The sequence below is a fragment of the Nocardia sp. NPDC003269 genome (genome assembly GCF_042888005.1).
GTDB lineage: Bacteria > Actinomycetota > Actinomycetes > Mycobacteriales > Mycobacteriaceae > Nocardia.
This window is the reverse complement of record NZ_JBIAPA010000002.1, coordinates 164,673-280,015: the sequence shown is the minus strand read 5'-3', so window position 1 is coordinate 280,015 and position 115,343 is coordinate 164,673. Positions and strand designations below refer to the sequence as shown.

General features: G+C 70.7%; 105 protein-coding genes (1 of these 105 only partly in view). 58 read left to right on the top strand and 47 right to left on the bottom strand.

Features of this window, described 5'->3' with window-relative positions:
- Positions 1–2: 2 nt before the first annotated feature.
- From ACFYWJ_RS11985 to ACFYWJ_RS11960, 6 genes are all read left to right on the top strand, one after another.
- Positions 3–1,046 carry a 3-oxoacyl-[acyl-carrier-protein] synthase III C-terminal domain-containing protein gene (locus ACFYWJ_RS11985; RefSeq protein WP_355276105.1) on the top strand — a complete coding sequence of 348 codons (1,044 nt, stop codon included), beginning with the start codon at positions 3–5 and terminating at the stop codon, positions 1,044–1,046.
- A 6-nt stretch (positions 1,047–1,052) separates the two neighbouring features.
- Entirely contained in the window at positions 1,053–1,919 is an 867-nt protein-coding gene (locus ACFYWJ_RS11980; RefSeq protein ID WP_355276106.1) for a hypothetical protein, read from the top strand.
- A 50-nt stretch (positions 1,920–1,969) separates the two neighbouring features.
- Positions 1,970–2,293, top strand: a complete 324-nt coding sequence (locus ACFYWJ_RS11975) for a hypothetical protein (RefSeq protein WP_355276108.1) — start codon at positions 1,970–1,972, stop codon at positions 2,291–2,293.
- Between the two features lie 82 nt (positions 2,294–2,375).
- Entirely contained in the window at positions 2,376–3,395 is a 1,020-nt protein-coding gene (locus ACFYWJ_RS11970; RefSeq protein WP_355276110.1) for an NAD-dependent epimerase/dehydratase family protein, read from the top strand.
- Positions 3,392–4,147, top strand: coding sequence for a glycosyltransferase family 2 protein (locus ACFYWJ_RS11965; RefSeq protein ID WP_355276112.1), 756 nt, complete (start codon positions 3,392–3,394; stop codon positions 4,145–4,147). Before ACFYWJ_RS11970 ends, ACFYWJ_RS11965 begins: the two co-directional genes overlap by 4 nt.
- On the top strand, positions 4,144–5,661 hold the full coding sequence (locus ACFYWJ_RS11960) for a class I adenylate-forming enzyme family protein (protein WP_355276114.1): 1,518 nt from the start codon (positions 4,144–4,146) through the stop codon (positions 5,659–5,661). The genes ACFYWJ_RS11965 and ACFYWJ_RS11960 overlap by 4 nt, the downstream gene beginning before the upstream one ends.
- 1 nt (position 5,662) lies before the next feature.
- Here ACFYWJ_RS11960 and ACFYWJ_RS11955 read toward each other — a convergent pair whose 3' ends face one another.
- Positions 5,663–6,955, bottom strand: coding sequence for a hypothetical protein (locus ACFYWJ_RS11955; protein WP_355276116.1), 1,293 nt, complete (start codon positions 6,953–6,955; stop codon positions 5,663–5,665).
- Positions 6,956–7,349: 394 nt separating this feature from the next.
- On the bottom strand, positions 7,350–8,675 hold the full coding sequence (locus ACFYWJ_RS11950) for an amidase family protein (protein ID WP_355276117.1): 1,326 nt from the start codon (positions 8,673–8,675) through the stop codon (positions 7,350–7,352).
- A gap of 150 nt (positions 8,676–8,825) precedes the next feature.
- On the opposite strand from ACFYWJ_RS11950, the gene ACFYWJ_RS11945 reads away from it, so the two are divergent.
- From ACFYWJ_RS11945 to ACFYWJ_RS11935, 3 genes are read left to right on the top strand one after another with little or no spacing between them, the layout of a single operon-like run.
- On the top strand, positions 8,826–9,452 hold the full coding sequence (locus ACFYWJ_RS11945; protein WP_355276119.1) for an urea carboxylase-associated family protein: 627 nt from the start codon (positions 8,826–8,828) through the stop codon (positions 9,450–9,452).
- On the top strand, positions 9,449–10,564 hold the full coding sequence (locus ACFYWJ_RS11940; protein ID WP_355276121.1) for an NADH:flavin oxidoreductase: 1,116 nt from the start codon (positions 9,449–9,451) through the stop codon (positions 10,562–10,564). Before ACFYWJ_RS11945 ends, ACFYWJ_RS11940 begins: the two co-directional genes overlap by 4 nt.
- Complete coding sequence (locus ACFYWJ_RS11935; protein ID WP_355276122.1) at positions 10,561–11,424, top strand: polysaccharide deacetylase; 864 nt, start codon at positions 10,561–10,563, stop codon at positions 11,422–11,424. Before ACFYWJ_RS11940 ends, ACFYWJ_RS11935 begins: the two co-directional genes overlap by 4 nt.
- Here the strand turns inward: ACFYWJ_RS11935 and ACFYWJ_RS11930 are convergent.
- Positions 11,412–12,965, bottom strand: coding sequence for a PucR family transcriptional regulator ligand-binding domain-containing protein (locus tag ACFYWJ_RS11930; protein ID WP_355276124.1), 1,554 nt, complete (start codon positions 12,963–12,965; stop codon positions 11,412–11,414). The two genes, ACFYWJ_RS11935 and ACFYWJ_RS11930, sit on opposite strands and share 13 nt — an antisense overlap.
- 77 nt (positions 12,966–13,042) lie before the next feature.
- On the opposite strand from ACFYWJ_RS11930, the gene ACFYWJ_RS11925 reads away from it, so the two are divergent.
- The 4 genes from ACFYWJ_RS11925 to ACFYWJ_RS11910 all read left to right on the top strand — a co-directional run bounded on the left by ACFYWJ_RS11925 (position 13,043) and on the right by ACFYWJ_RS11910 (position 15,288).
- Positions 13,043–13,321: a hypothetical protein gene (locus tag ACFYWJ_RS11925; RefSeq protein ID WP_355276126.1), complete on the top strand. Its 279-nt coding sequence runs from the start codon at positions 13,043–13,045 to the stop codon at positions 13,319–13,321.
- Entirely contained in the window at positions 13,318–13,641 is a 324-nt protein-coding gene (locus ACFYWJ_RS11920) for a hypothetical protein (RefSeq protein ID WP_355276127.1), read from the top strand. The genes ACFYWJ_RS11925 and ACFYWJ_RS11920 overlap by 4 nt, the downstream gene beginning before the upstream one ends.
- Before the next feature lie 99 nt (positions 13,642–13,740).
- Positions 13,741–14,373 carry a pentapeptide repeat-containing protein gene (locus ACFYWJ_RS11915; RefSeq protein WP_355276128.1) on the top strand — a complete coding sequence of 211 codons (633 nt, stop codon included), beginning with the start codon at positions 13,741–13,743 and terminating at the stop codon, positions 14,371–14,373.
- A gap of 99 nt (positions 14,374–14,472) precedes the next feature.
- Entirely contained in the window at positions 14,473–15,288 is an 816-nt protein-coding gene (locus ACFYWJ_RS11910) for a peptidase inhibitor family I36 protein (RefSeq protein WP_355276130.1), read from the top strand.
- A gap of 94 nt (positions 15,289–15,382) precedes the next feature.
- Here the strand turns inward: ACFYWJ_RS11910 and secA are convergent, their stop codons facing one another.
- Complete coding sequence (gene secA, locus ACFYWJ_RS11905) at positions 15,383–18,178, bottom strand: preprotein translocase subunit SecA (protein ID WP_355276132.1); 2,796 nt, start codon at positions 18,176–18,178, stop codon at positions 15,383–15,385.
- 247 nt (positions 18,179–18,425) lie between these two features.
- Here secA and ACFYWJ_RS11900 point away from each other — a divergent pair, with 247 nt between their 5' ends.
- From ACFYWJ_RS11900 to bluB, 6 genes are all read left to right on the top strand, one after another.
- The gene (locus ACFYWJ_RS11900; protein WP_355276134.1) at positions 18,426–19,835 is read left to right on the top strand and encodes a wax ester/triacylglycerol synthase family O-acyltransferase; all 1,410 of its coding nucleotides are present in this window, start codon (positions 18,426–18,428) and stop codon (positions 19,833–19,835) included.
- Between the two features lie 40 nt (positions 19,836–19,875).
- Positions 19,876–20,391, top strand: a complete 516-nt coding sequence (locus tag ACFYWJ_RS11895; protein WP_355276546.1) for a DUF6912 family protein — start codon at positions 19,876–19,878, stop codon at positions 20,389–20,391.
- A 123-nt stretch (positions 20,392–20,514) separates the two neighbouring features.
- Positions 20,515–21,645: a ferredoxin reductase gene (locus ACFYWJ_RS11890; protein WP_355276135.1), complete on the top strand. Its 1,131-nt coding sequence runs from the start codon at positions 20,515–20,517 to the stop codon at positions 21,643–21,645.
- Between the two features lie 192 nt (positions 21,646–21,837).
- Positions 21,838–23,238, top strand: coding sequence for a fatty acid desaturase (locus tag ACFYWJ_RS11885; protein WP_355276137.1), 1,401 nt, complete (start codon positions 21,838–21,840; stop codon positions 23,236–23,238).
- A gap of 99 nt (positions 23,239–23,337) precedes the next feature.
- On the top strand, positions 23,338–24,582 hold the full coding sequence (locus ACFYWJ_RS11880) for a fatty acid desaturase (protein WP_355276138.1): 1,245 nt from the start codon (positions 23,338–23,340) through the stop codon (positions 24,580–24,582).
- 23 nt (positions 24,583–24,605) lie between these two features.
- Positions 24,606–25,241, top strand: a complete 636-nt coding sequence (gene bluB, locus ACFYWJ_RS11875; RefSeq protein ID WP_355276140.1) for a 5,6-dimethylbenzimidazole synthase — start codon at positions 24,606–24,608, stop codon at positions 25,239–25,241.
- Between the two features lie 48 nt (positions 25,242–25,289).
- Here bluB and hpf read toward each other — a convergent pair whose 3' ends face one another.
- The 6 genes from hpf to ACFYWJ_RS11845 all read right to left on the bottom strand — a co-directional run bounded on the left by hpf (position 25,290) and on the right by ACFYWJ_RS11845 (position 32,114).
- The gene (gene hpf / locus ACFYWJ_RS11870; protein ID WP_378825537.1) at positions 25,290–25,988 is read right to left on the bottom strand and encodes a ribosome hibernation-promoting factor, HPF/YfiA family; all 699 of its coding nucleotides are present in this window, start codon (positions 25,986–25,988) and stop codon (positions 25,290–25,292) included.
- A gap of 182 nt (positions 25,989–26,170) precedes the next feature.
- Entirely contained in the window at positions 26,171–26,815 is a 645-nt protein-coding gene (locus tag ACFYWJ_RS11865) for a ComF family protein (RefSeq protein WP_355276142.1), read from the bottom strand.
- A 32-nt stretch (positions 26,816–26,847) separates the two neighbouring features.
- Positions 26,848–28,659: an MtrAB system accessory lipoprotein LpqB gene (lpqB, locus tag ACFYWJ_RS11860; RefSeq protein ID WP_355276143.1), complete on the bottom strand. Its 1,812-nt coding sequence runs from the start codon at positions 28,657–28,659 to the stop codon at positions 26,848–26,850.
- Positions 28,656–30,587 carry an MtrAB system histidine kinase MtrB gene (gene mtrB / locus ACFYWJ_RS11855; protein WP_355276145.1) on the bottom strand — a complete coding sequence of 644 codons (1,932 nt, stop codon included), beginning with the start codon at positions 30,585–30,587 and terminating at the stop codon, positions 28,656–28,658. Before mtrB ends, lpqB begins: the two co-directional genes overlap by 4 nt.
- 124 nt (positions 30,588–30,711) lie before the next feature.
- On the bottom strand, positions 30,712–31,389 hold the full coding sequence (mtrA, locus tag ACFYWJ_RS11850; RefSeq protein ID WP_019048752.1) for an MtrAB system response regulator MtrA: 678 nt from the start codon (positions 31,387–31,389) through the stop codon (positions 30,712–30,714).
- A 77-nt stretch (positions 31,390–31,466) separates the two neighbouring features.
- On the bottom strand, positions 31,467–32,114 hold the full coding sequence (locus ACFYWJ_RS11845) for a dTMP kinase (protein ID WP_355276147.1): 648 nt from the start codon (positions 32,112–32,114) through the stop codon (positions 31,467–31,469).
- A gap of 271 nt (positions 32,115–32,385) precedes the next feature.
- Between ACFYWJ_RS11845 and ACFYWJ_RS11840 the strand changes: the two genes are divergently transcribed.
- Positions 32,386–32,643, top strand: a complete 258-nt coding sequence (locus tag ACFYWJ_RS11840; RefSeq protein WP_355276149.1) for a hypothetical protein — start codon at positions 32,386–32,388, stop codon at positions 32,641–32,643.
- A gap of 64 nt (positions 32,644–32,707) precedes the next feature.
- Here ACFYWJ_RS11840 and ahcY read toward each other — a convergent pair whose 3' ends face one another.
- The 9 genes from ahcY to cofD form a co-directional block, all read right to left on the bottom strand.
- Positions 32,708–34,189 (bottom strand): adenosylhomocysteinase, encoded by a 1,482-nt coding sequence (gene ahcY / locus ACFYWJ_RS11835; RefSeq protein ID WP_355276151.1) that lies wholly within the window; start codon positions 34,187–34,189, stop codon positions 32,708–32,710.
- 80 nt (positions 34,190–34,269) lie between these two features.
- The gene (locus tag ACFYWJ_RS11830) at positions 34,270–35,370 is read right to left on the bottom strand and encodes an alkane 1-monooxygenase (RefSeq protein WP_387163462.1); all 1,101 of its coding nucleotides are present in this window, start codon (positions 35,368–35,370) and stop codon (positions 34,270–34,272) included.
- A 179-nt stretch (positions 35,371–35,549) separates the two neighbouring features.
- A complete protein-coding gene (locus tag ACFYWJ_RS11825; protein ID WP_355276152.1) occupies positions 35,550–36,218 on the bottom strand; it encodes a TetR family transcriptional regulator in 669 nt (222 codons plus the stop codon).
- On the bottom strand, positions 36,215–36,397 hold the full coding sequence (locus tag ACFYWJ_RS11820) for a rubredoxin (RefSeq protein ID WP_189026616.1): 183 nt from the start codon (positions 36,395–36,397) through the stop codon (positions 36,215–36,217). The genes ACFYWJ_RS11825 and ACFYWJ_RS11820 overlap by 4 nt, the downstream gene beginning before the upstream one ends.
- Positions 36,394–36,567 carry a rubredoxin gene (locus ACFYWJ_RS11815; protein WP_218718627.1) on the bottom strand — a complete coding sequence of 58 codons (174 nt, stop codon included), beginning with the start codon at positions 36,565–36,567 and terminating at the stop codon, positions 36,394–36,396. Before ACFYWJ_RS11815 ends, ACFYWJ_RS11820 begins: the two co-directional genes overlap by 4 nt.
- A complete protein-coding gene (locus tag ACFYWJ_RS11810) occupies positions 36,564–37,799 on the bottom strand; it encodes an alkane 1-monooxygenase (RefSeq protein WP_355276154.1) in 1,236 nt (411 codons plus the stop codon). Before ACFYWJ_RS11810 ends, ACFYWJ_RS11815 begins: the two co-directional genes overlap by 4 nt.
- Before the next feature lie 195 nt (positions 37,800–37,994).
- Positions 37,995–38,519, bottom strand: coding sequence for an NUDIX domain-containing protein (locus ACFYWJ_RS11805; RefSeq protein WP_355276156.1), 525 nt, complete (start codon positions 38,517–38,519; stop codon positions 37,995–37,997).
- Positions 38,516–39,862: a coenzyme F420-0:L-glutamate ligase gene (locus tag ACFYWJ_RS11800; RefSeq protein WP_355276158.1), complete on the bottom strand. Its 1,347-nt coding sequence runs from the start codon at positions 39,860–39,862 to the stop codon at positions 38,516–38,518. Before ACFYWJ_RS11800 ends, ACFYWJ_RS11805 begins: the two co-directional genes overlap by 4 nt.
- Positions 39,859–40,845: a 2-phospho-L-lactate transferase gene (gene cofD / locus ACFYWJ_RS11795; protein ID WP_355276160.1), complete on the bottom strand. Its 987-nt coding sequence runs from the start codon at positions 40,843–40,845 to the stop codon at positions 39,859–39,861. The genes ACFYWJ_RS11800 and cofD overlap by 4 nt, the downstream gene beginning before the upstream one ends.
- A gap of 500 nt (positions 40,846–41,345) precedes the next feature.
- On the opposite strand from cofD, the gene ACFYWJ_RS11790 reads away from it, so the two are divergent.
- From ACFYWJ_RS11790 to ACFYWJ_RS11755, 8 genes are all read left to right on the top strand, one after another.
- Positions 41,346–41,579 carry a WhiB family transcriptional regulator gene (locus ACFYWJ_RS11790; RefSeq protein ID WP_133733920.1) on the top strand — a complete coding sequence of 78 codons (234 nt, stop codon included), beginning with the start codon at positions 41,346–41,348 and terminating at the stop codon, positions 41,577–41,579.
- 146 nt (positions 41,580–41,725) lie between these two features.
- Positions 41,726–42,208, top strand: a complete 483-nt coding sequence (locus tag ACFYWJ_RS11785) for a metallopeptidase family protein (RefSeq protein ID WP_218718623.1) — start codon at positions 41,726–41,728, stop codon at positions 42,206–42,208.
- An 84-nt stretch (positions 42,209–42,292) separates the two neighbouring features.
- Positions 42,293–42,667 (top strand): DUF3499 domain-containing protein, encoded by a 375-nt coding sequence (locus ACFYWJ_RS11780; RefSeq protein ID WP_355276550.1) that lies wholly within the window; start codon positions 42,293–42,295, stop codon positions 42,665–42,667.
- Positions 42,668–42,769: 102 nt separating this feature from the next.
- Positions 42,770–44,149, top strand: coding sequence for a phosphomannomutase/phosphoglucomutase (locus tag ACFYWJ_RS11775; RefSeq protein ID WP_355276162.1), 1,380 nt, complete (start codon positions 42,770–42,772; stop codon positions 44,147–44,149).
- A 115-nt stretch (positions 44,150–44,264) separates the two neighbouring features.
- On the top strand, positions 44,265–45,488 hold the full coding sequence (locus ACFYWJ_RS11770) for a tobH protein (protein WP_355276164.1): 1,224 nt from the start codon (positions 44,265–44,267) through the stop codon (positions 45,486–45,488).
- A complete protein-coding gene (gene manA / locus ACFYWJ_RS11765) occupies positions 45,488–46,708 on the top strand; it encodes a mannose-6-phosphate isomerase, class I (RefSeq protein ID WP_355276166.1) in 1,221 nt (406 codons plus the stop codon). Before ACFYWJ_RS11770 ends, manA begins: the two co-directional genes overlap by 1 nt.
- A gap of 82 nt (positions 46,709–46,790) precedes the next feature.
- Complete coding sequence (locus ACFYWJ_RS11760) at positions 46,791–47,711, top strand: cation diffusion facilitator family transporter (protein ID WP_355276167.1); 921 nt, start codon at positions 46,791–46,793, stop codon at positions 47,709–47,711.
- Positions 47,712–47,827: 116 nt separating this feature from the next.
- Positions 47,828–48,766 (top strand): cation transporter, encoded by a 939-nt coding sequence (locus ACFYWJ_RS11755; protein ID WP_355276168.1) that lies wholly within the window; start codon positions 47,828–47,830, stop codon positions 48,764–48,766.
- Position 48,767: 1 nt separating this feature from the next.
- Here ACFYWJ_RS11755 and ACFYWJ_RS11750 read toward each other — a convergent pair whose 3' ends face one another.
- Together ACFYWJ_RS11750 and ACFYWJ_RS11745 are read right to left on the bottom strand one after the other, a co-directional pair.
- On the bottom strand, positions 48,768–50,237 hold the full coding sequence (locus ACFYWJ_RS11750; RefSeq protein WP_355276169.1) for an NAD(P)/FAD-dependent oxidoreductase: 1,470 nt from the start codon (positions 50,235–50,237) through the stop codon (positions 48,768–48,770).
- Between the two features lie 96 nt (positions 50,238–50,333).
- Positions 50,334–50,909 (bottom strand): TetR/AcrR family transcriptional regulator, encoded by a 576-nt coding sequence (locus ACFYWJ_RS11745; protein ID WP_355276171.1) that lies wholly within the window; start codon positions 50,907–50,909, stop codon positions 50,334–50,336.
- A 110-nt stretch (positions 50,910–51,019) separates the two neighbouring features.
- Here ACFYWJ_RS11745 and ACFYWJ_RS11740 point away from each other — a divergent pair, with 110 nt between their 5' ends.
- Both ACFYWJ_RS11740 and ACFYWJ_RS11735 read left to right on the top strand, forming a co-directional pair.
- Positions 51,020–51,448, top strand: coding sequence for a DUF4267 domain-containing protein (locus ACFYWJ_RS11740; protein ID WP_355276173.1), 429 nt, complete (start codon positions 51,020–51,022; stop codon positions 51,446–51,448).
- Between the two features lie 78 nt (positions 51,449–51,526).
- Complete coding sequence (locus ACFYWJ_RS11735) at positions 51,527–51,745, top strand: DUF4287 domain-containing protein (RefSeq protein WP_355276174.1); 219 nt, start codon at positions 51,527–51,529, stop codon at positions 51,743–51,745.
- Positions 51,746–51,796: 51 nt separating this feature from the next.
- On the opposite strand, the gene ACFYWJ_RS11730 is transcribed toward ACFYWJ_RS11735, so the two are convergent.
- Positions 51,797–53,149, bottom strand: a complete 1,353-nt coding sequence (locus ACFYWJ_RS11730; RefSeq protein ID WP_355276176.1) for a cation:dicarboxylate symporter family transporter — start codon at positions 53,147–53,149, stop codon at positions 51,797–51,799.
- Between the two features lie 77 nt (positions 53,150–53,226).
- Between ACFYWJ_RS11730 and ACFYWJ_RS11725 the strand changes: the two genes are divergently transcribed.
- Positions 53,227–54,780, top strand: a complete 1,554-nt coding sequence (locus ACFYWJ_RS11725; protein WP_355276178.1) for a sensor histidine kinase — start codon at positions 53,227–53,229, stop codon at positions 54,778–54,780.
- On the top strand, positions 54,777–55,475 hold the full coding sequence (locus tag ACFYWJ_RS11720) for a response regulator (RefSeq protein WP_316575908.1): 699 nt from the start codon (positions 54,777–54,779) through the stop codon (positions 55,473–55,475). Before ACFYWJ_RS11725 ends, ACFYWJ_RS11720 begins: the two co-directional genes overlap by 4 nt.
- An 83-nt stretch (positions 55,476–55,558) precedes the next feature.
- On the opposite strand, the gene ACFYWJ_RS11715 is transcribed toward ACFYWJ_RS11720, so the two are convergent.
- The 3 genes from ACFYWJ_RS11715 to ACFYWJ_RS11705 all read right to left on the bottom strand — a co-directional run bounded on the left by ACFYWJ_RS11715 (position 55,559) and on the right by ACFYWJ_RS11705 (position 59,141).
- A complete protein-coding gene (locus ACFYWJ_RS11715; RefSeq protein ID WP_355276179.1) occupies positions 55,559–56,887 on the bottom strand; it encodes a cytochrome P450 in 1,329 nt (442 codons plus the stop codon).
- A 115-nt stretch (positions 56,888–57,002) separates the two neighbouring features.
- Entirely contained in the window at positions 57,003–57,719 is a 717-nt protein-coding gene (locus ACFYWJ_RS11710) for a TIGR03089 family protein (RefSeq protein ID WP_355276181.1), read from the bottom strand.
- A gap of 3 nt (positions 57,720–57,722) precedes the next feature.
- A complete protein-coding gene (locus ACFYWJ_RS11705; protein WP_355276551.1) occupies positions 57,723–59,141 on the bottom strand; it encodes an LCP family protein in 1,419 nt (472 codons plus the stop codon).
- A gap of 225 nt (positions 59,142–59,366) precedes the next feature.
- On the opposite strand from ACFYWJ_RS11705, the gene rfbD reads away from it, so the two are divergent.
- From rfbD to ACFYWJ_RS11680, 5 genes are all read left to right on the top strand, one after another.
- Positions 59,367–60,224, top strand: coding sequence for a dTDP-4-dehydrorhamnose reductase (rfbD, locus tag ACFYWJ_RS11700; protein ID WP_355276183.1), 858 nt, complete (start codon positions 59,367–59,369; stop codon positions 60,222–60,224).
- Positions 60,225–60,235: 11 nt separating this feature from the next.
- A complete protein-coding gene (locus ACFYWJ_RS11695; RefSeq protein WP_355276184.1) occupies positions 60,236–61,132 on the top strand; it encodes a glycosyltransferase family 2 protein in 897 nt (298 codons plus the stop codon).
- 34 nt (positions 61,133–61,166) lie between these two features.
- Complete coding sequence (locus ACFYWJ_RS11690) at positions 61,167–62,246, top strand: NDP-sugar synthase (RefSeq protein ID WP_355276186.1); 1,080 nt, start codon at positions 61,167–61,169, stop codon at positions 62,244–62,246.
- Positions 62,247–62,358: 112 nt separating this feature from the next.
- Entirely contained in the window at positions 62,359–63,141 is a 783-nt protein-coding gene (locus ACFYWJ_RS11685; RefSeq protein ID WP_355276188.1) for an FHA domain-containing protein, read from the top strand.
- Positions 63,142–63,153: 12 nt separating this feature from the next.
- Positions 63,154–63,510 (top strand): hypothetical protein, encoded by a 357-nt coding sequence (locus ACFYWJ_RS11680; protein WP_355276189.1) that lies wholly within the window; start codon positions 63,154–63,156, stop codon positions 63,508–63,510.
- Here ACFYWJ_RS11680 and ACFYWJ_RS11675 read toward each other — a convergent pair.
- The 7 genes from ACFYWJ_RS11675 to ACFYWJ_RS11645 form a co-directional block, all read right to left on the bottom strand.
- Positions 63,507–65,084, bottom strand: a complete 1,578-nt coding sequence (locus ACFYWJ_RS11675; RefSeq protein WP_355276190.1) for a carboxylesterase/lipase family protein — start codon at positions 65,082–65,084, stop codon at positions 63,507–63,509. The two genes, ACFYWJ_RS11680 and ACFYWJ_RS11675, sit on opposite strands and share 4 nt — an antisense overlap.
- Before the next feature lie 295 nt (positions 65,085–65,379).
- Entirely contained in the window at positions 65,380–69,105 is a 3,726-nt protein-coding gene (locus tag ACFYWJ_RS11670; protein WP_355276192.1) for an ABC transporter ATP-binding protein, read from the bottom strand.
- Positions 69,102–70,448, bottom strand: a complete 1,347-nt coding sequence (locus tag ACFYWJ_RS11665; RefSeq protein ID WP_355276194.1) for an LLM class flavin-dependent oxidoreductase — start codon at positions 70,446–70,448, stop codon at positions 69,102–69,104. Before ACFYWJ_RS11665 ends, ACFYWJ_RS11670 begins: the two co-directional genes overlap by 4 nt.
- Before the next feature lie 11 nt (positions 70,449–70,459).
- A complete protein-coding gene (locus ACFYWJ_RS11660) occupies positions 70,460–71,194 on the bottom strand; it encodes an ABC transporter ATP-binding protein (protein WP_355276196.1) in 735 nt (244 codons plus the stop codon).
- Positions 71,170–72,021 carry an ABC transporter permease gene (locus tag ACFYWJ_RS11655; protein ID WP_355276198.1) on the bottom strand — a complete coding sequence of 284 codons (852 nt, stop codon included), beginning with the start codon at positions 72,019–72,021 and terminating at the stop codon, positions 71,170–71,172. Before ACFYWJ_RS11655 ends, ACFYWJ_RS11660 begins: the two co-directional genes overlap by 25 nt.
- Positions 72,018–73,061 carry an ABC transporter substrate-binding protein gene (locus ACFYWJ_RS11650; RefSeq protein WP_355276200.1) on the bottom strand — a complete coding sequence of 348 codons (1,044 nt, stop codon included), beginning with the start codon at positions 73,059–73,061 and terminating at the stop codon, positions 72,018–72,020. Before ACFYWJ_RS11650 ends, ACFYWJ_RS11655 begins: the two co-directional genes overlap by 4 nt.
- A gap of 138 nt (positions 73,062–73,199) precedes the next feature.
- Entirely contained in the window at positions 73,200–74,333 is a 1,134-nt protein-coding gene (locus ACFYWJ_RS11645; protein WP_355276202.1) for an ROK family protein, read from the bottom strand.
- A 104-nt stretch (positions 74,334–74,437) separates the two neighbouring features.
- On the opposite strand from ACFYWJ_RS11645, the gene ACFYWJ_RS11640 reads away from it, so the two are divergent.
- The gene (locus ACFYWJ_RS11640; protein WP_355276204.1) at positions 74,438–74,659 is read left to right on the top strand and encodes a zinc ribbon domain-containing protein; all 222 of its coding nucleotides are present in this window, start codon (positions 74,438–74,440) and stop codon (positions 74,657–74,659) included.
- Between the two features lie 77 nt (positions 74,660–74,736).
- A complete protein-coding gene (locus ACFYWJ_RS11635; protein WP_355276205.1) occupies positions 74,737–75,078 on the top strand; it encodes a DoxX family protein in 342 nt (113 codons plus the stop codon).
- A gap of 1 nt (position 75,079) precedes the next feature.
- On the opposite strand, the gene ACFYWJ_RS11630 is transcribed toward ACFYWJ_RS11635, so the two are convergent.
- From ACFYWJ_RS11630 to ACFYWJ_RS11615, 4 genes are all read right to left on the bottom strand, one after another.
- Positions 75,080–75,355, bottom strand: a complete 276-nt coding sequence (locus tag ACFYWJ_RS11630; protein ID WP_355276207.1) for a SelT/SelW/SelH family protein — start codon at positions 75,353–75,355, stop codon at positions 75,080–75,082.
- 25 nt (positions 75,356–75,380) lie between these two features.
- On the bottom strand, positions 75,381–75,779 hold the full coding sequence (locus ACFYWJ_RS11625) for a YchJ family protein (RefSeq protein ID WP_355276208.1): 399 nt from the start codon (positions 75,777–75,779) through the stop codon (positions 75,381–75,383).
- Between the two features lie 35 nt (positions 75,780–75,814).
- Positions 75,815–76,189, bottom strand: coding sequence for a hypothetical protein (locus ACFYWJ_RS11620; protein ID WP_357343349.1), 375 nt, complete (start codon positions 76,187–76,189; stop codon positions 75,815–75,817).
- Positions 76,190–76,304: 115 nt separating this feature from the next.
- Positions 76,305–78,767 (bottom strand): AAA family ATPase, encoded by a 2,463-nt coding sequence (locus ACFYWJ_RS11615; RefSeq protein WP_355276212.1) that lies wholly within the window; start codon positions 78,765–78,767, stop codon positions 76,305–76,307.
- Between the two features lie 430 nt (positions 78,768–79,197).
- Between ACFYWJ_RS11615 and ACFYWJ_RS11610 the strand changes: the two genes are divergently transcribed.
- From ACFYWJ_RS11610 to ACFYWJ_RS11570, 9 genes are all read left to right on the top strand, one after another.
- Entirely contained in the window at positions 79,198–82,092 is a 2,895-nt protein-coding gene (locus ACFYWJ_RS11610; RefSeq protein WP_355276213.1) for an SWIM zinc finger family protein, read from the top strand.
- Positions 82,089–83,189 carry an AAA family ATPase gene (locus ACFYWJ_RS11605; RefSeq protein ID WP_355276214.1) on the top strand — a complete coding sequence of 367 codons (1,101 nt, stop codon included), beginning with the start codon at positions 82,089–82,091 and terminating at the stop codon, positions 83,187–83,189. Before ACFYWJ_RS11610 ends, ACFYWJ_RS11605 begins: the two co-directional genes overlap by 4 nt.
- Before the next feature lie 49 nt (positions 83,190–83,238).
- Positions 83,239–85,611 carry a DUF5682 family protein gene (locus tag ACFYWJ_RS11600; RefSeq protein WP_355276216.1) on the top strand — a complete coding sequence of 791 codons (2,373 nt, stop codon included), beginning with the start codon at positions 83,239–83,241 and terminating at the stop codon, positions 85,609–85,611.
- Between the two features lie 136 nt (positions 85,612–85,747).
- Positions 85,748–86,911 (top strand): VWA domain-containing protein, encoded by a 1,164-nt coding sequence (locus ACFYWJ_RS11595; protein WP_355276218.1) that lies wholly within the window; start codon positions 85,748–85,750, stop codon positions 86,909–86,911.
- A 56-nt stretch (positions 86,912–86,967) separates the two neighbouring features.
- Entirely contained in the window at positions 86,968–89,301 is a 2,334-nt protein-coding gene (locus ACFYWJ_RS11590) for an ADP-ribosylglycohydrolase family protein (protein ID WP_355276220.1), read from the top strand.
- A gap of 90 nt (positions 89,302–89,391) precedes the next feature.
- The gene (locus ACFYWJ_RS11585; RefSeq protein WP_355276221.1) at positions 89,392–89,721 is read left to right on the top strand and encodes a hypothetical protein; all 330 of its coding nucleotides are present in this window, start codon (positions 89,392–89,394) and stop codon (positions 89,719–89,721) included.
- A 16-nt stretch (positions 89,722–89,737) separates the two neighbouring features.
- Positions 89,738–91,243: a hypothetical protein gene (locus ACFYWJ_RS11580; RefSeq protein ID WP_355276222.1), complete on the top strand. Its 1,506-nt coding sequence runs from the start codon at positions 89,738–89,740 to the stop codon at positions 91,241–91,243.
- Complete coding sequence (locus tag ACFYWJ_RS11575; RefSeq protein ID WP_355276224.1) at positions 91,240–91,635, top strand: hypothetical protein; 396 nt, start codon at positions 91,240–91,242, stop codon at positions 91,633–91,635. The genes ACFYWJ_RS11580 and ACFYWJ_RS11575 overlap by 4 nt, the downstream gene beginning before the upstream one ends.
- A complete protein-coding gene (locus ACFYWJ_RS11570; protein WP_355276226.1) occupies positions 91,632–92,258 on the top strand; it encodes a hypothetical protein in 627 nt (208 codons plus the stop codon). The genes ACFYWJ_RS11575 and ACFYWJ_RS11570 overlap by 4 nt, the downstream gene beginning before the upstream one ends.
- 40 nt (positions 92,259–92,298) lie before the next feature.
- On the opposite strand, the gene ACFYWJ_RS11565 is transcribed toward ACFYWJ_RS11570, so the two are convergent.
- From ACFYWJ_RS11565 to ACFYWJ_RS11540, 6 genes are all read right to left on the bottom strand, one after another.
- Entirely contained in the window at positions 92,299–94,818 is a 2,520-nt protein-coding gene (locus ACFYWJ_RS11565) for an FtsX-like permease family protein (protein ID WP_355276553.1), read from the bottom strand.
- Between the two features lie 11 nt (positions 94,819–94,829).
- Complete coding sequence (locus ACFYWJ_RS11560; RefSeq protein WP_355276227.1) at positions 94,830–95,606, bottom strand: ABC transporter ATP-binding protein; 777 nt, start codon at positions 95,604–95,606, stop codon at positions 94,830–94,832.
- 55 nt (positions 95,607–95,661) lie between these two features.
- The gene (locus ACFYWJ_RS11555; protein ID WP_355276228.1) at positions 95,662–96,576 is read right to left on the bottom strand and encodes a hydroxymethylglutaryl-CoA lyase; all 915 of its coding nucleotides are present in this window, start codon (positions 96,574–96,576) and stop codon (positions 95,662–95,664) included.
- 163 nt (positions 96,577–96,739) lie between these two features.
- Complete coding sequence (locus ACFYWJ_RS11550) at positions 96,740–97,945, bottom strand: CaiB/BaiF CoA-transferase family protein (protein WP_355276555.1); 1,206 nt, start codon at positions 97,943–97,945, stop codon at positions 96,740–96,742.
- 150 nt (positions 97,946–98,095) lie between these two features.
- Positions 98,096–99,028: a TauD/TfdA family dioxygenase gene (locus tag ACFYWJ_RS11545; RefSeq protein ID WP_355276230.1), complete on the bottom strand. Its 933-nt coding sequence runs from the start codon at positions 99,026–99,028 to the stop codon at positions 98,096–98,098.
- Positions 99,029–99,126: 98 nt separating this feature from the next.
- Positions 99,127–99,897, bottom strand: a complete 771-nt coding sequence (locus ACFYWJ_RS11540) for a deoxyribonuclease IV (RefSeq protein WP_355276231.1) — start codon at positions 99,895–99,897, stop codon at positions 99,127–99,129.
- A 117-nt stretch (positions 99,898–100,014) separates the two neighbouring features.
- Here ACFYWJ_RS11540 and ACFYWJ_RS11535 point away from each other — a divergent pair, with 117 nt between their 5' ends.
- From ACFYWJ_RS11535 to ACFYWJ_RS11520, 4 genes are all read left to right on the top strand, one after another.
- Positions 100,015–101,181 carry a protein kinase gene (locus tag ACFYWJ_RS11535; protein ID WP_355276233.1) on the top strand — a complete coding sequence of 389 codons (1,167 nt, stop codon included), beginning with the start codon at positions 100,015–100,017 and terminating at the stop codon, positions 101,179–101,181.
- A gap of 161 nt (positions 101,182–101,342) precedes the next feature.
- Positions 101,343–103,172, top strand: coding sequence for a protein kinase (locus ACFYWJ_RS11530; RefSeq protein ID WP_355276234.1), 1,830 nt, complete (start codon positions 101,343–101,345; stop codon positions 103,170–103,172).
- Complete coding sequence (locus ACFYWJ_RS11525; RefSeq protein ID WP_387163434.1) at positions 103,148–104,416, top strand: protein kinase; 1,269 nt, start codon at positions 103,148–103,150, stop codon at positions 104,414–104,416. Before ACFYWJ_RS11530 ends, ACFYWJ_RS11525 begins: the two co-directional genes overlap by 25 nt.
- Before the next feature lie 73 nt (positions 104,417–104,489).
- The gene (locus ACFYWJ_RS11520) at positions 104,490–104,774 is read left to right on the top strand and encodes a hypothetical protein (protein WP_355276236.1); all 285 of its coding nucleotides are present in this window, start codon (positions 104,490–104,492) and stop codon (positions 104,772–104,774) included.
- Between the two features lie 29 nt (positions 104,775–104,803).
- Here ACFYWJ_RS11520 and ACFYWJ_RS11515 read toward each other — a convergent pair whose 3' ends face one another.
- The gene (locus ACFYWJ_RS11515; RefSeq protein WP_355276238.1) at positions 104,804–106,606 is read right to left on the bottom strand and encodes a DEAD/DEAH box helicase; all 1,803 of its coding nucleotides are present in this window, start codon (positions 106,604–106,606) and stop codon (positions 104,804–104,806) included.
- Positions 106,607–106,668: 62 nt separating this feature from the next.
- On the opposite strand from ACFYWJ_RS11515, the gene ACFYWJ_RS11510 reads away from it, so the two are divergent.
- On the top strand, positions 106,669–107,538 hold the full coding sequence (locus ACFYWJ_RS11510) for a carbon-nitrogen hydrolase family protein (protein WP_355276240.1): 870 nt from the start codon (positions 106,669–106,671) through the stop codon (positions 107,536–107,538).
- An 11-nt stretch (positions 107,539–107,549) separates the two neighbouring features.
- Positions 107,550–108,185: a phosphoribosyltransferase family protein gene (locus ACFYWJ_RS11505; RefSeq protein ID WP_355276241.1), complete on the top strand. Its 636-nt coding sequence runs from the start codon at positions 107,550–107,552 to the stop codon at positions 108,183–108,185.
- Here ACFYWJ_RS11505 and ACFYWJ_RS11500 read toward each other — a convergent pair.
- Positions 108,170–109,348, bottom strand: coding sequence for an alanine racemase (locus tag ACFYWJ_RS11500; RefSeq protein WP_355276243.1), 1,179 nt, complete (start codon positions 109,346–109,348; stop codon positions 108,170–108,172). The genes ACFYWJ_RS11505 and ACFYWJ_RS11500 overlap by 16 nt on opposite strands.
- Before the next feature lie 47 nt (positions 109,349–109,395).
- Entirely contained in the window at positions 109,396–109,875 is a 480-nt protein-coding gene (locus ACFYWJ_RS11495) for a TetR family transcriptional regulator (protein WP_355276244.1), read from the bottom strand.
- A gap of 398 nt (positions 109,876–110,273) precedes the next feature.
- On the opposite strand from ACFYWJ_RS11495, the gene ACFYWJ_RS11490 reads away from it, so the two are divergent.
- A complete protein-coding gene (locus ACFYWJ_RS11490; protein WP_355276246.1) occupies positions 110,274–111,017 on the top strand; it encodes a tyrosine-protein phosphatase in 744 nt (247 codons plus the stop codon).
- A 1-nt stretch (position 111,018) separates the two neighbouring features.
- Here ACFYWJ_RS11490 and ACFYWJ_RS11485 read toward each other — a convergent pair whose 3' ends face one another.
- Both ACFYWJ_RS11485 and ACFYWJ_RS11480 read right to left on the bottom strand, forming a co-directional pair.
- Entirely contained in the window at positions 111,019–112,275 is a 1,257-nt protein-coding gene (locus tag ACFYWJ_RS11485; RefSeq protein ID WP_355276247.1) for an AMP-binding protein, read from the bottom strand.
- Between the two features lie 82 nt (positions 112,276–112,357).
- Positions 112,358–113,152, bottom strand: coding sequence for an enoyl-CoA hydratase/isomerase family protein (locus tag ACFYWJ_RS11480; protein ID WP_355276249.1), 795 nt, complete (start codon positions 113,150–113,152; stop codon positions 112,358–112,360).
- 157 nt (positions 113,153–113,309) lie between these two features.
- Between ACFYWJ_RS11480 and ACFYWJ_RS11475 the strand changes: the two genes are divergently transcribed.
- The 3 genes in view from ACFYWJ_RS11475 to ACFYWJ_RS11465 are tightly spaced (each overlapping or abutting the next) and all read left to right on the top strand, a layout consistent with a single transcriptional unit that may run on beyond the window.
- Entirely contained in the window at positions 113,310–114,029 is a 720-nt protein-coding gene (locus ACFYWJ_RS11475; RefSeq protein WP_355276251.1) for a hypothetical protein, read from the top strand.
- Positions 114,026–114,997 carry an ATP-binding cassette domain-containing protein gene (locus tag ACFYWJ_RS11470; RefSeq protein WP_355276252.1) on the top strand — a complete coding sequence of 324 codons (972 nt, stop codon included), beginning with the start codon at positions 114,026–114,028 and terminating at the stop codon, positions 114,995–114,997. Before ACFYWJ_RS11475 ends, ACFYWJ_RS11470 begins: the two co-directional genes overlap by 4 nt.
- Positions 114,994–115,343, top strand: partial view of an ABC transporter permease subunit gene (locus ACFYWJ_RS11465; protein WP_355276254.1) — the start only. 433 nt of this gene lie beyond the right edge of the window; only the first 350 of its 783 coding nucleotides appear in the window; its start codon is at positions 114,994–114,996; the stop codon falls past the right edge of the window. The genes ACFYWJ_RS11470 and ACFYWJ_RS11465 overlap by 4 nt, the downstream gene beginning before the upstream one ends.

Below are 115,343 nucleotides of genomic sequence, written 5' to 3'. Positions count from 1 at the left end.
ACATGGTGAAATCCACAATCGAGGCCGTCGGCGCGTATCTGCCCGCCCGCGAGGTGACCACGGCCGAGCTGATGAGCAAGCTGGCCATCGACGCGCCGCTGGATCTGGAGAAGGTCAGCGGGGTGGCGGCGCGGCGGGTGCGCGGCGTCGACGCCGAGGGCAGGCCGGAGGATTCGTTCAGCATCGCCCTCGCCGCCGCGCGCGAGGCACTGGCGAATTCCCGGTACGCGGCCGCCGAGCTGGATGTGATCATCTCCTGCTCGATCACCCGCACCCGCGGCGAGGACTTCTGTCTCGAGCCGTCCTTCGCGCTGATGCTGCGCTCCGAGCTCGGCGCGCACCGGGCGATCCACTTCGACGTGTCCAACGCGTGCGCGGGCATGATGACCGGAGTCCTGTTGCTGGACCGGATGATTCGCTCCGGCGCGGTCCGCAGGGGCCTGGTGGTCTCCGGCGAGTGCATCACCCCGATCTCCGACACCGCGGTGCGCGAGATCGCGCAGAAGTACGACCCGCAGTTCGCCTCGCTCACCGTCGGTGACGCGGGCGCGGCCGTGGTCCTCGACGCCACCGACGGCCCCGGCCTGGACTACGTGGAACTCAACACCAGCGCCGCCTTCGCGAAGCTGTGCCTCGGCATGCCGAGCGACCAGGGTCCCGGCGTCGCGCTCTACACCGACAATCGCGCGATGCACAACGAGTCCAGGTACCTGCTGTGGACCTCGCGGCAGCGCGAATTCCTCGCCGCCCGTGGCTCCGACTTCGCCGCCGAGGGCTACGACTACCTGATCCATCACCAATTCAGCGGTCCCGCGGTCGAATTGATCGACAAGATCGCCGAGCGCGAGTTCGACTCCCCGATGCCGCCGAAGCTGGCCGTGCTGGATCGCTACGGCAACACCGCGTCGACCTCGCACTTCGTGGTGCTGCACGACGCGCTGCGGCAGGGCCTGATCGCCCCGGGGTCCAAGGTGCTGCTGGTGCCCGCCGCGTCCGGAGTGGTCGCCGGGTTCTTGTCGGTGACAATCGGCGATCTGCGGGTATAGGACAGTATGGGAATCATCATTTCTTCGGCCGTCACACAGACCGGTGGCGTCAGCTCGGTGGGTCAGGCGGCGGCCGCCGCCGGCGCCGCGCTGACCGCCGCCGGATGTCCGCCGGAACAGGTCGACGCGCTGATCAATGTCGGGGTCTACCGCGACGCGAACCTCGTCGAACCGGCGGTGGCCGCGCTCATCCAGCAGGCGGCAGGCATCGGCCTGGAGTACCGGCCCGGTGACGTGCCCTGCCTGTCGTTCGACCTGATGAACGGCGCGTGCGGCCTGGTCAACGCCGTCGGCGTGGCCACCTCGCTGCTGGCCGACCTGCCCACCGGACACGTGGTCGTCGTCTCCGGTGACGCGCATCCGTCGATGCGGGCGGACGCGGACTTCCCGTTCGAGCCGGTCGGCGCGGCACTCGTGCTCGAGAACTCCTCCGCCGCAGCCGGTTTCGGCGGTGTGCACGTGAGCGCCGGTGACGCGCTGCCCGATCCGCAGGGCTACGTGACGCTGTCGGCGATGGGCGCGACCGGGCGTTCGGCTCTGACCGTCGAACTCGGCACCGGCACCGCCGAACTCGTCGAGCACGCGGCGGTCGCGGCCCGCGAAGCCCTGGCGGCCGACGATCTCGACGCCGCGCGGGTGGTCCTGGTGTGCGGCAGGCCGACCCCCGAGTTCGCCACCGAGCTGGCCGCCGAACTCGGCATCGGCACCGTGATCACCGACGACTTCGCCGGCGACGCGCACACCTCCGCGCTCACCGCCGCCTACGTGGCGGCGCGGGACGCCGGGCTCGTCGACCGGCCGCTGCTGTTCGTCGCCGCCGACGGCGGGCCGACCGCCGCGGCCGTGACCTACCGTGGGCCGGGGGTGCGGTGATGACCACGCACGCCGTGTCGACAGCGAACGGAAACAAGGAGAGGTGGACGGTGACCGCACCGCAGCAGACTCAGGCGCGCCATCGCGCGACGACGGCGCAGGCCCCGAGCAAGGCGACCGTGCTCGCCCTGCGGACGGTCCCGGTGCTCGGCTGGGCCTACGTGGTCCTCGGAATCGTGCGGCCGTTCCGGTCCCGGCTGGCGAAGCTCGCGTTCTGGATCGACCTGGCGCTCAGCGTCGGCGCGCACCTCGCCCAGATCCCGGCCGCGCGCAAGGTGGCCGCCGAGCACGGAATCGGGCCCGGCCGGGCCGCCGCGATGACGATGCTGCTCGGCGCGACCTGGTGGAAGACGCTGGGCGAGGCCACTCGGTGAGCCCGGCGTCGGCCGCGGCGAACGACCACCGGGACCGGTGCGTCCCAGTGGGCCCGCCGCGTCCGCGCCGTAGGGTGACGCGATGACTGTGCTGGTGACGGGGGCGAGCGGGTTCGTCGGCGGGGCGATCGTGCGCGCGCTGCTGGCGCGTGGCGTGCCGGTCAGGGCGATGGTGCGCGAGCCGTCGAGCGCCCCGGCGGGCGCCGAGGTGGCGGTGGCCGATCTCGCCGACACGGCGGCGCTGGCCCGCGCGGTCACCGGGGTGCGGGCCGTCGTGCACGCCGCGGCCCTGCTCGGCGAGTTCGGACGCCCGGCGGAGTTCTTCGCGGTGAACGTCGCCGGGACGGACCGGCTGATGCAGGAGGCCGCCGCGGCGGGTGCCGAACGGTTCGTCTTCATCGGCAGTCCGAGCGCGCTGATGGCGCCCGACGGCGGCGATCAGCTGGGGATCGACGAGACGACCCCGTATCCGGCCCGCTTCCTCAACAGCTACTGCGAGACCAAGGCGGTGGCCGAACAGCTGGTGCTGGCGGCCGATACCCCGACGTTCACGACGTGCTCGCTGCGGCCGCGGGCCGTCTGGGGCCCGGGGGACCGACGCGGTCCGATCGTGCAGATCCTGGCGAAGTTGCGGGCGGGCCGCCTGCCCGACCTGTCCGGCGGCCGCGAGGTGCGCGCGTCGCTGTGCTACATCGACCACCTGGTGCGGGCCGTGGAACTGGCGCTCGAGGCCGAGAAGATCAGCGGGCGCGCCTATTTCGTCGCCGATGCCGAGCCGGTGGCGGTGTGGCCGACGATGGCCGCGGTGGCGCGGCGATTCGGGCTGGCACCGCCGAGTGTCGTCGTGCCCGCGCCGGTGCTCGGTGGGGCGCTCGCGGCGATCGAGACGGTGTGGCGGATTCCGGCGGTCGCGCAGCGGTGGACGCCGCCGCTGTCGCGCTACGCGGTCGCGCTGGTCACCCGGTCGGCGACCTACGACCTCACCCGCGCCGAACGCGAACTCGGTTACCGGCCGACCGTGCCGTTCGCGGAGGGGCTGGATCGCTTCCACGCGTGGGTCACCGAGATCGGCGGGCTCGACCGGCTGGTGGCCGACCTGTGAGCGGCGGCCTGTGGGTGGTGATCCCCGCCTTCGACGAGGCGCGCGGGATCGGCGCGACCCTGAATGCCATTGCCGCGCAACGCGATACCGATTTCCGGGTGGTCGTGGTCGACAACGATTCCAGTGACGGGACCGCCGGCATCGTGCGGGCCTTCGCCGCCGCGCATCCGGTGCCCGTCATCGAGGTGATCGGCGAAGCGCAGAAGGGCACCGGGGCCGCCGCCGACACCGGCATGCGGTACGCGATCGCCCAGGGCGCGACGCGGCTGGCCCGCACCGACGCCGACTGCCTGCCCGCGCCGGACTGGATCGAGCGGATCAACGCCGGGTTCGACGCGGGGTTGCGGCTGATCAGCGGGCAGCTGATCCCCCGGACCGACGAAGGAGTCTCCTGGCGCGACCGCACGATCATCCGGGTCGCGCTCGAGGTGGCCTCGGCCTTCGGCAAGGTGCGCTCGGGCAATCGCGATCCGAAATATCTCGGACCGTATGTGATGACGCCGGGCTGCAATATGGCGATCACCGCCGAGTTGTACACGGCCGCAGGAGGATTCCCGCGCACCGCCATCGAGGACCTGCACGAGGACCGGGCCCTGGTCAACGCGGTGCGCACGATCACCACCGACTACGGCCTGCGCCGTGATGTCCGGGTGTACGGCTCGAACCGGCGGGTGCGGGCGTGGGGTATCCGCAAGACGCTGGCCTGGTACGCCGATCACCGCTACCGGCCCGAGATCGTCGATATCCGATGACCGCCGACTTCCTCGCCCACCTGGCGATGCAGGCCGATCGCATTCCCGACGCCTCGGCGCTGGGCACGGTCGGCCAGCGCGCGCTGACCTATCGCGAGCTCGTCGACACCGTCGACCGGGTCGCGGCCAATCTGGGGGCGGCCGGGTTCGCGCCCGGCGATCGGATGCTGTTCTCGATCCGTCCGAGTGTGGCCTCGGTGACCTTGATCTTCGGGGTGATCGCGGCGGGTGGCACGATCGTGTTCGTCGACCCCGGCATCGGTCCCGACCTGTTCGCTCAGCGGGTGGCGGTGGTCGAACCCACCTGGGCGGCCACCGAATCGCTGCTGTACGCGGTGAGCGGACCGCTCGCGGGATTCGGGCGCAAGCGCGGGCTCAGCCTGCCGCGCTTCGGCGCGCTGGAGGTGCGGCACATCCACAGTGGCGCGTGGCTGCCCGGCGTGCCCGCAGGCTCGATTCCCCTGCGCCGCTTCACCGGTCGGGCGGCCGGGTCGTCGACGGTACCCGCCGATCCCGACGCGGCGGCCTTGATCGTGTTCACCTCCGGCACCACCGACGACCCGAAAGCCGTGGTGCACACCCGTGCTTCGCTCGGTGCCGGGCTGGCCGCGATGGGCGGCCGGACCAGCCTGGCCCCCGGCGCGTTCCTGCACACCGAGCAGCTGATGATGGGGCTGCCCGCTTTGATGGCGGGCGCGCGCTGGGCGATGCCGCCGTATCCGCGGTTCGGCACCCACATCGATCCGGTGCGCTTCACCCACGGGTTGCGCAGCGCCACCCACGCCTTCTACACCCCCGCCGACCTGGCCGCCGCGCTCGACGCGCTCGAGGCCGGTGCGATCACCGCACCCACGTACCTGCGCCAGGTCGCCCTCGGTGGGGCGCCCGTCACCTCGGCGCTGCTGCGGCGGGCGCGGAAGTCGTTGCCCAGCACCGAGTTCCTGGCGATCTACGGCATGACCGAGATCCTGCCGGTCGCCGTCACCAACGACGTGGCCAAGCTCGCGCACGAGGGCGACCTGCTCGGCGCGCCCGTCCCCGGGGTGCGGGCGCGCATCGCCGCGGACGGCGAACTCGTCCTGGCCGGACCGAACCTGTGCCGCGGCTACCTCGGCGCCGAGCCGCTGACCGAGGTCCCCACCGGTGATCTGGCCCGCTGGGACGGCGAGCAGCTCGTGCTCACCGGCCGCAAGAAGGACATGATGATCCGCGGCAAGACCAATATCTACCCCGGCCTGTACGAACCGGTGATCACCGCGATCGCCGGGGTACGCGAGGCGATCATGGTCGGCCTGCCCGACGAGATCGGCGACGAACGCATCGTCCTCGCCGTCGTCCCCGACCCCGGCACCGGCGATATCGCGACCCTGCTCCGCACCCGCCTCCCCCACCTCATCGACACCACCGCCGTCCCCGACGACATCGTCATCGTCGACAAGATCCCGGTCAGCGGCCGCACCAACAAACCCGACCGCGCCACCCTCCGCGACCAGCTGCGCGCCCACCTGGGCTAGCTCAGCGGGTCAGGGCGGTGTGGGTGTCGTCGGCGAGGGATTCGATGGTGGGGCGTGGGAGCAGGGTGTCGACGTAGCAGAAGGTGATCGACATCGTCGTGTCCAGGGTGGCGACGGCGACCGTGAGGGCGCTGGCGCAGGAGTTGGTGCCCGCGACCGTGAGGGCCGTGATCGGGAGGGGCTCGGGGGTTTCGGGGGCGGTGAGGCGGCCGAGGTTGCTCAGGGTGACGTTCCAGGGGGCGCGGCGGTCGACGAGTTCGACCGCGCGCCTGCCGGATTCGAGGGAGCGCGGGCAGCCGTAGCGGATGGCGGCCAGGGCGCTGAGGTCGGCGTGCCGGTCGAGGCGGTGGGCCAGTTGGGATCCGGCGGCACGCGCGGCGTCCCAGAGGGAGTCGGCCGGGCCGAAGGGCACGAACGTGGGGACCACGGCGGTGAACATGCCCGGCTCGTCGTCGGCGGGCGGTGGCACCAGGCGGGAGCGCAGGTCGACCGGGATGCCGATCGCGGCGATGCCGGAGCCACGGGGCCGGTTCAGTGCGCCCAGCGCCTGGGCGAGGGCGGCGGCCAGCGCGGCGTTGACGGTGACGCCCGCGCGCTGACAGCGGGCGCGGAGCGCGGCGAGCTCGTCGCCCTCGACGGTGCGGAGCACGGTGCGGGTGCGGCGGGCGGGCAACGGCGGCGGGGTGCCGGGGATACCGACGGCGCGCCGGAAGGTCGCGGTGAGCTGGCCGGTGAGGTTGGTGCGCAGGCACCGGAGCAGGCCGGTGTGCGCGGACGGGATCAGGTCGTCGGCGGCCGGGATCGGGGTCCGGACGGTGTCGGGCGCGGCGGCGCCGAAGGCGACTGCGAGCAGGCGTGAGCCGAGGGCGGCCATCGAGCGGCCGTCGATCAGCACGTGCGAGAAGACCAGGATCAGGTCGTGCAGTTCGTCGGAAGTGCCGGGGCGCCAGACCAGATCGATGAGTCTGCCCGGCGCGGTCGCGAGGTCGACCGGGGTGACGAGCTGCTCGTCGAAGACGGCGTGCCACTCGTCCGGATCGTCGACGATGCGGTGCAGGACCGGCAGATGCGGATCGGCGGCGGGCACGAACCGAGGTCCCGGCGCGACGACCACCCGCAGCAGCGGGAATTCGGCGACCACCGCGGTCGCGGCCTCCTCCAGGCGATACGCGCCGATCGGCCCACGCACCCGCAGCCGGACCACGCAATTGGCCGGGGACAGTTGATCAACCAGCCAGAACCAGCGCTCCGACGGCGACAGCGGACGATCGATCTCGCCGTCGCGCACCCTCACGCCGTCCTCCTCCACACCTCACCCGGACCTGCGCGCCACGTTCCACACGCACTCGTTCGAGAGTACGGCCGCAGCTCGGCCGGGGCGCGAATCACGCGGTTCCCGGTGTGCCGGAGAGCCCGGCCTGCGATCGACCTCGCTGCCACCGGCTGCTTACGCGGAGCGACCGCTGCCCTGCGATCTCGTTGCGCCACAGTCCGGTTGGGGTGCCGTGCGGTGCGGCGACCCGGCACCCAGCCGTGAGCAGGCCCGCTGAGCCGGCGCCGCAACCGCGATACGCCGGCAGGGCCGATGGCGCCGGTCGAGAGATCCACGACCGATCGGCGTGTGCCGTTCGATGGGCAGACGCGGTCGCTACAGCTATCCCGATCTCGGCGTTCGACTCGTCGGCCAGCTACGGGTGCAGGACTCGCTCGGTCCAGGCGGCGTCGCTGAGCAGTGCGCTGTCCGCACCGCCGGGCTTGGACAGCAGCGCGGCATGGCCAGGGCGTCCGAGTGCGGTGGGCAGGCTGATCCCGCAGCCGCCGAGGTAGCTGAGCACCATCGTGGTGCGCAGGATCGTGGCGTTGGCGGCGTCGTAGGTGTCCTGGTCGGCGAGCAGGTCGGGGATGCGTGGCGGCAGGTGGCGGATCGGCGGGCAGAGCAGCGTCGCATCGCCCAGCTCGGCGGCGAACTCGGCGCGCAGGCCGGGCAGCGCGGCGTACACCGGGGCGATGGTGGTCGCAGTGCCGGCATTGCCTTCGAGACGGCGGCGGGTCGCGGGCTCGATCGGCATCGTCGAGCGCAGCCGGTGGCTGTGCAGGCGATAGGCCTCGGCGCCGACGATCGTGCCGTGGTCGTCCAGCAGTCGCTGGGCCGCGCTGAGGGAAGGGAATCCGCGCACCACGACGGTCGCGCCCGCCGCGCGCAACCGGGCGACGGTGCGGGCGAAGTCGTCGGCGATCGATGTCGCGAGGTCCTCGGTCCATTCGCCGGTCGGCACAACGAACCGTGGCCCGCCGGACGGCACGGGTCGGACCGAAGGCCGGGAGCCCGGCGGCAGCAGTAGCTCGTCGAGGGCCGCGATGTCGGTGACGGTGGTGGCGAAGAGGCCGATGCTGTCGAGGGTCGGCGACAGCGGGGCGAAGTCGTGCGGGCCGTATCGTCCTGGGCTGGCGCGGAATCCGACGATCCCGCAGAGGGCGGCGGGGATGCGGACGGAGCCGGAGGTGTCGGTGCCGACCGCGAGGGGGACCAGTCCGCGCGCGACGGCGACGGCTGATCCGGCGGACGATCCGCCGGGGATCATGTCGGGGGCCAGGGGGTTGGCGGGGGTACCGAACCGGGTGTTGATGCCGAGGCCGGAGAAGGCGAACTCGCTCAGGGTGGTCTTGCCGACGGTGATCAGGCCGCGGTCGTGCGCCCGGCGCACGAGCAGGCTGTCGACGGCGGCGGGTTCGTCGTGCTGGTGGCTGGCCGAACCGCAGGTCGTGACGGTGCCCTGGACGTCGAACAGATCCTTCCACACGATCGGCACACCGTCGAGAGCACTGCGCCGGAGCCCACGCGCGGCCCGGCGATCACTCGCCGCGGCCTGGAGGCGGGCGCGCTCACCGGTGACCGTCACCAGGATCGCGGCCGAATCAGGCTGTCGCACACGAGCGATCGCGGCTTCGATCACCGCTGTCGCGGTGGTTTCGCCGGTGGCGACGGCACGGGCCGTGACGAGAGCGGTGGCCATGCGCGGCACTCCTCGGCATCGATGGAACGGACCACCGCACGCTATCGCGACCGCGATCACCCGGGGCATGGTGAAACATCCATTCGAGCCGCAATACAGTGGTGGTATCTCCATAGCACCCGAGGTCCGTCCACCGGTTGACTGAACGGCATGACAACGACGAGCTACCCCGAGCCGGTGCTGGTACCGGCCAGGCAGGCCAGGTCGGTGCTGCTGCGGACCGGCGATCGCCTGCGGATCACCGATATCGCCGGTGGCCAGGTCGGTGACGTCTTCGCCTACCACGCCGACGACCTCACCGAGCAGCACAGCGCCGCGCACACCCGCACCCACACCAGCCGCCTGTTCCCGGCGCTGGGCGAGGCGTTCGTGACCAACCGGCGCCGCCCGATCCTCACCTACCTCGCCGACACCTCCCCCGGCGACCACGACATGCTGATCGCCGCCTGCGACCCGGAACGCTATGCGGCATACGGCGATCCGGGCCACGCCAGCTGTGCGGAGAACCTGATCCGGGCGCTGGCCGAGCGGGGACATCCGGCGCCGTCGCACATCCCGCAGCCGATCAACGTGTTCATGCGGATCCCCGTCGCCGCCGACGGCGAGCTGTCCTGGCTGGCCGCCCCGACCCGGCCCGGCGACGCGATCACCCTGCGCGCCGAGATGCCGTGTCTCGTCGTCGTCTCGTCCTGCCCGCAGGACCACAACGTCATCAACGGGGCTGGCCCGAGCCCGCTGTCCCTGACCGTCCTGACCACCGAGGAGAAGAACCGATGACCACCACCGACCTCGCCCATCCCGCCCTCGCCCCGTTCGATCTCGGCACCCTGCGCCTGCGCAACCGCTTCACCGTGGCCCCGATGACCCGGATCTCGGCCACCGCCGACGGCACCCCGACCGCGCAGATGGCCGGGTACTACCGCGAATTCGCCGCGGGCGGCTTCGGCCTGATCACCACCGAGGGCATCTACCCCGACGCCGCGCACAGCCAGGGCTACCACGGTCAGCCCGGCCTGGTCACCGACGCGCACGTCGCCGGGTGGCGGACGGTGGTGGACGCGGTGCACGCAGAGGGCGTGCCGATCGTCGCCCAGCTGATGCACGCCGGCGCCATCTCCCAGGGCAACTCCTACTGCAACGGGACGATCGGGCCGTCGGCGGTCGCGCCGCCGGGACGGATGATGGCCGACTACGGCGGTGTCGGCGGCCCGTGGAGCGCGCCGAGGGAGATGACCGCCCGCGATATCGACGAGGTGATCGCCGGTTTCGCCGCCGCGGCCGCGAACGCGAAGGCCGCCGGGTTCGACGGCGTCGAGATCCACGGGGCCAACGGCTACCTGCTCGACCAATTCCTCACCGGCTACACCAATCTGCGCACCGACGAGTACGGCGGCCCGGTGCGCGACCGGGTCCGGCTGCACGTGCGCGTGCTGGACGCGGTCCGCGCGGCGGTGGGCGAGCTGCCGGTCGGCGTACGACTGTCGCAGACGAAGGTCAACGACTTCACCTACCGCTGGCCCGGCGGCGCCGACGACGCGCGGGTGATCTTCGGCGCGCTGGCCGAGGCGACCTACCTGCACATCGCCAGTGAGGGCCGGAACTTCCTGGAGACCGCGCGCCTGGCCGACGGCACGACGATCACCCAGCTCGCCCGCGAGGTGACCGGCAAGCCGGTGATCGCCAACGGCGGCATGCACGCGCTGCCCCAGGCCGCCGACGTCCTCACCGGCGGGCACGCCGATCTGCTCTCGCTCGGCACGGGCGCGCTCGCCAATCCCGACCTGCCGCGCCGGGTCGAGACCGGACGTCCGCTCGACCCCTTCGACCGTGAGATGCTGCACCCCATGGCGAACCTGGACACCGCGGCGGCCTGGCGCGCACGCCGATGACGTCGTGGACCCGTGGCGCGGCCGCCGTCGCGACCCTGACCTTCGACGTGGACGCGGAAACGCCGATCCTCGCCGAGGGCAGGCGCTACGCCGAGCACCCGATGGTGATGTCGCACCAGTCCTACGGACCCGATGTCGGCGTGCCACGGATCCTCGACCTGCTCGACGAACTGGCCGTGCCCGCGACGTTCTTCGTGCCCGGCTGGGTGGCGGAGCGGCGTCCTGGACTGGCCGCCGCGATCGTCGATCGCGGCCACGAGGTCGCCCACCACTCCTACAGCCATCGGGCACCCACCTCGCTGCCGCCGGGCGCCGAGCGCGCGGATTTCGTTCGGGCACTGGAGGTCTTCGCGGCCCAGGGCATCGAGATCGCCGGACACCGGGCGGCGATGTGGAGCGCCAGCCGCGAAACCCTCGCGCTGGTGGCCGAATACGGACTGACCTACGACTCCTCGCTGATGGGTGACGACCGGCCGTACCTGGTGCCGGGCGCGACCGCGCCGGTGGTGGAACTGCCGGTGCACTGGTCGCTCGACGACTGGGAGCAGTACGCGTATCTGCCGGAGCCGCGGATCGGGTCGGTCATCGAGTCGCCGGACAAGGTCGAGCGGATGTGGCGGGCCGAACTGGACGGGATGCGGCACTACCGGTGCCTGTTCAACGTGTGCATGCACCCCTTCCTCACCGGGCGGCCGGGCCGGATGCTGGCCCTGCGCACCCTGATCCGCTACGCGCAGGACTGCGGGGACGTGACGTTCGCGCGCTGCCGGGACGTGGCGGCCTGGGCCGGCGCCGACGCCGCGACGCCGGTGCGCCCGCTGCCCACCTACGACGTGGATCCGGCGGTCTATCCCGGCTGAGGGTCGGCCGCGAATGCCAGGAACAGGTCGACGGTGTCGGCGAGCCGGTGCACATCGCGGCCGGTCAGCTCCGTGATCCTGGCCATCCGGTTGCGCAGGGTGTTGACGTGCACGTGCAGCGCCGCCGCCGTGACGCCCCACTGGCCGTCGTTGACGAGAAAAACGCGCAGGGTGTGCTCCAGTTCGGTGCGCGCGCGGGCGTCGTGCGCGCGCAAAGCGCCGAGAACCTGACCGGCGAAACGCTCCAGCACCCGGGCATCGAGCAGGCCGAGCAGCATCCGGTGGGTGGCGATGTCGGCGAAGGTCGCGGTGTCCGGACCGGTCTGCGCGCGCAGTACCTGGCAGACCTCCCGCGCCCGGACCAGCGGCTCACGCAGCCCCGCCGCGGTGGCGGCGATGTCGCCCACGCCGATGACGACGCGGGCGGCCGCCGCGCGGCGGGCGACCTCGCCGGAGAGCTCGACGGCGAAGCGGGCCGGTTCGTCGGCGGCGCCCGGCCACGGGCACACCGCCACCACATCGCGGCTGCCCGCGGCGGTGAACACCGGGATGCCGTGCGTGGCGAACACGGTGCCCGCCGCGTCGGCGATGTCGTCGAGCGCCACGTCCTCGCCGGCGAGCGCGAAGACCGCCAGCGGTCCGTCCGACGGCACGCCGTAGGCCCGCAATCGCCTGCGCACCTCGTCGTCGCGACCGGGGCCGGACAGGATCATCTCGAGCAGCTCGGCGGCGAAGCGGGCCTCGATCGCTTGCACCGCTTGCTGTTTGGCGACCTCGAGGCTCAGGAACCGCGCCGCCTGGTCGAGGGCCTCCCGATCGGCGGCGGTCAGCGTCGCCGCCGGCTCCAGGCAGTAGAGCCCGGCGTCGATCTCCCCCATCGCGCCCTCGACGAGGTAGAGCGCCGACGGTCCCGATCCGAGCAGGTTCACCTCGAGCGGCGGCGGCGTGCGGGTGAGCGCGGCGGCGGCCGCGCGGATCTGCTCGGCGGTCGGCTCACAGCCGATGGCGGCCAGACAGCGGCCCCGCCGATCGACCACCAGCAGCGGCAATTCCGTCTCGCCACGCAGGATTTCGAGGACGCCCGCCGCACCGCTGCCCCGCGACAGGGCGGTGGCCAGCGCGTCGCCCCGGCGCACCGTGGCGGTCAGCTCGGCCTGCAGGACTTCGTTCTGGATGCCGGCGGCGGCGCGGGTGAGCGCGGCGAACGGCACCCCGATACACAGCTCGATCAGGGGCAGGTCGCGCTCGCGGCACAGGTCGACGAGCTCCGCGGGCAGCATCGGAGTCTGCGCGGTCAGCCCGAAGACCAGACCGGCCGCACCCGCCCCGGCCAGCGCGTCGACGAAGCGCGCCGCGGACACGTGCGGCTGCCACAACCCGTTGGTCAGCACCAGCTCGCCGGGGCGGACGTAGGGCGACGGGTCGGGCAGCTCGGTGGTGTGCAGCCAGCGGATCTCGGCGGCCAGGCGATCGGTGAGTTCCGGCGTCACGATCCGCAGGCCGAGCGCGGGATCGGCGACCAGTCGGCTGATGGTCAACACCCAGCGAATCTACCCACCGATCCGGCCGGGATGCTCAGTGCTTTCACAGGCTGTTACTACGTGCGTATTATGGACCTATGGGTTTCGAGTGGCCTGATTGGGCGATCGCTCACCTGATCGGCGTCGAACCCAGCGAGGTTCGGCAGGTCCTCGCAGCGTCACGACGGTGGCCACGCCCGGCCTTCGACGGCCAGGTGTCCGTCCTGACGGTGTGGGGGCGCACCACGGCCGGACGCCCGCTGATCGTGGTCACACGACAGCGCGACGACTGGACGTGGGTGATCATCGGCGCACGAGCGATGCGCGCCGAGGAGCTGGCGCAGTTCGAGCAGTGGGAAAGTGGGACCGAGTCATGAGCGATCAGGACTATCCATCGAGCAAGGAAGAGCTCGCCGACTTCATGGATCGGCTGAGCTTCTCCGACGCGGCCGCCGAAGCGCCACCCCGCCTGCCCGCCAACGAGGACATCATGGTGACCACCTCCATCCGGTTGCCGCTGGGCCTGCACTCCCGGCTGAAAACCCTGGCCGACGAGCGTCGTGTCGGCGTGTCGACCTTGCTGCGGGAGTGGGCCGAGGCCGCCGTCGCCGAGATCGACGACGAGGATCAGCTGATCTCGCTCGCTGAGGCCAAACGGGCGCTGTCGCGGGTCCACCCCATCCATCGGGCCAGCTGATTCACGTTCGTGACCGGACGGTTCCCGCGCGAGAAGCGCAGGGTGTAAATACTTCTCATGATGTTCTGGCGGCGCCGGCCGAAAGGCGATCTCAACGCGGTGCCCAGGTGGCCCACCGACCCGGACGCGCGGACGGTTCTCGCGCACTATCTCGCCCAGCTCCCCGCCGACCCGGCCGCGCCGCGCACCACCGAGATGCTGTTCAACGGGTGGGGCCTCGACCTCGCCGGCAGTGATCTGTCGGGGCTCGATCTCGGTGGCGCCGAGCTAGGTGAGGCCCGGCTGACCGGCGCCCGGCTGGTCGACACCGACCTCTACGGCGCCTGGATGCTCGCCACCGATCTGTCCGGGGCCGATCTCACCGGCGCCGACCTCGGCACCGCGCAAGCCCGCGACTGCGTGCTGCGCGCGGCCCGGCTCACCGGCGCGCGCCTGATGAAGGCCGATTTCGCCGCCTCCGATTTCCGCGACGCCGACCTCGGCGGCGCCGATCTGCGCCGGGCGAGCTTCGGCGACAGCGATTTCCGTGGCGCGAGTCTGCGAGGCTGCCGGCTCGATCGCGCGAACTTCGATCGGGCCCGGTTGGCCGGCGCCGATCTCACCGGCGCGAGCGGAGCGGTCGACGGCGCGATCGATATCGGCGCCGACGCGCCCCGGCTGGTGCACGGCGCGGAACTCGCCGAGTGGTTCGACCGGCAGGGTGCGGCGATCGGTGTGGCCGTGTGCCGCTGATCCTTCGTTCGGCTGAGCAAGGGTGGCCACGCCCGGGCGCGGGACACGTGACCGTGAATTTCCTTGCACGAGTGGGTAATCCACGCGCATTCTGACGCCGTGCAGAAGCTGGTGGCGGTAGTGCTCGCGGTCGTGGTCGGATTCGGCATCGTCGGGTGCAAGGGCGACGAGGCGACCGAGACGGCCAAAGAAGTCGTGTGCGAGATGGTGGTTCCGGTCGTCGAGGTGGTCGCGCTGAAGCTCAGGGCCGGTGTGACGGTGACAGCGGCGCTCGTCGTCGCGGCCACCGGCATCGCGCTCTCCCAGGCGTGCACCCTTCTGCTCGACCGGTTCGGCGAGAACCCCGACGAGGAGCTCCCCGTGATCCTGGACAACGGAAAGGGCACCGAGACAACGAAAGTCAGCGCCAACACCTTCACCAGCGTCACCCAGAACTGGTGCGACAAGACCGGCGGCTGCACCGGCTACGACCGCTGCCCCACCGGCTACCTGTGCCTGTTCACCGGCAGCGAGGGCACCGGCAAGATGTCGCTGTTCAAGATCGGCTCCCCCGACCTGACCGGCCAGCACATCGACAGCGCCGCCCTCTCGGTCTACAACCGCGCCGGCAAGTCCGCCACCCTCTTCGCCGCCCGCGACAACAAGGGCGACACCTACACCGTCGCCACCTCCGCCAAGGGCGACCTCCCCGCCGACTGGCGAGCCAGGGCCCGCTCCCTCACCGTCGGCCCGATCCCCACCGGGATCGCCTCCGGCACCGACTCCCCCACCGTCACCGGCACCGGCTCCCCCACCGGCACCGGCACGAAGACACCCGGCCCGACCGCCCCGAAGAGCGGAACCGGCTCGCCCGTCCCCTCGGTCACCAAGCCGAGCACCCCCGGCACCGCCGGATCGTCCGCCCCAACCGGCTGAGCCCCACCGGGCACCGACGGCGCCATCGTCGAACCGGAAACAATCGAGGCCCCCGCGGTGTGCGGGGGCCTCGGTCGTCTCGATCAGTGGCGCGTCAGCGGCGGCGCTTGCCCTTGGTTTCGGCGCGGGCGGCTTCGCGGCGCTCGCGGCGGGTGCCGGGCTGCTGGCCGCCGTATTCCTGGGCGTCGGAATGGGATTCGGCGCGGCCGTCTTCGGCGGGGCCCGAGTAGTTCAGGCCGCGGGGGGCCTGATCGGTGATGCCCTTGGCGCGCAGGGCGGGCGGGGCCTGGGTTTCGACGGGGGCGTCCTGGGGGCGGGCGCCGACCGGGGATCGCAGACCGGCGCCGACCGAGACGCCTTCGGGCTGGGGCTGCTGGACCTCGACCTGGAGGTTGAACAGGAAGCCGACCGACTCCTCCTTCAGACCGTCCAGCATCGCGGCGAACATGTCGAAGCCCTCGCGCTGGTACTCGACCAGCGGGTCGCGCTGGGCCATCGCGCGCAGGCCGATGCCCTCCTTGAGGTAGTCCATCTCGTAGAGGTGCTCGCGCCACTTGCGGTCCAGGACCGAGAGCAGGACCTGGCGCTCCAGGTTGCGCATCGCGCCCTCGCCGGCGAGGCCGTCGATCTCCTGCTCGCGCTTCTCGTAGGCGGTGTGCGCGTCGTCGAGCAGGGCCTCGCGCAGCTCGTCGCGGGTGAGTTCGCCCGCGTCGCCGGTGGTGGTCTCGCCCGCCAGTTCCTTGTGGTCGAGGGTGACCGGGTAGAGCGTCTTGAGGGCGCCCCACAGCTTGTCCAGATCCCAGTCCTCGATGTAGCCCTCGGCGGTGGCGCCGTCGACATAGGCGGTGGTCACGTCGGTGATCATGTTCTGCACCTGACCCTCCATGTCCTCGCCACGCAGGATCCGGTTGCGCTCGCCGTAGATGACGGTGCGCTGCTGGTTCATCACCTCGTCGTACTTCAAGACGTTCTTGCGGATCTCGAAGTTCTGCTGCTCGACCTGGGTCTGGGCGCTCTTGATGGCCTTGGAGACCATCTTCGCCTCGATCGGCACGTCGTCGGGCAGGTTCAGCCTGGTCATGATGGCCTCGAGCGCGGCGCCGTTGAAGCGGCGCATCAGCTCGTCACCCAGCGACAGGTAGAACCGGGACTCGCCCGGGTCGCCCTGACGGCCGGAGCGGCCGCGCAGCTGGTTGTCGATGCGGCGCGACTCGTGGCGCTCGGTGCCGAGCACGTACAGACCGCCGGCGTCGCGCACGGCCTCGGCGTCGGCCGCGGTCTGCTCCTTGACCTGATCGAGCGCGGAGTGCCAGGCGGCCTCGTACTCGTCGGGGGTGTGCACCGGGTCGAGGCCCTGCTTGCGCAGCAGGATGTCGGCGATGATGTCGGCGTTGCCACCGAGCACGATGTCGGTACCACGACCGGCCATGTTGGTGGCGACGGTGACCGCGCCGGGCCGGCCGGCCTCGGCGATGATCTGCGCTTCCTGCTCGTGGAACTTCGCGTTCAGCACCGAGTGCGCCACACCGCGCTTGGTGAACTGCTTGGACAGGTACTCCGAGCGCTCGACGCTGGTGGTACCGATCAGGACCGGCTGGCCCTTCTCGTGCCGCTCCACCACGTCGTCGACGACGGCGGCGAACTTGGCCTCCTCCGACTTGTAGATCAGGTCGGCCTGGTCCTTGCGGACCATCGGCTTGTTCGTGGGGATCGGGACCACGCCGAGGCTGTAGATCGAGTGCAGCTCGGCGGCCTCGGTCTCGGCGGTACCGGTCATGCCGGACAGCTTGTTGTAGAGGCGGAAGTAGTTCTGCAGGGTGATCGTGGCCAGCGTCTGGTTCTCCGGCTGGATCTCGACCTTCTCCTTGGCCTCGATCGCCTGGTGCATGCCCTCGTTGTAGCGGCGGCCGACCAGGATGCGGCCGGTGAACTCGTCGACGATGATCACTTCGCCGTCGCGGACGATGTAGTCCTTGTCGCGGGTGTAGAGCTCCTTGGCCTTGATGGCGTTGTTCAGGTAACTCACCAGCGGGGAGTTCGCGGCCTCGTAGAGGTTGTCGATGCCGAGCTGGTCCTCGACGAACTCCACGCCCGCCTCGTGCACACCGATGGTGCGCTTCTTGATGTCCACCTCGTAGTGGACGTCCTTCTTCAGCAGCGGCGCGATGCGCGCGAACTCGGCGTACCACTTGGACGACGCGTCGGCCGGGCCCGAGATGATCAGCGGGGTACGGGCCTCGTCGATGAGGATCGAGTCGACCTCGTCGACCACGGCGAAGTTGTGGCCGCGCTGGACGAGATCGTCCAGCGAGTGGGTCATGTTGTCGCGCAGGTAGTCGAAGCCGAACTCGTTGTTGGTGCCGTAGGTGACGTCGGCGCTGTAGGCGACGCGGCGCTCGGCCGGGGTCATGCCGCCGAGGATGACGCCGACCTCGAGGCCGAGGAAGCGGTGCACGCGTCCCATCCACTCGGCGTCACGCTTGGCGAGGTAGTCGTTGACGGTGACGACGTGCACGCCCTCGCCGGAGATCGCGTTCAGGTACGCGGGGAGCACACAGGTCAGGGTCTTGCCCTCACCGGTCTTCATCTCCGAGATGTTGCCCAGGTGCAGCGAGGCGCCACCCATGATCTGGACCTTGTAGTGCTTCTGGTTCAGCACTCGCCAGGACGCCTCGCGGGCCACCGCGAACGCCTCGAGCAGCAGGTCGTCGAGGGTCTCGCCCTCGGCGAAGCGCTGCTTGAACTCGGCGGTCTTGGCGCGCAGCTCGTCGTCGGTCAGCTGCTCGATCTCCTCGCCGTACGCGATGACCTCGTCGGCGAGGTTCGACAGGCGCTTGACCATGCGACCTTCACCAATCCGTAGCAACCTCGTCAGTGTCAGCGCAGGCACGGGTCTCGTCAGTCCTCTGGTCGGAGTGTGTTCGGCTAGTGAGCCACGGTGTTATGGGCCATCGTAGTCCGCAGACCACCGTACCCGGCCGGGAGTACCCGTGCCCGGTGTACCGGGCGATGCCATCGGCCCAGGTCACACCTGCCGATGAGGCTCGTTGCCCGGCACCGCGATTCACCTACGGTGACGTAGGATGAGGCACGTGCCAGATCTGCGCGATACGGCACCGGAAGGAGTATCGGAGCGCGTGATCACGAGACTGACGCCGCAGGACGCGTCGTTCTACCGGCTCGAGTCGAGCAGCAACCCGATCCACATCGGCTCCCTCGCGATCCTCCAGAACACCGAACCCGGCGCCACCGGCCAGGTCCTCGACTACGACGGCCTCATCGACCTGGTCGAATCCCGGCTGCCCCTGGTGCCGCGCTACCGCCGCAAGGTCCGCGAGATCCCGCTCGCCCTCGGCAGGCCGGTGTGGGTGGAGGACAGCCGCTTCGACATCAGCTATCACATCCGCCGCTCCGCGCTACCCGGTCCGGGCAGCGACGAACAGCTCTACGACCTGGTCGCCCGGCTCGCCTCGCGGCCGCTGGATCAGGGACGGCCGCTGTGGGAGATGTATCTCATCGAGGGCCTGGCCGACGGGCGCAGCGCGGTGTTCACCAAATCGCATTCGGCGCTCGTCGACGGTGACACCGCGCTCGAGATCGGGCACGTGATCCTCGACAACAGCCCGCTGCCGCGCGACCTGGCCGACGACGCGTGGCGGGCCCCGCGCGAACCCACCGACGTGGAGCTGCTGGCGGGCGCGCTGTCCCAGCTGGCCGCGCAGCCGCGCGAGGCCTACGAGGTCGCCCGCGACGCCGGATCGAACGCGTTCGGGCTGGTCCGTGGCACCAGGATGGCGGTGAAGGCGGCGGCCAACGCGGTGCGCGCGGCGACCTCGGGGGTCGCCGACAGCCCGCTCAACGCCAGGACCTCGCGCAGCAGGCGGTTCGACGTGGTGCGCACCGATCTGGAGGACTACCGGACCATCCGGCGCCACTTCGACTGCTCGATCAACGACACGGTGCTGGCCGTGGTCACCGGCGCGCTGCGCAACTGGCTGCTCTCGCGCAACGAGGCGCTGGTCGAGTCGACCAATCTGCGCGCGGTGGTGCCGATGTCGGTCTACGTCGACGGCGGCGACCAGCCGACCCCGGCCAGCGAGGTCTCCTCGTTCCTGATCGATCTGCCGGTGGGCGAGCCGAATCCGGTGATGCGGTTGTCGCACATCTCGCACGCCACCGAAGCCACCGGCAGGCAGCGGCGCGGTGTGCGTGCCCGCACGCTGGTACACCTGGCCGGGTTCGCTCCAGCCAGCCTGCACGCGATGAGCGTGCGCGCGGCGAGTACCTTCGCCGACAACACGTTCAACCTGGTGATCACCAACGCGCCGGGACCACAGACCGCGATGTACATCGGCGGGGCGCGCATGCTGGAGATGTATCCGGTATCGCCGCTGCTGCGCAATCAGACGTTGAGTTTCGGGCTCACCTCGTACGACGGTCAGGTCTTCTACGGACTCAACGCCGACCGCGACGCCATGGCCGACATCGACGTCCTGGCCGCGTCGGTGCACGAATCGATGGAGGAGTTGCTCGGTGCCTGTATCTGAGAACGGCAAGCTGCGCGTCTACATCCCGGCGACGATCCCGATGCTGCGCAGGCTCGTCGACGAGCGCGAGGTGTTCCCGCTCGGCGCGACCGCGTTCGCGGTGACCCCCGCGCTGCGCGAGGCCTACGCCGCGGGCGACGACGACGAGCTGGCCGAGGTCGCGATGCAGGAGGCGGCCAGGGCGTCGCTGCGGCTGCTCGCCGGCGAGCGCGACGGCCTCGACGACGCGGACGAGGACGCCGCGGGCGAGGCGGCCGCCCCGGGCAGCCCGGTCTACCGGCGCGCGGTGATCGCGGCCGACGTCACCGGCGCGAAGCTGCGGCCGGACCTGGACGACGCGGTGGTGAAGCTGGCCGGACCGATCACCTACGACCAGGTGGCGTCGGTGCACGTCGACCTGGCCGAGGCCGAACCGCAGGTCGCCAAGGCCGTCGACGTCATCGACGCCGCCGATCTGGGCGATACCGACGCCGAGTTCGTCCTCGGTGACGCCGAGGACCATCAGCTCGCCTGGTACGCCACCCAGGAACTGCCCTTCCTGCTCGATCTGCTGTGACATCTCCCTGATCAGAGCCTCGAGCGCCGCTGCCACTGCCGCCGAACCTACGATGCCGTAACCTGGCTGCGAGCGAGCTGCCCCACCGCGGCTCGACGGCAGGACAGGGAGACAACGGCAAGCATGGTCATGAACAAGTTCCGGGAATGGCTCGAAGCACCGGCCGCGCAGGTCGGCGACCGCGGCGGCAAGCTCAACGTGCTGCGTGGCGCGGTGGCCCGGGTGACCACTCCCCTGCTCCCCGACGACTACCTGCACCTGGCCAACCCGCTGTGGTCGGCCAGGGAGCTGCGCGGGCGGATCGTCGAGGTGCAGAAGGAGACCGCCGATTCGGCGACCCTGGTGATCAAGCCGGGCTGGGGCTTCGACTTCAAGTACCAGCCCGGTCAGTACATCGGCATCGGCATCCTGATCGACGGCCGCTGGAACTGGCGGTCCTACTCGCTGACCTGCCCGCCGGACTGGACCGGCGAGGGCGGCAAGCGGCTCATCTCCATCGCGGTGAAGGCGATGCCGGAGGGCAAGCTGTCCAGCCACCTGGTCAACGGGGTGGCCGCGGGCACGATCGTGCGCCTGGCCGCGCCGCAGGGCGGGTTCGTGCTGCCGGAGCCGCCGCCGGCGAAGGTGCTCTTCCTCACCGCGGGCAGCGGCATCACCCCGGTGATGTCGATGCTGCGGACGATGGACCGGCGCAACGGTGTGACCGACGTGGTGCACGTGCACTCGGCGCCGACCGACGCCGACGTGATGTTCGGGGCCGAGCTGCGGGCGCTGCACGACAAGCACCCGAGCTTCGTCTCGCACCTGCAGCTGACCGACGCGCAGGGCCTGTTCTCGCTGGCGAGCCTGGACGAGCTCTACCCGGATTGGCGGGAGCGCGAGACCTGGGCGTGCGGCCCCGCCCCGATGCTCGACGCGATCGAACACCATTGGAAGGCAGCGGGAATCCCGGAGAAGCTGCACGTCGAGCGCTTCGAGGTGGAGCGGTCGGCGATCGGCGAGGGCGGCACCGTGACCTTCGGCACCACCGGCCGGACCATCACCGCCGACGGCGCGACCAGCCTGCTGGAGGCGGGCGAGTCGATCGGGGTGCAGCTGCCGTTCGGCTGCCGCATGGGCATCTGCCAGACCTGCGTGGTCACGCTGTCCGCCGGACACGCCCGCGACCTGCGCAATGGTGACGAACGTCAGCCCGGCGACAAGGTGCAGACCTGCATCTCCGCCGCGGCGGGTGACTGCACGCTCGACATCTGAGCGTCCCGCGCACTTCGGACAGCAGGTACCCTCGGAGTCATGCGTCGGCCATATGAATGGCCGACAGCGGCTGGTCTCGGCCTACCTCGCGCCGACCGGCGCAACCCCGGGGCCGGGAACGCGGCACAGCCGCCGTTCTCGGCCCGCCTCCATATCTGAGCGACCAGCCGCCAACCGACAGAGAGGACCCCGGTGGCCATCACCGATATCCAGGCCTTCGCCCATCTCACGGCGGCCGACATCGACACCCTGGGGAAAGAACTCGATTCGATCCGCCGTTCGGTGGAGACCTCCCGCGGCGAGCGCGACGCGAAGTACATCCGTCGCACCATCGCCGCCCAGCGCGCGCTCGAGGTGGCCGGTCGCGCGGTGCTGTTCGGCAGCCGCAACCGCTGGGCCTGGCTCGGCGGCACGGCGCTGCTGTCGGTGGCCAAGATCATCGAGAACATGGAGCTCGGGCACAACGTCAGCCACGGGCAGTGGGACTGGATGAACGATCCGGAGATCCACTCCACCAGCTGGGAGTGGGACATGACCGGGACCTCGGCGCAGTGGCGCCGGGCGCACAACTACTCCCACCACACCTACACCAACGTCCTGGGCAAGGACGAGGACCTCGGCTTCGGCATCCTGCGGATGACCCGCGACGAGGCCTGGCACCCCAAGCATCTGGTGCAGCCCGCGGCGAATCTGCTGCTGGCCGCCACCTTCGAGTGGGGCATCGCGCTGCACGACCTCGGCATCGAGAAGGAGCTGGCGGGTATTCCGGCCAAGCAGGTGCTCTCCGAGCCGAACAAGGACTTCGCCCGCAAGGCGGGCCGTCAGGTCGTCAAGGACTTCGTGCTGTACCCGGCGCTGACCGGCCCGGCCTGGAAGTCGACGCTGAAGGCCAACACCACCGCCAACCTGGTCCGCAACCTGTGGGCCTACGCGGTGATCTTCTGCGGGCACTTCCCCGACGGCGCGGAGAAGTTCACCATCGAGCAGCTCGACGGCGAGACCCAGGGCGAGTGGTACCTGCGGCAGATGCTGGGCAGCGCCAACTTCAAGGCCGGTCCGGTGATGGCCTTCATGAGCGGCAACCTCTGCTACCAGATCGAGCACCACCTGTTCCCCGACCTGCCGAGCAACCGGTACCCCGAGGTCGCGGTGCGGGTGCGCGAGCTGTGCGACAAGTACGACCTGCCCTACACCACCGGCTCGCTGGGCAAGCAGTATCTGCTGGCATTCCGGACCATCCACAAGCTGGCCCTGCCGGACCGCTTCCTGAAGCGCACGGCCGACGACGCCCCCGAGACGTCCTCGGAGCGCAAGTTCACCGGCATCTCGCTGCCCGACGCGCTGCGGGTCGATCCGGAGACCGGCAAGCGCTTCGGCCTGCGCTCGGCGCTGCACGACGCGAAGGTCTCGCTGGAGATCAAGGCGCGGCACGAGAAGGAAGTCCTGCGCGAGGCCAAGGCGACGCTGAAGGCGCGGGCGCGGCAGGAGAAGCTGGCGTTGCGCGAGGCCAAGCGCGCGCTCGGTGAGCGGGCCAAGCACGAGCGGGGCGCGCTGCGCGACCGCGCGGCCAAGCGTAAGGCGCGCCGCGGCTGAGATAACATCTCAGTTTCGATTTCGCAATAGGACGTTTCACACAATCAGGGCCCGAAATCGCCAACCTACGCTCTCGTAACCTACGGTAGTGTAACCGGCATGGCGATCTCGGATGTCAAGGAATACGCGCACCTCACCGCCGCGGATGTCGAAGCTCTCGGTGCTGAGTTCGACGCGATCCGCCGCGAAATCGAATCTTCGCGGGGGGCTGCCGACGCGCGCTACATCCGCAACGTCATCCGCCTACAGCGGGCACTGGAGATCAGCGGTCGTACCGTGCTGTTCGCCAGCTTCCTGCCCCCGGCCTGGCTGGCCGGCGTCGCCCTGCTCGGCACCGCCAAGATCATCGAGAACATGGAGATCGGGCACAACGTCATGCACGGGCAGTGGGACTGGATGAACGATCCGGAAGTCCACTCCACCTCGTGGGAATGGGACAACGCGGGCCCGTCGGCGCACTGGAAGATCACCCACAACTTCCTGCACCACAAGTACACCAACGTCCTGGGCATGGACGACGACATCGGCTACGGCCTGCTGCGCGTCACCCGCGATCAGCGCTGGATGCCGTTCTACCTGGGCAACCCGATCTACAACCTGCTGCTGCAGATGCTGTTCGAGTACGGCGTCGCGATCCAGCACCTGGAACTGGGCAAGGTCGCCAAGAAGAAGTGGGCCAAGGACTCGCCCGAGTGGCAGCAGTTCGACGCCGACCGCAAGCTGGTGCTCAAGAAGATCGGCAAGCAGGCCGCCAAGGACTACCTGATCTTCCCGCTGCTCACCGGCCCGTCGTTCTTCAGCACGCTGACCGCCAACATGGCGGCCAACGTGGTGCGCAATGTGTGGACCAACGCGGTGATCTTCTGCGGGCACTTCCCCGACGGCGCGGAGAAGTTCACCAAGGCCGACATCGAGAACGAGACGCAGGGCGAGTGGTACCTGCGCCAGATGCTGGGCAGCGCCAACATCTCCGGCGGCAAGGTCATGCACTTCATGACCGGCAACCTCAGCCACCAGATCGAGCACCACCTGTTCCCCGACCTGCCGAGCAACCACTACGCCGCCATCGCCGTGCGGGTGCGCGAGCTGGCCGAGAAGTACGACCTGCCCTACACCACCGGGTCGCTGCCGGTGCAGTACTTCAAGTCGTGGCGCACGATCCTCAAGCTGTCGCTGCCCAACAAGTACCTGCGCCACACCACCGACGACGCGCCGGAAACCAAGTCGGAGAAGCTGTTCGGCGGCAACGCCGTCACCACCGTCGACCCGGTGACCGGCCGTCGCCGTGGCCTGCGCACCGCGCTGGCCGCCGGGCGCAAGCTGGCCCGCCGCTCGGTGGCCTGACCGGCTGCGGTTGACTGGTCGGCGTGTGTGCCGACCAGTTGAGCGTCTACGACGCGATCCGCCTGCGCCGTGATGTGCGCGCCGAGTTCACCGGCGAGCTCGTCGACGACGACACCCTGTGGCGGATCCTGGACGCCGCCCATCGCGCGCCCAGCGTCGGCAACTCCCAGCCGTGGGACTTCGTCGTGGTCCGCAAGCCCGACACGCTGCGCCGCTTCGCCGACCACGTCGCGGACAAGCGGGTCGAGTTCCGTGACGCGCTGCCCGCCGAGCGGGCCGAGACCTTCGAGCCGATCAAGATCGACGGGATCGTCGAGAGCGGCACCGGCGTCGTGGTCACCCACGACGACCGGCGCGGTGGACCGCAGATCCTGGGCCGGGCGACGGTGCCGGAGACCGGCGTGTACTCGACGGTGCTGGCGATCCAGAACCTGTGGCTGGCGGCGACCGCGGAGCGGGTCGGCGTGGGCTGGGTGTCGTTCTACGATCCGGAGTTCCTGCGCGAGCTGGTCGAGCTGCCCGCCGGGATCAAGCCGGTGGCCTGGCTGTGCGTCGGGCCGGTGCGCGAATTCCAGCGGGTCCCCGACCTGGAACGGTTCGGGTGGCGGTCGGGTCGCGCGCTCGCCGAGGCCGTGCACCACGAAACCTTCGGTGACTGAACACGATCCGGGCACCCGCTGCGGCGGGTGCCCGGATCGGCGTTGGTGTCAGGCCAGTCGGATCAGGCCGTAATCGAAGGCGTGTCTGCGGTAGACGACCGAAGGTCGGTCGGTCTCGCGATCGTGGAACAGGAAGAAGTCGTGCCCGACCAGTTCCATCTGGTAGAGCGCGTCGTCCACCGACATCGGCGTGGCGGTGTGCACCTTGGTGCGCACGATGTGGCCGGGGCCTTCCTCATGCTCGGGTTCCTCGGCATGGGCGTGCGCGGCGGCGCCGTTCGGCGCGGCGAACAGGGATTCGTCCACCAGCGTGGCGGTGGCCTGCGCGACCGAGACCGGCGTCTTGTCGCCGTAGTGCACCACGCGCCGCTTATCTTTGGTGCGGCGCAGTCGGCTCTCGATCTTCTGGGTGGCCGACTCCAGCGCGGCGTAGAAGCTGTCTGCACAGGCTTCCGCGCGCACGATCGGACCACGGCCGCGCGCGGTGATCTCCACGCGCTGACAGGCCTTGCGTTGACGACGGTTGCGTTCGTGGAAAAGTTCCACATCGAAGAGGAATATCGACGGATCGAAGCGCTCGAGCCGAGCGAGCTTCTCCGCCACGTAGATTCGATAGTGGTCGGGGACTTCGACATTCCGACCGGAGACCACCACTTCGGCGTGCGGGCTCTCGGTCGAGTCGGCAGCACTGTCGGCCAGTGCCGTGGGGTCAGCGTCTCGCACTGATGCCCGTGAAGAAGTCGTCACGCGTACCTCCCGGATATGGCCGCACACGAGAAGCGAGTGCGGCGGGATTGAGCTGTGCCGATCGGGAATCGCTCGGCACCAGATGTCCGCGGCGCCACCTCCCAAACTTGTCGTTCGGTGTGTGTCCGCGACGCTAGTCCGCCACGGGCAAGTGCGCCACTGTTCACGCAAATTTCGCGGAGTCAAGCCGCGCAGGTCACCAAAACCGCGCACGGAAGTACGCCGATTCGACTAAGAACGCGTACCGATTCGGTGACAGTCGCCCCGGTGGTGAGAACGTCGTCGACCACGACTACCTCGGCATTCGCCGCGATGACGGCCGGGTCGGCGAGCTGGGTCACCGTCATGATCTTGTCGCGCAGATTGTGGGCACGCTCGCGTGTCGTCAACCCCACCGAGTCGCGCACGCCGCGCCGCATCCGCAGCAGCGGCACGCTCCGGCTATCGATCAGCCACCGCGTGGCCGCGGCCGTCGCGCGCGCCACCGGGTCGCCGCCGCGGCGCCGCGCGGCCGCCGAGCGGGTCGGCGCCGGGACGAGCACCAGCGGGCGATCAGGGGCCCGCAGGCGGTCGAGGGCGAGCGCCAGGGCCAGGCCCAGCGGCGCGGCCAGGTCGCGCCTGCCGTGCTCCTTGGCCGCCAGTACGGCGCGGCGTCCCGCACCGCGATAGGGGCCAAGCGCCCAGCACGGGACGCCGGGATCGGTGCGCGGCCGGACCCGCACCGGGGTCCGGCTCAGCTCGGCCGCGCAGCCGGGGCACCAGGCGGCGCCCACCGTCGCGCAGCCACCGCAGTGGACGGGCAGCACCAGATCGAGCAGGGCTCTCATAGCGGGTGAGTATCACAGCACCCACCGACAACTCAGCCGGGCAGCACCGGGACGACGCGTTCGCCGGTCAGGCCGGGCACCTCGCGCCAGAAGCGGTCGTTGCGGGCCGGGTCGGCGGTCTGCAACTGCAGGACGGCGCGGGAGTCGGCGACGTACTGGGTGGCGGGCGCCGCCGTCACCACCCGCACGGGCGGGGTCAGGTTCTGCGAGGTCACCGCGGAGAACTGGGACCCGTCGATGGAGACGGTGAAGACCGGGTCGACATTGCCCTCGCGCGCCACCATGATCGTGTCGCCGGTGACCCAGCTCAGCGAGACCGCGCGACTGCTCAGCCCGAGCGCGAGCGGCACCGGTGAGGTGAGCGCGTACTTGCCGTCGGGCCTGCGTTCGATCACCGCGACGTAGACCCGGCCGTCGGCGATCAGGGCGGCCCGCACACCGGTCCGCGAGACCGCGACCTCGCTGATCGGCGGACGCGGCGATCCCGAGCCCTCGAACAGGGCCGTGGTGTCGACGTCCTGGACCGTGACGTTGCCGGTGGCACGATCGGTGACCGCCCGGATGACGTGGTCGCCGTCGAGCACCGTCCAGGCGGCGCCGCCGTCGGAGGTCCACGACGGGCGCGCGATGGTGGCGCCCTCGGCGACGGCGAAGGCCTTGGCGCCGTAGTTGCCGATCAGCAGGGTGCGGCCGGGTTCGGGCGCGGGCCTGCCGGTGTCGGCGACGGCGGCGACGAACTGGCCGTCGGCGGAGATGCCGACCGACTGCAGATTGGTCGCCTCGCCGAAGGAACCACTCGGGGTGACGATGCCGTCCGGGGTCACCTGCACCAGCGTGCCGTTGCGCAGGGCGTGCAGGCCGATCCGGTTCTGACCGGGGGCCGACGCGCTGTACTGGTCGAGGTCGGCGACGGACCAGCCGTTGGCGTACCGGTCGTCGAGCGGTTTGCCGTCGGCGAGCAGCACGTACGGGCCGAGGATGTCGGCGCCGGCCAGCGTCATCACCACCTGTGCGGCGAGCAGTTCGCGGTCCTTCGGCCCGAGCTGACCGATCCCGGCGAAATCGATGCGCACCCCGCCGATGCCGATGCCGACCTCGCCCGGCTCGTTGCTGGCCTTGGTGATCGGGCCGCGCACGGTCACCGGCTGCGCGAGCTGATTACGCACGACCGGCGCGATCGCCGACTGCGGGCCGGCGCCGAGCATGCCGATCAGCCGCTCGGTCAGCTGGGCGCGCGGCACCGAGATCCAGCGCGGGTCGGGGACCAGCACGGAACTGCCCGGATCGACGTACTGCAGAACGTAGCGGCGATAGGACTTGTCGAACGCGGTGGAATCCATGACGACGCCGTCGGGCAGCTCGGTGATCCGCCACTCGCCGTCGATCTTGCTCATCTCGATCTTGTTCTCGAGCGTGCCCTCGACCGCCCGGTAGCTGCCGTCGCCGGCCAGCTCGCCGACCTTGCGGGCGCGGATCACGTAGCTGGCCTTGTCGCCGGATCGCGATTCGCGCAGGGTGTCGGGCCGGTCGACGATGGTGATGCCCGCCTCGTCGTTCCATTCGCCCGCGGTGTCGGCGGCCATGTACTGGCGCGCCGCGGCGTGCCGGTTGGCCGGGTCGGCGCTGGCCGCCAGGAAGTCACCGACCAGCAGGTCGGGGTCGCGGCCGGAGGTCGGCGGCGGCGGGCCCTCCGAGGTCGGCGCGCGATTGATCGTGCCGAGGGCCTGCGGCGCCGAGGACTCCGGCAGGCTGGCGCACCCGCTCAGCACCAGCACGCCGGCCAGTACGGCCGCGACCAGCGCGGCGGCCCGCCGTCCCCAGCGCTCACCCCGCACGTTCGTCATGACTGTCGGTCTCCGGTCTCGGTGGACATCGGCTGGTCGTCGGCGCCGGCTAGCCCGTTCGACGCGGGCGGCGCGTCGGTGTCCACGGGTGCTGCCTTCGAGTCTGCCCCTCCGCCGGGCTCGGTGTGCATTCCCTCGGTGGCACCGGTCTCGCCCGGGTCGGCCGGGCTCGCCGCTGAGCCGCTGGGCTCGGTCCGGATCGCGCCGGAGCCCGCCGGATCCTGCTGGATCGCGGGCGACCCCGCGGGTTCGGTCTGGATCGCGCTCGGACCCGTCGGCTCGGTCCGGAGGTCGCCCGGCTCGGTCGACTCACCGTCGCCGGGTTCGGGCTCGACCGGTTCGGGCTCGGCCTCGGGGAGCGCGGGGACCTTGCGCAGCATCGGTTCCAGGGCCAGCGGGCTCGCGCCCAGTTTGCGGCCGCGCACCATCGGCAGCAGCAGCCGGAAGCTGGCGCCGACGCCGGGATCGCCCCACGCCTCCAGCCTGCCTTCGTGCAGATTGGCGTCCTCGACGCTGATCGACAGGCCGAGTCCGGTGCCGCCGGAGCGCCGCACCCGGGACGGGTCCGAGCGCCAGAACCGGTTGAAGACGAGCTTCTCCTCGCCCGGCCGCAGACCGACACCCTGATCGCGCACGACGGTCGCGACCGCGTTGGCCTCGCCGTCACCGCGCATCCGGATCAGCACCGGCTTGCCCTCGCTGTGGTCGATCGCGTTGGCGAGCAGGTTGCGCAGCACGCGCTCGACGCGGCGCGGGTCGACCTCGGCGACGACCGGCTCCTCGGGCAGATCGATGACGACCTCGACCCCGGCCTCCTTGGCCAGGTGCCGCACCGTGGAGATCGCCGCCCGCGCGCACATCCGCATGTCGAGCGATTCCACCTGCAGCTCGGCCACACCGGCGTCGTGCCGGGAGATCTCGAGCAGGTCGTTGAGCAGGCCCTCGAACCGGTCCAGCTCGTTGACCAGCAGCTCGGAACTGCGGGCCAGCGCCGGATCGAGATCGTCACTGGAGCCGTGGATGAGGTCGGCGGCCATGCGCACCGTGGTCAGCGGGGTGCGCAGTTCGTGGCTGACGTCGGAGGTGAACCGGCGTTGCAGATTGCCGAATTCCTCCAGCTGGGTGATCTGGTTGGACAGGCTCTCGGCCATCTCGTTGAACGCCTGCGCGAGGCGGGCCATGTCGTCCTCGCCGCGCACCAGCATGCGTTCCTTGAGCCTGCCGTCGGCGAAGCGACCGGCGATCCGCGCCGCCGACCGGATCGGCAGCACCACCTGCCTGGTCACCAGCGCGGTGATCGCGGCGAGCAGCACCAGCAGCACCACGCCGCCGATGAGCATCGTGCCGCGCATCAGCGACAAGCTCGCTTCCTCGCTGGCCAGCGGGAAGATGAGGTAGATCTCCAGGGTCGCGACCTCGGCGCTCGGGCTGCCGATGATCAGCGCGCGCCCGCGATAGCCGTCCGGGTCGGCGACGGTGGTGAACTGGTAAGAGACCTGATTGCGCTGGACGAAGCGGCGCAGCTCCTGCGGCACCTCCGAGATGGGGCCGGTGGTGAGTTCCTGCGGCGGCGTGCCGCCGACCATCGCCAGCGCCGAGTCGAAACTACCGGCGGCGCCGCTGGACTGGCCGGTGCCGCCACGGCTGGACAGCGCGGCGCGGGCGTCGGCGAGCTGTTGCTGCTGACTGTTCGCGTCGTGCACGCCGGAGAGCTTGCCCTCGATCGTGCTGCGGGCACGATCCATCTCCTCGACGGCGGCGTTGATCTTGGCCTCGAGCAGCCGGTCGGTGATCTGACCGGTGAGCACGACACCGAGGATCGTGATCACGATGAGCGAGAGGGTCAGCGTGGACACGATGACACGCAGCTGCAGCGACCGGCGCCAGAGATGGCCCAGCGCGGTCCCGACAGCCTGGAACCAGGCCATGACCGGGGCCGCCCATCGCCGCAACTGCGTGACGAAGGTGTGCGCACGTCCGTCGTGCGCTGGAGGCGCTGACGCTGTACCGGCAGGTCGACCGTCGGTCACAGCGGCGCCTCACAGGTACCGATCACGGCGGTCCGGCCTTGTAGCCGACTCCGCGGACGGTCAGCACGATCTCCGGGTTCTCCGGATCCTTCTCGACCTTGGCGCGTAGTCGCTGCACGTGCACGTTGACCAGGCGGGTATCGGCGGCGTGCCGGTAGCCCCAGACCTGTTCGAGCAGCACCTCACGGGTGAACACCTGGCGCGGCTTGCGCGCGAGCGCGACCAGCAGGTCGAACTCCAGCGGGGTGAGCGAGATCTGCGCGCCGCCGCGGGTCACCTTGTGCGCGGGCACATCGATGACGATGTCGGCGATCGAGAGCAGCTCGGCGGGCTCGTCCTCGGTACGGCGCAGCCGCGCGCGCACCCGGGCGACGAGTTCCTTCGGCTTGAACGGCTTGACGATGTAATCGTCGGCACCGGACTCCAGACCGAGCACCACGTCGACCGTGTCGGTCTTGGCGGTGAGCATCACGATCGGAACGCCGGAATCGGCCCGGAGCACACGGCATACGTCGATGCCGTTCATCCCGGGCAGCATCAGGTCCAGCAACACCAGGTCGGGGCGGATCTCCCGCACCGCCGACAGGGCCTGCGTGCCGTCGCCGACCACGTGCGGGTCGAACCCTTCCCCGCGCAAGACGATGGTCAGCATCTCAGCGAGTGCCATATCGTCGTCGACGACCAGAATCTTGGGCTTCATAGTCCTATGTTGTCATCTCCCAGGCCAGGATCGGGCTGCCACGCCATTAATGATGTGAACCCGTCGCGTATCCAACCTTATCCGGCAAAGATTTCCGAGCAGAGGGTGAGTAGGGCGGGCCTATCGTCATCGGATCGGTATGTCCACCAGCGACCGAACCAGTCGCGGTCGGCCAGCTCACGATAGACCTCCCCGGTGCGGTGCTGCAGACCGCCGTCGCGCTCGTAGGCGTCCAGGGCGCGGGCGGTGTCGAGTTCACCACGGCGGCGGGCACGTTCGGCCGCGACCTCGGTGGGCAGGTCGATCAGCACGGTGAGGTCGGGCACCGGCAGCGCGAGCCTGCCGAACTCCAGATCGCCCACCCAGGACACGATTTCACCGTCGGCGTCCTGCCCGGCCCTGGCCGCGGAATAGGCGGCGTTGGAGGCCACCCAGCGGTCCAGGACGACGATGTCGTTGGCGTCCAACAGGTTCGACAGCTCCGCATTCGCGTCGGCGCGGTCGAGGGCGAACATGATCGCCATCGCGTTGATCGACCCGGCGAGGTCGCCGTGCCCGCCCCGCAGGGCCTCGGCGGCCAGATCGGCGTGGATCGATCGGCCGTATTGCGGAAAGGCCAGGCGGCCTGCCCGCAGCCCCTTTCCGGACAATTCGTCGATCAGCCCGTCGATCAGCGTCCGTTTACCGGCGCCGTCGAGGCCTTCCACCGCAATCAGCACGCCCATGAGCGGTGAGATTACCCGGCCGGGGGCGGCGAACCGCGCAGGCCCCACCCCGGAATCACCGGCGGCCGCCGCGGTGCGACGACGAGCCGGGCGACCAACCACTGTGTCGTCCGACGCGCCGGGCCGATGGCGACCGGATTACCCGTTTCACCTCCCGACAATGGTCTGAAGTGGTCTCATTCCAGAGTCCTCGGCGGATCGGCTCCGTCCGGGCTACCGGGGCGCACGCCAACCCAGCGCCCGCGCCGGGCCGCTCGATCCAGGAGTCATCATGCTCAACCGAACCGTTCTCCGTGCCGCCGTGGCCGCCGCCGCGCTCGGCATCGCCCTCGCGGGCTCCGGCGTCGCGACCGCCGCGCCGACGGCCGACCCCATCGGCCGCGGCGACCACGCGCGCAGCGGCTCGGCCGCCCTGCTCAGCGGCTCGGCCGAGGCGGGCTCCGCCGCGGCGGGCTCCGCGGCCGAACTCGCCGCCTGCGCCCTCCTGGAAGCTGTCATCCCGCTGCCGGTCTGCCTGCTGCTGGTCTGATCCCCCTGAACACGACGGTGGCCCGCCGACCATCAGGTCGACGGGCCATCGTTCGTTCAGCGGCTCAGTAGCGGTAGTGCTCCGGCTTGTACGGGCCCTCCACGTCCACGCCGATGTACTCGGCCTGGTCCTTGGTGAGCTTGGTCAGCGTGCCGCCGAGTGCCTCGACGTGGATGCGCGCGACCTTCTCGTCCAGGTGCTTGGGCAGCCGGTAGACCTCGTTGTCGTACTCCTCCGGCTTGGTCCACAGCTCGATCTGCGCGATGACCTGGTTGGAGAAGCTGTTCGACATGACGAACGAGGGGTGGCCGGTGGCGTTGCCCAGGTTCAGCAGGCGACCCTCCGACAGCACGATGATCGCCTTGCCCGAGTCGAAGGTCCACAGGTCGACCTGCGGCTTGATCTCGAGGCGGTGGGCGCCCGAGCGCTCCAGCGCGGCCATATCGATCTCGTTGTCGAAGTGACCGATGTTGCCGAGGATGGCCTGGTCCTTCATCGCCTTCATGTGCTCGAGGGTGATGATGTCCTTGTTGCCCGTCGAGGTGATGACGATGTCGGCGTTGCCGATCGCCTGCTCCACGGTGACCACGTCGTAGCCGTCCATCAGCGCCTGCAGCGCGTTGATCGGGTCGATCTCGGTGACCTGCACGCGCGCGCCCTGGCCAGCCAGCGACTCCGCGCAGCCCTTGCCGACGTCGCCGTAGCCGCAGATCAGCACCTTCTTGCCACCGATGAGCACGTCGGTGCCGCGGTTGATGCCGTCGATCAGCGAGTGGCGGGTGCCGTACTTGTTGTCGAACTTCGACTTGGTGACCGAGTCGTTGACGTTGATCGCCGGGAACACCAGCTCACCCGCGGCGGCGAACTGGTACAGCCGCAGCACGCCGGTGGTGGTCTCCTCGGTGACGCCCTTGACCGCGTCGGCGATGACACTCCACTTGGTCTTGTCGGCCTCGAGGCTCTCGCGCAGCAGGTTGAGGAACACCTTGTACTCGGCCGAGTGGTCGGCGTCCTCGGGCGGCACCACGCCGGCCTTCTCGAACTGCGCGCCGCGCAGCACGAGCATGGTCGCGTCGCCACCGTCGTCGAGGATCATGTTGGCGGGCTCGCCCGGCCAGGTGAGCATCTGCTCGGCGGCCCACCAGTACTCCTCCAGCGTCTCGCCCTTCCAGGCGAAGACGGGGGTGCCCTTGGGCTCGTCGACGGTGCCGTTGGGCCCGACGACGATGGCCGCGGCCGCGTGATCCTGGGTGGAGAAGATGTTGCACGAAGCCCAGCGCACCTGCGCGCCCAGAGCGACGAGCGTTTCGATCAGGACGGCGGTCTGCACCGTCATGTGCAGCGATCCGGAGATGCGCGCGCCCTTCAGCGGCTGCACATCGTGGTATTCGCGGCGCAGAGCCATCAGGCCGGGCATCTCGTGCTCGGCGAGGCGGATCTCCTTGCGGCCGAATTCGGCCAGCGAGAGATCTGCCACCTTGTAATCGATGCCGTTGCGAACGTCAGCGGTCAGCTCGGTGCGCGCGGGAAGTTCTGAGGTCGTCATCAGCCTCTCCTGGTAGTCAGTACCGAGGCAAGGCTACCGCGTGCGCGCCCGCCCGTTTCCCGGTCCTCGGCGGGCGGCGGTCAGGCCGCGGCGCGGTATCGGGCCAGCAAACGCCGCTCCTTGGGCGGCGCGACATTGGCCAGCGACAGATCGCCGCCGTAATGGGCGGCCACCTTGGGGTCCATCACCGCGCGCCACAGCGGCGGCACCGCCGCCAGCAGCAGCATCGTGGCGTAGCCGGCGGGCAGCTGCGGCGATTCCTCGGTGGAACGCAGGGTCTGATAGCGGCGGCCTGGGTTGGCGTGATGGTCGCTGTGGCGCTGCAGATGGAACAGGAAGATGTTGGTGACCAGGCGGTCGCTGTTCCAGCTGTCGCGCGGGGAGCAGCGTTCCCAGCGGCCGTTGGGCTTGCGGGCGCGCAGCAGTCCGTAGTGCTCGACGTAGTTCACGGCCTCCAGCAGTCCGAAGCCGATGACGGCCTGCAGGACCAGCCAGGGCGCGATCGCGGGCCCGAACGCCAGCAGCAGCGAACCGAACAGCACCGCGCTCATCGACCACGCCTGCAGGATGTTGTTCTTGGTGCTCCACCAGCCCCGGCCCTGCCTGGCCAGCCGGGCCCGCTCGAGCTGGATCGCGGAGCGGAAGCCGCCGATCACGCTGCGCGGCAAGAACTCCCACAGCGACTCCCCCAGCCGGGCGCTGGCCGGGTCCTCGGGGGTCGCGACCCGGGCGTGATGACCGCGATTGTGCTCGACGAAGAAGTGCCCGTACCCGGACTGGGCGAGCGCGATCTTCGACAGCAATCTTTCGGCACTCTCGACCCGGTGCCCCAATTCGTGGGCGGCGTTGATGCCGATCCCGCTGACGAAGCCGACCGTGGCGGCCAGCCCGAGCTTGTCGACGACGTCCAGATCGTCGCCCGCCCACATCGCGCAGGCGATCACCAGACCGATCAGCTGCACGGGCAGGAACAGGTAGGTGCACCACCGGTAGTACCGGTCCGAAGAGAGCGCTTCGTAGTCCTCGTCGCGCGGATTGTTGCCGTCCTCGCCGACGATCCAGTCCAGCACCGGAATGGCGATGAGCACGATCACCGGCCCGATCCACCAGAGCACTTCGGCCTTCGTGTGGTATACGAGCTGGGAGGGCAACAGTGCCGACGCGGGAGCGATCAGCCCCAAGGCCCATAGATACCGTTTGGGATCACGAAATCCCCCCGGTTTGCCAACCGTTTGCACGCACGCTCCGCTGTAAAAAAACTAATCGCCGACCGATGTGAATACTGACAGACCGTAGGCGCGTTACACAGAGTCACGCCGCCAAACGTGGTGACGGTTACACGGTGGCGAATCAGAGCCGATCAGACACCGGAGTGATCGCCGTCACCGAGCGGTGCCCGGATGCCGCGTACCTGCACGATCGCTTCGACGTACGGACTCAGCAGCGCGCTCATCTCGGCGGGCGCGTCCCGCTCCGGCACCGGCGGGTTCGGGATGTAGCTCAGCGCGATCCGCACCAGGGCGTGCGCGAGCACATCGGCCTCGGCGTCGGTGGCGTCGACCCAGCTGCGCTGGAACACCACGCCCAACCGCGCGGTGGCGTGCTCGAGCAGAGGGCCAGCGTCGAGGGTGATCAGCCGCAGCAGGTCCGGCTTCATCTCCCCGGCCAGCAGCGAGCGCACCAGCGGGTCGGCCGCGGCCGAGAGGAAGAACCCGGTCATGCCGACCCGGATGGCGGCGCGGGCGTCGCCGACATTGTCGTCGAGCGCCTCGCGCACATGGTCGACGAGTTCGTCTGCCAGCCGCAGCGCGTAGGCCTGCGACAGACCAGCACGCGATCCGAACTCGTTGTAGAGCGTCTGCCTGCTGACGCCGGCGCGCGCCGCGACGTCACCGAGCGTGATCTTGGACCAATCACGCTCGGTGAGCAGTTCGCGCATCCCGTCCAGGACGGAGCTGCGCAGCAATTCCCGCGCGGCCTCCTGATACGGGATGCGCGATCCGGTGCGCGGCGTGCCCGCGACGCTCACGAACGTTCGATCTCGACCATGAAGAAGTCGGACTTGGCCGCGCCGCAGTCGGGGCAGGTCCAGTTGTCCGGGATGTCCTCCCACTTGGTGCCGGGGGCGATGTTGTCATCGGGCCAGCCCTGCGCCTCGTCGTATTCGAACCCGCACTGCACACACTGGTAGAGCTTGTACTCGGTCACCGCGATACTCCTACCGCCTCGAAGTCGATCTTCTCCCGCACCCCGCAGTCCGGACAGCACCAGTCGTCGGGAACCGACGCCCAAGGCGTGCCGGCCGGAAATCCCTCTCGCGGGGCTCCTTTCGTTTCGTCGTAGACATAATCACAGACCGGGCAGCGGTACGCACTCATGCCGGATTCTCCTGTCCGTACCGGGCGAGCACCCGCCCGCGATGCTTCGGTTCGATATTGGCGCGGGTGACGTCGCCCGCGTAGTGCGCGAGCACGCGCTTGTCCATCACCCTGCGCCAGATGGGCGGGAAGTAGGCGATCAGGATCATGCTCGCGTAGCCGCTGGGCAGGTTGGGCGCACCGTCCCAGCTGCGCAGCGTCTGATAGCGGCGGGTGGGGTACGCGTGGTGGTCGCTGTGCCGCTGCAGGTGGTACAGGAAGATGTTGGTGACGATGTGGTCGCTGTTCCAGCTGTGCTCGGGCGCGGGCCGCTCGTAGCGTCCGGTCGCCGTCTTCTGCCGGACCAGGCCGTAGTGCTCGAGGTAGTTCACCGACTCGAGCAGACTGAAACCGACGACGGCCTGCAGGATCAGATACGGCAGCACCTCGATGCCGAAGACCGCGATCAGGCCCAGCCACAGCACCACCGACATCGCCCAGGCGTTGAGCACGTCGTTGCGCAGTGTCCACGGGCTCTTGCCCAGCCGGTGCAGGCGCTCCTTCTCCAGATGCCAGGCCGAGCGGAAGCTGCCCCACACCGTGCGCGGCCAGAACGACCAGAACGTCTCGCCGATGCGGGCGCTGGCCGGATCCTCGGGGGTGGCGACGCGGACGTGGTGCCCGCGGTTGTGCTCGATGTAGAAGTGCCCGTAGAACGACTGCGCCAGCGCGATGCGCGCGAGCCAGCGCTCCAGATCGACCTTCTTGTGGCCGAGTTCGTGCGCGGTGTTGATGCCGATTCCGCCGATCATGCCGACGCTGATCGCGATGCCGATCTTGTCCACCACGTTGGCCCCGCCGGGGAAGCCGAGCCAGTGCAGGTTCGGCGCGGTGATGATGTAGCAGGCGAAGATCAGCGAGGCGTACTGGAACGGCAGGTACAGGTAGGTCAGGTAGCGGTAGTACTTGTCGTTCTCCAGGTACTCCATCACCTCGTCCGGCGGATTGTCGCCGTCGGGCCCGAAGAACAGGTCCGCGATCGGGATCACGACGTAGACCAGCACCGGCCCGAGCCAGAACGGCACTTCGGCCAGGCGGTGCCAGCCGAGCTGGTTGAGTCCCCAGATCAGGGGGATCGCGATCGTGAACAATCCGGTCGGGGCGAACAGGCCCCACAACCAGAGATAGCGCTTGGAATCGCGCCACTGCGGGGGCGCCACCCGCTGTTCGGACGCGTTGGCATCTGTCGACATCGTCGTCTCCATCCTGCGACACACCTCACACCTGTGATGTGCGTAACTCTCTGTCACAGACGATAGGTCCCGATTTGTCCGGCGTCTAGACAAATTCGCAGATTTGTAAAGCTGCAACAGTCGGATAACGGAACAGCGACCGTGCCCACCTGGGCACGATCGCTGTCATCGCAGGTCGGAGACCTATTCAGGGTCCTATACGCCCACCAGCAGGACATCGGCGCCGGCCGGTAGCCCGGCCACCGGCCACCACCGCAGATCCGTCGACTCGGCGCTGCGAACGGGCACCGCGCCCGGCGGCGCGACGATCTCGAACAGCAGGTCCAGATGCCGCGTCGGCACCCCGAGCGAGCAGGTGATCGGGTGCGCCTGCGCGCCGTACAGACCCGGCGTCAGACGCAGGTCCGCGATGCCCGACTCCTCCACCGCCTCGCGCAGCGCGGCGTCGGCGACCGTCTCGTCCCCTGGCTCGCAGTGCCCGCCGAGCTGGATCCAGCGGCCCACCCGCGGATGCAGGGTCAGCAGGATCTCGCTGCGGTCGTGCGAGAGCACGATCGCCGAGGCGGTGATGTGCCCCGGCGCGTGCTCGCGCAGGCACCCGCGCGGCGCCGAACCGAGAAACGCCAGCATCGCCTCCCGCAGCGACCGGTCCTGGCCGGACTCCGGCTGCCAGTCGGTGAGCAGCTCGGTGGCCGAGGCGTGCAGCGACTCCGCGCTCACAGTTCGACCAGGCCGGCGCCCGGCGAGCCGACCGTGCGCGGCGCGGGTTCGTCGAGCGGCACACCGATCGCGATGGCGCCCAACGGCATCCAGTCCTCGTCCAGGCCCAGGGTCTCGCGGACGAGCTCGGGGGCGAAGATCGTCGACCCGATCCAGCAGCTGCCGAGGCCGTCGGCGGCCAGCGCCACCAGCAGGCCCTGCACCGCGGCGCCGACCGCGACCGTGAACATGGTCTGCTCGGCAGCCTGGCGACGGGCGTCGGGATAGTCGTGCGCGCCGTCGGGCACGCAGAACGGGATGATCACCTCGGGGGCGTCGAACAGGATGCGCCCGCGCGCGACCCGGCGCTCCACCCGCTCGGGGTCGAGCCCGTCGGCGGCCAGATCGGCCCGCCACTGCTCGGCCATCGCCTCGAGCAGCTGGGCGCGCAGCTTCGGCTTGCGCAGCCAGACGAAGCGCACCGGGCGGGTGTGATGCGGTGCGGGCGCCGTCAGCCCGACCGCGACGGCGGCCCTGATCCGTTCCGGGTCGACCGGCTCGTCGGCGAAGGCACGGATCGAACGCCGCAGCGGCACAGCCTCTTTGCGGCCCATCTCGATCGCCTCGGCGGTGCCGAGCCAGAACAGGTCGTCGATGCCGCCGCGCAGCAGCGCCGCCGCGCTCGAGCCGTCGTCGTCGGTCGCCAGGCCGCGCACCACCGCGACCGGGACGCCGCCGAGCTTGCCCTTGACCAGGTCGGCGGCGGCGGCGAGTTCGTCGGCGACGGCCACCTGGGTGACGTGCAGTTCGTTGCCCTGGCCGTCGACCGCGCCCGCGTAGTCGTGCAGCACGCGCAGCCCGGCCGCGCCGATCGCGGCGTCGATCTGGCCGTTGCGCCAGGCCCGGCCCATGGTGTCGGTGATGACCACGGCCACGTTCACCCCGAGCCGCTGGGCCAGCGCGGCCCGCAGCGACTTGGCGCTGGCGTCGGGATCGGTCGGCAGCAGCACCAGTTCGCCCTCGGCCACGTTCGAACCGTCGACGCCGGACGCGGCCTGCACGATGCCGAGCCGGTTCTCGGTGATGAGGGTGCGGCCCTTGCGGGCGAGCACCCGCACCGCCTCGTCGTCGACCAGCTTGCGGCGGGCGGTGTCGCGCTCCTCCGGATCGGTCGGCGCGGCGACGATGCGGCCCTCGGCCTTGGAGACGATCTTGCTGGTGACCACGACGACGTCGCCGTCGGCCAGCCACGGCGCCTGTGCGGCAAGGTGTTCGGCGACGTCGTCGCCGGGCCGGAACTCCGGCAGGCCGGTCACCGGCAGGATGCGCAGCTCGTCGGCCGCGTGGTCGGGCAGTACGCTCACGGCTTCACTCCCGCCAATTCCAGTGCGGCACGGGCCATCTCGGCCGTGGCCTCGGGGTCGGTCATCAGCAGCGGCACGCTGCGCACCTCGACGCCGGGCACGTCGGCGGTGTCGGTGGAGTGCACCAGCCAGCCGTCGAGGATGCCGGTGGCCGAGCGGGCGCCGTAGTGCCGCCCGATCGCCTCGGCGGTGGATTCCACGCCGATCACCGACAGGCACTCATCGGCCATGCCGCGCAACGGCTTTCCGTCGATCACCGGCGACAGGCCGATGACCTTCGCCTCGGTGGTGCGCAGCGCGCCCCTGATCCCGGGCACGGCGAGGATCGCGCCGATGCTCACGACGGGGTTCGACGGGGCCAGCAACACCGCGTCGGCGGACGCTATGATTTCGGTCACATCAGGGGCCGGAGCGGCCTGTTCGGCGCCGATCGAGGCGAATCCGTGCGTCGGGAGCGCCGCGCGGTAGCGCACCCACCATTCCTGGAAGTGGATCGCGCGACGTTCGCCGGCGTTGTCGGGATCGCTGACGACGACGTGGGTTTCACAGCGATCGTCGGTAGCCGGAATCAGGCGCACGCCCGGCTGCCACCGATTGCACAGCGCCTCGGTGACCGCGGACAGCGGATATCCGGCGCGCAGCATCTCGGTGCGGATGAGATGGGTGGCGATATCGCGATCGCCGAGGCCGAACCAATCGGGCTGGGCGTTGTACTTCGCCAGCTCCTCTTTCGCGTGCCAGGTCTCGTTCGCGTGGCCCCACCCGCGCTCGGGGTCGATGCCGCCACCGAGGGTGTACATGCAGGTGTCGAGGTCGGGACAGATGCGAAGCCCGTGCATCCAGACGTCGTCGCCGACGTTGACGATGGCGGAGATGTCGGCGTCGGGCAGCAGCTGCCTGACGCCTTGCAGGAACCGTGCACCGCCGACGCCGCCGACCAGAACGGCGATCTTGGGCTCGCGCACCGCGTGTTGTGCAGTCACAGGGTCACAGCCTAAGCGGTGGGGGTTGCCGATTGATTTCGCGGCGAATTCCGGCAAAGTTGCTGGTCATTTGCCACAGCACATAACAAGATCAAAACGAAAGGCGGGTGCGGAGTGTAACGGAAGGGTGACGGCGGGTTGACCACCGGCGAGTGCGGCGTGTCTAATCACAGACATGTCATTCCGGTCACCGCGATAGGGCATAGCGCGGGGGCGTTTGCGAGAGGGTGTTGGCTCGCCGGAAGACAGGTTCGGGGAAGCCCGCGAGACTACATCGCGGTGTTCGGCCGTCGGGGTCCGCGTTGGCCCGGCGGAAAGAATCTTTCTGCGCTAACACATAGTGAGGAGGCGGAACGATGACCGAAGACATGGTCTCGCCGACCGATTCCACAGCAGGCGCAGCTCACGCTGTCTGCGCCGACACGAGCTGGCCGGAACCGGACGTGGTAAGCGAAGTCGCGGCCCCCCGGCTGAGTCTGGTCGTGACGGGCTTCGACGAGATGTTCGAGTCCATCGAAGAGCAGTGGCAGGAGCGCGCTCTGTGCGCTCAGACAGACCCCGAGGCGTTCTTCCCCGAGAAGGGCGGCTCGACCCGTGAGGCCAAGCGCATCTGCCTGGGCTGCGAGGTGCGCGATCAGTGCCTGGAATACGCACTGGCGCACGACGAACGTTTCGGTATCTGGGGCGGTCTCTCGGAACGAGAGCGTCGCAGGCTGAAGCGCGGAATCGGCTGAGAGAATGTTCGAAAGTAGACTCTGAGGCTCCAGCCCGGAGCACGCAGGCGCAGTACGTCGGTGCTTCGGGCGCACGCCCAGTAGTCGCGCCGTCCCCAGGCTCGACGGGCACGACCAGGTGCACGCGAGAAAGGTGGACGACTCCCATGGCACGTTCCCGGCGTCATACCCCGGCGCCCACCGCCCGCTCGGTGACCCGCCGCGGCCGTGGTGTCCGTGGACCCATGCTCCCGCCCACCGTTCCCGCGTGGCGCACGAGGGGGCAGAAATTCGACCGGCTGGTGCTCGAGGCCTTCGCCCCGCTGGACACCCGCTGGCACGATCGCCTCACCAAACTCGACATCGCCGTCGACGATGTACCGAAAATCCGTCCGCTGCACCCTGATTCGGTCACCTGGCCGGACGAGGTGGTGGCCGACGGGCCGGTGCCGCTGTCGCGGTTGATCCCCGCGGGCGTCGACCGGCACGGCGCGGCCACCCGCGCCAGGGTGGTGCTGTTCCGCAAGCCGCTGGAACTGCGCGCCGCCGATCCGGACGATCTCGTGGAGCTGCTGCGCGAGGTCCTCGTCCAGCAGATCGCCACCTATCTCGGCGTCGACCCGGACCTGATCGATCCCGAGCCCGAATAACGACCCGCCGATAACGGGACGTATCACCGCGTGTCCGTATCCACTTTTGCGGGCCGGAGGGCTAATCTCGACGTCGTGATCCCCATGCGTCGTTGCTGCCGACCCGGCTGCAAGAACCCGGCTGTAGCGACGCTGACGTATGTGTACTCCGACTCGACCGCCGTCGTCGGACCACTGGCCACCGTCGCCGAACCGCACTCCTGGGATCTGTGCGAGACCCACGCCTGCCGCATCACCGCCCCCAAGGGCTGGGAACTGGTGCGCCACGAAGGCGGATTCTCCTCGAGCACACCCGACGACGACGATCTGACCGCCCTGGCCGAGGCCGTGCGCGAAGCGGGCCTGCGCCGCCGCCCCGCCGACGCCGATCAGCCCGGCTACCGCGACAGCTCGACCCCGCCGCCGCGCACCACGCGGACCGGCCGCCGCGGCCATCTGCGCGTCCTCCCCGACCCGTAGGCCGTCCGCTCCTCGCGAAACCGGACCGGAAATCCGCTGGTCACCGTCCCCGCGCCCAGGTACATGCGGAACCGCCGGGCGCGCACCACTAGGGTGAGAACCATGACGACTGTCGCGCGCTCTGGCGAACTCGTGAACGCCGTGATCAAGGCTTATGACGTCCGCGGGGTAGTGGGCGAACAGATCGATGCAGGATTCGTCGGAGATGTCGGCGCCTCCTTCGCCCGGCTGATGCGCGCCGAAGGCGCGACCCGGGTCGTGATCGGCCACGACATGCGCGAGTCCTCCCCCGAACTGTCGGCGGCCTTCGCCGCGGGCGTGCGGGCCCAGGGCCTGGATGTGGTGCACATCGGCCTGGCCTCGACCGACCAGCTCTACTTCGCCTCGGGCAAGCTCGGCTGCCCCGGCGCCATGTTCACCGCCAGCCACAATCCGGCCCGCTACAACGGCATCAAGCTGTGCCGCGCGAACGCGCTGCCGGTCGGCCAGGACACCGGGCTGGCCACCATCTCGGCCGAGATCGTCGCCGGCGTGCCCGCCTTCGACGGCACGCCCGGCACCGAGACGAGCACCGACCTGCTGGCCGACTACGCGAGCTTCCTGCGCGAGCTGGTCGACCTCGACGACATCCGCCCGCTGACCATCGCGGTCGACGCGGGCAACGGCATGGGCGGCCACACCGTGCCCGCCGTCCTCGGCACGCTCGGCCCGGTCACCATCGTGCCGCTGTACTTCGAACTCGACGGCTCGTTCCCCAACCACGAGGCCAACCCGCTCGACCCGAAGAACCTGGTCGACCTGCAGGAGCTGGTGCGCCGCAGCGGCGCCGACATCGGCCTGGCCTTCGACGGCGACGCCGACCGCTGCTTCGTCGTCGACGAGCGCGGCGAGCCGGTCTCCCCGTCCGCGATCACCGCGCTGGTGGCCCAGCGTGAGCTCGCCAAGGAGCCGGGCGCGACGATCATCCACAACCTGATCACCTCGCGCGCGGTGCCCGAGCTGGTGGAGGAGCTGGGCGGCAAGCCGGTGCGCACCCGGGTGGGTCACTCGTTCATCAAGCAGGAGATGGCGTCGGAGGGCGCGGTCTTCGGCGGCGAGCACTCCGCGCACTACTACTTCCGCGATTTCTGGGGTGCCGATTCGGGCATGCTGGCCGCGCTGCACGTGCTGGCCGCCCTCGGTGAGGGTCCGCGTCCGGTCTCGGAGCTGATGGCCGCCTACGACGTCTACGCGGCCTCCGGCGAGATCAACTCGACCGTGGCCGACGCGGCCGAGCGCACCGCCGCGGTGCTCGCCGCGTTCGCCGACCGGACCGTCTCGGTGGACCGCCTCGACGGCGTCACCGTCGACCTCGGCGACCACGCCTGGTTCAATCTGCGCGCCTCGAATACCGAACCGCTGCTTCGACTCAACGTCGAAGCCGGATCGCAGGCCGAAGTAAACGCACTCGTGACCGAGATTCTGAGCATCGTCCGCGCCTGACTGGGAAAATGAAACCAGTACCGGTGCCGACTGGAATAGTGGAATCACAGACCTGGTATTCGCCGACGGCTCGCCGGCAGACGACACAGCGCGATGAGGGGAGGTGGGATCGGCGATGATCGCTGGCACACCCGTATTCGACCTCGACGATGCCGCGTCGCTGGAGGCGGCCGATACCGGCGGCGCCTTGCGTTCGGCGGCTTCGGGCGGCGCGCAGGTCCGCGCCACGGCCGCGGCGGTGGCCGAGACCTCGCTCACCGAACGCCTCGCCGAGCTGCGTCCGCGCAGCCTGGTCCTCGTCTCCGGTTCGGGCCGGGCGGCCCGTGCCGCCGGCCTGCTGGTCGCCACCCTCGGTGACCGGGCCGGGCTGCCGATCGTGCCCGTCACCGCGCTGCCGCCGTGGGTCGGTCCGCTCGACGTGGTGCTGGTGGCCGGCGACGACGCGGGCGACCCGCGCCTGATCGATGCCGTCGACCGCGCGCTGCGCCGCAGTGCCGAGGTCATCGTCGCCGCGCCCAACGAGGGTCCGCTGCGCGCGGTGGCCGCCGGTCGCGCGACCGTGCTCGAACCGCGCGTGCCCGTCCTCGACCACAACCGGCTGCTGCGGTTCCTCGCCGTCGGCATCGCGGTGCTGCGCGGGGTCGACGCCCAGCGCAGCGTGCCGGCCACCCCCGACCTGACCGAACTGGCCGACATGCTCGACGCCGAGGCGCTGCGCGACGGCCCGCACAACGAGGTCTTCCACAATCCGGCCAAGACGCTGGCCGCGCGGATGCACGGGGTCGGCGTCGTCCTCGCGGGCGATTCCCCCGCCGCGGTCGAGCTGGCCGGACACGGTGCCGAGGTGCTGCTGCAGTCGGCGGGCAGGCTGGCCGCGGCCGCCGATCTGGCCGACACGGTCGCCGCCGTCGGGCGGCTGGCCGAGGCGGCCGGTGGCGCCGCACCGGGTTTCGATCCGCTCTTCCACGACGAGGAACTCGACGGTCCGGCCCCGGTCGACCGGGTGCGGGTGCTCGCGCTGAGCGTGCATCCCGATCAGGCCGCCGCGCGGCGCAAGCTGGCGGTGTTCGACGGTGTCGGCGGCGGGCTCGTCGACGCCGATCTGGTGCACGCCGACGTCGACGTGCTGCAGACCCAGCTGGCCGAGCCGGGGTCCGCCCCGACCACGGACAGCGCCGCTGCCACCTCCGCCGCAGGGGGCGGACACGGCAGCGAGATCGAGCAGCTGGCGGTGCTGGCCTTGCGCCTGGACATGGCCGCTGCCTATCTCCGGCTGACGGGGGCGCGCGGCCCGGCCGCGCCCGGCCCGGACCCATACCACGACGGGGGACGCTACTAGTGCAGGAACTCGTTGGTGCGCTGCGTTCCTACGCCTGGGGATCGCGCACCGCGCTCGCTCAGCTGTGCGGTCGGCCGGTGCCGTCGGCGCATCCGGAAGCCGAACTGTGGTTCGGCGCCCATCCCGCCGACCCGGCCCACGTGAAGGTCGCCGACGGCACCCGCTCGCTACTCGAGGTCGTCGCCGCCGATCCGGCGCGGGAACTCGGCGCCGTCGCCGACACCTTCGGCACCCGGCTGCCGTTCCTGCTGAAGATCCTCGCCGCCGAGGAACCGCTGTCGCTGCAGGCCCACCCCAGCTCGGCGCAGGCGCGAGCCGGCTTCGAACGGGAGAACCGCACCGGGGTGCCGCTGGACTCGCCCATGCGCAACTACCGCGACGACAGCCACAAGCCCGAACTCGTGGTGGCGCTGGGCCGGTTCGAGGCGCTGGCCGGATTCCGCGACCCGCACCGCACCGTCGACCTGCTGCGCGCCCTGGACGTGCCCGGCCTCAACATCTACGGCGAACTGCTTGCCGCCCAGCCCGATTCGGCCGGGCTGCGCACACTGTTCACCACCTGGATCACGCTGCCCGCGGCGGCGCTGTCGGCGCTGCTGCCCGCGGTGCTCGAGGGCTGCGTGCGCTACCTGTCCGGCAAGGGCGATCGCGCCTTCACCGCCGAGGTGCGCACCGCGCTGGAGCTGGCCGAGGCCTACCCCGGCGACGCGGGCGTGCTGGCCGCGCTGCTGCTGAACCGGCTGACGCTCGAGCCGGGCCAGGCCCTCTACCTCGACGCGGGCAACCTGCACGCCTACCTGCGTGGCGTCGGCGTGGAGATCATGGCCAACTCCGACAACGTGTTGCGCGGCGGTCTCACCCCCAAGCACGTCGACGTGCCGGAACTGCTGCGGGTGCTCGACTTCGAGCCGATCGACCTGCCGGTGATCGAACCGGAGCTCGGTGCCGACGGTGGCGTCCGGTATCGCACGCCCGCACCGGAGTTCGCGCTGTGCCGGTTCGATCTGTCCGCCGACGCCGAGCCGGTGGCGCTGGCCGATGCCGGGCCCGGCATCGTGCTGTGCACCGAGGGCACCGTCGAGCTGTCCCAGAACGGGCGTGCGCTCACCATCGCGTGCGGCAGCGCGGCGTGGATCTCCGCGGCCGACACCGAGATCAAGGCCCGCGCGATCGGCGGGGCCGCGCAGCTGTTCAGCGCCTGCGTCGGCGCCGGGAACTGACACCGAAGCGCACTTTTCACGCCCCTCCCCTTAGGCTGTTGCGGGCACAAGCGTGTACAGCGGAGAGAAGGGCGGGCCGGGTATGTCGGCTGGTGGTGGCAAGAAGGCGATCATCGCCGCGTTGACGGCCAACGCGGGAATCGCGGTGTCGAAGTTCGTCGGCGCGGCGATCACCGGATCGGCGTCGATGATGGCGGAGGCGGTGCACTCGGTCGCCGACACGGCCAACCAGGGTCTGCTGCTGTTCGGTCAGCGCGCGGCGGCCAAGGACGCCGACGAGCTGCATCAGTTCGGGTACGGGCGCAATCGCTACTTCTACTCCTTCGTCGTCGCCCTGGTGCTGTTCACCCTCGGCTCGGTGTACGCGATCTACGAGGGCATCCACAAGATCCAGCATCCCGAGGAGCTGAGTCAGCCGATCGTCGCGATCGTCATCCTCGGCATCGCGATCGGCTTGGAGACCTTCAGTTTCATCACCGCGGTCCGCGAGTCCAGGCCGCTCAAGGGCGACGCCAGCTGGTGGCGGTTCATCCGCAACTCGCGCAGCCCCGAGCTGCCGGTGGTGCTGCTCGAGGACACCGGCGCGCTCATCGGTCTGGTGATCGCGTTCGGCGCCGTCGGCCTGACCATGGTCACCGATGATCCGATCTTCGACGGCATCGGCACCCTGGCCATCGGTGTGCTGCTCGGCGTCATCGCGGTCGTGCTGATCGTGGAGATGAAGAGCCTGCTGATCGGCGAGGGCGCGACCCCGGAGCAGGACGACGCCATCCGCGCCAATCTGGTCGACGGCGCGAAGATCACCTCGGTGATCCACCTCAAGACCGAGTACCTGGGCCCGGAGGAGATGCTGGTCGCCGCCAAGGTCGCGATCGCGCCGGACCTCGACATCGCCGACATCGCCGAGGCCATCGACTCCGCCGAGGTGCGGGTGCGCGCCGCGGTGCCCACCGCGCGGCTGATCTACCTGGAGCCCGATCTGTACCGGACCCAGTCCGTCTGATCCGTCCGGCGCACCGAATCGCCGTCGTCCCGCCCGGGACGGCGGCGATTCGCTTCGGTCGACACGTCCTCGCGCCGGGGTGGTCCGGCGCGGTCGAGCGGGTACGGTTCGGTGCCATGGCCGGTGCGGGTGGAGAGAGCAAGATCGCGATCGTCGCCGCGCTGGCGGCGAACGCGGGCATCATGACCGCGAAGTTCATCGGCGCGTTCATCACCGGCTCGTCGTCGATGCTCGCCGAGTCCGTGCACTCGGTGGCCGACACCGCCAACGAGGCGCTGCTGCTGGTCGGGCAGCATCGGGCGGGCCGGGACCCGGACACGCTGCACCCGTTCGGGTATTCGCGCAACCGGTACTTCTATTCGTTCGTCGTCGCGCTGGTGCTGTTCACCATGGGCTCGCTGTTCGCGGTGAACGAGGCGATCCACAAGATCATGTCGCCGCACGGGATCGAGTCGCCGTCGGTCGCGATCGTGATCCTGCTGGTGTCGATGGTGCTCGAGGGCTTCAGCTTCCGCACCGCGCGCAAGCAGTCCGCGCCGTTGAAGGGCGAGCGCGGCTGGTGGCATTTCATCCGCACCACCCGCAATCCCGAGCTGCCGGTGGTGCTGCTCGAGGACCTGGGCGCGCTGATCGGTCTGGTATTCGCGCTGGCCGGGGTGAGCCTGACGATGCTCACCGGCAACGGGGTGTGGGACGGCATCGGCACCCTGTTGATCGGCCTGCTGCTCGGCGTGAACGCGATCGTACTGATCGTCGAGACGAAGAGCCTGCTCATCGGCGAGGGCGCCACGGCCAAGGAGGACACCGCGATTCGCGGCGCCCTGCTCGCCGACCCCCGCATCGTGCGGGTCGTCCGGATCCAGACCCAGTACCTCGGTCCGGAGGATCTGCTGGTGAACGCCAAGATCGCGATGCGCCCCGGGCTCGACATCAGCGAGGTGGGCGCGGCCATCGACGACGCCGACCACCGCATCCGGGTGGCAGCGCCACACGTCTGCACCGTCTACCTGGAACCCGACGTCTTCCGGCCCGAATCGGTCCGCGCGACACCCTGATTCAGTGGTAGGCGGGGGCCGCGCCGCGCAGGAGGTCGAGGGGGTCGGTGACGATGCCGAAGCGGGTGCGTAGCAGCTGGCGGGCGGCGTGCAGGCCGGGCATGCCGTGTACGCCGGGGCCGGGTGGGGTCGACGACGAGCACAGGTAGGTGCCGGGGATCGGGGTGGAGTAGGGGTTCCAGCGGGCCAGTGGGCGGAAGGCGGTCTGGCGCAGGGTCATCGCGCCCGCGGAGATGTCGCCGCCGACATAGTTGGCGTTGTGCGCGGGCATGAAGGCCGCCGGGGTCACGTGTTTCGCCAGGATCAGCTCGCGGAAGCCGGGGGCGAACCGCTCGACCTGGGCGATCACGGTCTCGCTGATGTCGCGGTCGGAGCCGTTGGGGACGTGCGCGTAGGTGTAGAAGGTGTGCTTGCCCTCGGGAGCCCGGGTCGGGTCGACGACGCCGGGCTGGATCGCCAGCACATACGGTCGCTCCGCGAATTCGCCCGCGGCGACGCGGCGTTCGGCGCGCATCGCCTCGGCGCGGGTACCGACCAGGTGCAGGGTGCCCGCCAGCTCGCAGCCGGGCGCGGTCCACGGCACCGGACCCGACAGCGCGAAGTCGACCTTGCAGGCGGCCCCGCCGTAGCGGAACCGGCCGAGGCGCTCGCGATACCGCGAGGGCAGGCGATCCCCGGCGATGCGCAGGAGTTCGGCGGGCGAGGTGTCGAACAGCACGGCGCGCGCCCGCGCCAGTTCGGTGAAGTCGTCGACCCGGTGTCCGGTGACGATCTCGCCGCCGAGCCGTTCCAGCTCGGCGATCAGCGCGTTCGGGATCGCCTGGCTGCCGCCGCGCGGAATCACCCAGCCGCCCGCGTGGGCCAGGGTGCCGAGCAGCAGGGCGGCGCCGACCGCGGGCAGCGCGCGCGGCGGGGTGATCGCGTGGGCGGCCACGCCGGTCAGCAGCGCGGGCGCGACCTCGTCGTGGAAGCGGTTGTTCCACAGGGGCGATCCCTGTTCGAGCAGGCGCAGGCCGAAGCGGACGGCGGTGGGAATCCGGGTCGGCGGATGCCGCAGATCCGACATGGCCAGGTCGACCACGTCGGGCCAGTGCTCGACCAGCGGACCGAACAGCGCACGCCAGGCCGGGCCGTCGCGCCCCAGGTCGGCGATCGTGGATTCGAGGTTGCGCCACGCCAACCCGGCGCTGCCGCCGTCGAGCGGGTGCGCGTAGGAGATGGTGGGGGTCAGCAGGTCGACGCCGTGCGCCGGGAGGTCGAAGGCGCGAAAGAAGGGCGAGGCCAACGCCATCGGATGGGCGCCGGCGCAGATGTCGTGGTGGAAGCCCGGCAGGGTGAGCTCGGCGGTCCGTGACCCGCCGCCCGGCTGTTCCTGAGCCTCGAGCACCCGCACCGAGAGCCCGGCGCGCGCCGCGATCACCGCCGCGGCCAAGCCGTTGGGCCCCGACCCGACTACTACGACCTCAGCCATCCGCTGTCCCTTCGCCCTCGGCCGCCGCGGGCGACCTGCGCCGTCGACTCCAACCTACGCGGCGCGCGGACCGCCGCCGACGAGTCGTCGGTCACCTCAGGCGAAGGCGGCCCAGCTCTCGACCAGCAGGGCGATCCGCCGCTCGCGCAGCTCCGGGCGCAGCCTGCCGCTGCGTTCCAGCGTGGCGATGCCGTGCATGGAAGCCCAGGCCACCTCGGTGCGCGCGCCGAGTTCGTCGCCCTCGGCGCCCGAGCTGAACATCGCCTCGAGGCCGGCGAAGGCGTCGCGCAGCGGCTGCGGGGCGTCCAGGCCGAAGGTGAGATCGGTGGTGAGCACGAAGATCGCGTCGTAGCGGGCCGGGTTGGCGGCGGCGAAGTCGAGGTAGGCGCGGGCGACCTTGTCGAACATCTCGGTGCGGTCGGTCGCGCTCTCCCTGGCCAGGCGCACCTGCTCGGCCAGTTCCACGCAGCCCTGCAGAGCGACGGCGCCGACGATGGCGGCCTTGTTGGCGAAGTGGCTGTAGAGCACCGGCTGGCTGTACTCGATGCGGTCGGCCAGTTTGCGGATGGTGACCGCGTCCCAGCCCTCCGCCTCGGCCAGCTCCCTGGCCGTGTCGATGATCTGCTGATGTCGCTGGGCGCGTTCACGTTCCCTACGGGTTTGCGTGCTCATGCTCGAAATTCTAGCAACGCTAGACAAGAGAGCGGGGCGCACGCTATCGTTCTCCCATCACCTAGCAACGCTAGATTTCAGAGCAGAGCAATACAGACCAGGAGCACACCATGACCGTCTCGCGCACCGCCACCGCCCTCTCCGCACTCGGCGCGGCGTTCATCCTCTACATCGGCCTGAGCTACCTGATCACCCCGGAGACCATCGCCACCGGCTTCGGCCTGCCCACCTGGCCCCAGGGCGACGCGGTGGCCTTCCTGAATCTCAAGGGCGTGCGCGATACCGTCAGCGGCCTCCTGATCATCGCGCTGCTGGCCGCCCGCCAGCGCTTCGCGCTCGGCATCACGATGCTGGTGCTGGCCCTGATCCCGGCCGGCGACATGCTCACGGTGCTGAGCTGGGACGGCTCCCCGGCCGCCGCCTTCGGCATCCACGGCTTCACGGCCGTGCTCGTCGCCCTGGCCGGCGGGCTGCTGCTCCGCGAGCACCGCGCCGGCACCGACGCCACCGTCGACCAGCGGGTCGCCGTCGCGGCGTGACGCCGGTCACTACGCGATGAATTCCGCGCCGCCCCACCGTCTTCACCGACAACGAGCAACCACCGAGGAGGAACCACCATGGCGAACGCACCGCACGGCCCCGCGTCCTACTTCCCCACCATCGAGGCCAAGTACGGCCGCACCGTCGACGAGTGGCTGGCCCTCCTCGGCGCGGCGACGGAGACCAAGCACGCGGCGCTGGTGACCTGGCTCAAGACCGAGCACGGTCTCGGCCACGGGCACGCGACCGCCCTGGTGCAGTACCACCTGAACCCGGACAAGTGGGCGCGCGCCTGATCCCGCGCCCATCGAAAGGCCCCGCGAGCACCGCGGGGCCTTTCGCGTCGGTCACGACACCGGAACGGGTTTCGGCGCCGGTTCCGCGACGTCGACCGGATGATCGTCGACCATCGTCTCCTCGTCGAAGGGCAGTTCGCGATCGAGGACGCGGCGGGCGCGGTCGGCGTCGACGGTCTTGGTCCAGGTGCCGATGAGCAGGGTGGCGACCGCGTTGCCCGAGAAGTTCGTCAGCGCACGGGCTTCGGACATGAAGCGGTCGATGCCGACGATCAGGCCGACACCGTCGAGCAGTTCCGGACGGTGACTCTGCAGGCCACCGGCGAGCGTGGCCAGGCCGGCGCCGGTGACACCCGCGGCGCCCTTGGACGCGATGATCATGAACAGCAGCAGGCCGATCTGCTCCCCCAGGCTCAGCGGCTTGCCCATCGCGTCGGCGATGAAGATCGAGGCCATGGTCAGGTAGATCGCGGTGCCGTCGAGGTTGAACGAATATCCGGTCGGCACAACGACACCCACCGTCGTGCGCTCCACGCCCGCGTGCTCCATCTTCGCCACCAGCCGGGGCAGCGCCGACTCCGAGGACGAGGTCGCCACGATCAGCAGGTACTCGCGCGCCAGGTACCGGCACAGCTTCAGGATCGACACCCCCGAGACCAGTCGCAGCACCACCCCGAGCACGCCGAAGACGAACACCAGGCAGGTCAGGTAGAACGCGATCATCAGCGTCGCCAGCTGCACGACCGCCGACCAGCCGGTTCGGCCCACCACGTTGGCGATCGCGCCGAACGCGCCGATCGGGGCCAGCCACAGGATCATCGACAGGATCCGGAACACCAGCTTCTGCCCGAGCGCGACCGCCCGCAGGATCGGCGCGCCCGCCTCCCCCATCGCCTGCACCGCGAACCCGACCAGCAGTGCGACGAACAGCGCCTGCAGCACGCTGCCCGCGGTCAGCGACGACACCAGCGTCGTCGGCACGATGGCCTGGATGAAGTCCCAGGTGCCGCCCGCGCCGTGCGCCTGCTCGGCGTACTTGGCGCCCGCGCCCGCGGTGCCGGCGCCCAGCCCGGTGCCCGGCTCGATCAGGTTCCCGACGACGAGCCCGATGCCGAGCGCGACCGTCGACATCGCCAGGAAATAGGCGATGGCCAGGCCACCGACCTTGCCGACGGTGGCGGCCGCGCGCACCGATCCGATGCCCAGGACGATCGTGCAGAAGATGACGGGTGCGATCATCATCTTGATCAGGTTCACGAACAGGGTGCCCAGCGGCGCCAGCGACTGACCGAATTCCGGCGCCAGCCGGCCGACCAGGATGCCCGCAAGGACCGCGAAGATCACCGCGATGTACAGCCAATGGGTATGGTCGCGTTTCCGCGATGGTGCGGCGGTTGTGCTCATGGCGCACAATCATCCGGAACCACTGTGACTCCCATCACATTTGGTGCATAACGTTCAAGACGAGGTCGGAGGGCAAGATGCGACGAGTGCGGCTGTCGCTCGCCGGGCAGGCCTTCGTCTGGCAGCTGGTGGTGCTGGCCCTGATGATCGGGACCGGGACCATCCTGGCGGTCTTCGACGCCCGCCACGACCACGACGTGGCCACCGAACTGCAGGTCCGCGACGTGGCGGTGACCGTGGCGCGCGCACCGTCGACGCTGGCCGCGGTCAACTCGCCCTACCCCAGCGGACTGCTGCAACCCACCACCGAGCGCATCCGCGTCGACACCGGCATGGACTTCATCGTGGTGATGGCGCCGGATCGCACCCGCTACACCCACACCAATCCCGACATGATCGGCAAACCGTTCACCGGCAGCATCGACGCGGCCCTGGCCGGGCAGACGCTCACCGAGACATTCACCGGTTCGCTCGGACCGTCGATCCGCGCGGTCACCCCGGTCTACGACAGCGGCCGGGTGGTCGCGCTGGTCTCGGCCGGGGTCACCAGGGCCAGGATCGGCACCCAGGTGGCCTCGCAGGTGCCGGTGATCCTCGGCGTCTCCGCGGCCGGGCTCGCGCTGGCCGCGTGCTCGTCGTTCCTGATCAGCCGCAGGCTGCGCCGCCAGACCCACGGCCTGGCCCCCGACGAGCTGCGCGCGCTCTACGAGCACCACGACGCGGTGCTGCACTCGGTGCACGAGGGCCTGGTGGTGTTCGGGACCGCGCCGGGGCCCGCCGAGGTGGTCAACGATCAGGCGCGCACCCTGCTCGACCTGCCCGACGGCCCGGTGCACCGCACCGACCTGCCGACCTCGCTACAGCAGATGCGCTGGGGCGTGGTGCGCGACGAGACGCACGTGACCACCGACCGGGTGCTGCTGGTCAACCAGGACGTGGTCAGCTGGGAGGGCCGCCCGATCGGCACCGTGCTGACCATCCGCGATCAGACCGAACTGCGCGCGGTGCTCGGCGAGCTCGACTCGGTGCGCGGGTTCGCCGAGTCGCTGCGGGCGCAGGCGCACGAGGCGGCCAACAAGCTGCACACCGTCGTCACCATGGTCGAGCTGGGCCGCCCGGAGGAGGCCGTCGCCTTCGCCACCGCGGAGCTGCGGCTCTCGCAGGTCCTGATCGACCGGCTGCTGTCCGCCGTCGGGGACGCGGCACTGGCCGCGCTGCTGCTGGGCAAGGTCGACCAGGCCGCCGAGCACGGGGTGAGCCTGGCGATCAGCGAGGACACCGCGCTGGACTCCACCGATCCGCTCTCGGCGCAGGAGACGGTGACGCTGGTCGGCAACCTGGTCGACAACGCGATCGACGCCGCGGCGGGCACCGTCGACAAGCGGGTCGAGGTGTCGGTGTTCCACTGCGACGGCGAGCTGGTGGTCCGGGTCGCCGACAGCGGACCCGGCATGTCGGCGCAGATGTTCTCGCGGGCCGCCGAACGCGGCTACACCACCAAGACCGACCACGCCGGACTCGGCCTGGCACTCGTGCACCGCCTCGTCGATCGGCACGGCGGCGCCATCACCACCACGGCCGCACCACACAGCGCGGTCAACGTTCGCATTCCGCTGAGGGAGAAGACATGATCCGGGTCCTGATCGTCGAGGACGAGCCGTTGATCGCCCAGGCCCACCGGGCCTATCTCGAGCGGCTCGACGGGTTCGTCACCGGCGGCGTCGCGCACACCGGTCGCGACGCGCTCACGCTGGCCGCCGAGGCGATCGCGGACGGCAATCCGTTCCACCTGGTGCTGATGGACATCGGCCTGCCCGACATCAGCGGACTCGAGGTGGCCGCCGCGCTCAACGGTCTCGAACCGCGGCCGGACGTCATCGCGATCACCTCCGCCCGCGAGCTGACCATGGTGCGCAATGCCGTGGCGCACGGCGTGGTGCTGTATCTGCTCAAGCCGTTCACCTTCGCCGCGTTCCGCGAGAAGCTGGAGCGCTACCGCGATTTCGACACCGCGCTCCCCGCGGGCGAAGCCGCCCTGTCGCAGTACGACATCGACCGCGCTCTCGGCGCCCTGCGCACCGCGGACCAGCGTGCGGGCGCGCCGAAGGGCGTGGTGCAGCACACGCTCGAGGAGGTCTCGCGGGCCGTGCGCTCGGCCGAGTCCGGTATCACCGCGACCGATGCCGCCGCGGCCGTCGGCGTCTCCCGCATCACCGCGTGGCGCTACCTGGAGAAGCTCGCCGACGACGGATTGGCCGAGCGCCGAGCCGATTACGGCCGCGCCGGCCGCCCCAAGACCCGCTACCGCTGGCGCGCCGGCGCGTAGGCCGGGCACGTTCACCCGGTCGGGTGTCGACGGCCGACGGAGCTCGAGCACCTGCCCGCCGCGGTCACCCGGCCCGCACCCGATCAAGACAGGTGCGCGGCGCCTGCCAGATCGTCGGGTGCCGGCGTCCGCGCGACCGGACCGAGGTCGACCGGCATGTGCTCGAAACCGTGCAGGGTGAACAGGTTTCGCCGCACCGGCGCCTCGCGCAGCCGCAGGTTCGGGTAGCGGGTGTAGAGCGCGCGCAACGCGTGCACGGCTTCCATCCGGGCCAGGCTGGCGCCGAGGCAGGCGTGGATGCCGCTGCTGAAGGCGACGTGTTCGCGCAGGTTGGGGCGGTCGATGTCGAAGCGGTGGGGGTCGGCGAAGACGGCGGGATCGCGGTTGGCACCCGCCAGCGACAGGATGACCGTGTGGCCCTCCCGCACCGTGACGCCGTCGATCTCGACGTCCTCGAGCGCCTGGCGCGCGGTGGTCTGCACCGGCGGGTCGAAGCGCAGGGTCTCCTCCACCACGTCGGACCAGCGGTCGGGATCGGCCTGGGCGAGCGCGAGCTGATCGGGGTTGGCCGACAGCGCCGCGATGGCGTTGCCGATCAGGTTGACGGTGGTCTCGAAACCGGCGCCCATCAGCAGGCTCGCGCCCGCCTGGAGTTCGCGCAGGTCCAGGTCGCCGGAGCGGACCAGGGTCGAGAGGATGTCCTCGCCGGGGTCGCGGCGCAGCTGGGCGATGTGGGCGGCCAGGTAGTCGTCCATCGATTCGATCGCGAGCATCGCGCCCCGGTAGGTGCGCCACGAGGTGCCGATGTCGAGCAGCGGCGTCACCCGGTCGCCCCAGCGCAGGAACAGGTCGCGGTCGGCGGCGGGGAAGCCGAGCATGTCGGCAATGATCGCGATCGGCACCCTGGCGGCGAAATCGGTGATCAGGTCGACCGATCCGTGCGCGGGCATCGCGTCGAGCAGTTCGGCGGTGACCACCTCCACCCGATCCCGCAGCCGGGCGATGGCGCGCGGGGTGAACGCCGAGGCCACCGGCTTGCGCATCCTGGTGTGCTCGGGCGGATCGAGGACCAGCATCGACGGCGGCTCGACCGGGTTGGGCGGCAACGTGACCAGCGCGGCCAGCTTGCGCCACGGTCCCGGCAGATCGCCGCCGAGTGCCTGCCGCACGCCGAATCGGGTGTCGCGCAGGATGGCCCGCACCTGGCCGTGGTCGAAGGCCGCGTAGGACAGCGGGGTCCGCAGCAGTCCGCCGGGCGCGCGCAGTTCGTCGATCAGCGGGTAGGGGTCGTGCAGGCCGCGCTGTCCACTGAGCAGGATGGCGAACGGGTCACCCTTGCGCACCTGCCAGCGCAGGACCGCCCGTGGCGCTCCGTGCTCGGCCGACCATCGCAACCAGTACTGCGCGTTCATCGCCACCCCTGCCGCTCTGCCGAATGGATGCCTCCACCGTACGGCTACCGGCACGCCGGCGGAACGTGTTCCAGTCGGAGATCGACCTATACCTGGGTAGGAGACGCGGCCCGGGTCAGCGCCGGACGGTGACCCGCTCGGTGGTGGCCCGATGCTCCACGGCGGCCGGATCGGGATTGACGACCTGGACCAGGGAGGCACCGGCGTACAGCACCGCGATGTAGCCGTCGATCAGCTCGGTCACGGTCTCCCACGGCGCGCTCGACAGCACCCGGTCACCGGCGGAGATTCCCTGGAGCGCCGCCGACTTCCTGGCCTCGGCGAGTACCTCGCCCACCGACAGTCCGTCGAGCGCGGCCCGGAAGCCACCGGGCAGGAACTGGTCGCCGTGCACGCGCACCGCGGTCGCGAAATCGGTGACGCCGACCGGGACATCGCGCACCGGGGTGCCCATCGCGTCCAGCGACAGCACCGCCACCTCGTCGACGCCGTCGGCGTCGTCGTCGAGCCGGTCGGGGGTGACCAGCGCTAGGTCGGCGTCGGGATCGGGGGTGAGCACCACCTCGGTGCCCGCCCACCAGCAGCCGAGCAGCACGGCCGCGGTCTGCCAGTGCGCGGGCAGCAGCACGGCGACCCTGGCGCCGGGACTGAGCGCGAACTCGTCGCGCAGCAGATTGGCGGTCTTGGCTGCCCAGTTGGCCAGCGTCAGGCCCGACAGCTCGATGCGGGCGCCGGTGGCGTCGTCGTACCAGGTGACGCGCGGACCGGCCGGGTCGCGTTCGAGAATCGGGTCGAGGAGGACGTCGGTGAGGGTCGAGTTCGGCTCACGCATGGGTCAGTTCACGCATTTCGGTCCGTTCTGGCCTGCGTCGATCGGCGGGGCTGGCGGTACTGGCGTCGCGGTCGCCGAGGATGTTCCGTCGAAATCGAACATGCCTGCCGCGGCCGAGCCCGGACCAGAATAGTCGCTCGCCAGCACCACGCTCACGGTATCCGCCGACAGTGACGGATCCGCGACCACGGTGAGACCGCCCAGTGCCTCGGCCACCGCCGCGGCCTTCGGATCCCCGGTGTCCGCGGCGAGCACCCGGCTCGAACTCACGCTGCCTCCGGAGTAATTGCCCACCAGGCCCTCGCGGAAACCCTTGCCGGTCAACGCGCTCGACACCTTGGCGGCCAGCCCGGCCTTGCCGCCCGCGTTGAAAACGCTCACCGTCACCGTCGACGGGTCGAGCTTCGGCGCGTCGCCGCCGCCCTTCTTCTCCTCGCCGACGAGCCCGGCGACGTAGTCCTGCACCGCCTTCGGCTCGACCCGGACCACCGATTCGCCCGCCGAGGTCATGCTGTTGAGGTCGGCGACGGGGATGGTCTCGAATTCCACCTTGCCGCCGGACAGGTCCTTGAGCTGCTGCAGGAAGGCCAGCACGTCCCAGTCCTCGTCGAGCACCACCGTGCGCCCGACCGCCTCGCTGATCTCGCCGAGCTTGCCCGGATTCGCCAGGATCTTGGCATTGAGCAGCTGGCCGACCAGTTGGGCCATGAACACCTGCTGCCGCACGATGCGATCGATGTCACCGCGCGGCAGCCCGTGCCGCTGGCGCACGAAGCTCAGCGCCTGCTGCCCGTCGAGGCGCTGCTGTCCGGCCGGGAAGTCCGCGCCCGACATCCATTCGTCCACCGCGTTGTTCAGGCACACCTCGACCCCGCCGACGGCATCGGTGAGCAGCACGAAGCCGAGCAGACTGACCTCGGCGTAATGGTCGACAGTGATGCCGGTGAGCGAGGCCACCGACTTGATCAGCGCCTGCCTGCCCGACTTGGTCGACTCGCGTTCGGCGTCGGCCTCGGAGCTGCCCTTGGCCAGCAGCTTGGCGCGTTCGGCCTCCTTGGTGGAGCCGTAGGCGGAGTTGATCTTGGCTTTGCCCTGGCCGGGCACGTCGACGTAGGAGTCGCGCGGGATCGAGATCGCGGTGGCCGAGCGGCCGTCGTTGGGCACCCGGACCAGCACGATGGTGTCGGTATTGGTGCCCACCTCGTCGCCCGCGTGCAGCATCGCGCGTTCGGCCGAGGTCAGCGGGTTGCCGTGCGCGTCGGTGCGGCTGTCGACGCCGACGAGCAGGATGTCGACCGCGCCGTCACGGCCGCCGCCGAGCCCGAGGCCACCGATGCGATCGATATTGGCGATCAGGTTGTCGACACTGCGCCACGCGAATCCGGTGAGGGCGAGCACCAGCACCGCCGCGATCGCCACCATCACCTGCACCGGACCGGCACCGGTCTGGGTGGCGACCGTGGGTGGTCGTGTCGACTCTCGCACTCGTGATCCTCTCGACGAACTCCGCGCTCGGCTCCGAATCCCCGGCAAACCCCACCATCTCGTGTGCCTGGGCTCGTCCACCGAAACCGGCCATCACAGGCTAACCAACAGTTACCACAGTCACGCCGAACCGCAGGTGTTCCGGCGTGCCAGACTGGCCGCGTGAACCCCGATTTCCCCGTCCCCTCCCGGCTGATCGTAACCGGAGCGCGTGGCCTGCTGGGGCGAGAGATCCTGCGGCTCGCGCCCGCGGCGTCGGGCTACGGCAGGGCCGAGCTCGATATCACCGATCGCACGGCCGTCGACGCCGTCCTGAGCCCGGGCGCGGTGGTGCTCAACTGCGCCGCCTACACCGCGGTCGACGCCGCCGAATCCGATCGCGACGCCGCCTTCGCCGCCAATGCCACCGGCCCCGCCGTGCTGGCCGCCGCCTGTGCGGCGGCGGGAGCCCGGCTGATCCACGTGTCCACCGACTACGTCTTCCCCGGCACCGCGAGCACGCCCTACGAACCGGACGACCGCACCGGACCGGCGACGGTCTACGGCCAGTCGAAACTGGCGGGCGAGCGGGCGGTGCTGGAGCTGAGCCCCGACGCGCAGGTCGTGCGCACCGCCTGGGTGTACTCCGGTGTCGAGGGGGATTTCGTCGCGACCATGCGCAGGCTGGAACGCGAACGCGAGACCGTCACCGTGGTCGACGACCAGCTCGGCTCCCCCACCAGCGCCGCCGATCTCGCGGCCGCGCTGCTCGAGCTGAGCACCCGGCCCGCCGCGCCGCGGGTGCTGCACGCCACCAATTCCGGCACCGCCACCTGGTTCGATCTGGCCGTCGCCGTCTTCACCGAGGTCGGGGCGGATCCGGCGCGGGTGCTGCCGTGCGATTCGAGCGCCTTTCCCAGACCCGCACCGCGACCGTCCTATTCGGTGCTGTCCCCCGCGGCGTGGGACGCGGCCGGTCTCACCCCGTTGCGGCCTTGGCGTTCCGCACTAGCCGACGCACTCCGGCGTCTGTCCGACTAGGCTGCCCAGTCGTGAACGCAGCCGATTCCGCGGCCCCTGCGGGCCTTGCCGTCGTCACGGTGACTTATTCACCGGGCGAGCACCTCGAGCACTTCATCACCACCCTGGCCGACGCCACCAGCGAGAAGCCGCAGGTGATCCTGGCCGACAACGGCTCGACCGACGGCGTGCCCGAGCTCGTCGCCGAGGCCAACTCGCACGTGCGGCTGCTGCGGACCGGCGGCAACATCGGCTACGGCGGCGCCATCAACCGGGCCGTCGCCGAGATCGACCCGTCGATCGAGTTCGTGATCCTGGCCAACCCGGACATCCGGTGGGGCGTCGATTCCATCGACAAGATGCTCGCGGCCGCCCAGCGCTGGCCACGGGCCGGCGCGTTCGGGCCGATGGTCCGTGAGCCCGACGGCAGCGTCTACCCGTCCGCGCGCCGGGTCCCCGGCCTCGCCGACGGCGCGGGCCACGCCATCCTGGGCACGATCTGGCCGAAGAACCCCTGGTCGGTGCGCTACCGGCAGGAGAACGAGGAGATCTCCGAGCGGGTGGTCGGCTGGCTGTCCGGCTCCTGCCTGCTGGTGCGCCGGGCCGCCTTCGACACCATCGACGGCTTCGACTCGCGCTACTTCATGTACATGGAGGACGTCGACTTCGGTGACCGCATGGGCAAGGCGGGCTGGCACAATGTGTTCGTCCCCGACGCCGAGGTGACCCACGCCAAGGGCCACGCCGCGGGCAAGCATCCCGAACTGATGCTGCCCGCCCACCACGCCAGCGCCTACCGCTTCCAGGCCGACCGGCATCCGCACTGGTGGCAGGCGCCGTTGCGGGGCGCACTGCGCGCCGGACTTGCGGTTCGCTCCCGGATTGCGGTTCGATCGGCGCTGCGCGAGAAAGCGCGCACCGGCGCCTGACAGGGGCGCCGTCACTGTGAACAGGGGAAACTCGATGGCAGGCAACTCAGGCACCGACGCGGTCATCCTCGTCGGCGGACAGGGCACGCGGCTGCGTCCGCTCACCCTCTCGGCGCCCAAGCCGATGCTGCCGACGGCCGGGCTGCCGTTCCTGACCCACCTGCTGGCCCGCATCGCCGAGGCCGGGATCACCCACGTGGTGCTGGGTACCTCGTTCAAGGCCGAGGTGTTCGAAGAGCACTTCGGTGACGGCTCCGAACTGGGGCTCGAGCTCGAGTACGTCACCGAGACCGAGCCGCTCGGCACCGGCGGCGGTATCCGCAACGTGCTGCCCAAGCTGCGCGCGGACAACGTCATGGTGTTCAACGGCGACGTCCTGGGCGGCACCGATCTGGGCGCGATCCTCGACACCCACGAGTCGACCAACGCCGACGTCACCCTGCACCTGGTCCGGGTCAGCGACCCGCGCGCCTTCGGCTGCGTGCCGACCGACGCCGACGGCCGGGTCACCGCGTTCCTGGAGAAGACCCAGGATCCGCCGACCGACCAGATCAACGCGGGCTGCTACGTGTTCCGCCGCGAGTACATCGAGAAGATCCCGACCGGTCGCCCGGTCTCGGTCGAGCGCGAGGTCTTCCCCGCGCTGCTGGCCGAGGGCGCGCGGGTGCAGGGCCACGTCGACGCCTCCTACTGGCGCGACATGGGCACCCCGGAGGACTTCGTGCGCGGCTCGGCCGACCTGGTCCGCGGCATCGCCCCCTCGCCCGCGCTGCCGGGTCAGCGGGGTGAGTCGCTGGTGCATCCCGGTGCGGGTGTCGCGCCGGGCGCGCTGCTCATCGGCGGTACCGTGGTCGGCCGCGGCGCCGAGATCGGCGCCGGTGCCCGCCTGGACGGCGCGGTCATCTTCGACGGCGCGATCGTCGAAGCGGGCGCGACCGTCGAACGCTCCATCGTCGGCTTCGGCGCCCGGATCGGTCCGCGCGCGCTGGTCCGCGACGGTGTGATCGGCGACGGCGCCAATATCGGCGCCCGCTGTGAACTGCTGCGCGGTGCCAGGGTGTGGCCGGGTGTGGAGATCCCCGACGGCGGCATCCGCTTCTCCACCGACGTCTGAACGATCGCGCGAAGGGCCGCTACCGAACATCCGGTAGCGGCCCTTCGTCGTCCGAAAACAGGTAGTGAAGTACGCGGGCGTGGCGGTTCTCGACCCTGCGAACATTCGCGGTATGGAGAGGCTCGTCATCCTCCACCCGCAGGAACTGGCGGGTACTGTTCTGCCGCTCACCGCTGGTCGGCAGCTGATCGGCCGTGGCGCGCGGGCGGACCTGCGCCTCGACGACCGCTATCTCAGCGCCGCGCACGCGGCCATCGATCTCACCGCCGGTCGCGCCACCGTGGAAGACCTCGGTTCCGCCAACGGCACCAGGGTCGACGGTGAGCTGATCGCGGGTCTGCGCCCGCTGCGCGACGGCGACATCCTCACCTTCGGCAATGTCGACGCGCGCTTCGAGCAGGGGCCGCCCACCGTGACGATGCCGGGTTCGGCCGTGCGCAGGCCACCGCCGGACCCGGTCACCTTCACGGTGGAGCGGCAGACCGGGCACCAGATCAACAATGTCGGGCGCGATCAGATCAACAGCTATATCGAGCAGCGGGAGAGTTTCCTGCGCGCGGTCGCGGCATCCAGGACCAAGGCGCGCTGGGTGTTCTGGATCGGCATGTTCATGCTGGTCGGCGGCGGCATCGGCTACGGGTATTTCCTGATCGACGGGATCAGCGAGCTGAACGCCACGTTCGGCGACGCGAGCGCGGGGCCGCCCGACGGGATGCTGTTCTTCGGCCCCGATACCAGCCTCGGCATGCCCGCCGGGCTGATCTGCTTCGCGGTGGCCTTCGTCGGTCAGTTCCTGCTGATCATCGGCCTGATCATGTGGATCGTCGCGGCCGCCCGCGTCCGCAAGGTCGACCGGGACCCACGGCACGCGTGGAACTCACCGTTCGTCAGATAAGGGGAAAATCTCGTGGTCTTCAATATCGGCTCGCAGCAGGGCAACATCAACAACGTCGCCGGCGACCAAACCATCCACGGCGGTCAGCACGGCACCTTCACCGCCACCCAGACCGTCGACTTCGCCGTCGAACTCGAGGCCACCCTGCGCCGGCTCGGCATGGACCGCGCCGCCGACGACGCGGCCGCGGTCCAGCGCGAACTCGCCCGGCCACAGCCCGACCGCGAACAGATCTCCGCGCGGCTGACCCGGATCGCCCAGGCCGCCACGGTGGTCGCGGGCGCGGCGACCGCCGTGGCCGGCCCGCTCACCGCCCTCGCGCACTGGCTGGGCGCGCTCGGCGCGCCGATCCTGGGACTGCTCGCCTAGCTGAAGCCGACCGCCTGGTCGCCCCAGGCGGTGTGCAGGTCGGCGTCGGGGTTGTCGACGACGCGGTCGATGGTGTCGATGAGCAGGGTGGTGCGGGCCGACGGGCGGTAGTGGGGCCAGTGCTTGGAACCGTCGATGGCCGCGGGGACACCGTGTTCGGCGAAGGCCAGCCAGCGGCGCTGCATCCGGCCCGAGACCGCGACCGAGGCCTTGCGGCCGCCGAGCCAGAAGGTCGGGTCGTGGTTCAGCGTGCCGAAATTGCCGAAGGCATACGGCAATTCGGTGGCGTGCCCGGCACCGACCCGGGCCGCCTTCAGCATCGGGGTCGCGTAGTCGAAGCGGTACATCCAGGTCGGCGAGTGCTGGGCGTGGCCCTCGGCGACCCAGGCGGCGGGCATCCGGAAGGCCGCGTCGGTCGACATGGCCAGCGCCCCACGGGTTTTCGTCAGATCCGGGTAGGCGGAGGTGATCTCGGCGATCCGCTCCGGCGACATCTCCGGATGCGAGGCCGCGACATCGCGCAGCATCGCGTTCACCGCGTCGGGTGTCACCGGCATGATCGGCGAGCGCAGCACCCGGAACAGCGAGGCCTCGTCCCGGTTGGTCCCGATCAGCAGCGGCACCCGATGCGAACGCCCCTGCTGGAAGAGGTCGATCGGGTAGCCGGGCAACAGATCACCGTCGACGACGGGCGCCGCCGCGAGCCTGCCCGGTTCGTTGATCGGCACCTCGTCGAGCAGCACCGCGCCCACCTCGACGAGCCGCTCGATCGGCAGGTCCAACAGCCGATCCGTCTCGCCGGGGCCGAGTTCGAGCAGTTCCAGGTAGCGCTGCGCGACGACGGCGGCGCGTTCCTGCCCGAAGACCGTGGTGGCGGGCGGACTCTGGGCGATCGCCTTGTGGAACAGCCCGGCCGCCGCCGGCGAGGTGAGCAGCGCCGTGACGCAGCCCGCGCCCGAGGACTCACCGAAGACCGTGACATTGTCCGGGTCGCCGCCGAACGCGGCGATGTTGTCGCGCACCCAGGCCAGCGCCGCCAGCTGATCGCGTAGGCCGAGGTTCGGGGTGAACGGCGTGCCGAACGAGGACAGGTCGAGGAAGCCGAGCACGCCGATCCGGTAGTTCACCGACACGACGACCACGTCACCGGCCTCGGCCAGTTTGCGCCCGTCGTAGATGGTCTGCGCCGCGGTGCCGAGGCAGTAGGCGCCGCCGTGCAGCCACACCATCACCGGTCGCGGCGCGTCGTCGCTCGGCTCGGGGCGCGGCGACCAGACGTTGACCCAGAGACAGTCCTCGCCCATCGCCAGATCGGAGTCGACGGGCACCATCGCGCCCATCGCCTGCGGGGCGATGTCACCGAAGACGACGCAATCGCGCACGCCGTCCCAGGCGCGCGGCGGCCGCGGCGGCGAGAAGCGGTCGGGTCCGGCCGGTGCGGCGGCGTAGGGGACGCTGCGCCAGACCGCGATCGGCCCGTCCCAGGCGCCGCTGACCGTTCCGTACTCCGTGCGAGCCAGCGGTTCGGCCTCGTGCGTCCGCACGTCGGGGCCGAGATCGGACTGAATGCTCATCGCACACCTCCTAGCCGGCGCGACCCGACGGGTGCCTGTGTATTTGCTCCCGCAGGCCGCAGCACCTGGTGACTCCTTACGAGAGTACGTGCGTCCGCCCCGGTCAGCCTCCCAACGCACCATTCCGACAGGTAACAGTTACCCCGCGGAACACGCCGAATCCGCTTCTCAGCGGGCCGCCCGGCGGTCACGATGTGGATTCGGCCACGTCCGCCGCCCGCTCCGGCCCCGGCGAGAGCGATATCGGCCTCCGCCCGGAGATCCCCGTCCGGGCAGCGGCCGATACCACGTCCGGTTAGCTGGAAATGCGCTGCGCTTCGTCGCCGACATAGGCGGCCCACAGCCGCCGGTAGGGACCGTCGGCGGCGAGCAACTCGGCATGGGTGCCGACCTCCACCAGCTTCCCCCCGCCGACCACCGCGATCAGATCGGCGTCGGCGGCGGTCGCGAGCCGGTGCGCGACGACGATCGTGGTGCGGCCCGCCGTCAGCACGTCCACCGCGGCGCGCACCCGCGCCTCGGTGGCCAGATCCAGCGAGGCGGTCGCCTCGTCCAGGATCAGGATGTCCGGGTCGATCAGCTGGGCCCTGGCCAGCGCGAGCAGCTGACGCTGGCCCGCCGACAGGCTGCGGCCGTGCGCGCCGATGGACTGGTGGTAGCCGTGGTCGAGCGCCGCGATCATCTCGTGCGCGCCGACCGCCCGTGCGGCCCACTCGATCTCGGCCGGTGCCGCCCCCGGATTGCCGTAGGCGATGGCCTCGCGCACGGTGTCACCGAACAGGAACGGCTCCTGCGGCACCACGCCGAGCCGCTTGCGATAGTCGCGCAGCCGGAACCGCCGGATGTCCACGCCGTCGACGAGGACCGCGCCGCCGGTCGGGTCGTAGAACCGGGCGAGCAGCTTGACCAGCGTCGACTTCCCCGCGCCGGTCTCCCCGACCAGCGCGACCTTCTGGCCCGGCGCGATCCGCAGGTCGAGCCCGTCGAGCACGGTGCGCTCGCGCGCGGCGTAGCCGAAGCTCACCGCGCGCAGCTCGATCGCGCCGTCGAGCCGGGTGACCGGGAGCGGGTCCTCGGCCTCGGGGGTGTCCACCGGGGTGCGCAGCAGGTCGCCGATGCGGTCGACGCCGACCACCGCCTGCTGGTAGCTGTCGAACACCTGCGACAGCTGCTGGATCGGGGCGAACAGCAGCTCGATGTAGAGCAGGAACGCGATCAGCGTGCCCGCGGTGAGCAGGTCGTCGCGCACCTGGTGCACCCCGACCGCGAGCACCGCGGCGGTGGCGATCACCGACATGAGCTCGATACACGGGAAGAACACCGCCATCAGCACCTGCGAGCGCAACCGGGCGTCGCGGTAGGCCCACGAGCGCCGCTCGAACTCGGCCTGGTTCACCGCTTCCCGGCGGAACGCCTGGGTGACGGTGATGTTGTCGACGTTCTCCTGCAGGTAGGCGTTGACCGCGCTGACCCGCTCCCTGGCCAGGTTGTAGGCGGGCACCGAGGCGCGCCGGAAGGCCACCGTGGCGACCGCCAGGATCGGCAGCAGCGCCAGCACCACCAGGGCCAGTCCGGCGTCGATCACCAGCAGCGCCGCGACCACACCCGCGATGGTGACGGTGCTGGTGAGCGCGGTGGCCAGGCCGGTCTGCAGGAACGCCGACAGGCCGTCCACGTCGGTGGTCATCCTGGTCATGATCCGGCCGCCGAGCTCGCGCTCGTAGTACTGCAGTCCGAGGCGTTGCAGGTGGGCGAAGGTCTTCAGGCGCAGCCCGTAGAGCAGCCGCTCGCCCACCCGCCCGGTGACCCGCACCTGGGCGACACTGATCCCCCAGTCCACCACCACGACGACGATCGCCAGCGCGGCGGCGCCGAGCACCACGTCGCGGGCCCCGGCCAGCACGCCGTGGTCGATGCCGTAGCGCACCAGGAACGGGATGAGCACCTGGGCCAGGGCGTCGAGCCCGACCAGGCCGAGCCCGGCCAGCAGCGGCCAGGTGAACGGCCGCAGCAGCCGGGGCAGCGAGAACGCGGTGTCGGGGGTGTGCGAGAAGGACCGGTCGACCTCCGGTTCGCCCGAGACCGGCGGCAGCTGGTGCAGCAGGGCGACGACGTCACCGGTCGGCGGCGCGCTCGCCATCATCCCGCCGCCCGGCCCGCCCGGACCCGCGGGCGCCCCCGCCGACCGGCGCGCGAACGCCTTGGCCAGGTGTTCCATCGTGCGGTCGTCGTCCTCGTCGACCTCGGGGGCCACCCACAGTTCCGCGGTGGCCTCGCGCGGGGTGTCGCGGTGCGGGTCGGCGCCGATGCCGACGACCTCGGGCGGGGTGAACAGGGCGCGGAACAGTTCGCCGGAGTGCTGGAGTTCGCGCAGCGTCCCGAGCTCGGCGACGTGGCCGCCGTCGAGCACGGCCACCCGGTCCGCCAGCGCGAGCGTCGAGAGCCGGTGGGCGACGACGATCGTCGTGCGCTGCCGCAGCTCCGCGCCGATGCGCTGGTAGATCAGCTCCTCCACCTGGGCGTCGATGGCCGAGGTGGCGTCGTCGAGCACGAGGACGGGAGCGTCGGTGAGCAGGGCGCGGGCGAGCGCGATGCGCTGGCGCTGGCCGCCCGAGAGTCGTTGACCGCGTTCGCCGATGGTGGTCTCGATGCCCTGCGGCAGCGCGGCGACGAACTCGTCGGCGGCGGCGAGGTACAGGGCGTGCCGGACCTGGTCGTCGCTCGCCGCCGGCCTGCCGTAGGCGACATTGGCCCGGATGGTGTCGGCCATCAGGTGCGTGTCCTCGAAGACCATCGCCACCCGCGCCCGCGGATCGGGCAGCGCGCGCAGATCGACACCGTCGAACAGGACGGCGCCCGCGTCGGGTTCGAGCAGCGCGGGCAACAGCGACACCAGGATCGATTTGCCGCTGCCCGCCCCGCCCGCGATGGCGACGGTCTCGCCGGAGCCGATCGTCAGGTCCAGACCGTCGAGGATCGGGGTGTCCCCGAAACCGAAACGGACCGAACGGAACTCGACGCCCGGCGGCGGCCCGGCGACCACCGTCGCGGTGCCGGGAGCGGGCACCTCGGACCCCGGCGCCTCGATCACCTCGCGCACCCGGTCCAGCGAGGCCTTGCCCTGCTGACTCACCGTGAGCAGCATCGAGAACTGGCGCACCGGGCCGACGAACGCGCTCAGATAGGTCATGAACGCGAGAAACGTGCCGAGCGTGATGGCCTGGCGCAGCGCGAGCAACCCACCGACGACCAGGATCAGCGCCTGTCCGGCGGCGGGCACCGCCTGCACGACCGGGGTGAACCGGCTGGTGATCCGGGCGACCCGCAACCGCGACCGGTACAGATCGCGCGCGCTGTCACCGAGCTGGTCGAGCTCGTGCCGCTCCTGACCGAAGCCCTTGACCACCCGCACCCCGGCCACCGCGGCCTCCACCCGCATCGCCACCTCGGCGGCGCGGGCCTGGGCGTCCCAGTTGGCCGGGAAGAGCTGGCGCTGGCTGCGCCGGGTGACGATCCACAGCCCCGGCAGCACGAGCAGCGCGATCACGGTGAGCGCGGGCGACATCACCGTCATCAGGACCAGCACCGCGACCAGCAGCGCGACATTGCCCGCGATCATCGGGATGAGCTGGAGGAACATCTGGATCAGCGTCACGTCGGTGATCGCCCGGCTCACCACCTGCCCGGTGCGCAGCTGCGCCTGCTCGCGCCCGTTCAGCCGCAGCAGCGCGGCGAACAGGTCGCGGCGCAGGTCGTGCTGCACCCCGAGCGACAGTTCCGAGGAGGCGACCCGGCGCGCGTAGGACGAACCGAACCGGGCCGCCCCCAGCACCAGCAGCACCGCGACCCACGGCGCCACCGAGGCCGCCGTGGCGCTGAGCGTGTCGACCACATGCCGCACGACCAGCGGCAGCGCCGCGGTGAGCAGCGCCGCCGCCAGCGCGCCGGTGTAGCTGACGATCACCAGCCGCCGGTGCTCGAGACAGCGACCGACCAGGTAGCGGATCCAGTCCGTCCTCATCGGGCGGCCACGAGCGCGTCCGCCTGCTGGTCGAATCGGTTGGCGGGCCGGGCAAGGCCGTAGTGACCACGCAGGGTGGTCTCGGTGTACTCGGTGCGGAACAGGCCGCGCTCCTGCAGGATCGGGACCACCTCGTCGACGAAGCGCTCCAGCCCCGACGGGAGCACGGCGGGCATGATGTTGAACCCGTCGGCCGCGCCCTGGCGAAACCAGTCCTCGATCGCGTCGGCCACCTGCACGGCGGTGCCCGCGAAGGTGCGGTGCCCGCGGCCGCCGCCGAGGCGGGCGATCAGCTCGCGCAGCGTGAGCCGTTCGCGCCGAGCCAGATTCACGATCAGGGTGAAGCGGCTCTTGGAGCCCTGGATGTCGTCCTCGGTGGGCAGGTCATCGGGCAGTTCGCTGTCCAGGTCGAGCTGGTCGATGGGCAGCTTGAAGTGCGCGGCGAGCTGCTTGCGCGCGTACTCGGGCGAGATCAGCCGGGCCAGTTCGTCATCGAGTGCCCTGGCCTGCTCCTCGGTGTCGCCGATGATCGGGACGATGCCGGGCAGGATCTTGATGGTCTCCGGATCGCGGCCCGCGGCGACGGTGCGTGCCTTGAGATCGGCGTAGAAGGCCTTGGCGTCGTCGAGGGTCTGCTGCGCGGTGAACACGGCCTCGGCGTAGCGGGCGGCGAACTCCTTGCCGTCCTCCGACGAACCCGCCTGCACCAGCAGCGGATACGCCTGCGGCGAGCGCGGCACGTTGAGCGGGCCGTCGACCCGGAAGAACTCGCCGTGGTGCAGGATCTTGCGCACCTTGGACGCGTCGGTGTGGATGCCGAGTTCCTTGTCGGCCAGCACGGCGTCGTCGTCCCAGCTGTCCCACAGCTTCGTCGCGACGTCGACGAATTCGGCGGCCTTGTCGTAGCGCAGCTTGTGGTCGGGGGTGTCGTCGAGACCGAAGTTGCGGGCCGCGTCGGCGCCCGCGGTGGTGACGATGTTCCAGCCCGCCCTGCCCTTGCTCGCCCAGTCCACCGAGGCGAACCGGCGGGCCAGGTTGTAGGGGTCGTTGTAGCTGGTCGAGGCGGTGGCGATGAGCCCGATCCGGCTGGTCTGCACGGCCACGGCGGTCAGGATGACGGTCGGCTCCAGCTTGCCGCTCGGCCTGCGCCCCGGATCGCCCATCAGGACCGGGCTGTCGGCGAAGAAGATCGAGTCGAGCTTGCCGCGCTCGGCGGTCTTGGCCAGCCGGACGTAGTAGTCGATGTCGGTGTGCGCGTGCGGATCGCTCTCGGGCAGCCGCCAGGCCGCCTCGTGATGGCCGACCGACATCAGGAAGGCGTTGAGGTGCAGTTGTTTCGACATGGGAAGACCTTTCAGACCGCGACGGGCGCGACGCCGAGTGCGGCGAGCAGGGTGCGGCGGATGTGCTGGAATGCGGGCAGGCTGGGATCGCGCTCGGCGGGCAGCTCGACCGGGATGTCCACGGTGAGGCGGCCGTCGTCGAGCACGATCACCCGATCGGCCAGGGCGACGGCTTCGTCGACGTCGTGGGTGACCAGCAGGACGGTGGGCCGGTGTCTGCGGATGAGATCGCGCAGCAGGGCGTGCATCTTGATCCGGGTGAGCGCGTCGAGCGCGCCGAAGGGTTCGTCGGCGAGCAGCAGGTCGGGCTCGCCGACCAGGGAGCGGGCCAGCGAGACCCGTTGCTGCTCCCCGCCGGACAGCTCGCCGGGCCAGGCGTTCTCCCGCCCGGCCAGGCCGACCTCGGCGAGCACCTTGACCCCGGCCTCCCGGCGCGACCTGGGCTGTCCGTAGAGGACGTTGGGCAGCACCCGCTGCCACGGCAGCAGACGCGAATCCTGGAACACCACCGAGGTTTTCGCCGGCACCCGCAGCGAGCCCGTGCCCGCCACGTCGTAGTCGAGTCCGGCCAGCGCGCGCAGCAGCGTGCTCTTGCCCGAACCGCTGCGCCCGAGCAGGGCGACAAACTGGCCCGCCGGAATGGTCAGGTCGATCTCGTCGAGCACGGTGCGCTCGCCGAAACGGCGGGTCAGCGCGCGCACGGTGACCCCGGCGGCCGCGCTCACCCCGCGATCGTGCGTCGCCATGACAGCACCTTTCGCTCGAGCACCCGGATCGCCGAATCCGAGAGCAGGCCGAAGGCGCCGTACACCGCGAGGCCGACCAGGATCACGTCGGCCTGCCCGTAGTTCTGCGCGTTGGACATCATCTTGCCGAGACCGTCGGTGGCATTGACGGATTCGACGACGATCAGCGCCAGCCAGGCACCGGTCACCGACAGCCGCAGGCCGAGGAAGAAGCCGGGCAGCGAGCCGGGAATCACCACGCGCCGGATGAACGTCGCCCGCGACACCCCCTGCACCTCCGACAGTTCCACCAGTTTCTGATCGATCGTGGTGAGCGAGGCGTGGGTCTGGATGTACATGGTGACGATCACGCCGAGGGTGATCAGCACGATCTTGAACTCCTCGCCGATGCCCAGCCACAGGATCATCAGCGGGATCAGGCCCAGCGTCGGGATCGCCCGCTTGAGCTGCACCGGTCCGTCGACCAGCGACTCACCGAGCCGTGAGAGCCCGGAGACCAGCGCCAGCACGGTCCCGACGGCGACACCGATGACCAGGCCGAGCACCGCGCGCTGCAACGAGACACCCAGGTGCGACAGCAGCGGACCGTCGACGAGCAGTTCCCAGCCGGTCCGCAGCACCGTCCACGGAGCCGCCAGTTTGCGCTGGTCGAGCAGCCCCGACCAGGCGCCCGCCGTCCAGGCGGCCAGCAGCAGGACCACGCCGAGCAGACGCGCGGCCGGAATCGCCTTGCGCAGACCCAGCCTGCGCAACGCCCTGCGGTCGACGAAGCCGTCCTCGCGCGGCGCGGCGACGGGGACGGCCGCGCGGGTCAGTGCGATGGTCATTGCGCCCCCTTGGTGCGATACGGACCGGGGACGGCACCGGCGGCCAGCTTCTCGAAGCGCCGGTCGAACAGGTCGGCGGCCGCGAACGGCTTCCCGAAGTAGCCGCCCCCGGTGACCAGGTCGATGGTCTGCTGCTCCCAGGCGATCGCCGCGTCCCAATTCTCCGGGAAATACGGCTTTTCGACGGTCGAGAGAATGCGACGGCCGTCGGCCTCGGTGACCGACTGGTCCTTCACGTAGTAGGCGTCGATCCATTCTTCGGGATGTTCCCAGGCCCACACTTCGCCGCGCGCCCAGAATTTCACGAATTCGGCGATCGCGGCGGCCTTGCTGTCGTCCCGCAGAATGCTGGTCGGCGCCCACAGCACGCTCAGCGCGTCGACGGCGGGCGTGGCCACCGCCCTGGCGCCTTCCGACGCGTACTTGTCGAGGTACTTGGTCAGCGTCGGCTCGCCCAGCGGGGCGACGTCGATCTGCTTGCCCTGCAACGCCGTGAGGAACTGGGGTCCGTTGATCTCCACCAGTTGCACCTCGTCGGTACGGATACCCGCCGCCGCGAGGGTGCGCAGCACGACAACGCCCTGCGCCTGACCGGGAGAGAAGGCGATCTTCTTGCCGCGCAGGTCGTTCAGGCCGGTGATCGCGGTGCCGGGCGCGGTGGCCAGCTTGTACAGCGGCGTCTCCCTGACCTTGACGCCGACGATCTTGGCGTCGAGCCCGGTGGCGTGCGCGTGGATCGGCGGAATCCCGGCATTGGTGGCCAGGTCCAGCGAACCGCCGCGGAAGGCCTGGATGACATCGGGTCCCGCCGAGACCGCGGGCCAGGACGACACCGTGAACGGCAGCTTGCCGAGTTCACCGGAGGCGGTCAGCGCCACCTTGGTGGTGTTGGCGGAGACGGTCAGCGCCACCCCGGGCGGCACCGTGGTCGGCAGCGCGGCGGTCAGCGCGGCCCCGTCGCCGTCGTCGGTGGCGCACGACACCGCCAGCAGCGACGCGGCGGCGGCGAGCAGTGCTATTCGTCGAATATTCTTACGCAAGATGATTTCCCGGATCGAATCGAAGTAATGTCGGCGAGCGAATTCGATGCGCGACAACACTGCATTTTGTTCATACGACAACTGTCGCCGCAGCCGTCCGTTCCGGTCAATATTCGACTGCCTTAAAATAACCACGAATCAAACCGCGTCGGCGACCACCGAGGTCAGCGGTTCACGGAACAATTCGTGGAGCACGACGCCGGCCGCCGACATCACCAGAACCTGTCCGGTGAAAGCGGATTCGCACACCACCTCCGCCGGGTCGGCACCGAGGAGCGAGTGGGCGCGCACCGCGTCGTCGTAGGCTTCGCGGACCCCGGGCACCGTGCCGAGGCCCCGGTCGACCAGCACCAGCGCTTCGGGATCGAGCAGATCGATGAGCGCGGCCGCCACTTCGCCCATCGCCGTTGCCCGTTCGAGGAAGTACGCCCGTTCCGGCCCGCCCGCCGCGGCGGCCGCCACCAGCTCGGCCATGCTGTCGACCCGCCCGGCGCGCACCGCCCTGGCCAGCAGGGCGTGGTCGCTGAAATCGTCGAGGGCGAACGCGGATCCGGCGGTCGCGCCGAGTAATCGGGCGATCGAACCGGCCCCGGAGTGCGGGCCGTAGTGCACCCGGCCGTGCACCGCGATCGCCGCGTCGATGACATTGCCGACGAACAGCACGACCGAACTCGTCGTGCCGCGCAGGTGCCCGTAGAGCTGCTCGACGTGCGCCAGCGCCCTGGTGTGGCTGTCCACGCTGGTCGGCAAACCCGTTCGCGCGGCCAGGTATTCGCGCACCGGCACATCCCGCCAGCGCAGGTAGGAGTGGTCGACGACCGAACCGGTGGTGGTGTCGACCCGGCCGCCGACGGCCACCCCGAGGCCACGGACCCGCAGGCCGTCGGGCAGGCCCGCCGCGACGGCGCGCACCCGGTCGATCGCGGTGTCGAGGATGTCGTAGGGCGCGTGTGTCCGGTGCGGCACCTGCTCGCTCGACAGCACGGTCCCGGCGATGTCGACCACGGCGACGGTGATCTGCGCGGCCGCGATATGCAGCGCCAGCACCACGTTCCCGGCGGCGTGGAGCGCGATCGGGCTGTGCGGCCGACCGACCCCGGCCGGTCCCGCCGTCTCGGGCAGCTCGACCAGGAGCCCCGCCGCGAGCAGGGCCTTGCTCTGCCAGGTCACCGTCGCGGGCGACACCCCGGCCCGCCGCGCCACGACGCTGCGCGGCGCGGGCCCCAGTTCGAGCACCGCCCGCAACACTGCCCCCGCGCTGCTGTTCGTCATGTGCCACCTCGCCGTCACCGCTGACCGATGAGGCTACGGAGCCACCCGTGCCGGGCGAAGGCTTCGGCGCACGGTGATCGCAAGGGCCCGCCTACACTGTGCCGATGCCGAACTACAGCTTCCGGTGCCGCTCCTGCGGCGACACGTTCGAGGTGAACCGGCCGATGGCGCAGGCCGCGGACCCGGCCGCCTGCCCGGCGGGCCACGACGACACGGTCAAACTGCTCACCACCTTCGGCACCGTCGGCCGCGGGTCCGCCCCCGCGCCGGTGGCCGCGCCGCGCCCCGCCGGTGGCGGGTGCTGTGGTGGCGGCGGTTGCTGCTGACCCGCGGAGCCGTCCGCTGATCGCCGCGGGTTCGTAGAATCGAGGGTGACCGATCCCCTCGCGGAAGAAGACGCGTCATGACCGTCGCGCGTATCGCGGTCGCCCTGGTGCTGGCCGCTCTGCTCGTCTACTCCGCCCGCGCGAAACTGTCCGGCAGGCCCGAGGTCGTCGAGGCCTACGCCAGGGTCGGCGTCGAACGCCGACGGCTGCCGATCCTCGCGGCCGTGCTGCTGGCCGCCGCGCTCGGGCTGATCGTCGGCCTCTGGTGGACGCCGCTGGGCCTGGCGACCGCGCTCGGGCTGGTGGCGTACTTCGCGCTGGCGCTCCTCGCGCACGCCACCCACCACGATCTGAACCATGCCGGACCGCCCGCGGTGATCTTCGGGCTCGCGATCGCGGCCGCGGTGCTGTTCGCCTGATTCAGTCGCGGCGGTCCACGTGGCCGAGGTCGCGGTCGGGATCGATGCGGTCGCGCACGCGCTGCTTGAGGACGGCGATGTCGGGGAAGCCACCGTCGGCCTTGCGCTCCCACAGCTGTTCACCGTCGAGGGTGATCCGGAAGATGCCGCCCTGACCGGGCACCAGGGCGACCTCACCGAGATCGGTGGCGAAGGTGGTCAGCAGTTCCTGGGCCATCCAGCTCGCGCGCAGCAGCCAGCGGCATTGGGTGCAGTACTCGATCGCGATCCTGGGCACGGGGCCAGTATCCACCAGGGGTGACTCAGGCGCTGAACGTGCCGTCGAGGTAGACCCATGCGCCGTCGACCCGGACGAAGGTGCTGTTCTCGTGCATCACGTCGCGGACGCCGGCCACCTTGTAGTGGGCGATGAATTCGACGGTGCCGTTGTCGTCGAACGGCCCGCCGCGCTGCGTGCCGACGATCTCCAGGAACAGCCACCGCTGCGCCGGGTCGAGCTCGAGCTCGGCGGGCCGGGTGTTCGGATGCCAGGAACGCAGCAGGTAGTCGACGTCACCGACGACATAGGCGGTGTAGCGCGAGCGCATGAGGGTCTCGGCGGTGGGCGCGGGCCGGGTGCCCGCCAGGATCGGTCCGCAGCAGTCGTCGAACGGTTCGCCGCGACGGCACGGACACGGTTTCGCTTCACCCATGCCGGTCATCCTGCCGGGTCGGGACCGGCGGCGCCCACGCGGGATCAGCCGAACGGCTGGTGCGCGAGCGGGACCAGTTCCAGCGTCCGCGCGAGGTCACCGGTCTGATCGCGCCAGCGCCGCAGGTCGGTCACGCTGGGCGCCATCTCGTAGTCGAGGTGATGGGCCGCGCGGGACAGCGCGGCCCACAGCGCGCCGACCTGGCCCGCGGTCTCCGGCCCCGCGTACACGCGCAGGGCGAGGAGCTGGGCCCGCATCGGGCAGCGCATGAGTTCGGGGGCGATCTGTGCCCACAGTTCGTCGACGGCCTGCTCGAGCGCGAGCCGCAGAATCCACGCGACCGCCCGCGACCACACCCCGCCCGCGTCGGAGACGTCGCCGGACAGCAGGTTCTCGGCAGCCTCCAGGCGCTCGGCCACCGAGGGGCGCGGGGTGTACCTGGGCCGTCGCGGCCTGCTCCGCCGGTTCACGGGCGCACCACCGCAGCACCGCCGCCCCGGCGGGACCGCGAGCGCCGACCACCTGTATCGCGGCTCATGAGCGGACCGCGGCGGGCTCGTGGGCGCGCAGCCAGGCGATGAATCGTTCGGTGTCGCTGATCAATTCCCGCATCGGCCGATCGATCGGCACATGCGCGCCCGCGGTGGCGTCGCGCAGCACGCCGACCAGCCAGCGGCCGCCGACCGCGCTCAGGTGCTTGTTGAGGTCGTCGACGCGGGCGCCGGGACCCATGATCGCCAGGGTGATCATGGCGCGGGTGGTGTGGGCGTTGCGCACCCGCCGCTCCACTTCGGCGTGATCGAGGCCGGTGGCGAGCAGTTCCTGGCGCGCCTTCGCCAGCCCCGCCGCCTCGATCGCGGAGCGGCAGCAGGTGGCGACGAGTTCGTCGGCGATGGCGGGCGGCAGCTGCGGGGTGCGCAGCAGCGAGCGAGCGTCGTCGAGGTAGCGGCGCACCGGGTCGCCGGTCACCCGCACCTCGACCACGGAACGTTCCCGGCGCTGCACCTCGAGCACGGTGGCGTCGAGCTGCATCCGGCGCACCGCCTCGGCCAGGCGCTCGTCGTGGGTGAACACCACCACCTGCCGGGTGGTCGCCACCTCGGCGAGCACCCTGGCCAGACCGTCGACCTTCGCCGGGTCCATCGCCTGCACCGGATCGTCGATCATCACGAAGCGGAACGGACTGTGCGACATCGTCGCTCGCGGCAGGAACAGCGACAGCCCGAGCGCGTGCAGCTCGCCCTGGCTCATCACGCCGAGCGCGGCGCCGTCCACCTCGTCGACGGTCACATCCAGCAGCACCCGCCGCGCGGTGCCCGCGCTGCCCTGCAACCGGATCGCGCCGAGTTCCACATTGCTCTGCTGTCGCAGCGTGCTCCACACCCACCGCGCGGTGCTCTCCAGCGGGCGCATCCGCTCGCCGCGGATCGTGGCGGTCGCCGATTTGAGCCAGTCGGCCGCCCGCTTCACCACCCGCAGCTCGCCCGCGTCGGCGGACACCGCGCGGGCGGGATCGAGCCAGGCGAGAATGCGCGGCACGAGCGGTGACCACACGGAGTCGAGGCGATCGAGCTCGGTGCTCGTATCACGTTGCAGAGCAGAGAGTTCGGCGCTCAACTCGGCGTAGGTGTCACCCAGACGCTGCGAAAACTCGTCATTGTGTTCCGCCTCGCCGAGCCCGGCCCACACCGTCCAGAGTGCATGCACCGCCGACAGTTGCCGCCTGATCAGACCCGCCCCACCGCTCGTCTGCCCGACGCTCGACGCAGTCGGCTGCGCGGCGCCGAGCTCGAGAGGTACACGCGACGTGAGCGCGCGAGCGGCGGCCAACGCGGCATCGAACTCCGCGCGGGCCGAGCGGAGTGCGGTGAGTTGCGTTTCGCGCTGGTCGATTTCGGCGTCGGCGGCGGCCAGCCAGGCGGTGTCGAGGTCGCCGCGGCCGCAGAGCGGGCAGGGGCAGGCGCCGCTCGCGGTGACGTGTTCGCGTGCGCGGGTGAGCAGTTCGAGGACGCGCAGGTCGGACTCGGCGTCGGTGGTGGCGTGGCGCGACAGCGCGGCCGAAGCGTCGGCGAGGCGATCGACAGCCGCGGCCACCTGTGCCGGGTCGGGCAGCGTGAGGCGCAGGATGGCCCGCAACCCGTCGGGTCCGTCGGGACCGAGCACCGAACCGGCGACCGCGGCGGCCACCGCGTCGAGATCGGGGTCCGGGACGCGGAGCAGGTCGGCGACGTGGCGGGCGCGCGCGTCGTCGACGTCGGCGAGTTCGGCGAGCAGATCGGTGCGGGACTGCCGCGAATCCTTGACGGCGCGCTCGAGTTCCAGCTTGCGCAGGCGGATGTGTTCGGCGGCGGCGGCCAGTTCGTCCAGGCCGAGCAGGCGGTGCAGCGCGTCGAACAGGTCGCTGGGCTTGCCGTCGACCAGGGCGCCGAGCTCGCTGTAGGACAGGAAGGGCCGGTACAGGTCCAGCCGACCGCGCCTGCTGCGCGGGTCGATGGCCACGGTCCGGTCCGTCCCTCGGCGCTCGGTCCACTGCGCCTCGCCCAGTTCGCTGCCGGGCGCCCAGTGCGTGGCGACCGTGAGCTCGGCCTCCTCGCCCGCCGTGAGCAGGTCGACCTCGATCCTGGCGAGATCGGGTTCGTGCAGGTTGCGCCAGCCTTCGCGCCACGCGGTCGAGCGGCCGTCCCAGCGCCGGTTGCCCCCGGTGAGCGCGAATTCGGCGGCCTCGGCGAAGCTGGACTTGCCGCTGCCGTTGCGCCCGACGACCAAGGTCAGCCCAGGTCCCGGGTTCAGGCGCAGCGTGGCCGTCGGCCCGATGCCGCGGAAGCCGTGCACGGTGATCGAGCGCAGGAAGACCCCGGTATCACCGGAATCGGGTGCGGCTCGATCACCGTCGGCCTCGGCGAGGGCTGCCAGCACGCACTCGGCGACCCGCCCCTCCACGGCGGGGTCGGCGGCGAGCTCGCGCGCGACCACCTCGGCGATGCGATCCGAGCACACTTCTGCGACATCCCCCTTCGCGGCCGCACGCACCGCGGCGGCCGATCTGCCCGGCCCACGTGATCCTTCCTCGGCAAACGCTACCTGATCGCGGAGCGTTCGCCCAGGGGATGCGCAGTGCCCCAGCGAATCTGCCCGCGGGAGTGGAATGGCCATCGTGGTGCCACGGCGGGCCCCTCGATGTCCACCCCTCGCCCACCCCGGCGGGCAGCTCGATGAGGTGTTCACACCCGCGCTACGCTGCGATGAGCGACGTGGGCGGTCCGGGCGAGCCGAACAGGTCAGAATGCCAGACTTTTCCGCAGGCAGCAAGTCCAACCGCACGAATCTGCCGGAGCGGCAGCGTCTTCCGCCGAGATTCGCCGACGTGAACGGCAGTTGTCGGTCCCCTGCGGTAGATATTTCGGCGAGGAGAGAACGGGGGAAGGCGATGACCGACCAACAGGCGCCGTGGACCGAGGACCAGGTCCGCGCACTCGCGCCGGACGCGAGCTCACTGGCTGCCGCGCGCAAGCTGGCCGGTCGCTGGCGCGCGACCGGCAGCGCGGGCAGTGCGGTGTGGGGTCTGTGCCAGGGCAGCGGGTCCAAGCCCTATCAGACGATCGTCGACCTGGCCGGGCCCGCGTACAAGTGCTCGTGCCCGAGCCGCAAGTTTCCGTGCAAGCACGCGCTGTCGCTGCTGCTGAGCTGGTCCGGCGGCGCGGTGCCGACGCAGGACGCGCCCGCGGAGTTCGCCGCCGAGTGGCTGGCGGGCCGGGCGGCCAAGGCGGCGGCACCGCCCAGGGCCAAGGCCGCCGCCACACCGTCGCCGGCGACCGTCGAGCAACGGCGGGCCAGGGTCTCGGCGGGCCTGACCGAGCTGGAGGTGTGGCTCACCGACCAGATCCGGACCGGGCTGGCCCAGACCGACCGCTCGTTCGCCGCGTACGAGGCGATCGCCGCCCGCATGGTCGATGCCCAGGCGCCCGGCGTCGCGGCGACGCTGCGCCGCCTGCCCGCCGCTGTGGTGACCACCGAGCACTGGCCCGAGCTGCTGCTGCGCGAGTACGCCCGGCTGCATCTGCTGGTGCTGGCCCACCGCACCATCGATGCCGTCCCGGAGTCGCTGCGGGCGGGCATCCGCACCCATGTCGGCTATCCGACCCAGGCCGAGACCGTGCTGGCCGAGCCCGCGGTGCGGGACCGCTGGCTGGTCCTCGGCATGCGGGTCAGCGAGGAGGAGCGCCTGCACACCCGGCGCACCTGGCTGCGCGGCCGCGGCAGCGGGCGCTGGGCGGTCCTGATCGAACATTCCTTCGGCACACCGAATTTCACCGGCGAGGTCCCCGCGCCCGGCCACGAGGTCGACGCCGATCTGCACTACTACCCCGGCGCCGCGCCGTTGCGCGTGCAGTGGGGCGCCCGGCACGGCGTCCCCGCGCCGTTCACCACCGTGCCCGCGATCGGCGGCGTCACCATCGGCGACGCGCTCGACGCCTACGCCGCGGCCCTGGGCGAGGACCCGTGGCTGCGGGCCTGGCCCGCCCTGCTGGCCGGCGTGGTGCCGGTGCTCGACGAGCACGGCTGGCACCTCGTCGACGCCGAGGGCGCCGCGTTGCCGCTGCCCGCCGGGGTGCGGCCGTGGCGATTGTTCGCGGTGGCGGGCGGTCATCCGGTGACGGTCACCGGCGAGTGGCGCGCCGACGGGTTCGATCCGGTCTCGGTGTTCAGCGCGGGCGAGGTCACCGATCTGGAGACCGAGTTCCCCACGCAGTCGGCGCCGACTCCCGAACTGGCCGAACTGGTTTCGGTCGCGCTGCTCGGCACGGCCCGACGCAGTGCCGACGGCGTCCAGCTGGCCGACGCCGTGACGGCGGTGGTGCCGCAGCGCTCCGGCGAACCGGCGGTTCGGCTGCTCGACGCGGCCGCCCTCCAGGACCTCTACCTGCGCGGCGGCCGGATGCCGGGCACCGCGCCGAAGCCGGATCCCGCGCCCGACGACGCGCGCCCGCTGCTGCCCCGGCAGGCCGCCGAGCGCCTCAGCCGCCTGCTCGCCGAGAAGTCCGCGTTCCTGCCCGAATGGTTCACCGCCGCGGCGCCGTTCGACTACCGGCTGCCGGATGTGCTGTGCGTGCAGGCGCTCACCGCGGCCGCCGATGTCCAGCTGCGCGGTCCGCTGCTGCGGCTGGCCGGTCGGCGTGGCCGATGGCTGGCGGCGCGGAACCCCGCGTGGTCGACGCTGCTCGACTCGTTCCCGGTGGATCGGGTCGAGCGGGCCGCGCCCGAGGAGGTCACCGGAACACCCGGGGCGCAGGATGTCTGGCTGTTCGGCGCGCCCGGCGAGCGCAAGGATTGGCTGGCGCGCCTGCGCCACACCGATCCCGCCGCCGCGCTCGAGGTGCTGCGTGCCGCGTGGGCCAAGGAATCGGGCCCGATCAAGGCCGAGTTGCTCGCGCTCCTCGTCGACGGGTCGAGTCTCGCCGACGAGCCGCTGCTCGAGCGCGCACTAGACGATCGCCGCGGCGACGTCCGGCGCACCGCGGCAGGCCTGCTGGCCCGGCTGCCCGGGTCGGCGCTCGGGCAGCGGATGGCGGCGCTGGTGTCGGCGTGGCTGCGCGTCGATGCCGACGGCACCGTCGAGGTCGCGGTGCCAGCGACGGTCGACGCGCAGGCCAGGCGCGACGGCATCACCGACGGCACCGACCAGGCCACCCTGCGCTGGGACACCCCGGACTCCACGCTGAAGACCCTGCACCAGGCGATCGCGGCGACCCCGCTGACCGCGTGGGAACCGCTCGTCGGCGCCACCGGAGCGGCCACCGCGACCGCCGCGCTGACCCTGACCCTGCCGCCGCGCTACGCCAAGGCGATCGTCGACGGCTGGGTCGACGCCGCCCTCGCCCAGCGCGACACCACCTGGGCCCGTGCGCTGTTCGCCAACGCCACCCCGACCGAACAGGCCGTGCTGCGCCGCCGCGAACTGTTCACCCTGCTCGACGCCACCGACCGGATCGAGCACGTCCTCGACCTCGACGCCCACCAGCTCACCGAACTGCACGCGATCCTGCCCGGCCTCGACCATCCCTGGCCGCGCCCGGTCGCCGACCACGTCGTGCGCCTGCTCGGCGAACGCGCCCGCACGACCTCCCGCCAGGCACACGCGAACGCCGGCGTCTACGCCGACCGGGCCCTGATCACCGCGGCGGGCGTGCACCTGCCCGTCGACCTGGCCGAGCGCGTCACCGCGCTCGCCGACAGCACCGACGACCCCGCCTGGCAACAGGCCTTCCACCGACTCGCCCACCACCTCACCGACCGCGCGACCATGCTCGAGGAGCTGCGATGACCACCACCGAACCGGCAACCACCCTGCTGCGTCCGCACGCCGAACAGGCCTTCGCCGACGAGTTGGCCGCGCTGGCGCGCGTCGACGATCGGCCACGGCCGCCGTCCTGGCGACTCTCGCCGTGGGCGGTCGTCACCTATGTCCTGGGTGGCACGCTCGACGACGGCACCGTCATCACGCCCAAGTACGTCGGGCCGCGACGGCTGATGGAGGTGGCCGTGGCGACCCTGGCCACCGATCGCGCCCTGCTGCTGCTCGGGGTGCCCGGTACCGCGAAAACCTGGGTGTCGGAACATCTCTCGGCCGCCATCAGCGGGGAGTCGACACTGTTGGTGCAGGGCACCTCGGGGACCGCGGAGGAGGCGATCCGGTACGGCTGGAACTACGCCAGGCTGCTGGCCGAGGGGCCCAGTGACGCCGCGCTGGTCGCCTCGCCGGTGATGACGGCCATGCGGACCGGGGCCATCGCCCGCATCGAAGAGCTGACCCGCATCCCGTCCGACGTGCAGGACGCGCTGATCACCATCCTGTCCGAGAAGACCCTGCCGGTGCCCGAGCTGGGCGCGGAAGTACAGGCGGCCAAGGGTTTCAACGTGATCGCCACGGCCAACGATCGCGACCGCGGCGTGAACGACCTGTCCTCGGCGCTGCGCCGCCGCTTCAACACCGTGGTGCTGCCGCTGCCCGCCGACGAGGATTCCGAGGTCGCCATCGTCAGCAGGCGGGTCGAACAGCTCGGCGCCGCACTGGAACTGCCGACCGTGCCCGCCGCGGCCGAGGAGGTCCGCCGGGTGGTGCGGGTATTCCGCGAACTGCGCTCCGGGATCACCGCCGACGGGCGCACCAAGCTCAAGTCGCCCTCGGGCACGCTGTCCACCGCCGAAGCCATCTCGGTGATCACCAACGGGCTCGCCCTGTCCGCGCACTTCGGTGACGGCGTGCTGCGGGCCTCCGATATCGCGGGTGCCGTCCTCGGTTCGGTGATCAAGGACCCGGTCGCCGACTCGGTGATCTGGACCGAATACCTCGAGGCCGTGGTGCGCGAACGCCCGGACTGGGCCGACTTCTACCGCGCCTGCCGCGAGATCTCGCACTGACGCCGGACCGACGGGGAGGACGGACCAGACCGCACACATGGGGTTTTCGATGAATCGACAGACCGACGACACGAGCGTCTCGGCCGACACGACGCCCGACCCGGACCCGGGCCGACGGCCACCCACCGGCGCGGAGGACGCCGCGGTGACGCGAGTCTTCGGCATCCGCCACCACGGGCCGGGTTCGGCCCGATCGCTGCGCCAGGCGCTCGAGGAATTCGGCCCCGACGCCATTCTCATCGAAGGCCCCGCCGACGCCGACCCCCTCGTCGGCTTCGTCGCCGCCGACACCATGCGTCCGCCGGTCGCCCTGCTGGCCTACGTCCCGGACTCCCCCGCCCGGGCGGCCTTCTGGCCGTTCGCGGTGTTCTCCCCGGAGTGGCAGGCCATGCGCTACGGCGCCGAACACGCCGTGCCCGTGCGCTTCTGCGATCTCCCGGCCGCGACTGTGCTGGCCGCCGACGACGACTCGCGCGGCGACCGCACCGACCCCCTGGCCGCCCTCGCGTCGGCGGCGGGCTACGACGACGCCGAACGCTGGTGGGACTCCGTCGTCGAATCCGTGCCGGACAGTGCGGCTTTCGACGCGATCACCGAAGCGATGTCCGCCCTGCGCGATGATTCGCCGCCGCCTGCCCCGGCCACAGCGGAATCACCGGACGTCCTTTCGCTCGGATCGGGCGCTCCCCTTCCCGCAGGTCCCGAGGACCCCGCGTTCGCACCGCTGGTCGTCGATCAGCACACCCTGCGGCGCGAGGCCTACATGCGGCAGGTGATGCGGCAGACGCTCAAGGACGGCGCGAAGCGGCTGGCCGTGGTGTGCGGCGCCTGGCACGCGCCCGCGCTGGACGGGGCGCTCGGACCGGCCGCACCGGACGCCCGGCTGCTCAAGGGCTTGCCGAAGATCAAGACCGCGCTGACCTGGGTGCCGTGGACGCATTCGCGGCTGGCGGCGGGTTCGGGGTACGGGGCCGGGGTCACCTCACCGGGCTGGTATCACCATCTGTTCACCGAGACCGAGCGACCGGTCGCGCGGTGGCTGACGAAGGTCGCCGGCGTGCTGCGGGCGCACGATCTGCCGGTGTCGAGCGCGCACATCATCGAGTCGGTGCGCCTGGCCGACACGCTGGCCGCGCTGCGCGGGCGCCCGCTGGCCGGATTGTCCGAGGTGACCGAGTCCGTGCGCTCGGTGATGTGCGGTGGCGACGAGACCATGCTGCGGCTGGTGATCGACGAACTCGTCGTCGGCGAGACCCTCGGCGGCGTCCCCGAGGACACCCCGACCGTGCCGCTGGCGGCGGATCTGCGGGCGCGGAGCAAGACCCTGCGGCTCAAGCAGGAAGCCCTCGCCCGCACGGTCGATCTGGACCTGCGCAAGGAGCGCGACGTCGAACGCTCGCACCTGCTGCACCGGCTGCGGCTGCTCGGCGTCGACTGGGGCACGCCGACCGTCGGCGAGGTCCGCAACACCGGCACCTTCCGGGAGACCTGGACCCTGCGCTGGGAACCGGAATTCGAGGTCCGCATCGTCGAGGCCGCGGTCTGGGGCACCACGCTGCGCACCGCCGCCGAGGCGAAGATCCTCGACACCGCGAGCCGCGACGGTGTCACCGTCGCCGAACTCGCCGACGCGCTGGAGACCGCGCTGCTGGCCGATCTGGGCGGCGCCACCGACGGCCTGATCACCCGGTTGGAAGCGGCCGCCGCCCTCGACCACGACGTCACCCATCTGCTGGGCGCGCTACCCGGCCTGACCAGGACCCTGCGCTACGGCGACGTCCGCGGCACCGACACCAAGGCGCTGGCCCATGTCGCCGACGGCCTGCTGGTGCGGATCTGCGCCGGGCTGCCCGGCGCGGTCACCGGCCTCGACACCGACGCGGCCGAGGCGCTGCGCGCCCAGATCGATGCCGCGCACACCGCGATCAGCACCCGCGACGACGACCACACCACCACCGAATGGCTGGCCACGCTCCATCGCATCGCCGACCGCGACGACGTGCACGGCGCGATCAGCGGCCGCGCGGTCCGCCTGCTGTGCGACGCCGAACGCATCGACGACGCCGACTCGGCCCGCCGCCTGGCCGCCGCCCTGTCCGTCGGCAACACCCCCGCCGCCAAGGCCGCCTGGATCGACGGCTTCCTCGGCGGGCGCGGCCTGCTCCTCGTCCATGATCGGGAGTTGTTGCGCCGCATCGACGAGTGGCTCCGCGAACTCACCGAGGACCAGTTCGTCGCCACCCTGCCGCTGCTGCGCCGCACCTTCGGTTCCTTCGAATCCGGGGAGCGCCGCGCCATCGGCCAGGCCCTGCGCGATACCGGTTCCGCACCGGCCGCGGCCACCGGCGCGACCCCCATCGACCCGGCCCGAGGGCAGGCGGCCCTGCGCGCCGCCGCCGCGATCCTGGGCGCCGCCGGATGACCGCGCCACCGGCCCACGGTGCGGTCCTCGCCGCCGCCCGCCGAATCCGGTGCAGCACACCGCCGGAGATCCGAGCTGCGGCCCGGGTATCACCGGCATCCCGACGAATTCCGCTCGAACACCTGGAGCTGCTGCCGTGACCGGTAACGACGAAACCCATTCGCGCCGTTGGCGACTCGTCCTCGGCCAGGCCGCGGAGGAACAGCTCGGCGGCTTGTCCTCGGGCCCCGACCAGGCCATGGACCAGGCCCTCGGCGCCCTCTACAACACCGGTGAGGCAGGCGGATCGACGAAGAGGTCCGGCGGACTCGGTGGTTCGGCACCGCGCGTGGCGCGCTGGCTCGGCGACATCCGCACCTACTTCCCCGCGACCGTGGTCGAGGTGATGCAGCGCGACGCCGTGCAGCGGCTGAACCTCACCCAGCTGCTACTCGAACCCGAACTGCTGGAATCGGTGGAGCCCGACGTACACCTGGTGGGCACGCTGATGGGGTTGAACCGGGTGATGCCGGAGACCACCAAGGCCACCGCCCGGATGGTGGTCGAGAAGGTGGTGCGCGAGATCGAGCAGCGCATCGCCGCCAAGACCGTCGCCGCGGTCACCGGCGCGATCAATCGCTCGGCCCGCACCCACCGCCCGAAACTGCGCGATATCGACTTCGACCGGACCATCCGCAAGAACCTCGCCAACTATCTGCCCGAGCACCGCACGGTGGTGCCGGAGCGGCTGGTCGGCTACGGGCGCAAGGCGCAGTCGATTCAGCGCGATGTGGTGCTGGCCATCGACCAATCCGGCTCGATGGCGGCCAGCGTCGTCTACGCCTCGGTGTTCGGGGCGGTGCTGGCCTCGATGCGCTCGCTGAAGACCTCGCTGGTGGTGTTCGACACCGAGGTCGTCGACCTCACCGACCAGCTCAGCGACCCGGTCGACGTCCTGTTCGGCACCCAGCTCGGCGGCGGCACCGACATCAACCGCGCCATCGCCTACGCGCAGACGCTGATCACCCGGCCCACCGACAGCCTGTTCGTGCTCATCTCCGATCTGTACGAGGGCGGCGTGCGCGAGGAGATGCTGCGCCGGTGCAACGCGATGAAGGAGGCCGGCGTCCAGGTGGTGGTCCTGCTGGCACTGTCGGACGAGGGCGCGCCCGCCTACGACCACGACAACGCCGCCGCGTTGGCCGCGCTCGGCATCCCCGCCTTCGCCTGCACGCCGGACAAATTCCCCGATCTGCTGGCGGTCGCCCTGGACCGCGGCGACCTCACGCACTGGGCCGACACCAACACTCCCGCCGTGTAGCACCGCGAGTTTCGCTAGGCTGCGAAGCGATCGGGTTCGGTGAACGGGGTGAGGCGATGTTGCGGCGCGGGGAGGTGTTCGCGGGGTTCGTCATCGAGCGGGAGCTGGGGCGCGGGGGGATGGGCGCGGTGTACGCGGCCCGCGACCGGCGGCTGCCCCGGCTGACCGCGCTCAAGCTCATGCACCGTGACCTGTTCACCGACTTCGAGATCCGGACCAGGTTCGAGCGCGAAGCGGACCTGGTCGCGCAGCTGGACCATCCGAACATCATCACCGTCTACGACCGCGGCGTGGACGAGGACCGGCTGTGGATCGCCATGCAGTTCGTCGACGGCGTCGACGCGGCGGCGGTTCCGGTGCCGCAGTTCGGGAGCGAGCGGATCGCCCAGGTCGTCACCCAGACCGCGAGCGCACTGGACTACGCGCACCGCCAGGGCGTGCTGCACCGGGACGTGAAACCGGCCAACATCCTGCTCTCCCGCACCGCCGGCGTCGGCGCGGGCTTCGACGAACGCGTCCTGCTCACCGATTTCGGCATCGCGAAGCTCCTCGACGACACCGGCGGCCTCACCCGCACCGGCCAGTTCACCGCCACCATCGCCTACGCCTCGCCCGAGCAGCTCAGCAGCGCGCCCCTGGACGGCCGCGGCGACCAGTACTCCCTGGCGTGCACCGTCTTCCGGCTGCTCACCGGCAGCGGCCCCTACGACGCCCCCAACCCGGCGACCGTCATGCTCGGCCATCTCAATGCCGTGCCCCCGCGGGCCAGCACCCGGCGGTCCACCTTGTCACCCGCGGTCGACGCGGTCCTGGCCAAGGCGATGGCCAAGGACCCGGCGCGGCGCTTCCCCACCTGCGCCGATTTCGCGGCCGCCCTCACCGAATCCCTCACGCGCCGAGGGACTGCCGCGCCGGGCGGGTCCTCGGCCACGCCCCGGACCGCCCTGTCCACCGGTCACGCGCCGGACCACCGATCCGGCACCGACTTCCGTGGCCGTGGCGCCGGACCGGTGGCCCACACCGATGCGCCGCAGTCCCGGCGGAACGCCGCAGCGGAGGCCGCCCGCCGGTCCGAGCCGACCGCACGCGGCGCGACCTCCGCGGACGGCAGGCCGCGGATCGACATCCGGCACCCGGCGCGACACCCCGGCGCCACCTCGCGCACACCGGTTCCCGGTCGGCACGACCCCGAACAGCAGGCGCCCCGACGCGAACACACGCACCGCAGCAGCGACGCCGTGGCGAGCGCCGGTTCGGTCTGGCTGAACGCGGTGCACGGTTGCCTGATCGGCGGTGCGGTCGGTGACGCGCTCGGGGCCCCGATCGAGACCAGAACCCTGCGCCAGATCCGGGACCAGTACGGTCCGGACGGCCTCACCGACGCCGATCCACTGCGGATCTCCGAGGAGACGCAGCTGACCGCGTTCACCGTGGAGGCGTTGATCCGCGGCTCGGTGCGGGCCAGGGCCAAAGGCATCGGCGGGGCCACCATGGGCCTGCTCCAGCAGGGCATGCTCGTCTGGCTGCGCGGCCAGGTGGTCGACCTGCCCGACCAGCCGTTCGCGCTGCACAGTTCACTCAGCGGCCATCCCGAACTGATCGAGCAACGGGGCGTGGCGAATTCGGTGTACACGGCATTGCGGCAGGCCGCGGCGCGACGCGCGCCGACCGCACCGCTGGGCACCCGCAGGCAGCCGATCAACCAGTCCAAGGGCAGCGGTGCGGTGATGCGCGCGGCACCGTGTGGATTCGGGTACGCCGCAGATCGCTCCGGCGCGGCCACCGGGGCGATCTTCGAATTGGGTTGCGACGCGGCCGCACTGACACACGGCCATCCCAGCGGCTGGCTGCCGGCGGGCACCCTGTCGGCGCTGGTCTATCAGCTCGCCCGGGGAAACGACACCACGACGGCGCTCGCCCGCGCCCGGGCCGAACTGGCGACCTATCCCGAGCACGAGGAAACCTCGGCCGCCCTGGACGCGGCGGTCGCGCTGGCCGAGGCGACCGCGCGCACCGGCCGCGGACCGACCCCCGAGGAGGTCGAATCCCTCGGCCAGGGCTGGGTCGGCCCCGAGGCACTGGCCATCGCCGTATTCGCCGTGCTCGCCGCGGAATTCCGGGGCGGCGCCGCGCATGACATCGTCCGCGCCGGACTCCTGCTGTCGGTCAACCACTCCGGCGACAGCGACGCCACCGGCTCGATCGCGGGCAGCCTCCTCGGCGCCCGCTACGGCCGAACCGCCCTCCCCCACCGCTGGTCCGACACCGTCGACGCCCGCGCCGCCCTGGACCGCCTCGCCACCGACTACTGCACCGAATTCGGCCTCACCCCACCGCAGGACGACCACGGCCAGCCCACCCCGGACTGGTTCGACCGCTACCCGGCCTAGCCGAGTCACATCGCCCGTTGGCTACGGCGGGTGCCTCGGGCTACAGTGGGCCACCTGCGGCCGGAACGCCGCGTCCAAGGGTGGGGACAGATGACGAATTACGACGGTTTCACAGCGGATCTAGCTGGGATTCAAGCACTTTCCCGATTTCTCTACGATCGCGCCGCCGATCTTCGCGTGATCGGCAAGGGAATCCAGACGCTGCCGTGCGCCAGCGAAGATGCGCTCGGCTCGGCCGATACCCTCACCGCCTACACCGCCTTCCACAGTGCGTGGACCAAGGAACTCGGCATCCACGCGGGTGCCCTCGACGAAGTCGGGGCGAAGTTCGATACGGCCGCCTCGACCTACTCACAGAAGGACGTGACCTGGTCGAGCGACTTCACGTCCTTCATGCACGGCACGGCGCTCGACAGCTAGGCGGAGCGAGGCAACGATGTCCGATCTCGAAACAATCGGCAAAGCGATGGCCCAGTTGCAGATCGGGTCGTCGATGACGGTGGCGGCCGCGGTCGCGAGTCTGGCCGGTGTCCCGGCGCCGAAAGGCAACACCGAGACCATCGACCAGCTCTCGGATGGCTACGGGAAAGCGGCCGGGCCGACCGATCTGGCCGCTCTCGACGTCGCCAACGCCTCGGCGCGGGAGCTGCCCGAGGTATGGGTCGGTCGCACCGCCAATGTCGCGGGTGACGTGGTGGTCGCCGTGGCGGAAGACGTGGAACTGGCCGCTGCGGTATTCGGCCGGGCGCGCACGATTCTGGCCACGCTCGCCGAGGGGATCACCACCGCGAAACAATCACACACCGACGCGCAGGATCCGCTGCGTCGCGCGATCGAAGCCTGCGACGACAGCGACTGGATGACGGCGAAAAGTTACGGAACGAGCGCCGCCGAGCTACTACTGTCCGCGATCACCAAGGCCGAGACCGCGGGCACCGATGCCGCGCGGGACCTGCGGGCGCTCACCGCGCAAGCCAGGGCCGCGGTGATGGACTCGGGCAATCTGTCCGATTCGGACCGGATGGTCCTGGCCGAGACGTCGACCGGCGACGGCGCGCAGGGCAAGAACATCATTCTCACCACCGATGCCGCCGACCGGGCGGCGGCTCGACTGGACCAGATGAGCGACACCGACCGGCAGAAGGTCACCGAGCTGCTGGCGAACGCCAAATCGCCACAGGAACGCGCGTACCTGATGAAGACGCTGGCTGCCGGCCACAGCGCCGACGAACTCACTCAGTTCGCGAATACGATCCACCCCTACGGCGACGATACGACCTGGCTACGTGAGCATCTGACCCCGTTCACCAATTCCGACAGCACCATTTTCGGCCAGCTACCAGGATGGCAGCTGGACCCAGGGCGGATATCCCACCTGTGTCGCCTCGTCGACGGTGATGGCTCGGGCAATGATCGATCCCTCGTACACCCTGATGCTGACCACCGGAACAATCCGAGCGACCCCGCCTCCACCAGTAAGGACGCCTTCCTCTCCCGGCTCCGCGACGAACAAGCCACCCTCTACGACCACGGCCGCGACGAAGGCAGCATCATCGGCGATATCGGCCAGTTCTTCGGCAAGGAGGGCATGCAGACCGACGAGGGCGAGTTCATCGCCGACGAGCAGATCGGCGCGTACACCGGCAAGGACTACCAGCACGTGGAGCTCGATGACACGCAATCCCGGCGCGACATCCTCGACGACATCTACAGCGCGGTGGACAACGGATCACCGGTCCCGTTCCAGGCGCGCGACAGCGACGGCGGCCACCAGATGATGGTGATCGGCCACGATGGTGACCGAATTCAGGTGTACAACCCGTGGGGCGTGGTCAGCTGGATCAGCGCCGACGACTTCGTCAACGGGAAAATCGACAACCTGCCCACCGACGGCAAGGGCAAGGTGCCCAATCAGCTCGAAGGCGTGACCCTCCCCCGATGAACACCCAGTACACCGACGTCGAGGCCACCGCGACCGACATCAGCCGGCTCTTGATCGACGGACTGACCACACCGGATGCCCGCCACCCCGAACTGTTCGGAATCGGTGCGGTGGGCGCGGCGGTGCGGCTGGACCGTCTGCTCACCCCTCCTCGCGCGGTGGCCTACCTGGCCCGCGTCGTCGCGGCGGGCGGCACGGCATCGGCCGCCGCGCTGTCCGATCCGCTCCCGGATCCGCGGCAGAGCGCGGTGCTGCGCCCCTGGCTCGACGCCGCGGCGACGGTTCCGGCGGCCATTGCCGTCGACGATCTGTTCGCCCGCTGGCTCGACGCCGTCGCGGCTGTCCTCGCGCTGCGCACCGTCGATCGGCGGCGAACCGGACTGTCGCTGTGACGGCGTCGACGGGCCGGCGCCGAGTGATCGCCGGGCTCGTGGTCGTTGCGGTCGCGGTACCCGCGCTGGCGTGGGGTGTGGTGACGTATCGCAGCGGGCAGGCCCCCAAGGGCACCCCGGCATCCGGGCAGACCCCGCCTGCGGTGTGTGAGCTACCCGAATCCGTTCTGGCGCAGACTCGTACGCACAATTTCCGGGATTTCGAGCTGTTCGACGCCTCGCCGGATCGCAACGCACCCGATCTCGACTTCTCCTGTGACTGGGACCAGCTGGCGGGGGCCGACGGCATCGACAGCAGAGCGATCGGCTGGCGTGCCTACCGATTCGACAGCGCCGACCGAGCTCTGCGGTACTTCGAGATGCATCGCGAAATGCCGAGTGTTCTGCCGCCTTTCGAGATTCGCTCCGTCGACGGCTTCCCCGGGCCCGCGTCCTGCCAGCGGACCGTCGACAAGTCGGGCACCACCGAGGTGGCGCTGACCGTGCTCGACCGGAATCGGATCGTCGTCGTCCGGATCGACGCCGAGGACCAGCACTTCCTCTGGACCCGGCCGACCCCGTTCACCACCGCGGAAGCTCTCACCGCGCTGGTCGCGCGGGAAGTTCTGCAACGCACGTGGTAGTCGGACCGGTCCCGCACGGGGCCCGGTCCGACCACGACTCCTACAGGTCCGCGATGGCAGCCAGTGGGGGTGTGCGGGCGGCGCGGACGCCGGGCCAGACGGCGGCAAGGACGCCGACGACGCCGGAGGCGATCAGGACGGTGACCAGTTGCGACCACGGGATGGTGATCTGGTCGATGCCCAGGTCGCGCAGGGTGCGCAGGAAGCCGACGCCGAGGGCGATGCCGAGGATCAGGCCGACGATGGCGCCGAAGATGGCGATCAGCATGGATTCCAGGTAGATCGTGCGACGGACCTGGGAACGCTGGGTGCCGACGGCGCGCAGCATGCCGATCTCGCGACGGCGTTCGACCACCGACAGGGCCAGCGTGTTGATGATGCCGAGCACCGCGATCACCACGGCCAGGGCGAGCAGGCCGTAGAGGATGGCGAGCAGGGTGTTGATCTGCTGGCCCTGGGCGCCCTTGAACTGCTCGGCGTCCTGCACCTGCACGACGACGAACGGTTCGGTGGCCTTCTCCAGATTCGCCCGCATGGCGGTGAGATCGGTGCCGGGCGCCGCCTTCACCAGCACGTAGATGTTGGTGCGCAGGCTCTGCGGCATCAGCTGTTCGTAGACACCGGGGTCGACGACCATCGGGCCGAGCAGCGGCGAGTTGGCGAAGATGCCGCCGACGGTCAGCTCGAGCTGCTTGTTGTCCAGGCTGGTGATGCCGACCTTGTCGCCGACCTTCCAGCCCCGATCGGTGGCTTCCTTCTCATCGACGAGCAGCCCGTTCGGGGCGATGGTGGTGGAGCCGCTGAGCAGGTCGATGTTCATCACCGGGTCGATCGGGCCGTCCGGGGAGGTGGCGCCGATCTGTTCCTTGCCGACCTTGAAGGCGACCACCCGGATGCCGGTGACATCACTGACACTGGGCACCTCGGTGCGCACGGCGTCGACCGCGCCGATCGGCACACCGATCATCTGCGGACCGGCGAGCACGTATTCGGCCTCGACGCCCTTGTCGATCAGCACGCTGACGCTGGTCTTCGCGGAGGCGCCGAGGATGCCGATCGCCGAGACCAGCATCAGGCCCAGCGTCAGCGCGAACGCGGTGGCGGCGGTGCGGCGCGGGTTGCGCACGGCGTTGTTGCGGGCCATCTGGCCGATCGCGCCGAACGGGCGGGTGAGCACGCCGAGCACGAGCACCATCGGCCGCGACAGCGCGGGCGCGGCGAGCAGGACGGCCAGGATCAGGCCGAGCGCGCCGATGCCGACGGTCACCGCCGCGCTCTTGCCGGTGCCCTGGGCGCCGAGGTACACGAGCACGCCACCGGCGACGGCCATGACCGCGCCGATCACCGTGCGAATGCGCAGCGAGTCACCGGCGCTGGCGAATTCGGACCGCATCGCCTCCACCGGCGGCACCTTCGCGGCCCGCCGGGCGGGCGCGTAGGCACTGGCGACGGTGACGATGAGGCCCACCAGCAGCGCCACGATCGCGGTGCGCGGCAGCACCGTCAGCGATCCGGTGGGCAGGCCCAGGTCGAAGGCGTTGAGCAGGGCGGACAGACCGAACGCGAGCCCGATGCCCGCGATCAGGCCGAGCACGCTGCCGATCACACCGATCACCACGGCCTCGACGACCACCGAGCGGCCCACCTGCTGACGGCTCGCGCCGATCGCCCGCAGCAGCGCCAGCTCACGCAGGCGCTGGGCGACGATCATCGAGAAGGTGTTGTAGATGATGAACGTGCCGACGATCAGCGCGATCGCGCCGAAGGCGAGCAGGAAGTAGTTGATGAAGGTGAGTGCCTCGGAGACCTGCTTCTTCATGTCCTCGCGGACCTCGTCGGCGTTCTGCACCTTGTAGTTGGGCAGGCCGGCGGCGAGCTTGTCGCGCAGGTCGTCGGCCGAGACACCCGGCGACGCCGCGATATCGGCGTAGGCGACGTGCGAGCCGTCGGTGAACAGCTTGCGGCCCTGCGGCTCGGTGAACATCACCGCGACCACCCCGCCGCCCTCGGTGCCTGGCATCTCGTAGATGCCGGTCAGCGTCACCTCGAACGGGTCGCCCTTGGACGGGACGAGCACCTTGGTCTTGTCGCCGACCTTCAGCCCGGCCTTCTCGGCACCGCTGGTGTTGAGCGCGATCTCGCCCGACTGGGTGGGCGGCCCACCGGCGACGAAGGTGTTGGGTTCCTCGACCGACTGCTCCGGCGGCAGGTAGGACAGGCCGAAACTCGGCGCGCCACCGGTCTGCACGGCCTTCTTGCCGTCGGGTTCGAGCAGCACCACCGGGCCGTTGACGGCCGGGGCGACCCGGTCGACACCCTCGGTCTTGGCCAGCGCGTCGACGATATTGGTCGGCAGGCCCAGCGACTGCTGGTCCTTGGGGCCGACGCGCACGTCGACGCCCTGGGCCTGGCCCTCGAAGATGCCGTCGAAGGTGCGCTGCAGGGTGTCGGTGAAGACGAACGACCCGGAGATGAAGGCGGTGCCGAGCACCACCGACAGCAGGGTCAGGGCCAGGCGCACCTTGTGCGCGGCGAGATTGCGCAAGGCGACCTTGCGCATCGGGTTCGTGCTCACTTGGTCTCCAGCGCCTTCATCCGGTCGAGGATGGAATCCTGGGTCGGATCGCGCAGTTCGTCGACGATCCGGCCGTCGGCGAGGAACACGACGCGATCGGCGTAGGCGGCCGCGCGCGGATCGTGGGTGACGATCACGACGGTCTGGCCGAACTCGTCGACCGAGGCGCGCAGGATCGAGAGCACCTCACCGGAGGAGTGCGAGTCCAGGTTGCCGGTCGGCTCGTCGCCGAAGATGATCTCCGGCTTGCCGACCAGGGCGCGCGCGCACGCGACGCGCTGCTGCTGACCGCCCGACAGCTCCGAGGGCCGGTGGTCGAGCCGGTCGCCGAGGCCCAGGCGCTTGACGACGGTGTCGAGCCACTCCTGGTCGGCCTTGCGGCCCGCGATGTCGAGCGGCAGCGTGATGTTCTCCAGCGCCGTCAGCGTGGGCACCAGGTTGAACGCCTGGAACACGAAACCGATGCGGTCGCGGCGCAGCGCGGTCATCTGCTTGTCCGACAGCCCGGTCAACGCGGTGTCACCGATGCGGACCTGGCCCGCGCTGGCGCTGTCGAGCCCGGCCAGGCAGTGCATGAGCGTGGACTTGCCCGAACCGGAGGGCCCCATGATCGCGGTGAACTCACCCTTGGCGAAGTTCGCCGACACTCCATCCAGGGCTGTGACCTGGGTGTCTCCCGATCCGTACAGCTTGACCAGGTCTTGTGCGGCGGCCGCGATCTCGGTGTCGGCCGCCGCGTCGACGGCCTCGGTGCCCATGGCGTGCGAAGTCATGGTGTCCAGTCTGTCTGTCCGCCGGAAACCGCGCCATCCGGGATCCCCCCGATACCTACCGGATGACCCACTCGAACGCCGCCGCCTCCGACCGCGCGCCCTCGGCGGCGCGGGAGCGATTCGGTTCGCCGAGGTCGGCGAGCAGCTCCTCGGTGAGGCCGACCAGGCTCGCCAGCGACGCCGGGGTGAACCAGTCCGGCCTGGTGGCGAACAGGATGTCCTCGGAGGCGGTGTTGCCGCTCGCGCCGGGCGCGAACGGGCAGCCGCCGAGACCACCGAGCGCGCCGTCGACCATGGTGGCGCCCGCCGCGACGGCGGCGAGGGTGTTGGCCACGCCCATACCCCAGGTGTCGTGGCCGTGGAAGACGATGCGGCGCGCCGGGGTGGTGTCGCGGACGGCCGTCACCAGCGCGCTCACCTGGCCGGGGTGCGCCTGGCCGAGGGTGTCGGCCAGGACGATGTCGGCGGCGCCCTCGGTGCGGGGGTCGCGGGCGATGCCGAGCACCCGTTCGGGATCGACGGGACCGTCGAACGGGCAGGTGAAGCTGGTGGCCAGGCACAGCTGGATCTCGCCGCCCGCCTCGCGCGTCAGCCGGATCGCGTCGGGCATCGCGGCCACCGACGCCTCGGTGTCGCGGCCGATATTGGCCCTGTTGTGCGCGTCCGACGCCGAGAAGCAGTACTGGAAATTGCGGGCGCCCGCCGCGGCCGCCTTCTCGATGTGCCGCGGCGTGGCCACCCAGACCCAGCATTTCGCCAGCTCGTCGGGGGTGAGCGCGGCGATCAGCTCGAGCGAGTTGGCCATCGGCGGCACCAGATCCGGCCGGGCCATCGAGCCGATCTCCAGCGCGGGCACGCCCGCGGCCAGCAGCCGCCGGACGACGTCGATCTTCTGCTCGGTCGGCAGCACCTTGCCGGTCAGCTGCAATCCGTCGCGCAGGGTGACATCACGCAGCAGCGGCGCGGTCATCGCCGCTGGTCCGGTTCCTGGGCGGGCACGCACATGACCCCGCCGCACGGTTTGTCACCGACGCTGGCCGGCGTCGGATGCACGGTCGGGCGAACGTGACCGGGGCCACGCTGTTCCCACTTGCTGCGCACCGGTGGGCGGCGTCTGCCGTGTACTCGCCTGCTCACGATGCCTCCAGCGCGTCGATCTCGTCTTGCGTCATCCCGAGCAGCTCGCCGAGCACCTGGGCGGTGTGTTCGCCGAGGTCGGGGCCGACATTGCGAATCGGCAGCGACTGTCCCCCGATCACCGGGACGATGCCGGGGAACCCCACCTGCTTGGGTTCGGGCTCGCCCACGTCGACGGGGAACGACTGGATCATATTGCGTGCGCGGTACTGCTCGTCGGCCACGATGTCGGCGGCGGTGTAGATCGGGCCGCACGGGATGGCCGCCTCGTCGAGGATCTTCAGCGCCTCGTCGCGGGTGTGCTCGACCGTCCACTCCGCGATCGAGGCGTCGAGGCGTTCCCGATTGCGCCAGCGACCCGCGTTGTCGGCCAGCTCGGGATCGGCCGCCAGGTCCGGACGCCCGATCACCTGCATGTAGCGCTGGAAGATGGCATCGCCGTTGCCGCCGATGATGATGCTGTAGCCGTCGCTGGTCGGGTAGGCGTTGCTGGGCGCGATGCCCTCCATCCGGCCGCCGACCCGCTCCCGGTTGATGCCGTAGGCGAGGTGGTCGGGGACCAGCGATTCCATCACCGACAGGATCGACTCGTTGAGCGCGACGTCGATGATCCGCTCGGGCTGCGGCACCGGGCCGCTGACCCGCTCACGCTGGAACAGCGCCATCACGGTGCCGAAGGCGGCGTAGATGCCCGCGATCGAGTCGCCGATCGACACCCCCACCCGCACCGGCGGGCGGTCGGGATCGCCGACGAGTTCGCGCAGGCCGCCCACGGCCTCGGCGACGGCGGCGAACCCGGGACGCGCGGCCATCGGGCCGGTCTGGCCGTAGGCGGAGATCCGGGTGATGACCAGCTTCGGGTTCACCTCCTCGAGCACCTCGGGCCCCAGGCCCCATTTCTCCAGCATGCCGGGCCGGAAGTTCTCCAGCAGCACGTCGCAGTGCCGCAGCAGGTCGAGCACGATCGCCCGGCCCGCCTCGGTGCGCAGGTCGAGCACGATCGACTTCTTGTTGCGGTTGACCGTGCGATACAGCATGGAGGTGTCGCCGCCGTAGAGCCGCCAGTTGCGTAACTCGTCGCCCGTTCCCGGGCGCTCCACCTTGATCACCTCGGCGCCGAAGTCGCCCAGAATGCGACCGGCGGTGGGAGCGGCGACATAGTTGCCGAGTTCCAGGACGCGCACTCCGTCCAACGGCCGAATATTCTGTTCCGCCACCCCGCGACCTTAGCGTGTCGTCCGGGAGCTCGGCAGTTGGTGGTCGGGCTCGCGTCGTGTGCGCCACGGCGGGGAGGTGGTCGGGGGAGTTACCCATGTCCTCGCGGGATCACCCGGTCACCTCCCTGCCCGTTGTCAGCTGGCGAGGAGTTCCGGTTCCTCGACGATGGAGTAGTGCTCGGCGTTGCCTTCGAGGACGGTGCTCGGCTTGCCGTCGACGCCGACCGGGATGTCGCCGGCGAGGGTGATGCGGGTCAGGCGGCGGGGCTGGTTGTCGTAGTCGTCGACGGCGTAGTGCTGGGTGGCGCGGTTGTCCCAGATGGCGACGTCGCCGTCGGACCAGGTCCAGCGGGTGGTGTTCTCCAGGCGGGTGACGCGGTCCTGGAACAGGCGGAACAGCGCCTGCGACTCGCTGGTGGACAGGCCGACGAAGTTCTTCACGAAGTGGCCGAGCAGCAGGGCGCGCTCGCCGGTCTCCGGGTGCACGCGCACCACCGGGTGCTCGGTCTCGTAGTAGGTGGACTGGAACTCCGCGCGGTACTCCGCGGTCTTCGGGCGCAGCGGCTCGACATTGCGGGCGGCGTAGTCGTAGACGTTGGTGTGTACGGCGCGCAGGTTCTCGGCGAGCGCCTTCAGCGGTTCGGGCAGCGAGTCGTAGGCCGCGACGGTGGAGGCCCAGGTGGTCGAGCCGCCGTAGCTCGGTAGGTACTCCGCGCGCAGGATGGACGCCTTCGGGATGCGGTCGACGAAGGTGACATCGGTGTGCCAGGAGTTGGCGCGGCCGGTCTCGGAATCGATGGCCAGGCTCTTGACGCCGTGCGAGGTCACCGTCGGGTGCGGCGTCGTCGGGCTGCCGAGCAGCTGCGCGAACTCGTGCTGGCCGTCCTCGGTGAGATGCTGCTGACCGCGGAAGAAGATGACCTTGTGCTCGTTGAGCGCGCGCCGGATCGTCGCGACGGTCGCCGCGTCCAGGTCACCCCCCAGACGGACGCCGTCCACCTGGGCGCCGATGTGGGCGCCGAGCTTGGTCACCGTCAGGGTGGTGGGGGTGGCGTGGTCGACCGTCATGGGAGATCACCTCTGTCGTCGTGGAACGGTTGGTATGCCTCCAGCACACCGCGAATTCCGTTCGGCAGACAGGTTTTCCCTCCGGGTGATCGGAACCGTCAGCCCAGGTTCTCCCGCAGGTAGGCGAGGTCATCGGCGACTCCCTCAGCCGGGGTCTCCAGGATGACCGGGGCGCCCGCCGTGCGGCAGACCTCGGCCAGCAGCTGCGGGTCGATGGTGCCGTCGGCGAAATTGGCGTGCCGGTCGGCGCCGGAGTCGAACTCGTCACGCGAGGAGTTCAGGTGGACCAGGTCGATGCGGCCGGTGATGGCCTTGATCCGCTCGACGACGCCGACCAGTTCCTCACCGCCCGCCCAGGCGTGGCAGGTGTCGAGGCAGAAGCCGGCGCCGTAGTCGCCGACCGCGTCCCAGAGCCGGGCGATCGAGTCGAAGTGCCTGGCCATCGCGTGATTGCCGCCAGCGGTGTTCTCGATCAGGATCGGCACCGCGAAGCCGCCCTTGTCCTGCTGGCGTTCGAACAGCTTGCGCCAGTTGTCGATTCCGGTATCGAGCTCGGCGTCGGAGCGCACGTGTCCGCCGTGCACGACCAGGCCGAACGCGCCGAGCTCGGCGGCGGCCTTCGCCTGCTGGGCCACCGCGTTGCGCGAGGGCATCCGCAGCCGGTTGTTCAGGCTGGCCACGTTGATCTGATAGGACGAGTGCACGACCACATCGATCGGGCTGGCCAGGATCTCGGCGGCCTTCGGGTGCGGCTGCGGTTTGTCCCAGCTCTGCGGATCGACCACGAACAGCTGGATGACCTCGGCGCCGAGCTTCTCGCCGAAGCCGATCGGATCGCTCTCGTCGCGAACGTGTGCTCCAATGCGCATGACGTCACCCTAAACCGCGGCACCGACAGCATCGGCGGATGTTGCGAAGCGGGGGCGTCGGGAGATACATCGGTAGAATTTCGACGGGTGCTCTGCCCTGGAGGGGGTGACTTCGCGGTGTTGCGCAAAGGCGACGTGTTCGCCGGGTACACGATCCGGCGCGTGCTCGGCTACGGCGGGATGGGCGTGGTCTACCTGGCCCGGCACCCCCGCCTGCCCCGGCTCACCGCGCTCAAGCTGCTCAGCCGCGACCTGTCCGCCGACGACGAGATCCGCCACCGTTTCGAACGCGAGGCCGACCTGGTCGCCCAGCTCGAGCACCCGAACATCGTCAACGTCTACGACCGCGGCAACGACGACGACCAGCTGTGGATCTCCATGCAGTTCGTGGCGGGCACCGACGTGGCGACCGCCGACGTCAACGTGCTGACGCCAGGCCGCGCGGTGCAGATCGCCGCCGAGACCGCGACCGCGCTGGATTTCGCGCACGCGAGCGGGGTACTGCACCGGGACGTGAAACCGGCCAACATCCTGCTCGCCAAGCCGCCGATCGGACGCCCGGAACGGGTGGTACTCACCGATTTCGGCATCGCGGCCGTGCGCGACAGCGAGACGACGCTGTCCTCGGCGGGCAGTATCACCGCCACCCTGGCCTACGCGGCGCCCGAGCATCTCGCCGGCGCGCCGCTGGATCACCGCGCCGACCAGTACTCGCTGGCCTGCACCCTGTTCTGGATGCTGACCGGTTCGGTGCCGTTCCCCGGCCCGAATCCGGCCGCGGTGATCCAGGCGCACATGAGCAAGCCGGTGCCGCCGCTGCGCAGCCTGCGCCCCGATCTGCCGTCGACCCTGGACACCGTGCTGGCCAGGGCCACCGCCAAGCAGCCGGGGGCGCGCTACGACAGCTGCGCGGAGTTCGCCGGGGCGGCCAGGGCCGCGCTGTTCGCGGTGCCCGGCCCGTGGCAGCACCAGCGGCACCAGCAGACGGCGACCGGGGTGGTGCTGCGCGCCCGCGAACCGTATCCGCAGCAGCCGTATTCGCGCCCGGCCACGCCGCCGCAGCCCTATCGTCAGGCGCCGCCGACCACGCCGGCCCAGCCGCACACACAGGTCCCGCGACCGGCGACACCCGCGCAGCCGCATCCGCACGCACCGCGCCCGACGACCGGCAACACCGCCATCCCGCCGCGGCGCGGCACCCAGCGGCCGGGCACCATCGATTTCCCCGGTGGCCGTAACCATCCCGGCTACATCGTGCCGCCACAACCACGGCGACCACCGTGATCGGGGCGTCCTGGTCGGTCGCTTCGTCGGCCACCGTCCGCGCGGTCACCGACTGCTAAGGTTTCGTTGAATTTTCCCGTGGCGGGCCACCCGGCCGCGGCTTTCTTGCTGTACGCGCGTGCGCTGGTGGGTCCCGGCGCACGGCGGGAAGTGGAGCAGACATGCTGGCCAACGGAGATGTCTTCGCCGGCTACGTCATCGAACGGCAGCTCGGCCGGGGTGGCATGGGTTCGGTCTATCTGGCCAAGCACCCGCGCCTGCCGCGGATGACGGCACTGAAGTTGCTCAATCGCGAGATGTTCTTCGATCAGGAGGTGCGGGCGCGGTTCGAACGGGAGGCGGACCTGGTCTCGCGCCTGGATCACCCGAACATCGTCACCGTCTACGACCGCGGTCTCGACGACGAGCAGTTGTGGATCTCGATGCAGTTCATCGACGGCATCGACGCCGCCTCGGTGGACCCACAGACGCTGCCGCCCGCCCGCGCGCTGCAGATCGTCAAGGAGACCGCCGACGCCTTGGACTACGCGCACGGCATGGGTGTGCTGCACCGCGACGTGAAACCGGCCAACATCCTGCTCGCCCGCTCGGGCGCCGGCCGCGGCGAACGGGTCTACCTCACCGACTTCGGCATCGCCCGGCTGCGCGACGACACCGGTCATCTCACCCAGACCGGCACCTTCACCGCGACCCTGGCCTACGCCTCGCCCGAGCAGCTGACCGGCGCCGCGCTGGACCATCGCTCCGACCAGTACTCGCTGGCCTGCACGCTGTTCTGGCTGTTCACCGGGTCGGGCCCGTTCACCGCAACCAATCCGGCCGCGGTCATCCAGGGCCATCTGCAGCAACCGCCGCCGCCGCTGAGCAACGTGCGGCCCGGCCTGTCCTACGCCCTCGACAGCGTGCTGGCCAAGGCCATGGCCAAGCGGCCCGACGACCGTTTCGACTCCTGTTCGGACTTCGCGAACGCCGCGATCACCGCACTCAACAACCCGAGCGCGCCCGCGTTGCCGATCGTCGGCCCGCGCCCGACCACGGGCGGCGCGATCCCGGTGACCGGTGGTCCGCGCCCGACCACCGGCGGCGCGATCCCGCAGACCGGATCGCCGTATCCGCTTGCCGGGCAGGGCCCGATGACCGGCGGCCCGATGGGCACCGCAGCGCCGGGCCCGATGACCGGCGGCCCGATGACGGCCGGTCCGATGACCGCGGGTCCGATGACGGCCGGTCCGATGGCCAACCAGTCGCCCGCGCCGCTGACCGGTGGTGCCGCGACACAGCACCCGTACACCCAGCAGTCCCGGCCGCAGTACCCAACGCCGCCCGGACCGCCGCGTCCGCCGACGAACAACTTCGCCCAGTACCCGCAGGGTCCGCGACCGCCGTCGAAGTCGAACACCGGCCTGATCGTCGGCATCGTCGTCGCCGTGGTCGTTGTACTCGCGCTGCTGGTCGGCATCGGTATCGCGGTCAGCGGCGACGATTCGGGCGGCGGCTCCACCACGACGACCAGCGCGTCGGCGGGCAAGCACGTCACCCCGAACGCCGACGCGATCAGCGCCGAGTTCGGCCGAATGGTGCCCGCGAACGTCGACGGCGACACCGGCTACAACGGGGCCTCCTGCTGGGAGACCGATTCCAACTACACGCCATCGCCCAACGACGGTGACCCCGATTTCGGCTCCTGGGCCTGGCAGTGGCGCTGCTACGACGGCGGCGGCAGCGGCGGCAACGACCCGTTCTACCGGATCTATGTCTACAACTCGGCCGCCGACGTGCAGGCGGTGATCAGCGGCCTGCCGACCAACACCAAGTCGGTGGATACCAACGGCGGCAAGCAGTACACCAACTACAAGTACACCGACAACGGGAACAAGATCATCACCCAGTTCACCGGTGACCCCGATCGCGCGCAGTTCCTGATGTTCACCGACGGCTACGGCAAGGCCGACGAGGTGCTGCGCTGGTGGCGTTCGGCCCCGCTCAACTGATGTCGATGCTCGACCGGGACGACGTCTTCGCCGGATACACCATCGAGCGGTTGCTCGGCCGCGGCGGCATGGGCTCGGTGTATCTGGCGCGGCATCCGCGCCTGCCCCGGCGCACCGCGATGAAGCTGCTGAACCGGGAACTGTTCGACGACACCGAGATCCGGGCCAGGTTCGAACGCGAGGCCGACCTGGTCGCGCAGCTGGAACATCCGAACATCGTCACCGTCTACGACCGTGGCGTCGAGAACAACCAGCTGTGGATCTCGATGCGCTACATCGACGGTGCCGACGCGGCCTCGCTGCCCGCCCCGGTCGATCCGGCGCGGGCGGTGCGCATCGTCGCCGAGACCGCGGCGGCGCTGGACTTCGCGCACAGCCGCAGCGTGCTACACCGCGACGTGAAACCGGCGAACATCCTGATCGAACCGGTCGACGACACCGAACGCGTCTACCTCACCGACTTCGGCATCGCGCGCCTGCACGACGACAACGCCGCCAAGCTCACCCAGACCGGCACCTTCACCGCCACCCTGGCTTTCGCCTCGCCCGAACAGCTCTCCGGCATCGCTCTGGACGGCCGCGCCGACCAGTACTCGCTGGCCTGCACCCTGTACCGGCTGCTCACCGGGACAACGCCGTTCGACGCGAGCAACCCGGTCACGGTGATCCAGGGCCACCTGCAACAGCCGCCGCCCCGCGCCAGCGCGCTGCGTGCCGAGCTGCCCGCGGCACTGGACGCGGTGATCGCCCGCGGCATGGCCAAGCGGCCGGACGAGCGTTTCGCCACCTGCGCGGAGTTCGCCGCGGCCGCCGGGCAGGCGCTGGCCGATCCCCTTTCGGGACAGCGGTTCCCGGCCTCGGCCCAGACCAGGACGTATCCGCCGAACTCGCCGTTCACCCCGGCGCCGGGGTTGCCGATCGCCGCGAGTGGGACGGGCGGATCGAACTCGGCTGTCGGCGTGGGCAATCCGTCGTGGCCGGGCGGCGGGCAGCCGTCCTCGCCTGGCATCCCGCAGCCGACCTGGCCTGAGGCACAACAGTCCTCCTCTCCGGGGATTCCGCAGGCGGGATGGCCCGGCGCGCAGCAGCCGTCCTCGCCCGGCATCCAGCAGCCGTCCTGGCCCGGCGCGGAGCAGTCGTCCTCGCCGGGTATCCCTCAGACCGCATGGACCGACGCGCAGCAGCCGTCCGCCCCGGGCATCCCGAACCCGGGAGGGCCCGGAGCGCCTCGGCGGCGGCGGTGAGTGCGGCGATCCGGGCGGCGGGAGTGGCGCCGGGGAGTTCGGGCGACGGGACGCGGATCAGGGCGTCGCCGAAGTGCCGCAGCAACTCCGGCGCCACCTCGGCGGCACGCACGACGGGGATCGCGGCGTCCGGCGCGCCGGGGAGGTTGCCGATGGCCGCGTCGAGGGCGCGAAGCAGCGCGAACTCACAGTCCGCCGCGCGCACGAGATCGCCGACGGCACCGATCACCCGATCACCGGACACGAACAACCGCGGCCCTCCTGTGTTCACGCACACCCGACGGCAAACACCTTAACCAGCGCCGCGGGCGACCAGGGCGCTACCCGCGGACATGTCGAGCAGTTGCGACGGGTGTGACCTCGCCGGTCCGGCGAGCGCCCCCGGCGTCAGAACCGCGGCTTGCGCCGTTCGGTCCGCGGCCGCGCGTCGCGATCGCGGCGCGGACCCCGCGAGGCCAGCCGCTGCGCGGGCGGGCCCTGATCGGGCTGCAGCTGGATCAGCACGCCGCTGATCCTGGTGCGGCGCAAGGCTTCCAGCGTCTCGTGCGGCAGGTTGGCAGGCAGCTCGACGAGGCTGTAATCGGGCCGGATGCTGATGTGCCCGAAGTCGCTGCGACGCAGCCCGCCCTCGTTGGCGATGGCGCCGACGATCGCGCCCGGCACCACGCGGTGCCGCTTGCCGACGCTGATCCGGTAGGTCGCCAGCTCCTGGCCGGTCTCGCGGGAGAACGACGGGCCACGGTTGACCCGGTCCTCGTCGTCGAAGCGGCGCGGGGCGCGCTCCCGATCACGGTCCCGGTCGCGCTGCGGGCGCGGGGCGGGCTCCGGCTCGGGCTCCATGAAGAAGTTGTCGCCGTCGAATCCGCCGACGGCCAGCGCCGCCGCGATGTCGACCAGCGGCGTGTTGTGCTCGGCCTCGTAGTCCTCGATCAGCTTGCGGAACAGCGCCACATTGTCCGAGGACAGGTTCTCGGTGATCATGTCGCCGAACTTGGACACGCGGGTCGCGTTGACGTCGTCGACGCTGGGCAGCTGCATCTCGATCAGCGGGTGCCGGGTGGCGCGCTCGATCGACTTGAGCAGATGCCGCTCGCGCGGCGCGACGAACAGCAGCGCCTGACCCGAACGGCCCGCGCGGCCGGTGCGGCCGATGCGGTGCACGTAGGACTCGGTGTCGTGCGGGATGTCGTAGTTCACCACGTGCGAGATGCGCTCCACGTCGAGACCGCGGGCGGCCACGTCGGTGGCGACCAGGATGTCGAGCGCGCCCGACTTCAGCTGGCCGATGGTGCGCTCACGCTGGTTCTGCGCGATGTCGCCGTTGATCGCCGCGGCGGAGAAACCACGCGAGCGCAGCTTCTCGGCGAGCTCCTCGGTGGCCTGCTTGGTGCGGACGAAGATGATCATCGCCTCGAAGTCCTCGACCTCGAGCACGCGGGTGAGGGCGTCGAGCTTGCGCTGGTGCGAGACCTGCACGTAGCGCTGGGTGATGTTGGTGTTGGTCTGGGTCTTGGACTTGACCGTGATCTCGACCGGGTCGTTCAGGTACTGCTTGGAGATCTTGCGGATCGCGCCCGGCATGGTCGCCGAGAACAGCGCGACCTGCTTGTCGTTGGGCGTATCGCGCAGGATGCGCTCCACGTCTTCCTGGAAGCCCATCTTGAGCATCTCGTCGGCCTCGTCGAGCACCAGGTAGCGCAGCTGCGACAGGTCGAGCGTGCCCTTCTCCAGGTGATCGATCACGCGGCCGGGCGTGCCGACGACCACGTGCGCGCCGCGGCGCAGACCCGACAGCTGCACGCCGTAGCTCTGGCCGCCGTAGATGGGCAGCACGTGCAGGCCGGGGATGTGCGCGGAGTACTTGCCGAAGGCCTCGGCGACCTGGATGGCGAGCTCGCGCGTCGGCGCGAGCACCAGCGCGCTCGGCTTCTTCTGCGCGGTGTCCAGACCCATCAGGATCGGGATCGCGAAGGCCGCGGTCTTGCCGGTACCGGTCTGCGCGAGGCCGACCACGTCCGCGCCCTGGAGCAGCGGAGGGATGGTCGCCGCCTGGATCGGGGACGGCGACTCGTAGCCCACATCGGCGATGGCCGCGAGGACGCGGTCATCGATCCCGAGATCGGCGAAGGTCGGGCCGTCTTCGTGCCTGTCGTCGTCGGCAGGAACGCTGTCGACCTCATTGGTACTCATTGACCAGGAGTTTACTGCCTGACGGTAGCTGTCCCGGCCACCGGGTGAATACGGTGAGACCTATGCAACTGCAGAACGGGTCAGCGCATCAGGAACCGGCACCGGACGCGGTGCCGATCGCGGTCGTCCAATTCGCTCCCCGGACCGACCCGGCCGCCAACCTCGCGGCCCTGCGCGAGCACCTGCGCACGGCCGCCGCGGCGGGCGCGAAGGTGGTCCTCGCCCCCGAATACTCGATGTTTGCGGTGACCCGGCTGGACGAGCGGGTGGTGGCGATCGCCGAGCCGCTCGACGGCCCGTTCACCACCGGACTGAGCGCGCTCGCAGCCGAATTCGGGGTGTACCTGGTCGCCGGTGTGGTCGAGCGGACGGCGCCGGAAGCGACCCGGATCAGCAATACCCTCGTCGCCCACGGGCCCGACGGCGCGCGTGTTGCGGTGTACCGGAAGGTGCATCTCTACGACGCGTTCGGGCACCTGGAATCCGACGTGGTCGAGGCCGGTCCGCTCGTCGCGCCGGCCACCTTCACCGTCGACGGTGTGATGTTCGGCATGCAGACCTGTTTCGATCTGCGTTTCCCGGAGGGATGTCGGCGTGTCGCGGCGGCGGGCGCCCAGGTGTTGCTGCTGCCCGCGCAGTGGATCCCCGGCCCGGCGAAGGTCGACCAGTGGACCACGCTGCTGCGCGCCCGCGCGATCGAGAACACCATCTACGTGGCGGCCGCCGACCAGTGCCTGCCGCGCGGGGCCGGCGCGTCGATGATCGTCGACCCGGCGGGCGTGGTGCTGGCCGAACTCGGCGACGAACCCGGCGTGCTCACCGCCGCGATCGACCCGGCGCATCTGGCCCGGGTGCGCACGGCCAATCCGAGCCTGTCGCTGCGCCGGTTCGCCATCACCGAGCGCGTATCGCCGGAGCCCGCCGCGGAGTAGCGTTAACAGACGTGGTCTACCCCGATCGGGCAGCGGCGGGCCGCGTCCTCGGCAAGGCCCTGGAGCACCTGCGGGCCCCGCGTCCACTGGTGCTCGGGCTGCCGCGCGGTGGTGTTCCGGTGGCAGCCGGGGTCTGCGCGATCGTCGACGGTGAACTCGACATCCTGCTGGTCCGCAAGCTGGGCCTGCCCTGGCAGCCGGAACTGGCGATGGGCGCGCTCGGCGAGGGTGGCGTGCTGGTGGTCAACCGCGATGTCATCGAACGCAGCGGGGTGACGCAGGAGGCCTTCGACGAGGTCGAGCGGGCCGAGCGGATCGAACTGGCGCGCAGGCAGCGCGAGCTGCGCACCGGCGACCCGGTCCCCCTGGCCGGGCGGGTGGTGATGATCGTCGACGACGGCATGGCGACCGGGGCGACCGTGGTGGCCGCGTGCCGGGTGGCCAGGGCCCGGCATCCGGACCGGGTCATCGTCGCGATGCCGGTGTCCTCGCCCGAGGCCGCGCGGCGGGTACGCCGCGAGTGCGACGAGCTGGTCTGCCTGTGGACGCCCGCCGACCTGGGCGGGGTCGGGATGGCCTATCGCGACTTCCACCAGCTCGCCGACGACGAGGTCCGCGCGCTGCTCACCGATCAGCCGAAGCACTGACCTTCGCCGCGGTAGGTCGGCACGGTGGTGCGCGCGCCCGCCTCGTCGACCAGGTGGATCCGGTCGAAGCGCTCACACAGCTCGCCCGCCTTGGCGTGCCGGAACCAGACGCGATCGCCGATCTCGAGCTCGGCGCCACCGGCCAGCGGGGTCTGCACCTCGCCCGCGCCCTCGGCACCGAGCAGCTTCAGGCCCGCGGGCCACACCGGCAGCGGCACCCGGCTCGGGCCGGCGGGACCGGAGGCGATGTAGCCGCCCGCGAAGACGGTGGCGATGCTCGGGGTGGGCTTGCGCAGCACCGGGGTCGCGAAGAACAGCGCGGGGCGCGGGGTGAACGAGCGGTAGTGGTCGAACAGCGTCGGCACGTACAGCCCGGACCCCGCGGTCACCTCGGTGACCTCAGGGTCGGTGATCGAGACCTCGATCGAGCCGGTGCCACCGCTGTTCACGATCTCCAGCGGACCGGTGACCATGCGCACCGCGTCGAGCACCCGGGAGCGCCTGCGGCCGATCTCGGCGGCGGACAACCGCTTGACCACCCACACCGCGGGGTTGGTGTCGGGCAGGCCGGCGATCTGGGCCTCGTAGGTCATCACGCCGACCACGTCGAAGCCACGCCTGCGCGCCTCGGCGGCCAGCTCGGCGGCCTGCTCGGGGCTGCGCACCGGGGAGCGCCGGGTGCCCAGGTGCAGCGGGCCGATCCGCAGGGCGGCGTCGACGTCGAGGCAGATCCGGGGATGGACCAGATCGGTGCCGAGGGCGGCGCGGGTGAGTTCGAGCTGGGCGACGTCGTCGATCATCAGGGTGATCGCGGCCAGCAGTTCGGGGGACGCGGCGAGTTCGGCCAGCGCGGCCCGGTCGGCCACCGGGTAGCCGAGCAGGACGTCACGGGCGCCGAGGCGAACCAGCCAGATGGCCTCCCGCAGCGAATAGGCCATGATGCCGGCGAAGCCGCCCTGCGCGGTGAGGCCGTCGCCGAGCACGCGTTCGAGCACGGCGCGGCAGCGCACGGATTTGCTGGCGACCCGGACCGCGACGCCGTTCGCGCGGCGGACCAGATCGGCGGCGTTGGCGTCGAGCGCGGCGAGGTCGACCGCGGCCAGCGGCGGATCGAGCTCGGCGGTCGCCGCGTGCAGATGGTGCAGCGATGTCGTCTGGGTCACTCGACTACTGAACCACCTATTTGGTCAGTCGTCCAGTATCGGCGGGGTCAGACTTCGACGGCCTTGAGTGTCAGGCAGCCGACCAGGTCGTCGATGACCACCAGGGTGGTCTCGTCGTTGCCGTCGGCGAGCCAGCGCAGCACCGCGCCGTAGAGCACCGAGACGATGTAGGTGGCGACCGAGTCGAGCGGCTCCAGCCACTGCGTACCCGAGAGCCGGGCGCACAGCCCGAGGAAGGCGATGGCCTCGTCGTCCATCTGCCGGAACAGCGCGGTCGCGGTCGGATCACCGATGGCGGCACCGGTGTCCGACCACCGGTGCCGCAGGGTCTGCAACGCGGCGTCGTAGGCGGCGATCTGACGATCGGGCTCGGCCTTCACCAGCGGCCAGTAGGCACTCATGCCCGCGTGCAGCAACATGCGCAGCGCCCGCACGCCGGTGGCGTCCGAATTCGCGGCGGCGTGCTCCACGGCCTCGCAGACGGCGGGCCGGAGCAATGTCTCGGTTAGTTCACGACTGGCGCTCAACGACAACTCCTCGGCAACAAATTTCGCTGCCCGCGGCGATGCGAGCGAGTGGAGAGACCGACCGGGTACGGATCAACCTATCCAGCGAGCTCGATCTTAGAAGGTTTTCTGGATTCACGAACTGATTCAGCCGTCCTTTTCAGACTGAAAGATTGTTTTGTTATCCGAATGCGACCTTTTGTAAAACCGACCATACGGCTTGAATAGTTCACATTCACCGCAGACGCCACCCCCACGCCATCATCCGCGTACTGGTCGAGTGTACAAGTCATCGCAGGTAGGCCCCGGTGCGTGTGGGCGACGGCACAGTGGCACCCGGCGAAACGGACACAACACAGTGCGTGTCGGATCCGCGAACTCCATCGCGGGTCCGGCGGAACCGTCGATAACCTGGACGGGTGACTCTTTCGCCTCCTGCCGATCAGTTCGCCCTCAGCGGCACCTTCAATTTCCGCGATGTGGGCGGGCTGCGCACCACCGACGGTTCGACGATCCGGCCCGGCGTGCTGCTGCGCTCGGCCCAGTTGAGCGGTCTCGACGCGAAAGGGCACGACACCCTGCGCGGACTGCGCGTCACCGATGTGCACGATCTGCGCGGCCTGGCCGAGATCGACCACATCGGCCACGACATCCTGCCCGCGGGCGTCCGGCTGCACGTCACCCCGTTCGACTCGCGGATGGGCGAGGCACCGCCGCACGAGGCCGAGACCGTCTCGGCGCGCACCCACATGCTCGAGGTCTACCGGCAGTTCCCGGTGATGCCGGAGGCGCACGCCGCGATCACCCGGCTGGCCACCTCCGTCGCCGAGGGCGACGGCGCGGCGCTGGTGCACTGCGCGGCGGGCAAGGACCGCACCGGCTGGGCGGTGGCCACGCTGCTGCGCGCGGTGGACGTCACCGAGGACGACGTCTACACCGACTACCTGGCCAGCAACGCCGCCGTCGAACCGCTGCGGCGGCTGCTCGAGCCGAAGATCGCCGACGGCGCGGCCCTGTCGGCCGACCTGCTCGGCGTGCACGAGGAATACCTGCGCACCGCCGACCGCACCGTGCGCGAGACCTACGGCGACACCGAGGGCTACCTGAGCGCGATCGGCCTCACCGGCGAGCTGCGCGCGGCGCTGCGCACCCGGCTGCGCTGAGCTACAGCCCGCTGACGCGGCGCTGCCGCACCGGCAGCACCGCGCGGACCAGACCGTTGTCCTCGATGCTCACCAGATTGCCGGTGTGGAACCAGCTTCCGCTGAACCGGGCGACCGAGGCGTCGGGATCGTTCCAGTAGCGCCTGCTGACATTCGGGCCGCGGCACAGCAATTCGCCGCGGCCCGCGCTCGCCTGCGGCCCGGACAGGGCCAATTCCGTCCCGCCGAAAGCGAATCCGAGGGTGGACGCGGATTCGGCGAGGTCGGTGTCGTCGACCATCAGGCCGATGCCGCTGGTCTCCGTCGCACCCCAGACCGACCACTGCCTGGCCGCCGGGAACAGGTCGCGCAGCGCCGCCGTCAGCGTGGCCGGGGCGGCCGCGGCGGCGCGTTCGGACCGGTGACAGGCCTTGCTGATCCGCCGCACCCCCGCGCCCGCCCTGCGCGCGGCGAGTTCGGGGAGCAGGCCGGCGAAGATGCGCGGGGTGCCAGAGACGGTGTCGATGCGCTCGGTGTCGAGCACGTCGGCGAGGCTGGGCGCACCGGGCGCGAGCACCACCGTGCCGCCGACCGCGAACGTCGGCAGCAGCTGGTCGACACACCCGCTGGCGTGCGCCAGCGGCAGCAGCACCAGGTTGCGCAGCCCCTCGGCGGGGAGGTCGAGCGCGCCGATCACCGAGGACACCGCCGAGAGCAGGTTCTCGTTGGTCAGCTCGACGCCGGTCGGCACCGGCCGCCGGGCGGCCGTGCCGGTGTAACAGAGCAGCGCCGGATCATCCAGTGCCGCACCGTCATCGATATAGGCGGCGCTGTCGGGCAGCGGGCCGTCGGGACCGAGCACGAAGTCGGCACTGCTGTCGGCGATCACCCGCTGCGCCACCGCGACCGGCAGCGAATCGGGGACCAGCACCGGGACCGCGCCGGAGAGCAGCGCACCGAGGAACGCCTGCACCCAGCGGGCACTCGTCGGCATGTGCACCGCGACGCGGTCGCCGTAGCCGATGCCCCGGTCCTGCAGCCCGCCGGCGATCCGGGAGGCGCTGTGCCACAGTTCGCGATAGGTCAGCCGCGGCCCGCCCACCTCGACGACCGCCTCCCGGCCGGTGAACGCGTGCACCCGCAGATCGAGCAGCTCGGTGAGGGCCGGGCTGAGGTCGCCGTAGCGCAGGATCCCGTCGGACCCCCTGGTCAGCCGCCCGGCCGCACCGTTGGCAGGGAACTCGATGATGGTCGCGCCCTCGTGCTCGCTCTGACCCATCCGGACCTCCACGTACGTCGATGCAGCACCGCACCTGTGACTATATGACGTGGATCACACAGCTGTCAGGCACTCGGCGCGCTCATTCGCCGCGATAGGTCGCCTTACCCGGGCCGATCTCCAGGAAACTGCGCACCGCGCCGCGCAGGTCGGCGGTCGCGAACAGCTCGCCCGAGATATCCGGCGTCACCGAATCCGCGTGCGCCACACCGCCGGAACGCCACGCCTCGATGATCTGCTTGGTCGCCGCGTGCGCGCGGGTCGGGCCGGCGGCCAGGCGCGCGACCAGCGCCGCGGCCGCGGCCTCGACATCGTCGTGCACCGCGTTGACCACGCCCCACTCGGCCATCGTGGCGGCGTCGTAGAGGTCACCGGTCATCACGAACTCGCGGGCGCGGCCCGAGCCCGCGCGTTCGGCCAGCCGCTGCGGGCCGCCCATCGACGGCGTCAGCCCGACGACCGTCTCGACCAGCCCGAACTTGGCCTTGGGCGCGGCCAGGATGAAGTCGCAGGCCAGCGCGATCTCGAAGGCCGCGGTGAGGGTGAGGCCGTGCGCGGCGAAGACCACCGGGCACGGCAGGGCCTCGATCGGGTGGATGATCTGGGCGAACAGGTCGTTCCAGAGGCGGGCGCCCTCCTCGACGGTGAGCCCGTCGAAGATGTTCACGTCGACGCCACCCGAGACGACCTTGCCCTCGGCCCGGATCAGCACCGCGCGCGGCGGCTGCTTGCCCACAGCGGCGATATCGGCGATCAGCGAGTCGATGAGCCGGCGGTCGAACAGGTTCAACGGCGGGTGGGCGATGGTGATCGTCGCGATCTCGGCACCGTCTGCGGTGAAGTCGCGGATCAAACGGGTCGGCTGCGTTGCGCTCATCCGGTCAGACTAGAACCAGCTCCCGCGCGAGGACCAGCACGGAGATCGCGCCCACATCATGGAACCGACGGGGTGTCGGCGCTCGTTGGCATGATGAGCTGTCGGGGACCGCGGTGCCCTACAGTTCGTTTCGTCAGGCGATGAGGAGGACAACGCCGTGTTCAACAAAGCGATCGAGAAGGCCGTGGTCGATGTGCTCGACACGGGGTCCAAGCTGCAGGCACCCGCGGTGCGCAAGTACGTCGCCTTTCTCCGCGAGCGTCATCCCGGTGAGAGCCCGGCCCAGCTCGTGGAGCGGCTGGAGAAGCAGTATCTGCTAGCCGTCACCGGCAGCGGCGCGGCGGTCGGCGCGACCGCGGCGGTGCCCGGCGTCGGCACGCTGGCCGCCCTCGGCGCGATCAGCGCGGAGACCGCGTTCTTCATGGAGGCCTCCGCCCTGTTCACCTTGGCCAGGGCCTATGTCCACGGCATCGAGCCGGAGGACAAGGAGGCCCGCCGGGCGCTGGTGCTCGCCGTCGTCCTCGGCGACGCGGGCATGGCGATCGTGCAGAAGGGGCTCGGCACGTCGTCCAAGAACTGGGCGGGCACGCTGGCGAACAAGGTGCCGGGGATCGCCTCGATCAACAACCGGCTGCTGCAGCAGTTCATCAAGCGCTTCATCACCAAGCGCGCCGCGCTGATGGCGGGCAAGATCCTGCCCGCGGGCATCGGCGCCGCCATCGGTGGCGCGGGTAACCGGGCGCTGGGCAAGGTGACGATCGACAACGCGCGCAAGGCTTTCGGGCCGGCGCCCGCGTTCTGGCCGTCCCCGCTGCACCCGGTCATCGAGGCCGATCCGCTGCCCGCGATCGACGCCCCCATAGCGAAGAACCAGTGAGCGCGCGCCGCGGCGACGCTGTGCGACTGCGCGGTGTCGGCAAGCAGTTCGAGCTGGTCAGCGCCGTGCACGAGGTCGGCTTCGCGGTGCCCGCCGGGTCGGTCACCGCGCTCGTCGGTCCCACCGGGGCGGGCAAGTCGACGGTGCTGCGGATGGTGCTCGGCTTGCAGCAGCCGACCACCGGCACCGTCGAGATCGACGTGCCGGGCACCGGTCCTGGCGCGGTCGGCGCGGTGCTGAGCCCGCGCGGCCTGCATCCGGCGCGCACGGTGCACGATCATCTGCGCTGCTACGCACCGGTCGCGGGGGCATCCCGGCGGCGGGTCGCGGCGGTGCTCGCCGAAACCGGGCTGGCCACGGTCGCCGATACCCCGATCGCGCGATTGCAGCCCGGTCAGCAGACCCGGCTGGCACTGGGTACCGCGCTGCTGGCCGATCCCCCGCTGCTGGTGCTCGACGACCCGTTCACCGGCGCCGACGGCATGGAACGCGGCTGGCTGCACGAACTGCTGCGCGGGCACACCGCCCGCGGCGGCACGGCGCTGGTCAGCACCGACAAACTGGCCGATGTGGTGGCGACGGCCGATCAGCTCGTCGTGCTGAGCGAGGGCGCTGTCGTCTGGCAGGGCACCCCGGCCAAGCTGCGCCGCGGCCATCCGGACCGGCTCGTCGTCGCCGCCTCGCCGTCGATCGCGCTGGCCACCGCGCTGGCGGCGCGGGGCTACACCGACGCGGTGATGCGGCCCGACGGCAGGCTGGCCGTCGCCGAGGCGAGCGAGGCCACCCTCCGCGAGGTCGCCGAGGCCGCGCAGGTGCGGATCGGCAGCATCGTCGCCGATCCGATCCATCCCGACCGGGTCCTCGCCTCGCTGACCAAACCCCGCGGCCACCGGCACACCGTGCCTGCGCCGCACGCGAATCCCGCCGCGTTCGCCCCGGCGCCGACCTCGTATGGGATGCCACGATGACCGCAGTGCTGCCCGCCGATCTCCTGCCCGGCATCGAGTCCGAGGCGCGCAAGGTCGTCGCCGTGCGCCCAGCGCGGCTGTTGCTCGCCGCACCCGTGGCGCTCGCGCTCGTCGGCACGCTGATCACCGCGCTGATGTCCGGGCCGGCCGATCCGAAGGGTCAGCCCGCCACCGGCGCCGCGACTATCGGGCTGTATCTCGGGCTGGCCGCGGTGTTCGTGGTGGCGGCCCTGCTCGGCATCGCCGCCACCGGCGGGGAGTACCGGCGCAAGACCATGGCGCTGACCGTGCTGTTCGCGCCCGACCGGACCCGCCTGGTCGTCGCCAAGTTCGCCGCCACCGCGGC

Bases quoted from the DNA above. Each gene is read 5' to 3' on its own strand.
- ACFYWJ_RS11655 (WP_355276198.1), bottom strand. From the start codon at position 72,021: ATGACCATCGCACTGACCCGCGCGGCCGTCCCCGTCGCCGCGCCGCGC.
- ACFYWJ_RS11985 (WP_355276105.1), top strand. From the start codon at position 3: ATGGTGAAATCCACAATCGAGGCCGTCGGCGCGTATCTGCCCGCCCGC.
- ahcY (WP_355276151.1), bottom strand. From the start codon at position 34,189: ATGACGACCTCAGAACTTCCCGCGCGCACCGAGCTGACCGCTGACGTT.
- ACFYWJ_RS11565 (WP_355276553.1), bottom strand. From the start codon at position 94,818: ATGCGCAAGGTCGCCTTGCGCAATCTCGCCGCGCACAAGGTGCGCCTG.
- lpqB (WP_355276143.1), bottom strand. From the start codon at position 28,659: ATGACGAACGTGCGGGGTGAGCGCTGGGGACGGCGGGCCGCCGCGCTG.
- ACFYWJ_RS11510 (WP_355276240.1), top strand. From the start codon at position 106,669: ATGCAACTGCAGAACGGGTCAGCGCATCAGGAACCGGCACCGGACGCG.
- ACFYWJ_RS11760 (WP_355276167.1), top strand. From the start codon at position 46,791: ATGTCGGCTGGTGGTGGCAAGAAGGCGATCATCGCCGCGTTGACGGCC.
- ACFYWJ_RS11485 (WP_355276247.1), bottom strand. From the start codon at position 112,275: ATGGGTCAGAGCGAGCACGAGGGCGCGACCATCATCGAGTTCCCTGCC.
- ACFYWJ_RS11960 (WP_355276114.1), top strand. From the start codon at position 4,144: ATGACCGCCGACTTCCTCGCCCACCTGGCGATGCAGGCCGATCGCATT.
- ACFYWJ_RS11740 (WP_355276173.1), top strand. From the start codon at position 51,020: ATGACCGTCTCGCGCACCGCCACCGCCCTCTCCGCACTCGGCGCGGCG.
- ACFYWJ_RS11560 (WP_355276227.1), bottom strand. From the start codon at position 95,606: ATGACTTCGCACGCCATGGGCACCGAGGCCGTCGACGCGGCGGCCGAC.
- ACFYWJ_RS11865 (WP_355276142.1), bottom strand. From the start codon at position 26,815: ATGAGAGCCCTGCTCGATCTGGTGCTGCCCGTCCACTGCGGTGGCTGC.
- ACFYWJ_RS11675 (WP_355276190.1), bottom strand. From the start codon at position 65,084: ATGAGCATTCAGTCCGATCTCGGCCCCGACGTGCGGACGCACGAGGCC.
- ACFYWJ_RS11715 (WP_355276179.1), bottom strand. From the start codon at position 56,887: ATGAACGCGCAGTACTGGTTGCGATGGTCGGCCGAGCACGGAGCGCCA.
- ACFYWJ_RS11770 (WP_355276164.1), top strand. From the start codon at position 44,265: ATGATCGCTGGCACACCCGTATTCGACCTCGACGATGCCGCGTCGCTG.
- ACFYWJ_RS11840 (WP_355276149.1), top strand. From the start codon at position 32,386: ATGCTCAACCGAACCGTTCTCCGTGCCGCCGTGGCCGCCGCCGCGCTC.
- ACFYWJ_RS11780 (WP_355276550.1), top strand. From the start codon at position 42,293: ATGCGTCGTTGCTGCCGACCCGGCTGCAAGAACCCGGCTGTAGCGACG.
- ACFYWJ_RS11920 (WP_355276127.1), top strand. From the start codon at position 13,318: ATGAGCGATCAGGACTATCCATCGAGCAAGGAAGAGCTCGCCGACTTC.
- ACFYWJ_RS11610 (WP_355276213.1), top strand. From the start codon at position 79,198: ATGACCGACCAACAGGCGCCGTGGACCGAGGACCAGGTCCGCGCACTC.
- ACFYWJ_RS11945 (WP_355276119.1), top strand. From the start codon at position 8,826: ATGACAACGACGAGCTACCCCGAGCCGGTGCTGGTACCGGCCAGGCAG.
- ACFYWJ_RS11755 (WP_355276168.1), top strand. From the start codon at position 47,828: ATGGCCGGTGCGGGTGGAGAGAGCAAGATCGCGATCGTCGCCGCGCTG.
- ACFYWJ_RS11685 (WP_355276188.1), top strand. From the start codon at position 62,359: ATGGAGAGGCTCGTCATCCTCCACCCGCAGGAACTGGCGGGTACTGTT.
- ACFYWJ_RS11600 (WP_355276216.1), top strand. From the start codon at position 83,239: ATGAATCGACAGACCGACGACACGAGCGTCTCGGCCGACACGACGCCC.
- ACFYWJ_RS11845 (WP_355276147.1), bottom strand. From the start codon at position 32,114: ATGGGCGTGCTGATTGCGGTGGAAGGCCTCGACGGCGCCGGTAAACGG.
- ACFYWJ_RS11895 (WP_355276546.1), top strand. From the start codon at position 19,876: ATGCTGCGCAGGCTCGTCGACGAGCGCGAGGTGTTCCCGCTCGGCGCG.
- ACFYWJ_RS11810 (WP_355276154.1), bottom strand. From the start codon at position 37,799: ATGTCGACAGATGCCAACGCGTCCGAACAGCGGGTGGCGCCCCCGCAG.
- ACFYWJ_RS11635 (WP_355276205.1), top strand. From the start codon at position 74,737: ATGACCGTCGCGCGTATCGCGGTCGCCCTGGTGCTGGCCGCTCTGCTC.
- ACFYWJ_RS11530 (WP_355276234.1), top strand. From the start codon at position 101,343: ATGCTGGCCAACGGAGATGTCTTCGCCGGCTACGTCATCGAACGGCAG.
- ACFYWJ_RS11720 (WP_316575908.1), top strand. From the start codon at position 54,777: ATGATCCGGGTCCTGATCGTCGAGGACGAGCCGTTGATCGCCCAGGCC.
- ACFYWJ_RS11590 (WP_355276220.1), top strand. From the start codon at position 86,968: ATGTTGCGGCGCGGGGAGGTGTTCGCGGGGTTCGTCATCGAGCGGGAG.
- ACFYWJ_RS11730 (WP_355276176.1), bottom strand. From the start codon at position 53,149: ATGAGCACAACCGCCGCACCATCGCGGAAACGCGACCATACCCATTGG.
- ACFYWJ_RS11640 (WP_355276204.1), top strand. From the start codon at position 74,438: ATGCCGAACTACAGCTTCCGGTGCCGCTCCTGCGGCGACACGTTCGAG.
- mtrB (WP_355276145.1), bottom strand. From the start codon at position 30,587: ATGGCCTGGTTCCAGGCTGTCGGGACCGCGCTGGGCCATCTCTGGCGC.
- ACFYWJ_RS11725 (WP_355276178.1), top strand. From the start codon at position 53,227: ATGCGACGAGTGCGGCTGTCGCTCGCCGGGCAGGCCTTCGTCTGGCAG.
- ACFYWJ_RS11515 (WP_355276238.1), bottom strand. From the start codon at position 106,606: ATGAGTACCAATGAGGTCGACAGCGTTCCTGCCGACGACGACAGGCAC.
- ACFYWJ_RS11555 (WP_355276228.1), bottom strand. From the start codon at position 96,576: ATGACCGCGCCGCTGCTGCGTGATGTCACCCTGCGCGACGGATTGCAG.
- ACFYWJ_RS11940 (WP_355276121.1), top strand. From the start codon at position 9,449: ATGACCACCACCGACCTCGCCCATCCCGCCCTCGCCCCGTTCGATCTC.
- ACFYWJ_RS11745 (WP_355276171.1), bottom strand. From the start codon at position 50,909: ATGAGCACGCAAACCCGTAGGGAACGTGAACGCGCCCAGCGACATCAG.
- ACFYWJ_RS11605 (WP_355276214.1), top strand. From the start codon at position 82,089: ATGACCACCACCGAACCGGCAACCACCCTGCTGCGTCCGCACGCCGAA.
- ACFYWJ_RS11660 (WP_355276196.1), bottom strand. From the start codon at position 71,194: ATGGCGACGCACGATCGCGGGGTGAGCGCGGCCGCCGGGGTCACCGTG.
- ACFYWJ_RS11750 (WP_355276169.1), bottom strand. From the start codon at position 50,237: ATGGCTGAGGTCGTAGTAGTCGGGTCGGGGCCCAACGGCTTGGCCGCG.
- ACFYWJ_RS11690 (WP_355276186.1), top strand. From the start codon at position 61,167: ATGGCAGGCAACTCAGGCACCGACGCGGTCATCCTCGTCGGCGGACAG.
- ACFYWJ_RS11950 (WP_355276117.1), bottom strand. From the start codon at position 8,675: ATGGCCACCGCTCTCGTCACGGCCCGTGCCGTCGCCACCGGCGAAACC.
- ACFYWJ_RS11665 (WP_355276194.1), bottom strand. From the start codon at position 70,448: ATGTCGAAACAACTGCACCTCAACGCCTTCCTGATGTCGGTCGGCCAT.
- ACFYWJ_RS11735 (WP_355276174.1), top strand. From the start codon at position 51,527: ATGGCGAACGCACCGCACGGCCCCGCGTCCTACTTCCCCACCATCGAG.
- ACFYWJ_RS11705 (WP_355276551.1), bottom strand. From the start codon at position 59,141: ATGGTGGCGATCGCGGCGGTGCTGGTGCTCGCCCTCACCGGATTCGCG.
- ACFYWJ_RS11890 (WP_355276135.1), top strand. From the start codon at position 20,515: ATGGTCATGAACAAGTTCCGGGAATGGCTCGAAGCACCGGCCGCGCAG.
- ACFYWJ_RS11585 (WP_355276221.1), top strand. From the start codon at position 89,392: ATGACGAATTACGACGGTTTCACAGCGGATCTAGCTGGGATTCAAGCA.
- ACFYWJ_RS11935 (WP_355276122.1), top strand. From the start codon at position 10,561: ATGACGTCGTGGACCCGTGGCGCGGCCGCCGTCGCGACCCTGACCTTC.
- ACFYWJ_RS11980 (WP_355276106.1), top strand. From the start codon at position 1,053: ATGGGAATCATCATTTCTTCGGCCGTCACACAGACCGGTGGCGTCAGC.
- ACFYWJ_RS11970 (WP_355276110.1), top strand. From the start codon at position 2,376: ATGACTGTGCTGGTGACGGGGGCGAGCGGGTTCGTCGGCGGGGCGATC.
- ACFYWJ_RS11815 (WP_218718627.1), bottom strand. From the start codon at position 36,567: ATGAGTGCGTACCGCTGCCCGGTCTGTGATTATGTCTACGACGAAACG.
- ACFYWJ_RS11775 (WP_355276162.1), top strand. From the start codon at position 42,770: ATGACGACTGTCGCGCGCTCTGGCGAACTCGTGAACGCCGTGATCAAG.
- ACFYWJ_RS11580 (WP_355276222.1), top strand. From the start codon at position 89,738: ATGTCCGATCTCGAAACAATCGGCAAAGCGATGGCCCAGTTGCAGATC.
- mtrA (WP_019048752.1), bottom strand. From the start codon at position 31,389: ATGAAGCCCAAGATTCTGGTCGTCGACGACGATATGGCACTCGCTGAG.
- ACFYWJ_RS11480 (WP_355276249.1), bottom strand. From the start codon at position 113,152: ATGAGCGCAACGCAGCCGACCCGTTTGATCCGCGACTTCACCGCAGAC.
- ACFYWJ_RS11575 (WP_355276224.1), top strand. From the start codon at position 91,240: ATGAACACCCAGTACACCGACGTCGAGGCCACCGCGACCGACATCAGC.
- ACFYWJ_RS11670 (WP_355276192.1), bottom strand. From the start codon at position 69,105: ATGAGGACGGACTGGATCCGCTACCTGGTCGGTCGCTGTCTCGAGCAC.
- ACFYWJ_RS11540 (WP_355276231.1), bottom strand. From the start codon at position 99,897: ATGCGCATTGGAGCACACGTTCGCGACGAGAGCGATCCGATCGGCTTC.
- ACFYWJ_RS11925 (WP_355276126.1), top strand. From the start codon at position 13,043: ATGGGTTTCGAGTGGCCTGATTGGGCGATCGCTCACCTGATCGGCGTC.
- ACFYWJ_RS11545 (WP_355276230.1), bottom strand. From the start codon at position 99,028: ATGACGGTCGACCACGCCACCCCCACCACCCTGACGGTGACCAAGCTC.
- ACFYWJ_RS11785 (WP_218718623.1), top strand. From the start codon at position 41,726: ATGGCACGTTCCCGGCGTCATACCCCGGCGCCCACCGCCCGCTCGGTG.
- ACFYWJ_RS11710 (WP_355276181.1), bottom strand. From the start codon at position 57,719: ATGCGTGAGCCGAACTCGACCCTCACCGACGTCCTCCTCGACCCGATT.
- ACFYWJ_RS11625 (WP_355276208.1), bottom strand. From the start codon at position 75,779: ATGACCGGCATGGGTGAAGCGAAACCGTGTCCGTGCCGTCGCGGCGAA.
- ACFYWJ_RS11790 (WP_133733920.1), top strand. From the start codon at position 41,346: ATGTTCGAGTCCATCGAAGAGCAGTGGCAGGAGCGCGCTCTGTGCGCT.
- ACFYWJ_RS11880 (WP_355276138.1), top strand. From the start codon at position 23,338: ATGGCGATCTCGGATGTCAAGGAATACGCGCACCTCACCGCCGCGGAT.
- ACFYWJ_RS11645 (WP_355276202.1), bottom strand. From the start codon at position 74,333: ATGACGAACAGCAGCGCGGGGGCAGTGTTGCGGGCGGTGCTCGAACTG.